This is a genomic window from Vibrio ishigakensis (assembly GCF_024347675.1).
In the GTDB taxonomy this organism is placed as follows: Bacteria; Pseudomonadota; Gammaproteobacteria; order Enterobacterales; family Vibrionaceae; genus Vibrio; species Vibrio ishigakensis.
On the sequence record NZ_AP024882.1, the window covers coordinates 1,208,533 to 1,323,875 of the forward strand.

General features: G+C 45.3%; 108 protein-coding genes (2 of these 108 only partly in view). 67 read left to right on the top strand and 41 right to left on the bottom strand.

Translation table 11 applies throughout. From position 1 onward, the window contains the following. The 3 genes from Pcarn_RS19280 to Pcarn_RS19290 all read left to right on the top strand — a co-directional run. Window positions 1–9,850, top strand: partial view of a retention module-containing protein gene (locus Pcarn_RS19280; protein ID WP_261835944.1) — the 3' portion only. It extends 9,350 nt beyond the left edge of the window; 9,850 of the gene's 19,200 nt are visible here — the last part of the coding sequence; its start codon lies off the left edge, out of view; it ends in the stop codon at window positions 9,848–9,850. Window positions 9,851–10,040: 190 nt separating this feature from the next. Next, window positions 10,041–12,401, top strand: coding sequence for a Lon protease family protein (locus Pcarn_RS19285; protein WP_261835945.1), 2,361 nt, complete (start codon window positions 10,041–10,043; stop codon window positions 12,399–12,401). Window positions 12,402–12,576: 175 nt separating this feature from the next. Then, entirely contained in the window at window positions 12,577–13,263 is a 687-nt protein-coding gene (locus Pcarn_RS19290; protein WP_261835946.1) for a MaoC family dehydratase, read from the top strand. Window positions 13,264–13,326: 63 nt separating this feature from the next. Here the strand turns inward: Pcarn_RS19290 and Pcarn_RS19295 are convergent, their stop codons facing one another. Further along, complete coding sequence (locus Pcarn_RS19295) at window positions 13,327–14,148, bottom strand: phosphate ABC transporter substrate-binding protein (RefSeq protein WP_261835947.1); 822 nt, start codon at window positions 14,146–14,148, stop codon at window positions 13,327–13,329. A gap of 123 nt (window positions 14,149–14,271) precedes the next feature. On the opposite strand from Pcarn_RS19295, the gene Pcarn_RS19300 reads away from it, so the two are divergent. Continuing rightward, window positions 14,272–14,619, top strand: a complete 348-nt coding sequence (locus tag Pcarn_RS19300) for a DUF3024 domain-containing protein (RefSeq protein WP_261835948.1) — start codon at window positions 14,272–14,274, stop codon at window positions 14,617–14,619. 2 nt (window positions 14,620–14,621) lie between these two features. Here Pcarn_RS19300 and glgC read toward each other — a convergent pair whose 3' ends face one another. Continuing rightward, the gene (gene glgC, locus Pcarn_RS19305; protein ID WP_261835949.1) at window positions 14,622–15,839 is read right to left on the bottom strand and encodes a glucose-1-phosphate adenylyltransferase; all 1,218 of its coding nucleotides are present in this window, start codon (window positions 15,837–15,839) and stop codon (window positions 14,622–14,624) included. A 578-nt stretch (window positions 15,840–16,417) separates the two neighbouring features. Between glgC and glpK the strand changes: the two genes are divergently transcribed. Then, window positions 16,418–17,935 (top strand): glycerol kinase GlpK, encoded by a 1,518-nt coding sequence (gene glpK / locus Pcarn_RS19310; protein ID WP_261835950.1) that lies wholly within the window; start codon window positions 16,418–16,420, stop codon window positions 17,933–17,935. A gap of 169 nt (window positions 17,936–18,104) precedes the next feature. On the opposite strand, the gene pyrC is transcribed toward glpK, so the two are convergent. Further along, window positions 18,105–19,133, bottom strand: a complete 1,029-nt coding sequence (gene pyrC / locus Pcarn_RS19315; protein WP_261835951.1) for a dihydroorotase — start codon at window positions 19,131–19,133, stop codon at window positions 18,105–18,107. Window positions 19,134–19,274: 141 nt separating this feature from the next. Here pyrC and Pcarn_RS19320 point away from each other — a divergent pair, with 141 nt between their 5' ends. Beyond that, a complete protein-coding gene (locus tag Pcarn_RS19320) occupies window positions 19,275–20,108 on the top strand; it encodes an MOSC domain-containing protein (protein ID WP_261835952.1) in 834 nt (277 codons plus the stop codon). A 43-nt stretch (window positions 20,109–20,151) separates the two neighbouring features. On the opposite strand, the gene nadE is transcribed toward Pcarn_RS19320, so the two are convergent. After that, complete coding sequence (gene nadE, locus Pcarn_RS19325; RefSeq protein WP_261835953.1) at window positions 20,152–20,979, bottom strand: ammonia-dependent NAD(+) synthetase; 828 nt, start codon at window positions 20,977–20,979, stop codon at window positions 20,152–20,154. 156 nt (window positions 20,980–21,135) lie between these two features. On the opposite strand from nadE, the gene Pcarn_RS19330 reads away from it, so the two are divergent. Continuing rightward, complete coding sequence (locus Pcarn_RS19330; protein ID WP_261835954.1) at window positions 21,136–21,657, top strand: nicotinate-nicotinamide nucleotide adenylyltransferase; 522 nt, start codon at window positions 21,136–21,138, stop codon at window positions 21,655–21,657. Between the two features lie 47 nt (window positions 21,658–21,704). After that, window positions 21,705–22,196: a hypothetical protein gene (locus tag Pcarn_RS19335; protein ID WP_261835955.1), complete on the top strand. Its 492-nt coding sequence runs from the start codon at window positions 21,705–21,707 to the stop codon at window positions 22,194–22,196. Here the strand turns inward: Pcarn_RS19335 and Pcarn_RS19340 are convergent. Next, a complete protein-coding gene (locus Pcarn_RS19340) occupies window positions 22,193–22,852 on the bottom strand; it encodes an AraC family ligand binding domain-containing protein (protein ID WP_261835956.1) in 660 nt (219 codons plus the stop codon). The genes Pcarn_RS19335 and Pcarn_RS19340 overlap by 4 nt on opposite strands. Window positions 22,853–22,964: 112 nt before the next feature. Between Pcarn_RS19340 and Pcarn_RS19345 the strand changes: the two genes are divergently transcribed. Beyond that, window positions 22,965–24,092, top strand: a complete 1,128-nt coding sequence (locus Pcarn_RS19345) for a 1-acyl-sn-glycerol-3-phosphate acyltransferase (protein ID WP_261837320.1) — start codon at window positions 22,965–22,967, stop codon at window positions 24,090–24,092. Between the two features lie 80 nt (window positions 24,093–24,172). Here Pcarn_RS19345 and Pcarn_RS19350 read toward each other — a convergent pair whose 3' ends face one another. Continuing rightward, a complete protein-coding gene (locus Pcarn_RS19350; protein ID WP_261835957.1) occupies window positions 24,173–24,472 on the bottom strand; it encodes a YfcZ/YiiS family protein in 300 nt (99 codons plus the stop codon). A gap of 311 nt (window positions 24,473–24,783) precedes the next feature. Here Pcarn_RS19350 and Pcarn_RS19355 point away from each other — a divergent pair, with 311 nt between their 5' ends. The 9 genes from Pcarn_RS19355 (at window position 24,784) to Pcarn_RS19395 (ending at window position 31,912) form a co-directional block, all read left to right on the top strand. Further along, window positions 24,784–25,248 carry a TetR family transcriptional regulator gene (locus Pcarn_RS19355; protein WP_261835958.1) on the top strand — a complete coding sequence of 155 codons (465 nt, stop codon included), beginning with the start codon at window positions 24,784–24,786 and terminating at the stop codon, window positions 25,246–25,248. A 347-nt stretch (window positions 25,249–25,595) separates the two neighbouring features. Next, window positions 25,596–26,006, top strand: a complete 411-nt coding sequence (locus tag Pcarn_RS19360) for a hypothetical protein (RefSeq protein ID WP_261835959.1) — start codon at window positions 25,596–25,598, stop codon at window positions 26,004–26,006. Window positions 26,007–26,079: 73 nt separating this feature from the next. Continuing rightward, window positions 26,080–26,358: a peptidylprolyl isomerase gene (locus tag Pcarn_RS19365; protein WP_261835960.1), complete on the top strand. Its 279-nt coding sequence runs from the start codon at window positions 26,080–26,082 to the stop codon at window positions 26,356–26,358. Window positions 26,359–26,538: 180 nt separating this feature from the next. After that, window positions 26,539–27,108, top strand: a complete 570-nt coding sequence (locus Pcarn_RS19370; RefSeq protein WP_261835961.1) for a hypothetical protein — start codon at window positions 26,539–26,541, stop codon at window positions 27,106–27,108. 193 nt (window positions 27,109–27,301) lie between these two features. Then, entirely contained in the window at window positions 27,302–28,180 is an 879-nt protein-coding gene (locus Pcarn_RS19375; RefSeq protein ID WP_261835962.1) for an acetamidase/formamidase family protein, read from the top strand. 17 nt (window positions 28,181–28,197) lie between these two features. Next, window positions 28,198–29,520 carry an APC family permease gene (locus tag Pcarn_RS19380; RefSeq protein WP_261835963.1) on the top strand — a complete coding sequence of 441 codons (1,323 nt, stop codon included), beginning with the start codon at window positions 28,198–28,200 and terminating at the stop codon, window positions 29,518–29,520. A gap of 138 nt (window positions 29,521–29,658) precedes the next feature. Further along, window positions 29,659–30,753, top strand: coding sequence for an AI-2E family transporter (locus tag Pcarn_RS19385; protein WP_261835964.1), 1,095 nt, complete (start codon window positions 29,659–29,661; stop codon window positions 30,751–30,753). Further along, complete coding sequence (locus tag Pcarn_RS19390; protein ID WP_261835965.1) at window positions 30,753–31,433, top strand: potassium channel family protein; 681 nt, start codon at window positions 30,753–30,755, stop codon at window positions 31,431–31,433. Before Pcarn_RS19385 ends, Pcarn_RS19390 begins: the two co-directional genes overlap by 1 nt. Window positions 31,434–31,702: 269 nt before the next feature. Continuing rightward, a complete protein-coding gene (locus tag Pcarn_RS19395; RefSeq protein WP_261835966.1) occupies window positions 31,703–31,912 on the top strand; it encodes a hypothetical protein in 210 nt (69 codons plus the stop codon). A gap of 83 nt (window positions 31,913–31,995) precedes the next feature. Here the strand turns inward: Pcarn_RS19395 and Pcarn_RS19400 are convergent, their stop codons facing one another. Beyond that, window positions 31,996–32,532, bottom strand: a complete 537-nt coding sequence (locus Pcarn_RS19400; RefSeq protein ID WP_261835967.1) for a YaeQ family protein — start codon at window positions 32,530–32,532, stop codon at window positions 31,996–31,998. Window positions 32,533–32,649: 117 nt separating this feature from the next. Continuing rightward, window positions 32,650–32,859 carry a cold-shock protein gene (locus Pcarn_RS19405; protein ID WP_261835968.1) on the bottom strand — a complete coding sequence of 70 codons (210 nt, stop codon included), beginning with the start codon at window positions 32,857–32,859 and terminating at the stop codon, window positions 32,650–32,652. Between the two features lie 286 nt (window positions 32,860–33,145). Between Pcarn_RS19405 and Pcarn_RS19410 the strand changes: the two genes are divergently transcribed. Then, window positions 33,146–33,544, top strand: a complete 399-nt coding sequence (locus Pcarn_RS19410; protein ID WP_261835969.1) for an OsmC family protein — start codon at window positions 33,146–33,148, stop codon at window positions 33,542–33,544. Between the two features lie 35 nt (window positions 33,545–33,579). Here Pcarn_RS19410 and Pcarn_RS19415 read toward each other — a convergent pair whose 3' ends face one another. Continuing rightward, window positions 33,580–33,867: a putative hemolysin gene (locus tag Pcarn_RS19415; RefSeq protein WP_261835970.1), complete on the bottom strand. Its 288-nt coding sequence runs from the start codon at window positions 33,865–33,867 to the stop codon at window positions 33,580–33,582. 146 nt (window positions 33,868–34,013) lie between these two features. Here Pcarn_RS19415 and Pcarn_RS19420 point away from each other — a divergent pair, with 146 nt between their 5' ends. Further along, on the top strand, window positions 34,014–34,532 hold the full coding sequence (locus tag Pcarn_RS19420) for an NUDIX hydrolase (protein WP_261835971.1): 519 nt from the start codon (window positions 34,014–34,016) through the stop codon (window positions 34,530–34,532). Here Pcarn_RS19420 and Pcarn_RS19425 read toward each other — a convergent pair. Continuing rightward, window positions 34,529–35,425 carry a helix-turn-helix transcriptional regulator gene (locus Pcarn_RS19425; RefSeq protein WP_261835972.1) on the bottom strand — a complete coding sequence of 299 codons (897 nt, stop codon included), beginning with the start codon at window positions 35,423–35,425 and terminating at the stop codon, window positions 34,529–34,531. The genes Pcarn_RS19420 and Pcarn_RS19425 overlap by 4 nt on opposite strands. A gap of 236 nt (window positions 35,426–35,661) precedes the next feature. Here Pcarn_RS19425 and Pcarn_RS19430 point away from each other — a divergent pair, with 236 nt between their 5' ends. Further along, on the top strand, window positions 35,662–36,525 hold the full coding sequence (locus tag Pcarn_RS19430; protein WP_315972708.1) for an alpha/beta hydrolase: 864 nt from the start codon (window positions 35,662–35,664) through the stop codon (window positions 36,523–36,525). Window positions 36,526–36,535: 10 nt separating this feature from the next. Further along, on the top strand, window positions 36,536–37,078 hold the full coding sequence (locus Pcarn_RS19435) for a nuclear transport factor 2 family protein (protein ID WP_261835974.1): 543 nt from the start codon (window positions 36,536–36,538) through the stop codon (window positions 37,076–37,078). A 171-nt stretch (window positions 37,079–37,249) separates the two neighbouring features. Here Pcarn_RS19435 and Pcarn_RS19440 read toward each other — a convergent pair whose 3' ends face one another. After that, window positions 37,250–37,588: a cytosolic protein gene (locus tag Pcarn_RS19440; protein ID WP_261835975.1), complete on the bottom strand. Its 339-nt coding sequence runs from the start codon at window positions 37,586–37,588 to the stop codon at window positions 37,250–37,252. Between the two features lie 251 nt (window positions 37,589–37,839). On the opposite strand from Pcarn_RS19440, the gene Pcarn_RS19445 reads away from it, so the two are divergent. Then, complete coding sequence (locus tag Pcarn_RS19445) at window positions 37,840–38,313, top strand: GNAT family N-acetyltransferase (RefSeq protein ID WP_261835976.1); 474 nt, start codon at window positions 37,840–37,842, stop codon at window positions 38,311–38,313. Window positions 38,314–38,319: 6 nt separating this feature from the next. Here the strand turns inward: Pcarn_RS19445 and Pcarn_RS19450 are convergent, their stop codons facing one another. Next, window positions 38,320–38,979, bottom strand: coding sequence for a flavin reductase family protein (locus Pcarn_RS19450; protein ID WP_261835977.1), 660 nt, complete (start codon window positions 38,977–38,979; stop codon window positions 38,320–38,322). Between the two features lie 184 nt (window positions 38,980–39,163). Here Pcarn_RS19450 and folK point away from each other — a divergent pair, with 184 nt between their 5' ends. From folK to folM, 4 genes are all read left to right on the top strand, one after another. After that, complete coding sequence (gene folK, locus Pcarn_RS19455) at window positions 39,164–39,661, top strand: 2-amino-4-hydroxy-6-hydroxymethyldihydropteridine diphosphokinase (RefSeq protein ID WP_261835978.1); 498 nt, start codon at window positions 39,164–39,166, stop codon at window positions 39,659–39,661. A gap of 104 nt (window positions 39,662–39,765) precedes the next feature. Continuing rightward, window positions 39,766–40,155, top strand: a complete 390-nt coding sequence (gene folX, locus Pcarn_RS19460) for a dihydroneopterin triphosphate 2'-epimerase (protein ID WP_261835979.1) — start codon at window positions 39,766–39,768, stop codon at window positions 40,153–40,155. After that, window positions 40,155–40,793, top strand: coding sequence for a GTP cyclohydrolase I FolE (gene folE, locus Pcarn_RS19465; RefSeq protein WP_261835980.1), 639 nt, complete (start codon window positions 40,155–40,157; stop codon window positions 40,791–40,793). Before folX ends, folE begins: the two co-directional genes overlap by 1 nt. Then, window positions 40,790–41,506, top strand: a complete 717-nt coding sequence (gene folM, locus Pcarn_RS19470) for a dihydromonapterin reductase (protein ID WP_261835981.1) — start codon at window positions 40,790–40,792, stop codon at window positions 41,504–41,506. The genes folE and folM overlap by 4 nt, the downstream gene beginning before the upstream one ends. A gap of 97 nt (window positions 41,507–41,603) precedes the next feature. On the opposite strand, the gene Pcarn_RS19475 is transcribed toward folM, so the two are convergent. Then, window positions 41,604–42,920 (bottom strand): hemolysin family protein, encoded by a 1,317-nt coding sequence (locus tag Pcarn_RS19475; protein WP_261835982.1) that lies wholly within the window; start codon window positions 42,918–42,920, stop codon window positions 41,604–41,606. Between the two features lie 200 nt (window positions 42,921–43,120). Here Pcarn_RS19475 and Pcarn_RS19480 point away from each other — a divergent pair, with 200 nt between their 5' ends. Beyond that, a complete protein-coding gene (locus tag Pcarn_RS19480) occupies window positions 43,121–43,414 on the top strand; it encodes a Fis family transcriptional regulator (RefSeq protein ID WP_261835983.1) in 294 nt (97 codons plus the stop codon). Between the two features lie 57 nt (window positions 43,415–43,471). Continuing rightward, window positions 43,472–43,651 (top strand): DUF1289 domain-containing protein, encoded by a 180-nt coding sequence (locus Pcarn_RS19485; RefSeq protein ID WP_261835984.1) that lies wholly within the window; start codon window positions 43,472–43,474, stop codon window positions 43,649–43,651. Window positions 43,652–44,045: 394 nt separating this feature from the next. Here the strand turns inward: Pcarn_RS19485 and Pcarn_RS19490 are convergent, their stop codons facing one another. Further along, the gene (locus tag Pcarn_RS19490; protein WP_261835985.1) at window positions 44,046–46,469 is read right to left on the bottom strand and encodes a PAS domain-containing hybrid sensor histidine kinase/response regulator; all 2,424 of its coding nucleotides are present in this window, start codon (window positions 46,467–46,469) and stop codon (window positions 44,046–44,048) included. Then, window positions 46,469–47,707, bottom strand: coding sequence for an ABC transporter substrate-binding protein (locus Pcarn_RS19495; protein WP_261835986.1), 1,239 nt, complete (start codon window positions 47,705–47,707; stop codon window positions 46,469–46,471). Before Pcarn_RS19495 ends, Pcarn_RS19490 begins: the two co-directional genes overlap by 1 nt. Before the next feature lie 229 nt (window positions 47,708–47,936). On the opposite strand from Pcarn_RS19495, the gene Pcarn_RS19500 reads away from it, so the two are divergent. Continuing rightward, window positions 47,937–48,533 (top strand): tyrosine-type recombinase/integrase, encoded by a 597-nt coding sequence (locus tag Pcarn_RS19500; RefSeq protein ID WP_261835987.1) that lies wholly within the window; start codon window positions 47,937–47,939, stop codon window positions 48,531–48,533. 103 nt (window positions 48,534–48,636) lie between these two features. Here the strand turns inward: Pcarn_RS19500 and Pcarn_RS19505 are convergent, their stop codons facing one another. The 3 genes from Pcarn_RS19505 to Pcarn_RS19515 form a co-directional block, all read right to left on the bottom strand. Then, window positions 48,637–50,718, bottom strand: a complete 2,082-nt coding sequence (locus tag Pcarn_RS19505; protein ID WP_261835988.1) for an EAL domain-containing protein — start codon at window positions 50,716–50,718, stop codon at window positions 48,637–48,639. Continuing rightward, on the bottom strand, window positions 50,708–51,688 hold the full coding sequence (locus Pcarn_RS19510) for an ABC transporter substrate-binding protein (protein WP_261835989.1): 981 nt from the start codon (window positions 51,686–51,688) through the stop codon (window positions 50,708–50,710). The genes Pcarn_RS19505 and Pcarn_RS19510 overlap by 11 nt, the downstream gene beginning before the upstream one ends. A 328-nt stretch (window positions 51,689–52,016) precedes the next feature. Then, the gene (locus Pcarn_RS19515; RefSeq protein ID WP_261835990.1) at window positions 52,017–52,949 is read right to left on the bottom strand and encodes a LysR family transcriptional regulator; all 933 of its coding nucleotides are present in this window, start codon (window positions 52,947–52,949) and stop codon (window positions 52,017–52,019) included. A 116-nt stretch (window positions 52,950–53,065) separates the two neighbouring features. On the opposite strand from Pcarn_RS19515, the gene Pcarn_RS19520 reads away from it, so the two are divergent. The 4 genes from Pcarn_RS19520 to Pcarn_RS19535 are packed head-to-tail and all read left to right on the top strand — an operon-like array spanning window position 53,066 to window position 56,082. After that, entirely contained in the window at window positions 53,066–53,272 is a 207-nt protein-coding gene (locus tag Pcarn_RS19520) for a hypothetical protein (RefSeq protein WP_261835991.1), read from the top strand. 3 nt (window positions 53,273–53,275) lie between these two features. Then, window positions 53,276–54,211 (top strand): sodium-dependent bicarbonate transport family permease, encoded by a 936-nt coding sequence (locus tag Pcarn_RS19525; RefSeq protein WP_261835992.1) that lies wholly within the window; start codon window positions 53,276–53,278, stop codon window positions 54,209–54,211. A gap of 30 nt (window positions 54,212–54,241) precedes the next feature. After that, window positions 54,242–55,039 (top strand): DUF6671 family protein, encoded by a 798-nt coding sequence (locus tag Pcarn_RS19530; RefSeq protein WP_261835993.1) that lies wholly within the window; start codon window positions 54,242–54,244, stop codon window positions 55,037–55,039. 29 nt (window positions 55,040–55,068) lie between these two features. Continuing rightward, window positions 55,069–56,082 (top strand): L-threonylcarbamoyladenylate synthase, encoded by a 1,014-nt coding sequence (locus tag Pcarn_RS19535; RefSeq protein WP_261835994.1) that lies wholly within the window; start codon window positions 55,069–55,071, stop codon window positions 56,080–56,082. A 112-nt stretch (window positions 56,083–56,194) separates the two neighbouring features. Here Pcarn_RS19535 and yjeH read toward each other — a convergent pair whose 3' ends face one another. Continuing rightward, the gene (gene yjeH, locus Pcarn_RS19540; protein WP_261835995.1) at window positions 56,195–57,457 is read right to left on the bottom strand and encodes an L-methionine/branched-chain amino acid transporter; all 1,263 of its coding nucleotides are present in this window, start codon (window positions 57,455–57,457) and stop codon (window positions 56,195–56,197) included. Between the two features lie 63 nt (window positions 57,458–57,520). Next, window positions 57,521–57,829 carry a DUF1272 domain-containing protein gene (locus tag Pcarn_RS19545; protein ID WP_261835996.1) on the bottom strand — a complete coding sequence of 103 codons (309 nt, stop codon included), beginning with the start codon at window positions 57,827–57,829 and terminating at the stop codon, window positions 57,521–57,523. A gap of 154 nt (window positions 57,830–57,983) precedes the next feature. On the opposite strand from Pcarn_RS19545, the gene Pcarn_RS19550 reads away from it, so the two are divergent. The 8 genes from Pcarn_RS19550 (at window position 57,984) to Pcarn_RS19585 (ending at window position 63,893) form a co-directional block, all read left to right on the top strand. Then, on the top strand, window positions 57,984–58,661 hold the full coding sequence (locus Pcarn_RS19550; protein WP_261835997.1) for a spondin domain-containing protein: 678 nt from the start codon (window positions 57,984–57,986) through the stop codon (window positions 58,659–58,661). Between the two features lie 10 nt (window positions 58,662–58,671). Next, window positions 58,672–59,373 (top strand): spondin domain-containing protein, encoded by a 702-nt coding sequence (locus Pcarn_RS19555; RefSeq protein ID WP_261835998.1) that lies wholly within the window; start codon window positions 58,672–58,674, stop codon window positions 59,371–59,373. 60 nt (window positions 59,374–59,433) lie between these two features. After that, window positions 59,434–60,156, top strand: a complete 723-nt coding sequence (locus Pcarn_RS19560; RefSeq protein WP_261835999.1) for a response regulator transcription factor — start codon at window positions 59,434–59,436, stop codon at window positions 60,154–60,156. A gap of 17 nt (window positions 60,157–60,173) precedes the next feature. Continuing rightward, entirely contained in the window at window positions 60,174–61,541 is a 1,368-nt protein-coding gene (locus Pcarn_RS19565; RefSeq protein WP_261836000.1) for a sensor histidine kinase, read from the top strand. A 98-nt stretch (window positions 61,542–61,639) separates the two neighbouring features. Beyond that, on the top strand, window positions 61,640–62,437 hold the full coding sequence (locus Pcarn_RS19570; RefSeq protein ID WP_261836001.1) for a class I SAM-dependent methyltransferase: 798 nt from the start codon (window positions 61,640–61,642) through the stop codon (window positions 62,435–62,437). Between the two features lie 4 nt (window positions 62,438–62,441). Beyond that, window positions 62,442–62,876 carry a GNAT family N-acetyltransferase gene (locus Pcarn_RS19575; protein ID WP_261836002.1) on the top strand — a complete coding sequence of 145 codons (435 nt, stop codon included), beginning with the start codon at window positions 62,442–62,444 and terminating at the stop codon, window positions 62,874–62,876. A gap of 73 nt (window positions 62,877–62,949) precedes the next feature. Beyond that, entirely contained in the window at window positions 62,950–63,330 is a 381-nt protein-coding gene (locus tag Pcarn_RS19580) for a SpoIIAA family protein (RefSeq protein WP_261836003.1), read from the top strand. A gap of 122 nt (window positions 63,331–63,452) precedes the next feature. Then, window positions 63,453–63,893, top strand: coding sequence for an ankyrin repeat domain-containing protein (locus Pcarn_RS19585; protein WP_261836004.1), 441 nt, complete (start codon window positions 63,453–63,455; stop codon window positions 63,891–63,893). A gap of 78 nt (window positions 63,894–63,971) precedes the next feature. Here the strand turns inward: Pcarn_RS19585 and Pcarn_RS19590 are convergent, their stop codons facing one another. Further along, window positions 63,972–64,619, bottom strand: a complete 648-nt coding sequence (locus Pcarn_RS19590; RefSeq protein WP_261836005.1) for a porin family protein — start codon at window positions 64,617–64,619, stop codon at window positions 63,972–63,974. Window positions 64,620–64,722: 103 nt separating this feature from the next. On the opposite strand from Pcarn_RS19590, the gene Pcarn_RS19595 reads away from it, so the two are divergent. Beyond that, window positions 64,723–65,580, top strand: coding sequence for a LytTR family DNA-binding domain-containing protein (locus tag Pcarn_RS19595; protein WP_261836006.1), 858 nt, complete (start codon window positions 64,723–64,725; stop codon window positions 65,578–65,580). Window positions 65,581–65,797: 217 nt separating this feature from the next. On the opposite strand, the gene Pcarn_RS19600 is transcribed toward Pcarn_RS19595, so the two are convergent. Further along, window positions 65,798–66,658: an aspartoacylase gene (locus Pcarn_RS19600; protein WP_261836007.1), complete on the bottom strand. Its 861-nt coding sequence runs from the start codon at window positions 66,656–66,658 to the stop codon at window positions 65,798–65,800. Window positions 66,659–66,827: 169 nt separating this feature from the next. Between Pcarn_RS19600 and Pcarn_RS19605 the strand changes: the two genes are divergently transcribed. Further along, window positions 66,828–68,042: a peptidoglycan DD-metalloendopeptidase family protein gene (locus tag Pcarn_RS19605; protein WP_261836008.1), complete on the top strand. Its 1,215-nt coding sequence runs from the start codon at window positions 66,828–66,830 to the stop codon at window positions 68,040–68,042. Here Pcarn_RS19605 and Pcarn_RS19610 read toward each other — a convergent pair. Continuing rightward, complete coding sequence (locus tag Pcarn_RS19610) at window positions 68,039–68,941, bottom strand: LysR family transcriptional regulator (protein ID WP_261836009.1); 903 nt, start codon at window positions 68,939–68,941, stop codon at window positions 68,039–68,041. The two genes, Pcarn_RS19605 and Pcarn_RS19610, sit on opposite strands and share 4 nt — an antisense overlap. Window positions 68,942–69,029: 88 nt before the next feature. Between Pcarn_RS19610 and Pcarn_RS19615 the strand changes: the two genes are divergently transcribed. The 8 genes from Pcarn_RS19615 to mnhG all read left to right on the top strand — a co-directional run bounded on the left by Pcarn_RS19615 (window position 69,030) and on the right by mnhG (window position 75,809). After that, window positions 69,030–69,686, top strand: coding sequence for a CatB-related O-acetyltransferase (locus tag Pcarn_RS19615; protein ID WP_261836010.1), 657 nt, complete (start codon window positions 69,030–69,032; stop codon window positions 69,684–69,686). A 100-nt stretch (window positions 69,687–69,786) separates the two neighbouring features. Beyond that, a complete protein-coding gene (locus Pcarn_RS19620) occupies window positions 69,787–70,158 on the top strand; it encodes a VOC family protein (RefSeq protein ID WP_261836011.1) in 372 nt (123 codons plus the stop codon). A gap of 194 nt (window positions 70,159–70,352) precedes the next feature. Beyond that, a complete protein-coding gene (gene mbhE, locus Pcarn_RS19625; protein WP_261837321.1) occupies window positions 70,353–72,917 on the top strand; it encodes a hydrogen gas-evolving membrane-bound hydrogenase subunit E in 2,565 nt (854 codons plus the stop codon). Then, window positions 72,917–73,270: a Na+/H+ antiporter subunit C gene (locus tag Pcarn_RS19630; protein ID WP_261836012.1), complete on the top strand. Its 354-nt coding sequence runs from the start codon at window positions 72,917–72,919 to the stop codon at window positions 73,268–73,270. The genes mbhE and Pcarn_RS19630 overlap by 1 nt, the downstream gene beginning before the upstream one ends. Then, window positions 73,267–74,763, top strand: coding sequence for a proton-conducting transporter transmembrane domain-containing protein (locus Pcarn_RS19635; RefSeq protein ID WP_261836013.1), 1,497 nt, complete (start codon window positions 73,267–73,269; stop codon window positions 74,761–74,763). Before Pcarn_RS19630 ends, Pcarn_RS19635 begins: the two co-directional genes overlap by 4 nt. Then, window positions 74,760–75,236, top strand: coding sequence for a Na+/H+ antiporter subunit E (locus tag Pcarn_RS19640; RefSeq protein WP_261836014.1), 477 nt, complete (start codon window positions 74,760–74,762; stop codon window positions 75,234–75,236). Before Pcarn_RS19635 ends, Pcarn_RS19640 begins: the two co-directional genes overlap by 4 nt. Before the next feature lie 7 nt (window positions 75,237–75,243). Continuing rightward, complete coding sequence (locus Pcarn_RS19645) at window positions 75,244–75,513, top strand: monovalent cation/H+ antiporter complex subunit F (protein WP_261837322.1); 270 nt, start codon at window positions 75,244–75,246, stop codon at window positions 75,511–75,513. Continuing rightward, window positions 75,513–75,809 carry a monovalent cation/H(+) antiporter subunit G gene (gene mnhG / locus Pcarn_RS19650; protein WP_261836015.1) on the top strand — a complete coding sequence of 99 codons (297 nt, stop codon included), beginning with the start codon at window positions 75,513–75,515 and terminating at the stop codon, window positions 75,807–75,809. Before Pcarn_RS19645 ends, mnhG begins: the two co-directional genes overlap by 1 nt. A 51-nt stretch (window positions 75,810–75,860) precedes the next feature. Here mnhG and Pcarn_RS19655 read toward each other — a convergent pair whose 3' ends face one another. The 3 genes from Pcarn_RS19655 to Pcarn_RS19665 all read right to left on the bottom strand — a co-directional run bounded on the left by Pcarn_RS19655 (window position 75,861) and on the right by Pcarn_RS19665 (window position 79,927). Beyond that, window positions 75,861–76,550: a zinc metallopeptidase gene (locus Pcarn_RS19655; protein WP_261836016.1), complete on the bottom strand. Its 690-nt coding sequence runs from the start codon at window positions 76,548–76,550 to the stop codon at window positions 75,861–75,863. 832 nt (window positions 76,551–77,382) lie between these two features. Further along, window positions 77,383–78,675 carry a DEAD/DEAH box helicase gene (locus Pcarn_RS19660; RefSeq protein WP_261836017.1) on the bottom strand — a complete coding sequence of 431 codons (1,293 nt, stop codon included), beginning with the start codon at window positions 78,673–78,675 and terminating at the stop codon, window positions 77,383–77,385. Window positions 78,676–78,997: 322 nt separating this feature from the next. After that, window positions 78,998–79,927 (bottom strand): universal stress protein, encoded by a 930-nt coding sequence (locus Pcarn_RS19665; RefSeq protein WP_261836018.1) that lies wholly within the window; start codon window positions 79,925–79,927, stop codon window positions 78,998–79,000. Window positions 79,928–80,614: 687 nt separating this feature from the next. Here Pcarn_RS19665 and Pcarn_RS19670 point away from each other — a divergent pair. After that, entirely contained in the window at window positions 80,615–80,929 is a 315-nt protein-coding gene (locus Pcarn_RS19670) for a hypothetical protein (protein WP_261836019.1), read from the top strand. 66 nt (window positions 80,930–80,995) lie between these two features. On the opposite strand, the gene Pcarn_RS19675 is transcribed toward Pcarn_RS19670, so the two are convergent. Next, entirely contained in the window at window positions 80,996–81,451 is a 456-nt protein-coding gene (locus Pcarn_RS19675) for a hypothetical protein (protein WP_261836020.1), read from the bottom strand. A 148-nt stretch (window positions 81,452–81,599) separates the two neighbouring features. On the opposite strand from Pcarn_RS19675, the gene Pcarn_RS19680 reads away from it, so the two are divergent. Beyond that, entirely contained in the window at window positions 81,600–82,091 is a 492-nt protein-coding gene (locus Pcarn_RS19680) for a tetratricopeptide repeat protein (protein ID WP_261836021.1), read from the top strand. An 89-nt stretch (window positions 82,092–82,180) separates the two neighbouring features. Here the strand turns inward: Pcarn_RS19680 and Pcarn_RS19685 are convergent, their stop codons facing one another. The 7 genes from Pcarn_RS19685 to aspT all read right to left on the bottom strand — a co-directional run bounded on the left by Pcarn_RS19685 (window position 82,181) and on the right by aspT (window position 90,561). After that, window positions 82,181–83,101, bottom strand: coding sequence for a LysR family transcriptional regulator (locus tag Pcarn_RS19685; RefSeq protein WP_261836022.1), 921 nt, complete (start codon window positions 83,099–83,101; stop codon window positions 82,181–82,183). A 119-nt stretch (window positions 83,102–83,220) separates the two neighbouring features. Next, entirely contained in the window at window positions 83,221–83,646 is a 426-nt protein-coding gene (locus Pcarn_RS19690) for a hypothetical protein (protein ID WP_261836023.1), read from the bottom strand. A 13-nt stretch (window positions 83,647–83,659) separates the two neighbouring features. Beyond that, window positions 83,660–84,841, bottom strand: a complete 1,182-nt coding sequence (locus Pcarn_RS19695; RefSeq protein WP_261836024.1) for a patatin-like phospholipase family protein — start codon at window positions 84,839–84,841, stop codon at window positions 83,660–83,662. A gap of 182 nt (window positions 84,842–85,023) precedes the next feature. Further along, the gene (gene pdxY / locus Pcarn_RS19700; RefSeq protein WP_261836025.1) at window positions 85,024–85,881 is read right to left on the bottom strand and encodes a pyridoxal kinase PdxY; all 858 of its coding nucleotides are present in this window, start codon (window positions 85,879–85,881) and stop codon (window positions 85,024–85,026) included. A gap of 27 nt (window positions 85,882–85,908) precedes the next feature. After that, window positions 85,909–87,117 (bottom strand): sodium/glutamate symporter, encoded by a 1,209-nt coding sequence (gltS, locus tag Pcarn_RS19705; RefSeq protein WP_261836026.1) that lies wholly within the window; start codon window positions 87,115–87,117, stop codon window positions 85,909–85,911. Between the two features lie 74 nt (window positions 87,118–87,191). After that, the gene (locus Pcarn_RS19710; RefSeq protein ID WP_261836027.1) at window positions 87,192–88,778 is read right to left on the bottom strand and encodes a bifunctional aspartate transaminase/aspartate 4-decarboxylase; all 1,587 of its coding nucleotides are present in this window, start codon (window positions 88,776–88,778) and stop codon (window positions 87,192–87,194) included. A gap of 70 nt (window positions 88,779–88,848) precedes the next feature. Then, window positions 88,849–90,561, bottom strand: coding sequence for an aspartate-alanine antiporter (gene aspT / locus Pcarn_RS19715; protein WP_261836028.1), 1,713 nt, complete (start codon window positions 90,559–90,561; stop codon window positions 88,849–88,851). Between the two features lie 401 nt (window positions 90,562–90,962). Here aspT and Pcarn_RS19720 point away from each other — a divergent pair, with 401 nt between their 5' ends. The 9 genes from Pcarn_RS19720 to Pcarn_RS19760 all read left to right on the top strand — a co-directional run bounded on the left by Pcarn_RS19720 (window position 90,963) and on the right by Pcarn_RS19760 (window position 101,374). After that, window positions 90,963–91,175, top strand: a complete 213-nt coding sequence (locus Pcarn_RS19720; protein ID WP_261836029.1) for a DUF1656 domain-containing protein — start codon at window positions 90,963–90,965, stop codon at window positions 91,173–91,175. A gap of 11 nt (window positions 91,176–91,186) precedes the next feature. After that, window positions 91,187–92,047, top strand: a complete 861-nt coding sequence (locus Pcarn_RS19725) for an HlyD family secretion protein (RefSeq protein WP_261836030.1) — start codon at window positions 91,187–91,189, stop codon at window positions 92,045–92,047. A gap of 8 nt (window positions 92,048–92,055) precedes the next feature. After that, window positions 92,056–93,375 carry an FUSC family protein gene (locus Pcarn_RS19730; protein ID WP_261836031.1) on the top strand — a complete coding sequence of 440 codons (1,320 nt, stop codon included), beginning with the start codon at window positions 92,056–92,058 and terminating at the stop codon, window positions 93,373–93,375. Between the two features lie 197 nt (window positions 93,376–93,572). Further along, window positions 93,573–94,031, top strand: a complete 459-nt coding sequence (locus tag Pcarn_RS19735) for a MarR family winged helix-turn-helix transcriptional regulator (RefSeq protein ID WP_261836032.1) — start codon at window positions 93,573–93,575, stop codon at window positions 94,029–94,031. Window positions 94,032–94,093: 62 nt separating this feature from the next. After that, window positions 94,094–95,116: a porin gene (locus tag Pcarn_RS19740; RefSeq protein WP_261836033.1), complete on the top strand. Its 1,023-nt coding sequence runs from the start codon at window positions 94,094–94,096 to the stop codon at window positions 95,114–95,116. A gap of 14 nt (window positions 95,117–95,130) precedes the next feature. Beyond that, entirely contained in the window at window positions 95,131–95,598 is a 468-nt protein-coding gene (locus Pcarn_RS19745) for a DoxX family protein (protein ID WP_261836034.1), read from the top strand. A 311-nt stretch (window positions 95,599–95,909) separates the two neighbouring features. Further along, complete coding sequence (locus tag Pcarn_RS19750) at window positions 95,910–97,568, top strand: hypothetical protein (RefSeq protein ID WP_261836035.1); 1,659 nt, start codon at window positions 95,910–95,912, stop codon at window positions 97,566–97,568. Between the two features lie 182 nt (window positions 97,569–97,750). After that, complete coding sequence (locus Pcarn_RS19755; RefSeq protein ID WP_261836036.1) at window positions 97,751–99,883, top strand: carboxylesterase family protein; 2,133 nt, start codon at window positions 97,751–97,753, stop codon at window positions 99,881–99,883. Window positions 99,884–99,928: 45 nt separating this feature from the next. Beyond that, entirely contained in the window at window positions 99,929–101,374 is a 1,446-nt protein-coding gene (locus tag Pcarn_RS19760) for a phospholipase D family protein (protein WP_261836037.1), read from the top strand. A 49-nt stretch (window positions 101,375–101,423) separates the two neighbouring features. Here the strand turns inward: Pcarn_RS19760 and Pcarn_RS19765 are convergent, their stop codons facing one another. Continuing rightward, window positions 101,424–102,935 (bottom strand): DUF1214 domain-containing protein, encoded by a 1,512-nt coding sequence (locus Pcarn_RS19765; RefSeq protein ID WP_261836038.1) that lies wholly within the window; start codon window positions 102,933–102,935, stop codon window positions 101,424–101,426. Between the two features lie 534 nt (window positions 102,936–103,469). Here Pcarn_RS19765 and Pcarn_RS19770 point away from each other — a divergent pair. Further along, entirely contained in the window at window positions 103,470–104,084 is a 615-nt protein-coding gene (locus Pcarn_RS19770) for a LysE family translocator (RefSeq protein ID WP_261836039.1), read from the top strand. A 107-nt stretch (window positions 104,085–104,191) separates the two neighbouring features. Next, window positions 104,192–105,475 carry a glycerophosphodiester phosphodiesterase family protein gene (locus Pcarn_RS19775; protein ID WP_261836040.1) on the top strand — a complete coding sequence of 428 codons (1,284 nt, stop codon included), beginning with the start codon at window positions 104,192–104,194 and terminating at the stop codon, window positions 105,473–105,475. A 125-nt stretch (window positions 105,476–105,600) separates the two neighbouring features. On the opposite strand, the gene Pcarn_RS19780 is transcribed toward Pcarn_RS19775, so the two are convergent. From Pcarn_RS19780 to Pcarn_RS19795, 4 genes are all read right to left on the bottom strand, one after another. Continuing rightward, window positions 105,601–106,104, bottom strand: coding sequence for a hypothetical protein (locus Pcarn_RS19780; protein ID WP_261836041.1), 504 nt, complete (start codon window positions 106,102–106,104; stop codon window positions 105,601–105,603). A gap of 205 nt (window positions 106,105–106,309) precedes the next feature. Further along, the gene (locus Pcarn_RS19785; RefSeq protein ID WP_261836042.1) at window positions 106,310–107,356 is read right to left on the bottom strand and encodes a DUF2235 domain-containing protein; all 1,047 of its coding nucleotides are present in this window, start codon (window positions 107,354–107,356) and stop codon (window positions 106,310–106,312) included. A 126-nt stretch (window positions 107,357–107,482) separates the two neighbouring features. Continuing rightward, window positions 107,483–109,144: an autotransporter assembly complex protein TamA gene (locus tag Pcarn_RS19790; RefSeq protein WP_261836043.1), complete on the bottom strand. Its 1,662-nt coding sequence runs from the start codon at window positions 109,142–109,144 to the stop codon at window positions 107,483–107,485. A 358-nt stretch (window positions 109,145–109,502) separates the two neighbouring features. Next, a complete protein-coding gene (locus tag Pcarn_RS19795) occupies window positions 109,503–111,080 on the bottom strand; it encodes an ATP-binding cassette domain-containing protein (protein ID WP_261836044.1) in 1,578 nt (525 codons plus the stop codon). A gap of 294 nt (window positions 111,081–111,374) precedes the next feature. On the opposite strand from Pcarn_RS19795, the gene Pcarn_RS19800 reads away from it, so the two are divergent. Continuing rightward, entirely contained in the window at window positions 111,375–111,821 is a 447-nt protein-coding gene (locus tag Pcarn_RS19800; protein ID WP_261836045.1) for a hypothetical protein, read from the top strand. Window positions 111,822–111,858: 37 nt separating this feature from the next. Here the strand turns inward: Pcarn_RS19800 and Pcarn_RS19805 are convergent, their stop codons facing one another. Further along, entirely contained in the window at window positions 111,859–112,581 is a 723-nt protein-coding gene (locus Pcarn_RS19805) for an IclR family transcriptional regulator (protein ID WP_261836046.1), read from the bottom strand. A gap of 159 nt (window positions 112,582–112,740) precedes the next feature. Further along, window positions 112,741–114,162: an aldehyde dehydrogenase family protein gene (locus Pcarn_RS19810; protein WP_261836047.1), complete on the bottom strand. Its 1,422-nt coding sequence runs from the start codon at window positions 114,160–114,162 to the stop codon at window positions 112,741–112,743. 385 nt (window positions 114,163–114,547) lie between these two features. Between Pcarn_RS19810 and Pcarn_RS19815 the strand changes: the two genes are divergently transcribed. Next, a protein-coding gene (locus tag Pcarn_RS19815; protein WP_261836048.1) for an iron-containing alcohol dehydrogenase crosses the window boundary here: on the top strand, window positions 114,548–115,343 show its 5' portion. Its footprint extends 368 nt past the window's final position; 796 of the gene's 1,164 nt are visible here — the first part of the coding sequence; the start codon lies at window positions 114,548–114,550; its stop codon lies beyond the right edge, outside the window.

A 115,343-nucleotide genomic window follows, 5' to 3' on the forward strand; every position in this document is an offset into this window, starting at 1 on the left:
TATCGGACTGACCCTCAGCCCAGATGATCTGGCGAGCCTTGATTTTGAGCTAACGGCAGATCAGCGCTCAGCTTGGGAGGCGATTACCAGTAATGGAGAGGCGACAAGCCTAGTCGAGGGTGAGCGCTCTCTGGCGCTTGAACTCGCCGATGGTACAACAGTTCTATCCCTGACTATGGATATCGATGGCAACTATGCTCTTGAGCAGTTTGAATCTATCGATCAGACAGCTAATGATGATATTTCAAGACTGGGAACCAATGTTGTAGCTGTCGATGGCGATGGAGATACAACCACCAATAGCATCTCACTACAGGTAGAGGATGGTGCGAACATTGGTCTATCCAACCGCCGAGTTACCTTTAGTGATGATGATATAGGCACTTCTAATCTGCCAATCACAGGTGATATGAGACTGACCGATGGTAGCGATGCCTTGGCGAACTTTGGGTTTAATCTGACCAATGGTCAAACCAACACCCTAAATGCTATTACCAGTAACGGCAAAGATACCTCGTTCGCTATTACTGAAAATGGCACTCTAATTACCTTGTCTCTTGATGAGGCGCCAAACACTCCAGTATTGACCGTTCGCTTAAATGTAGACGGAGAGGGTAACTTTGACGGTACCTACACCGTTGAGCAGTTACAGGCCATCGACCAAACCAACAACAGAGACAGGGTAGACCTGTCATTCCGCGTTGAACTGCAAGATACCGATGGAGATATTACTCGAGCAGCAGCAAGAGTTCGCATCAATGATGGTGAAGACCTCACCTTTACCGACGGCGATATAGAGCTAGCTTGGAACGAGGACAACATTATTGGTCCGGTCGACTTCCCTGTGACCGGTGATGTAGGCTTAACTGCGGGTGTTGATGCTATTGCATCTGTGGTGTTCTCATTAACTAGTGCTCAGCAAACAGCGTGGGACGCTCTGACCTCTAATGGTATGGACACTAAGGTCATCATCAGTGCAGATGGTCAGCAGATTACCCTAGTCACCGATGATGCCAATGAAGAAGTGGTGCTCATTGGTACGATTGATATCGATGGTAATTACAGTTTTGAGCAAAGATTGCCACTAGATCAGATAGCGGATGACGATACCAATCGCCTAGGCGTTACCGTAGAAGCGACCGATACTGATAACGACACAGTGACCAAGGATATTAGCCTTGTGATTACTGATGGTACGGATCCGAACTCTACCGACCAAAATGAGGTGGTGGATGAGAACGTCATCCTTGATATGGATGCCGACCCAGTAAGTGGCGCGGTTGATCTTGTTAAGGGTATCGATGCTGTCTCGACCGTTCGATTCAACCAAAGCGTGCTTACCGACCCAGCGTGGACCAGTCTAGTTAGCAACAACCAAGGGGTAGAGTTGCTACTAAGCACTGATGGCACAACTCTAACAGTACATATCGCAGGCGATCCAAGCGATGTGGTGCTTACCGCGATAGTGAATCTCGATGGCACTTACACCATTGAGCAGAGCCAAGCTCTAGAGCAGGATAACAATGCTTCAGATTTCAACAGCCTGACTCTGACGGTAGATGCGACCGATAGCGATGGTGACACCACTTCGGCGAACGTGAATATCCGTATCGATGATGGTCGTGATCCTGATGTAGATGCGGTTCCGACAGTGATTCTCGAAGAAAGCAACATCGACCAAGAGCAGCCTGATGTTCCGCCTATCCAAGGCGGTAATGATCCAGATGGCGACCTTGAGCGTGGCAACTCAACCGTCACCTTCTTGCAAGGTACCGATGATGTTGAGGCCTTCTATGTTGACACAGCTAACATCTCGGCCAGCTATGTAGACAACAGCAATCAGACGCAGGTTTTCCCGCTGACCTATCAAGGTGTTGCGATTACCTTTATTACTGTCGCTGGTGGCTATATGGGCGTAGCCAGCGTCAATGGTCAGCAGTTAGATATTCTTTCTATCCAGATCAACAATGACCTAACGAGTTCAGACTTTGGTAAGTTCGATTTTGAGCTTATTCGAGCCATCGACCATCCGATTGCAGATGCAGCGGATATCCTAAGCATTAACCTGCCAGTGTTTGTACAAGACATGGATGGTGATGATTCGGCGACTAAGAATCTCGTGGTTAATGTCGTGGATGATGTGCCTGAGGTAGTGAGTAAGTCTATTTCCGTTGTGGAAGGTGATGATCAAGCCAGCATCAATGTGCTGCGTCAAAGCGGACAAGATACCGATGGTGCCGATGATGGTTTGTTGACTCAGATCACCATAGGCACGACCAACCTTACCATCGACCCTGATGGCGGTTTCCAGAGCTTCAATTTGTATAGCGATGGCAGTGATCCGGCGAACCCAGCCGATCCGAGCTTATTAATGGGTGTATTGGAGGTGCATCCGGACGGTCGTATCCGTTTCACTGCGGCAGATGATGTGCAGCAAGGCGGTGATGCGGTAAGTATCGATATTAGTGTAACGGCAACCGACAGCGATGATGATACTGATACCAAGCCGATTACTATCACGGTGGACGACATTACCTCTCAGATTACTCTGTCTGAGGCCAGCGGTAGTGAGGATGCCGGTCGAACGGTGACCTCTGGTGATACTAACCCTGAAGATAATATTCCAGTTGGTGATGGCCCAATCAAGGTCAACATTGGCGTGAATACCGGTGACTTTGATAATAACGAAGAGCTGGGCGACATCACCATTAAAAACGTCGATGCGGCAGAGGGCGACTTCTATTACTTTGATGGCACCAATTATATTCTGTTGCCGGTGAATGGCGGTGAAGTGGTGCTCACAAAAGCACTACTTGAAACCTCCACGGCGGACAATGAAAACTGGTTGGTAGAGAACCTGTTCTTTGTACCTGCGCGTCATCAAGGCAGTGAAGGTACCGATTACAACTACTCGTTTGATATCCAAGTTGTGCGTAACGGTTCGGTGAGCGAAACGTTAAGCGGTGATCTGACCGTTGAGGTCAAAGCGATTGCTGATACCGCCACTTGGGAACCATCTGATGGTAACTATGAAGTCACTATCAATGAAGACGAAGAAGCAACCCTTGCGATTCTGGCTCAAACCCAAGATGCCGACGGCTCTGAGACCATTACCTATGAGGTGAGCTTTACCTCAGATGTAGGGCAGGTATTACTGATTGACGGTGTAGAGCAGACGCCAGTGAATGACCTCTACATAATCTCTGCGGATGATATTGGTAAGGTCACAGTCAGACCAGCAGAGGATTGGAGTGGTTCACTGCAACTGAAAGTAGTGGCTATCACTACCGAGAGCGATCCAAATGCTGAGGTGCCACAGGCTCGTTCCGAAGAACGATTTTTTACCGTAAATGTTAATCCAATCGCCGATGAAGGCGCATTGACGGTAACTCGTATCGTTATTGATGAGGATACTACAACTACACTCGACCAACATATACAGATGACGGCCTCGAAAGATGTCGACGGTTCCGAGTCTCTATTTGTGCAGGTTTCAAACCTTGTAGATAGCAATGGTAACCCTGCAACCTTGAATTGGATTGGGACGGGAGATAGCCAGATTAATGAGATCTCAACTGGCGTGTACGAGATCCCGTACGACCAACTTGAATTCGTTGAGTTCGTTCCTTTCATTCACAGTAACGTGGACTTCGAGTTCACTGTGACTGGCATTATTCGTGATACCGCTATGGTGCTGAGCCCTGCCGACGAAGAAAATGGCGGTGGCACTTTAGTTGAAGTGACAAACGATCGCGTTCTTGATTCTCGTCAGGTTGTGGTTGATCTGAAGGGTGTCGCTGATATACCAGTAATCGATGTAGATGGCGTCGGTGACTTCTGGCAAGTGATATTTGATGGTAATGGGGCCGCTACCGGTATTGAGACGCTGGTGGATGAGAACCAAGATGTCCCACTCAACTTTGGGGTGATCTCGGGTGAGCTTGCAGACTCGCCACTCGATGATTCTGAGTCTATAACAGTACTCATTTCCAATATTCCAGACGGTGTTGAGCTTATTGATGAAGAGAACAATAAGATTGACCTAGTGTTCGTAGGCTATGACGACAATGGTCAGCCAATCTTCCAAGCTAACTTGACCGAAGCGGGAGTAGACACGGGGATCATCGTTCGACCGGAACCCTCTTCAACACAGAATATTGACCTCAAGGTCACCATAGTTGTGACCGAAAATGATGGTGATACCGAGATATTTGAAGGCGATATTATTATCAAGGTCAAACCTGTGGTTGATGCTGAGGTTAGCTATACCGGTTCTGCAACAGGTAATGAAGACGAGTTTATTTTCGTCGACTGGAAGCCCACAGGTGCCGATTTCCCTGATTCAGACGAACAGATCTTACTGCTTCGTGTGGAGAATATTCCAGACGGGGCGATCATTCGTGTTGATGGCAACGAAATAGTTCCTGACGCGGATGGAAAGGTCAGAATCACATTGCTCAATGGTTTGCGTGAGCTTATTGATGGCACCGCAATCATTGAAGTTAAACCACCTGAAGATGACAGTACTGATTTCCAATTGACTGCGGTACTCGAGATCACTGAGCAAGATTTCGAGTTCGAGCAAGGCGAAACACCAAATGAAGGCATCGCGCTTAAGGAGATCGTTGGCCTAGTCGATATCAATGTGCGACCTGTGGTGGAGGATGATGCGACCATAGGCATCTTCGACCAGTCGGCGCTAGATACGCCATTAACCCTCATCGATGCGGGTGCAGATGGAAAAGTCAGCTTTACCATCAACAATAACAACAATGAAGCAGGTCGTTACAGCGTTAACATGCAAGACCTCGACATGTCGGACAATGAGGGTATTACTAATCCTCCATTCGAGTTGGTAGAAGACCTTGTTGTTGACTTCAATACCACAGACCCAGTGATACTCGATCAGCTGATTGTTCTTGGCGCTGTAAACAATGGTGATGGCACTTGGGTTATTACAGATGAAGACAGCTTTGAAATTTTGGCGCCGAACGGTTTGGTTCTACCAGATTCTGAGCCGACGTTCTCAGACCTTACGGTGACCTTTGTCGCACGCGCATACGACAGAGGTGACGAAGACGAGGGTAACGGGCCAAGAGTCATTAAAGAGACAGATGTGACTATCCGTTTCCCAGAAACCGTGGATGGAAACGACAGTATCGCTGCCGATATCGTAATTCACACGGAGCCTGATGACATTATCCTAGGCGTCGAAGACCAAGGCTCCATAGACCTAGGTCAGCAGATCTTAGACAAAGGCATATTGCAGGCAACCGTCTTCGACGATGTGATAGATGAATTGTCGATAGTCTTTAATAGCGCAGATTTGCCTGCTGGTTTTAGTATCGGTGGGGCGGACTTTGATTATGTAAACAACGAGTTTGTTTATCTTGCACAAGTGAATGCCGACGGAAGTATATCGGGAACCGGTGGATTAACCCTTACCGCACCAGACGACTATGCCGGAGACCTTGTACTTAAATTTACTGCGGTAACCACAGATACTGAGTCCGGTGATGAGAAGCGATTTGCCCTTGAGATACCTATAGCCATCTCACCAGAGGTAGAAACGGTCCAGAATGTTGATGTGACTATTGTTGGTACAAGTGGCCTTAATGAGGACTTTTTGCCAGTTGAAGGGGGAGATACGGAAGTATTCCAGCCTGATACGGCATATGAAGATGGTCTGATTCATCTAAATATTGATGTCACCTCAACCGACAGAGATACAGACTCAACTCGCGGTGTTGAGAGCGTTCAATCAGTAACCATCACTGTGACTGACCCAACAGAGGGTTGGTTGGTGGACAGTGATGGTAGCCTAGTGACCTCTATTACTCTTAACTATGACCCTGCTAACCCAACCGCCTTAGACGACTTCTTGCAGGATGTTCGCTTTAAACCAACAGAGCACTTCCCTGAAGGTGATGGTGACAATACAGTGTCGCTGACCGTTTCCGGTACCATTACCGATACCACGGTGTTCGATGAAACAGATGGCTACACAAAAGGGCCAGATCAAGATGCAGGTAAGCCATTCAGTGGTGAGGTGAGCTTTGAAATAGTGCCTGTTTTGGACCCTGTTCGAGTTACAGGTGGGGATCGCTCAAGCAAGATTACAGTAACGGGTGAAGAGGATACTGAAATCAGGCTCGATCAGGTTGCAGGCGACCCGTTCCGGGTTTCACTTGTTGACCAAGATGGCTCGGAAGAATTTGTATCTATACGTCTGTCCGGGATACCAGATGATTTCCTTGTGAGATCCCTTGATGAAGAGGGTGATGATGGTTTCATTATCAAGAACAACGGTAATGGCTTCTGGACCATACAGCTGAATGACCCGAGTGCTACCAGTGTTTCTTTTGAGAACATTGCAATCACGCCAGCGGAGAACTTCAGTGGCTCGGTAGATATTGGCATCATCATCTTTACCCAAGAAAAACTGCTGCAGGTTCCAACTGAGTTTAACGCCAGCTTCACCCTAGTGGTTAACCCTGCCGGTGATGCGGTCGATAATGATATCGTGGATTCAGTGGAGGGTACTGAGAACGAAGATATCGATATTCTGATCAATACCTTCATTGTCGATAATGTTTACTCCTTGCCAGGTGATGGTAGCGGTAGCGATTATATTGAGAATGCTCCAGAGACCTTACGTATTACGGTTGAAGGCGTGCCAGATGGCGGTGTGATTAAATTGGCTGATGGCACCTTGTTTACCGATAGCGGTAATGGTGTTTGGACGCTAGATGTGGATGCTCAAGAGCTGGATAAGATAGTGTTCAACTCAGGAGACAACAACTCATCCAACTGGGAACCGGCGCAGCTGACGGTTAAGGTGCAGTCGGTAGATACGGACTTCAATGGCACCGAATATCTTGGTCCTGAAGCGGTGCAGGTAGTGGATGTCACCATCGAAGAGGTGAATGACCAGCCAGTATTCGGTGGAGTGAGTGATCTTGTGGCATTGGAAGATAATGAATACAACATCACTAATCTTTCTATTGCTGACCCTGATACTGCAGACGACCCGACAGCTATCTATACCTTCACCATCACGGTAGACAGTGGCCTGCTCAACTTCGGTCCAGATGCAGAAGCGAACTTCGGCGTTACCTTAGCGCCAGATACGCCATCAACCTCGATTACGGTGACAGGCACGGTTGACCAGATCAATGCAGCCCTTGCGGATGGTGTGCGCTTCAACCCAGAGGCAAACTTCAACGGCGACGTGAATGTAGATATCACGGTTAACGATGGGGGTAACCTAGGTATCGTCGGCGAGCCTAACGATAACTCAGGCAGTTTCGTTATCGATGTTGAGCCTGAGAATGACCAGCCACTGATTGACCCAATTACAGATACCACGGTATCTGAGGATGGTTCGGTTGACATCACTGGCATCGTTATCAGTGATGTGGATACAGTGGATGATCCTACTGCGCCATACACGGTAACCATCTCTGTACCATCAGGTATAGGTAGCTTTATCTTTATCGGTGACCCTGCAAGCTTCGGCGTGGTTATCTCAGGTGCGGGCACCGAGAGCGTGACCATAGATGGCACGGTTGATCTGATCAATAACTTCCTAGCCTCTGGAGTGACCTTCATCCCAGCGGCTGACTATAACGGTACGGCGACTGTGACGGTTGAGGTGGATGATAATGGCAACTTAGGTGTAGTAGGCGAGCCGAACACCAATCAGACCACCTTTGAGGTAGAGGTTACGCCAACCAATGATACACCTGAGCTAGCGGGCATCAGTGATAGAAACGTAGATGAAGACAACACTCTATCAATCACTGACCTGCAAATCTCGGATGTGGATGAAGCTAATGACCCAACCGCTGACTATGTGGTCACTGTAGCTGCAGATGGCAATGGTGACTTTGACTTTGCTCAAGTCGCCAAAGATGCCTTCCCAGGGACTATCAACATTACAGACGGTCAGGTTGTACTCACTGGCACAATTGGTGATATCAACACCTTGCTTAGCAGTGGGCTTCTGTTTACTCCAGATGCCAACTATCAAGGAGATGTTACGGTTACCATTACTGTTGATGACCAAGGTAACTTCGGTGCGCCGGATGAGCCAGAAACCGCCACTGATGACTTTGTAATTACCGTTGATCCAGTCAATGACGAGCCAGAAGTTGCAGACATTGCGACTCAAAATGGTCTCGAAGATGCAGACACGCTCATCACCGACATTCAGATCTCTGATGTGGATGAATCGGATGACCCAGCGGCTATCTACAACGTGACCGTTAGCGTAGATTCAGGTCTACTGAGTTTCTTAAGTGACATAGAGAGTGATTTCGGTGTCATTATCGAAACCGCAACCTTGCCAGCGGCGAGCGTTGAGATATCGGGCACCATTGCAGATATCAATGCGGCTTTGGCGAACGGTATTAATTTCACGCCGGATGCTGATTTCTATGGAACCGTGAAGGCGACAGTTGATGTTAATGACAACGGTAACTTCCCAAGCGATCCTAAATCTGCGACCAAAGAGTTTGATATCGAGGTTCTTGCCGATAACGACGCCCCTGAGAATACAGTACCAACCGACATCACCGTCGATGAGGGTGGAGAGGTCAAGGTAACCGGTATTCAAGTGAGCGATGTGGATTATTCCGGTATGTTTGCAAGCAGTGATATTCAGGTCACCTTAAGCGCAGATGTAGGCACTATCAATGTGGTGACTGCAAACGCGAATGTGGCTATCACAGACAACAACTCGGGTGCGGTAGTACTGAGTGGTCCCATCGATGATGTGAACGCTGTGCTTGCAGAAATGGCAGTGACCGATGGAGTTTTCTACAGCAACCCTCAGGGTACAGATAACGCCGAGATCACTGTAACAACTACCGATCTCGGTATCTTTGGTGATGATGGCTCGGTACAGTCCGATACTGACACTATTACGGTGAACATTAATCCCGTAGCGAATGCGCCAACACTGACGTTAGACCCTGCAGCCAAACGCAGTCTGAACACCATAATCGCAGAGGCAGCAGTACAAAGCCGTGGTATCCCTTTGATTGGCTTGATGGCTGCTCTTAGTGATATCGGTGAAGCATTGTCGATTGAAGTGCGCGGTTTGGATGCCAATGCAGTTGTGGAAGCCACCGCAGGTAGCGTTGCGCTAGACAATGGTGTTTGGGTTCTGGATGAAGCGGCGCTTGCAACAGCGGTGGTGAAATTCACTTCTTCACCGGGTGAGACAACTGTGAGCTTCGATGTTGTAGCAGTATCTAAAGAGCTAGATGGCAATACTGAACTGGACTCTGCTGATTCGCAGGTCATCTCATATGCGGCAGAAATTGTAGCTGATGGTACTGACCTAGACGCATCACTCGAGGCTGAGCCAACCACCATTGTGGATGGCGATGGTGATACGGTTCTCACCGGTTCAGATAACGATGATGAACTTATCGGCGGAGAGGGCAACGATACCCTGATCGGTGGTCTTGGCTCTGACATCCTAACCGGTGGAGGCGGTGCTGACCTGTTCGTATTTAACGAGGTGGACGATCAACAAGAAGATGTCATTACAGACTTTAGCGTAAGCGAGGGCGACTCCATCGACCTTGCGGGTATCTTCAGTGAGTTGGATAGCAATCTGGATCTAGATTCTCTATTACAAAACTTTGCGACTTCACAAGAGCTGACTGCAACACAAGTCGGCACTACCGATGATGTGAAGATAGAGTTGGATACGGGGGGGACCAAACAGTCTATCTTGGTGAAAGGCCTGTATAGCCAGTTAGATAAAGGCGGAGATCTCAACCAAGACCTACTCACTACCTTGTTTGAGAACAACGTTATTAAGTACGATGGTAGTTAACTTGATGTAATAGAACAAAAAATGGTCGCTTGGCGGCCATTTTTTTTGTCTGTCACATTATTCCTGTCGAATGCGTATTACACTGAAAATAACCCTGAATTAAATCTCTCGTATTTGCATTCACACATTCAAGGTTAGCGGCAGTAGGAAGACTGCTTTTCTAAGTCCTGTAATTCACATTGAGGTGACTATGGCTACAATCTCTCTCTCACCACAACAGCTCTATCGCGAATCTGACTTAAGCAGCTTAAGCAGTAAGTCCACCAAAGATATTCCACCCATCGAAGAAATTCTCGGCCAAGAACGTGCGCACTCTGCGGTCGAGTTTGCAATGTCCATTAAGGAAAAGGGCTACAACATCTATGCAGTAGGTCGTAATGGCCTAGGTAAGCGCACCATGATGCTCCGTTATCTAAAGCGACATCCATTTGATATGGAGGGGCTATATGACTGGTGCTATGTGGCTAACTTTGATGACATCCGTATTCCTAAAGTATTGAAGCTTCCGCGTGGTATCGGCACTCAGCTTAAGTCTGATATCGACAAGCTGATTACCAAGCTTTTAAAAGCCATGCCTTTGGCTTTTGACAACGAAATCTATTTTTCTCGTGCCGATAAGCTCAAAAACCAGTTAGCAACAAAGCAGAACACGGCGCTTGAGGCATTAACATTAGAAGCTAAGGCTCAAGATGTCAGCCTTACTATTACCACTCAGGGTGATTACCAGTTTGTTGCGCTTAACGGTGAAGAACCACATACAGAAGAGTCGTTCGAACTACTGGATCAGAAAGAGCGCGACCGTTTTGAACAAACCATCGATGCCCTCGAGATAGCGTTGCGAGGTCTTATTCGAGACCTCACAGAGTGGGAGGAAGGTTATAGTGAGAAGATCCAGAAGCTCAATTCTGATGTGACCCTTGATGTTATTACTCACTTTATCAAAGAGCTGAAATCCACCTACAAATCTTATCCTCAGGTGAAGGAATATCTAAGTGAACTGCAATCGGATATCGTAGAAAACGTGGATATCTTCCTCGAAGAGGGAACAGAACAAGGCGAGATTGCAACCGCATCTCTAGATAAGAAACTGCCACGTCGATACAAGGTGAACGTTCTGGTCTCAAGACCAAAAGATGAGCCACCGATCATAGTTGAAGAAAGCCCAAACTATCACTCGCTGTTTGGTTATGTAGAGACGGCCACCTTTAAAGGTACAGTATTTACCGACTTCTCTTTGATTCGCCCCGGAGCGCTGCACAAGGCCAATGGTGGCGTGCTCCTTATGGATGCGGTTAAGGTACTGGAACAGCCGTTTGTTTGGGACGGCCTAAAGCGCGCGCTTCGCTCTCGCGAGTTGAGCCTTACTGCGCTAGAGAAACAGGTAACCATGACTGGCGCTGTCTCTCTCGATCCCGAGCCGATCCCACTGGATGTGAAGATTATCTTGTTTGGTGACTACCGAACCTATCAGCTGCTCCAACACTATGATCCAGAGTTTGCTGAGCTATTTAGAGTGACAGCGGATTTTGAAGATGAGATGCCTCGTAACGTGAATTCTGAGCTCCATTACGCGCGCTTTATCTCTAGTGTGGTGCACGATAACAAGATGCTGCACTGTGATAAGAAGGCAATGGCTCGCATCATTGAACACAGCGCAAGGTTAGCTGGTGATCAGAACAAGCTGTCTCTGCATTCAGCCCATATTGCGAATCTATTGCGAGAGTCTAACTACATTGCACGCGCTGCCAAGGCTAATATCATTCGCAGCTCTCACGTAGATAAAGCGCTAAGTAATCAGCTCTCTCGCGTAAGTCGACTGCAAGAGAGTGTGATGGAGAGTTTTGTCAATGGTACTACTTTGATTCATACCCACGGAGAGGCGGTCGGTCAGGTCAATGCACTGTCGGTATTGAGTACATCAGAGCATATGTTTGGCGCGCCAAACCGTATCACCGCCACCACGGCTTATGGTCAGGGCGAAGTGATTGATATTGAGCGCAATGTTGACCTTGGTGGCAGTATCCATTCCAAAGGGGTGATGATACTGACCGCGTATTTGTCTTCTGTGTTTGGCAAAACTGCCAAGATACCGCTCACGACCAATATCACCTTCGAGCAGTCCTACGGCGGAGTAGATGGTGACAGCGCCAGTATGGCGGAGTTCTGTGCCGTCGTGTCGGCGTTTTCCCGTCAACCGAATCGTCAAGATATCGCCATTACCGGTTCAATGAACCAGTTTGGTGAGGCTCAGCCTATTGGTGGCGTGAACGAGAAGATTGAAGGCTTCTTTGACGTGTGTGCCATCAAGGGACGTACTCCGGAGCAAGGGGTAATTATCCCTAAATCCAACGTGCAGAACCTGATGCTGAGAAAAGATATTGTCGAAGCCGTAGAGAGGGGAGAGTTTCATATTTGGGCCATCGAACACGTAACTGAGGCTATTGAGCTCTTTACTGGTAAGGCGGCTGGAGAACCGAGTGAAGAGGGCAGTTATCCAATCGATACTATCTTTGGTATCGCACAGGCGAAGCTCAACTCACTTCGGAAATAACTTAGTGTAATAACAGATATCTGGAATTTGCGCTTGTTATTCGATTGTAAATGTCGATAATTTGCGCAAATACGCCATAATTTTGTAATAAACGATATTCCTGACGTATCAATCGTTGAGATAGAATGTGATTTAGTTCAAAATTAGCGGTTGCAGAATTCCTAATGGAGCAAACATGAAAGTTGTCGATATTCTTAAACACAAGGGTGAGTCTCTTTCAAGACATCACAGTGAGTTTTTGGATAGGATGTCTCCATCACTCAAGGATTATTGGAGTGAACTGGTGAGCCGAGCTCACGCACAACACTTGTTTAAATCTTGGGGTAAAGAATTTACAAAGCCTGCGGTGAATGAAGAGGTAGAGAACCCTGTTCGTGACACCATAGAGATGAAACCTGAAGCAGAAGCTCTGTATAACGAAATGTCGACACAGATTGGTGAAGAGACTTACGTTGGTGAGTGGTTCTCTATCGATCAGCAACGCATCGATGCGTTTGCGAAAGTAACCGACGATATGCAGTGGATCCATACCGATCCTGAGCGAGCTAAAGAAGAGTCTCCGTTTAAATCAACCATAGCCCACGGCTTCTTGACCTTGGCTCTGTTGCCAAAGCTGACCGAAGCGGTTGATCCAGACAAACCACAGTTCCCAACCGCTAAGGTTACGGTGAACTTAGGTCTTAACAGCGTTCGTTTCCCTTATCCTGTAAAGGTAGGGGCCAACATTCGAGCTAAGAGCAAACTGATCAAGGTGACTCCAATCCAAAAGGGTTTAGAGATCACTCGTGAAGTGAAGGTTGAGATTGAAGGGGTGCGTCGCCCAGGCTGTATTGCCGAGTCAGTGATTCGTCTTTACTTCTAACGATATCGAAAAAGAAAACGGAGCCGATTGGCTCCGTTTTTTTATACTTAACGCTAATAGACCTTAGTCAGCTTCACTCTCATAAGGGGTGTAGCCGTGATTACCAATCAGGTTCTTTGCTTGGTCAGTTGTTATGAACTTAGCAAACTCTAGAGCGTCTTCATCCACTTGGTCAGGATGATAGAACACGATAAATGGACGAGCTAGCTTGTACTTTTTATTCAGCAAGTTTTCCGAGTTCGGCACTATACCATTGAAGTTTAGAGGTTTAACCGAAGCATCGATAGAGCCCATACTGATGAAGCCTAGCGCTTGCTGATTGTCAGAAACTAGCGTCTTCACCATGCTGTTACTGTTTACCACCAAAAGGTTTTGGCTAATGGTTGATACGCGGCGGTTGTTCAGCACCCTAGTCAGACCTAGCTGATTTTCGAACGCATAGCGGGTACCAGAAGAAACTTCTCGCGTTACAACGGCAATCGCTCTGTCTTCACCACCTAGCTCTTTCCAGTTGGTGATTTCACCTTTGTAGACCTTGTATAGCTGTTCACGACTTAGGTTATTTAGAGGGTTTTTGTGGTTTACCACTACCGCAAGACCATCGTAAGCAATCTGCTTAACCACTAGGCCATCGTTGTACTCTTCTTCGGTTAGGTAGCGCGAGCTCATACCGATATCGGCTACGCCATTCTTAACCAGAGTCACACCTGCAGTTGAACCTACACCTTGAACGGCAACAAAGGTTTCTGGATGTTGTTTATTAAAATCTTCGGCTAAAATATCCATGACACGTGCAACAGATGTTGAGCCACTGATATTAATTTCCGCTGCGTGTGCGATGCCGGTAACTGCGACAAGAAGAGCGGTTAGAACCACTTTAACCATTCTATTTTTTCCTATTTTGGGATACAAAATTGTCATGAGGGTATCATCTGTTTTTTACATTATTGTGACGAACAATATGACTGTTGTTAAGTGTAGTTATAAGTAATTGTGGATGAGGGATGGATGGAGTTATCAGAATTAGAAAAACATCAGGTTCAGAAGTTGGCACTGCAGGTATGTAATGCCAGAAACCATAACCTTCCTGTAGAGATTGGCAAAGCTGATTTCGCTATTTTAGACAATGGCGTTGAATTCTCTGAAGCTCACTTCAAGCTAGACTCTACTCAGTGTGACTATCGCTCGCTGGTGGCTAAGATCATTCGCTTGGAAGAGAGTTGGCAGCTAATGCTAGCCCAGCGAGACAAGCATCAGGTATTTGAACGTTGGTATAGCTACCCTGAATCGGTGTCGAATCAGCTCCACGCCTTGATGAAAGAGGTGGAGCAAGATCCTAATAGCCTTATTTGGTAGTTTTAACTAAAGATATATCCCTCTGGCACTACTACCACACCTTGGTCTGAGATAGTGAAGCGCTCTCGGTCGAGTTTAGCGTCAAAACCGATTGTGGTTCCGTCTGGTACAGATACGTGCTTATCGATAATGCAGTTCTTGAGTTGGCAATGTTCGCCGACTTTAACCTCATCAAACAAGATAGAGTTCTGGATAGTAGCGCCATCTCCAACCTTAACGTTCGCTGAGAGGATTGAGTGCTGCACAGAACCGCCACTGATCACCACGCCATTGGCCACGATAGAGTTGATAGATATACCTTGATTGCCGGTTGCAGAGGGAACGGTGCGTGAAGGTGGGCGCTGACGCTCGTACGAACGAATACCCCAATCTTCTTGATACAAGTCGATAGGCGGAACTGGATTTAGAAGGTCCATATTCGCTTGATAGAAAGAATCAATAGTACCCACATCTCGCCAGTAGGCATCCTGGCTTACTCGTCCTTCTTCAGAACCAAACTGATATGCATACACCTTTTCTCCATCGATAAGACGAGGGATGATGTCGTGCCCAAAGTCGTGCGACGAGCGTTCATTTAGTGCATCGTCTTCTAGCGCTTTAGTCAGTGCATCCATGCTGAAGATATAGATACCCATAGAGGCAAGGCTCTTGTCTGGATCATCAGCAAGTGTTGGTGGCTGTGCGGGCTTTTCTTGGAAAGAAACAATCTTGCGAGACTCATCGGTATCCATAACACCGAACGAAGAGGCCTCTTCTACCGGCACCTTCATACACGCGATAGTTAAGTCTGCACCGGTCTTTTTGTGTTGCTGAAGCATCGGCTTGTAGTCCATACGATAGATATGGTCGCCGGACAGCACCACCACATATTTCGCTTCACTGCGAGTAAGTAGCCATAGGTTCTGGTAGATGGCATCGGCAGTACCTTCATACCAGGTCTCACCTTTACGCATCTGTGGGGGAACAGCGGTAATGTATTCACCTAGCTCAGGGTTGAAGATGGACCAACCATCACGCAGGTGTTTTTGCAGCGAATGGGACTTGTACTGGGTTAATACCAAGATACGTCGCAGGCCTGAGTGGAGACAGTTGCTCAGGGTAAAGTCGATGATGCGGTATTTACCACCGAAGGGTACGGCAGGCTTTGCCCTATCTTGTGTCAATGGAGCAAGGCGCGAACCCATACCTCCAGCCAAAATGACGGTCAACGTTTCATGCATAATGCATATCCTTGTCTAGTTATAAGTGGGGGAGCTTTATCTATTATTAAACTCTGCAATAACTGTTCCATGTTTCTATATTGACTATTTATGCACTAAATTGCCTAGCGTGACTAGTATTGATGAAGGGAAATGAGAGCTAACCAATAGTGTGCAAATGCGCGTCAGTGCACCAATATGGCTAGCTTGTGCGCACCAATTGTGTGCAATGTGTTCGCCTGGAAATGGATTGGCTAACCTATAGAAGACGTCACATCAAATTGATGCAGAGTATGTCAATCTAGGGTCTGTTGACCTTTTTCGGTTGAATTTTGCTCGAGTCAGAAACGATTTAATCGCGGCGAGGCCCTTGTAGCCTAGTCATCTAAGCAAAAGGGGGGCAACAAAGAGTAAATCGTTTCTGGCCGAGCCCTTCGGGTAGCGTTTGTTGGGCATTTCTACCGCGTTAGACACTTTTCATGTAGAACCACTACACCTAAAAGTGCCTGCTTTGTATAAAAGCCCAACAACTCGCTACAAAAACGAACTTAAAAGGTCAACAGACCCTAATTACATCAGAGCCTAGATAGGAAATATGCATGAAGCAGGGCAAGTATATTGTCGCTTTAGATCAGGGAACCACTAGTTCCCGAGCCGTTGTTTTTAATCAGAAAGCTGAGATTGTTTCTTCTGCTCAGCGCGAGTTCACTCAATACTACCCTGAAGCAGGTTGGGTTGAGCATGATCCGCTGGAGATTTATGCATCACAGCGTTCCACTTTGGTTGAGGTACTGGATAAGCTTCATCTGAAATCGGAAGACGTTGCCGCGATCGGTATCACCAACCAGCGTGAAACCACGATTGTTTGGAACAAGGAAACCGGCAAGCCAGTATATAACGCCATTGTTTGGCAGTGTCGCCGTACCAGCGCTATGTGCGACAAGCTAAGAGAAGAAGGGTGGAGCGACTATATTCAAGAATCTACCGGTCTAGTCTTAGACCCTTATTTCTCTGCCACCAAAATCAAATGGATCTTAGATAACGTTGAAGGTGCCAGAGAGTTAGCAGATCAAGGCAAACTTCTATTCGGCACCGTTGATACCTGGCTGGTTTGGAAATTGACCCACGGTAAGGTTCACGTTACCGATTACACCAATGCTTCTCGCACCATGATGTTCAATATCAATAGCCTTGAATGGGATGAAAAAATCCTTGAGAAGCTCGACATACCAAAGAGCATGCTTCCTGAGGTGAAGGTCTCTTCCACTCTTTATGGTGAAACCTGCATTGGCGAAGACCAAGGGCTCAAGATCCCAATCGCAGGCATCGCAGGTGACCAACAAGCGGCACTTTTCGGTCATCGCTGCGTCTCCCCGGGTGAGGCTAAAAACACCTACGGCACTGGCTGTTTCTTGTTGATGAACACAGGCCAAGAGAAGGTGACCTCAACCCATGGGCTTCTAACCACATTGGCGTGTGATGCCAAGGGTAATCCAAGCTATGCCCTAGAAGGAGCGGTATTTATGGCTGGAGCCTCTATACAGTGGCTTCGCGATGAGCTTAGGTTACTCAGTGAAGCTAAAGACTCAGAGTATTACGCTAATAAGGTGGATTCTTCTAACGGCGTTTATGTCGTTCCAGCCTTTACCGGTTTGGGTGCACCATATTGGGACCCATATGCGCGTGGCACTATGGTGGGGTTGACCCGAGGCACTAGTGCTGAGCATATCGTAAGAGCCACCCTTGAGAGCATTGCTTATCAAACTTGCGATGTAATTCGAGCGATGCAGGCCGATTCCAATATCGATATGGCAAGCTTAAGAGTGGATGGTGGAGCCGCGAAGAATAACTTCTTGATGCAGTTCCAATCGGACATTCTGGATTGCGAAGTTCAAAGACCAAAGATCACTGAGGTGACGGCGCTAGGTGCAGCCTATCTTGCTGGACTTGCAGTAGAGTACTGGAAAGACTTAAGCGAGCTAAATGCCACTGCTGAAATTGAAACTCGATTTAATCCAGTGTGTGATCAAGCCAAGCGCGAGCGACGCTATTCGGGCTGGAAGCGTGCTATCAAGTGTGCTCAGCTGTGGAGTGATCTACATAACGAGGAAGATTAATACGCGAAAGACATATTGGGCGAATTAAGAGCAAAAAGTGTGGCTGGCAGGGAGCTAGTCCCAAGCCTATAGGGATATATTTACGGCGTCTTTTTGCTTAATCGCCCAATGTGGTGCGGGACAAAAAAAGGGTTGCCGAAGCAACCCCTTATCATTTCAAACCAGGACCTTATTCAACAGTCCAAGTGATGTTCTCACCGCCTTTGATTGGCACAACAATGTCGCTACCAAACGGCATTGTTTCTGGTACAGGCCACTCTTTCTTAGTCAGAGTAACAGTATCAGTATTGCGAGGCTGACCGTAGAAGTCTGGGCCATTGTGGCTTGCAAATGCTTCTAGGTTCTCTAGCTTGCCTTCTGCTTCAAATACTTCAGCGTACAGCTCAACTGCTGCGTGCGCGGTGTAGGAACCAGCACAGCCACAAGCAGTCTCTTTACGACCTTTTGCGTGTGGTGCAGAGTCAGTACCGATGAAGAACTTTTTGTTACCGCTGGTTGCGGCTTCTACTAGTGCCTTCTGGTGCGTGTTGCGCTTCAGGATAGGTAGGCAGTAGAAGTGAGGACGGATACCACCAACCAGCATGTGGTTACGGTTATACATTAGGTGGTGCGCAGTGATGGTTGCTGCCACATTCTCATTAGCGTTTTTAACGAACTCAACTGCATCTGCTGTAGTGATGTGCTCAAGAACAACCTTAAGGTTAGGGAAGTCGTTAACGATTGGCGCAAGTACCGTATCTAGGAACTCTTTCTCGCGGTCGAAGATATCAACATCGTGAGTCGTTACCTCACCGTGGATAAGAAGCAGGATGCCTTGCTTTTCCATTTCTTCAAGAACAGGGTAGATCTTCTTCGCGTCAGTTACACCAGAGTCGGAGTTGGTGGTCGCGCCAGCTGGATATAGCTTACACGCTACAACCGCACCAGAAGCCTTAGCTTGCTGGATATCTTCTTTGCTAGTGTTGTCGGTTAAATACAGCGACATCAATGGCTTAAAGGTATCTGAGTGGTTGTGCTCGTTGATGCGAGCTTGGTAAGCTATAGCCTGCTCTGTATTTGTTGTCGGCGGAACTGTGTTTGGCATGATCAACGCTCGACCATTATAGCGACTGATGTCTCGAACTGTATCTTTCAGAACCTCGCCATCGCGCAAATGTACGTGCCAATCATCTGGGCGTGTAATGGTTAAACTGGTCATTGTGTATGCTCCCGCCTAAAATCCAAATTGTTTGAGTCAACCGATTGATGTCGCCTTGTATGCCTTGGCGCAATCGGTTTCGTAAATGCGCGCGAATCATAACGAAAAAGCGTAGAAATTGACAGTTAGTAAGGAAGAAAAGTGACAGTCAAAGCTCAATTAACTGAAATTAATATCTATCCGATTAAGTCCACCGCCGGAATTTCCCAATCTCGTGCTTTTGTAGAGAAACAGGGCATCAGCTTTGACCGCCGTTTCGTGGTAACCGATCTTCAAGGCCGTATGGTTACCGCGCGCAAGTTTCCAAAGATGGTGACCATAGAAAGCTGTCTGCTTTCAGACGGCATCTTGCTCAGTGCGAAAGGGCATAGCAGCCTTAAGATTCGCTACCAAGACTTCGAAATGAAAGAGTTCGAATGCAAAATCTGGAGCGACCGCTTCGATGCCTACACCACCATCGAAGAGGCTAACCAATGGCTAACCGAGGTTATCGGTAAAGAGGTGGTGCTGCTTTACTGTGGTGAAGAGTCAAATCGCTACCGCGAGAAACTAGAGACTAATGTTAGCTTTGCCGACGGCTACCCGCTGCTTGTGATCTCGCAAGGTTCACTGGATGAACTTAATCGCCGAGCATCTTCGCCTCAAACCATGGCGCAGTTTAGAACCAATCTGGTTGTAGGTGGCGTTGAAGCCTTTGCCGAGGATGGCTGGAAGCGCTTTAAGATTGGTGAGGTAGAGTTTGAGGTAAGAAAACCTTGTCAGCGCTGTATTCTAACCACGGTAAATCCAACTGATGGTGAGCGTATGGAAAACAAAGAGCCAACAGTAACTCTGTCTACGTTCCGCGCGGATGAGAAAGGTGCCGTCTATTTTGGCATGAACGTCATTGCCTTAAATGAGGGTGTGATACGAGCAGGTGATGAGATTGAGATTCTAGAGACTCAGGAACCTGTCCATTACCAAGACAAAGCATAAAGAGAAAGGGGCTCAGATGAGCCCCTTTCCAATAGAATCGAGATTAATCGTAGATAGTCGGAATCGGATCGCGTTTGTGTTGAGTGCGCTTATAGATAGCGATGATTTTCTGTTTCGCTTCTTCCGGTAGAGGCTTGCCCTCTAGGAAGTTGTCGATGTCATCATAGGTCACACCCAGTGCGTTCTCGTCCGCTTTCTGCGGGTCTAGCTCTTCAAGGTCCGCAGTTGGAACCTTTTTCACTAGAAGCTCAGGTGCGCCAAGCTTAGCTGCTACCTGGCGAACTTGACGCTTGCTAAGACCGAATAGAGGTGCAAGGTCACAAGCGCCATCACCAAACTTGGTGTAGAAACCGGTGATATTTTCCGCCGAGTGGTCAGTACCCAGCACCAGACCGCCAACGTAACCAGCAATCTCGTATTGAGCAACCATGCGCGCACGTGCTTTCACATTACCTTTTACAAAGTCGATCTTCGCGCTGTCGGTTGGAAGTAGGTCAGTGCCTTCGAGTGCTACATGGCTTGCTTTGTGCAAACCATTTACACCGTCAGCAATATTTACTGAAACAGAGTGGGTTGGTTTGATAAAAGAAAGGGCCAATTGAGCTTCATCTTCATCCTTTTGAACGCCATACGGTAGGCGCACTGCGATGAATTGATACTTGTCACCAGTCTCTTCGCTAAGTTGCTCTACCGCTAATTGCGCAAGGCGACCACAGGTTGTTGAATCCACACCACCGCTGATACCAAGTACCAAAGCCTTACAGCCTGACTCTTTAAGTTTGCCTTTGATGAAGTTAACGCGACGCTCGATTTCGAAATCAGCATCGATTTCAGGCAGAACCTGCATTAGCTGACGAATTTCTTGTTCCATGATTTCCATTCCTGAAAGTGGCACTAGACATTCTTTTTACGATAAACGAACCGTAATAAGGTTGAAGTCTGTTGAAAGTGCTTAGATATAGTCTGAAAGTTTTTGATATCATATACCTAACTCTCCTTTCGATGCTATACCCTAGGAATTTCAACCATGGCAAAAATCGCCCTGTTTGGCAGTGCTTTTAACCCTCCGCACTTTGGTCATTTGAGTGTAATCGAGCGACTGGCTCATTTTGATAAGGTTCTTTTGGTGCCGAGTATTGCCCACGCATGGGGTAAGCAAATGCTCGATTATTCAATGCGTTGTGAGCTAGTTGAAGCATTCATTAGCGATATTGACTGCAGCAATGTTGAGCTAAGTAAAATCGAAGAGCAGTTGTTTACTGGTGAGGGCGGTGTCACTACATTTGCGGTGCTTGAAGAACTTCAAAAGCAAAATCCAACTGATGAATTTACCTTCGTTATGGGGCCAGACAACCTGTTTAACTTTTCCAAGTTCTACAAGTCTGAAGAAATATTACAACGTTGGAGCGTTTTGGCCTGTCCTCAAACTCGCGATATTCGCAGCACCGAAATCCGCCAAAAAATTGCGGATCGTCAAGATATCAACAATTTAACTGGTAAAAATACTGTAAAATTATTGCAAAATTACGGTTTATATCTCAATATTTAGCGTTGTAAATTAACTATTACTCAATCAGTTTCAGGGATCGAACGCTTGTGAACCGTCTTCACACACTAACAGCGCTTACAGGATGTGCGCTATTTTCTGCAGGGGCCTCGGCTTGTATCGAGGACCGCGATCCAACTGAATCTCTAGTAATGGTTGAGACCACTCTTGAACTCTGTGAAGACCTGGTTAACTCCGTTGACCATCTTGTCGATAGATTCCTCGTTGCTACCCACATTAAGCAAGAAAATGAGCGTACCGATCTAGATTATTGGTCTAATTGGATGCTGAAAAACGTCGACGATCCGATTCTGACTCAGCATGTAAGCGAAGGCTATTTTGGCCTAGGTTTTTATCGTCCTGAAGAAATGACTTTGAATGACGATGAACTGACCTATGAAGAGATGATTAAGACCTACGGCGTGCTATTGAGCGTGGGTATAGGTGAGAAACGTAAAAACGAGCCTAGAGTTAGACTCGATTATCAATGGCATGAACGTCACGAAGACGTTTTCCATGTCCAAGTAGAAGTTCCTTTCTAGCGTTCTCCTAGCACGGCTTGGGTTGCTGCTTGATAAGCGCTCAGCTCTCCTGCAAACCACTTCTCTGCAATTTGCCCATCTTTCACACCTGAAAGACGCATTTTCTCTGCTTCTCTCACTTTTAATACCAGTACGGTTTGCGGAGATAGTTGCCCATCTTTACTCTGCCAATCGCTTAAGCTCTTGGTTAATGGAGTGCTGATTAGCTTTGGTTTTAATTCTGATAGCTCAAAGCGCACGGCGCTAAGAAGCACTTGCGTATGCTCAGACTTGGATTTAACCGCTTCTAGCTTGCTAAGAAGACTTTTCAATAAGTTAGATGGCTTGATGTATCCCGCTTGGTGAGGAAATGCATCAGCAAGTCGTTGCGATGCTTCAACAACTGAGACCTTAGTATCAGGGAAATAGCTAAGTGAGGTCAGGCAATTCGCTGGTACCCAGAACATTTCACCTTTATCTATCGCATATTCCTGCTTTCCTAAGCGTATGGTAACCATGCCAGACTCGACACAAAGCAACTGATGTTTAAGAGTTGGTTTGCGCGGAGTCAGTTTTAGAAAGTCAAAATGAGTAGATTGGAAGTCTATGGCGTGGTGCATATAAGGCTTAGCGTTGGAATTTTCCGATAGGGTAGCCTGTATTTTGGGATAAGCCAAATGAGAAGGGGACTTAATCGTGGTCTGACCTTAATAAATATTGAAGGTAAGTGCTGTATATTGTGCTAATACCACGTAAAATCGGCGTAATTTTGTGATACTGAAAAAAGATATGTCTACCGAGAACGATATTTATCAAGAAATTCGTCCTTACAACGATGCAGAGATTGCTCCTGCTATTCAACGTTTGATCGATGATGAAGAGTTTATTTCTGCGATTTTGAGCCACAAGTTTTCTCATCTTCCAGCTTTGCTACGTGGTCTAGTTTCACCTTTAGTGAAAATGTTTCTTAAAAACCGCTGGGGCAAACTGAACTCAGTGGATGCCGTACAGATTGAGGTAGAGAAGTACCTTGATAAAGCGCTAGATACTACTAGTGACGGCGTCACCTTCGAAGGCTTAGACAAGCTAGAAAAGAATACGTCATACCTGTTTATCTCTAACCACAGAGATATAGCGATGGACCCGGCGTTAGTAAACTATGGTCTGCACCATTCACAGCATCAAACCATGCGAATCGCCATTGGTGACAACCTTCTTCGTAAGCCATGTGCCACTGAACTGATGAAGATCAACAAGAGTTTTATCGTGAAACGTTCAGCTAAAGCACCACGTGAGATGATGAAGGCGTTAGGCTTGCTTTCTTCTTATATCAAGCACTCTCTAGAGACCAGCAACTCTATCTGGATAGCCCAGAAAGAGGGTCGTGCTAAAGATGGTAATGATTTCACCGATCCTGCAATCATTAAGATGATTCAACTTGAAGGGCGTAAGCGCAAGATGGCTTTCTCTGAATATGTTAAGTCATTGAAGATAGTGCCAGTAGCCATCTCTTACGAGTATGACCCTTGTGATCTCGCCAAAGCGAATGAGCTTTATCAAAAGGCGACACAGGGTGAGTACCAGAAGTCTGAGTTTGAAGATATCGAGAGTATCGTAAAAGGCATCACCGGCTACAAAGGCCGAATTCAGGTGAGCTTTGGTGACGTTATAGAAAACGATATCGAAACGCCTGATGCGCTAGCGGAAGAGATTGATCGTCAGATCCATGCCAACTACAAGCTATTCCCGATCAACCTGCTAGCTGCGGGTATTGACGATGCATCTATCGATGCTAAAACTCGTGAAGAACTTGAGAAGAAATTATCAGGCTTAGAAGAGGGGGCTCGCCAGTATCTGATTGACGGTTATGCGAACCCAGTTCATAACCTGTCTAAAGATAAGCAAGAAGCAGCTTAATTTTTCGCTTCAAGCACAACGAAAAAGAGTCGGCAATTGCCGACTCTTTGTTTATATGAAGTTTATTTAGGATCTATTGATTAGCGTGCTAGAGAGCGACACTTAAGATCGTAGATAAGTTTTTCTGCACTTACTTCAAACTTAAACTTTGCTTGAAGTTCAAACTGCTCACCCTCAGTGATTTCAGTTTGGTGTTGTACTGCGTCATTCACTTGCTTGGCTAGCGCCAAATATTTTTCAAATTCAGCTTCTACAGCTTCTTTTGATGATGCAAAAAGAGAGACCTCAGATACTTCGTTGCCTTCATTGATAACAAAGCCCATTTCACCTGCAACGCCACATGCTTCGCAAACTTCAGGCTCTTTGTATTGTTGTGACATGATTATCTCCTCAACTAAATTCCAGTCAGTTTACAGAGCTATTTGTGCGGTATCTACAAAATTCAATGGCACAAAGTGACAAAATTATCTTTCGAGGTATGCTGTACGGGCTATTATGTCATTTGAATGTCAGGATAAGTTCACATTTGTTGCAAAACCGTGTGTGCTGTATGAGTATAAGTTTCCTCAAAATGCCACGCCAGAATCGAGCATACGAGGGAGTTGAAGTGGGGAATAAAAGGGCTAGTTATTCAATAACATCCACTCAACTAACATCGATTTTAAAGAGCAAATTGTAAAGGTCCCGTTTAATGCCAAAGCGAAGTAGAGAAGATACTGAAATCACCATCAACAAGATTATGGATGCGGTTGTTGAGCAGTTGTTGACGCTGGGTTACGACAAGATGTCTTATACCACCCTAAGTCAAGCTACCGGCGTATCGCGCACCGGTATCAGCCACCATTTCCCTAAGAAAACCGATTTTGCAATGGCACTGGATGGCCGTATTTTCAAGATGTTTATGGAGTATCTTGATTTCAATTCAGGACTAGTTGGTTTTTCTCAAAGCTGGATTAAATCCCTCGAAGACGAAAAATTCCAAGCGATTCTGCGTCTGTTGTTCCACCATGTAGTGACCACAGAAAACGCTCATCAATTTGCAAGACAAGGCATCGATCGTCTCTTCATTATGCTTAATGACCTTTATGGTGAAGAGAGTAAGAAAGAGCTAGAGTGGCTGTTTGGCTGCACTATGATTCGCCTAGCATCTCGCTAATTCTAAAGCGCTGAATTTCGATTCGGCGTTTTTATCAATATCTATTCGTATTAAATACCCTTTACTTTTCGTTTTAAGTATCTATAATCGCCCCTGTCATCATATTCCCGACGACAAATTCCTCGGCGAGAGCCATACAACGTCGGTTGGCTAACTATAAAGCTGTTGGCTGTGAGCGTGAAGCGATCAGCTTGAACAGCGACAACTAAACAAACAAAACTATGTATCTATCACAGGGCGATCTTTGTCCGCACTGCGGCTTTATCATTACGCTTCCACCGGACCTGCAACCAACTTGCTTGTGTTGCGGTAAGACGCTGGAAGACTAACCAATATTAGGATTCACTATGTCGATGTCTATCACTACCTACTGCGAGGCGGTTCTTAAAGCGCCTATCGGCAATCAATACGATTGGTTCACGGAGAATGAAACCGAGTTCTTTTGGCTAGGGTGGGATAAGAATGTGGACCTAAAATCCAAAAAGGCTCTGATGCTAAAAATGGGCTGGATGGATACTAAAGACCCAAACAAGATAGAGAATCGCAAGAAACGCACTGAGAAGTTTCGTGAGAAAATTAAAGCCGCACTCGATGCAGACAAGAAGATCTATTTCGTGCGTCGCGTTCGTGACGGAGAAGATAAGAATGGGGTGGCCAAGTCTAAGCCACTGACTCGTTCGACCCGGATTTTTGAACTTGAGAAGATCGAGTTTGAGCCTGAAACTGTCATTGGCGATATCGTTGCTGTTCGAAACTGATTGCAACCAAAGTACGAATTTTTCTTCCGCTGTGGTAAGGTGCGCCTAAATTTGAATTAACTGAGATCAGGCTATGGCTCGTACCGCACATGCTCTTCATATCCTAGTGAAGAATAAAGACAAAGCAGAAGACATCATGAAACAGCTCAAGAAGGGCGCGAAGTTTCAGACTCTAGCTCGTAAATACTCTACCTGCCCATCAGGTAAAAAGGGCGGTGACCTTGGTGAGTTCAAACAAGGTCAAATGGTTCCTCAGTTTGATCGTGTGGTGTTCAAAGAAGAGACCATTACGCCTCACCTAGTAAAAACCAAGTTCGGCTGGCACATTGTGAAAACGCTGTGGCGCACCTAATAAGCCAAGAGATACTAATCATATAAAGGCAGAGCATTGAGCTCTGCCTTTTTCATATATGCAATTTGTTTTTACGGAACAAACACCTGATTACTAATTGAACTAAGTAATCCTTATTTGTGATAATGATCACGTGGATTTGGGGGGGATACCAGATTTACAACATATTCAGGAACACAAATGAGAAAGTTTCTAGCATTAGTAGTGGCATGTTCAGCCTTGGCTTCTATCTCTAGCCATGCGAGCGCGGGTACATTGAATAACTCGTCATTAAGAAGTTATAGCAATCACTCTGACTATAGAGTGGGGCTCGGTTTTGATCAGGGCCTAGGTATTAGCGCTGAGCTGTTTGAGCAAGTTGATGCATTTATTGGTAATGATGGCGTCTCTGCCGATTACTTGGTGCTCAATGATAAAAAGTTCACACCAAGTATCCCGTTTAGTTACTTTGTTGGTGTCGGTGGCTTTTACGAGTTCGATAAGACTTGGCATGGTGAGCATGGTTATGGACGACAACGGTGTGACCGCGACATCAACGGGGCAGTAAATTGTTACTATGACCACCATTATTACTATGGCGATCAAGACGACTATTTCAATGAGTATGGGTTAAGGGTACCTTTAGGCTTAGATTGGAAGTTTGCACCGCAATGGGATACCTACGCCTCCTTGGCTCCCAAAGTCGTAATTCCAAACAATTTCCACTTTGGTATCGATGCCGCTCTTGGCGTGAGATACGCCTTTGAATAACTCCGATTCTATGTCGCATAGGTCTGCTCGTTTTGAGTAGACCCACGCATGGCTCAAAGCACCGTGTGTCGCGAGTTCCTATCATTTATTCAAACATTCATTTCGTAATACTATAAGACTTAAGGTTCATTAGACTGACTTATGAATGCATTTCTAACCGTTTATAGGAATGCTCATAGACAGGATAAGAACAATGACTCACATCACCACCAAAGATTATGTTTATGCGATGAGCAAGGATAATGCTCCGGTCGCTCGCGTAAAGCCTAATCAAACATTCTCTTTAGACACCTTCGACTGCTTTCGCAATCAGATGGAAGATGCAGGCTACATCCTCGAAGAGATCGACTTTGCTAAGGTAAACCCAGCCACTGGCCCAGTGTTTGTTGAGGGTGCGCAAGTAGGGGATACCCTTGCCGTTACCATTCTGGACATCGAGCTTGCCGCAAAGGGCTCCATGGTTTCATCTGAGCTTTTCGGTAGCCTTTCACACAAACTTTCCGGCTCGATTGTACAACCTGTTGAGATACAAGGTGACAGAGCAGAGATCGCACCAGACCTAAGCGTGCCACTATCTCCAATGGTAGGCGTTATTGGTACAGCGCCTGCAGAGGGTGCTATTGCATGTGGCAGTCCTGGTGAGCACGGCGGCAACATGGATACCAAGGAAATAAAACTTGGCTCGGTTGTGTACTTGCCGGTTAACCATGACGGTGGTTTGTTATCGCTTGGCGACTTGCACGCGGCTATGGGTGATGGCGAACTCTCCGGAACAGGCATTGAAATCCCAGGCAAGGTAACCCTGTCGGTAGAGGTGCTTAAAAACTCCAAATTACCGACGCCTTCGGTACTAAACGATGACCTCCTTACCATTATCGCATCCGATCCGGACCTCGATAAAGCCGCGACTACTGCGGTCGAGAAGACCCACCAATATCTGATGTCTGAGCATCAGATGACTGACCACATTGCCTCTCGCTGGCTGAGCGTTGGCGGTGATTTGGGTGTGTCTCAGATAGTTAACCCGCTTAAAACCGCAAAAGTGACCGTAGACCTGTCATGGCTTAAGTAATCGCAAGGAGTAGAAAAATGGAATTGAAAAAGAACATGGGCTTTGGCGGCCTGCTGATATACGCACTCATCTTTATGGTGCCTATTGCGCCTTTTGGTATCTATGGCGATGTATTTAATGTCAGCCACGGCATGGTGGGTATGGTCTACCTTACAGGTTTTGTAGGTATGGTATTTACCGCGCTCTCTTATGGTCGAATGATGAAGGAGTTCCGAAAATCTGGCTCTGTTTATGAGTATGCCAAGCGCGGTCTAGGTGCCAATGCGGGCTTTATTGGTGGCTGGTGTATGCTTTTGGACTACATCATTATTCCCGCGCTTTTGTATATCGTGGCGACGATTGCTATGCATGAAATTGTACCTGAGGTGCCAGCTCTGGTTTGGGCTGCAATCTTCATCGCCTTTAATACGGTTGCAGCATTAGTCGGCCTTAACTTTACCGAAAAGGTTAACAAGGTATTTCTTGGCTTTATGCTGCTTCTTATTGGTGTGTTTGTGGTGACTGCATATCGAGGCCTTGTGGCGGGCGAATTCCCGAATAGCCAAGGCTTTACTATGGCGCCGTTCTTCCAAAAAGATCACTTTAGCATTGGGCTCGTGTTCAGCGCGGTATCTATTGCGGTGATGTCATTCCTAGGTTTTGATGGCGTATCTACCCTGACTGAAGAAGCCAAAGATGGAGTTAAGACTCATTACGTGCCATTTGTCTCTCTTTGCATTGCAGTGGTGCTATTCCTAGCGCAAGTTGTTTTTGCTGCCTGGGTTCTGCCAAACGCTGATGCGTTTCAAGAAAACAGTGGCAACGCTTGGTATGTGGTTGCTCGCATCGTGGGTGGTGGTTATCTATCGACCGCATGTGCACTGCTGACTGCGCTTTCGTGGGGTATTACTAACGCACTTGCATCGCAAACTGCAGTATCACGTGTGATCTTTGGTATGGCGAAAGATGGCGTTCTGCCTAAATCGCTATCTGCACTCAACGGTCGCTTCCGTACACCGCATGTAGCTATCTTGCTGTCAGGTGTGGTTTCAGCGGTATTGGTATTCTTGTTTGAAGACCATTTGGATGTATTTGTGTCCTTTGTAAACTTCGGCGCTTTGACTGGTTTTATCCTGCTGCACTTAGCGGTGATCTCTTGGTGCAATATCAAGAACAAGCGTCAGAATTTGTTTGTTGAGCTTATCTCACCTTTATGCGGCATCGCGATCTTATCTTATGTATGGATCTCACTGGATCAGAGTGCAAAACTGCTTGGCCTTGCATGGCTAGTGGTTGGGGTAGTGGTTATCGGAATCAATAAATCACGTGGCGTATCAATCAATATGGAAGCGATAGATTGATAAAAACTATCGTTTGAATGAGAAATGCCCAAGACTTAGGTTTTGGGCATTTTTTTAGCCTAAATCTTTAATCTTTTCTTACACTTACGCAACTCATTGACTAGACTTGTGCAGAGATATTTATCACAAGGATGAGATATGAACTCCTCTCACGACTATTCCAAGCAAGTCATCGATGCCTTTATTAAGATCGTTATTATTGGTCTTCTGCTTTACTGGTGCTACGAAATCCTCAGTCCATTTATGTTATTGGTGATCTGGGGCGCGATTATTGCTACCGCTCTTTTCCCTGTGGCTAAGATGCTTGAGGGAAAATTTAAAATCTCACAAGCTAAGGCAAGTTGGTTATTGGTCTTGTGTGGTGTGCTAGTTCTGGTTGTTCCTACTTATCTGGTTTCGGACAGTCTATTCACTACGGCAAGCGATGTTTACGATGGTATCCAAGAGGGCTCGTTTGAGCTGAAACCACCTTCAGAATCTGTGAAGTCTTGGCCAGTCGTCGGTGAGAAGGTTTATGCTACCTTGCTAGGCCTATCTGCCAACCTAATGAAGGCGTTAGCGGAGTATGCTGATCAGGTTAAAAGCGTTCTAGGCACAATCGCTTCATCTATTGGCTCACTTGCTGGTGGCATACTGCAGTTCATTATCTCGCTGTTGATCTCTGGCGTATTCATGAGTAATGCACAAGCGTGTCAAAAGGCGTTCCAACAGATCTCCGTTCGTCTTGCTGGTGAGTATGGTGCTCAGTTTACTGATATTGCTAAAGCGACAGTACGCAGCGTGGTGCAGGGTGTAATCGGCGTTGCAATTACCCAAGCGATTATGGCGGCTATCGGTTTGTATCTTGCGGGCATTCCTTTTGCTGGCCTTTGGGTTGTAGCCGTACTCATCGTAGCGATAATCCAGCTTCCACCTATCATTGCGCTTATTCCTGCCATTATCTTTGCCTGGACCACAGACACTACCTTAGTCGCGAGTCTGTTCACTATCTGGTGTGTGCTGGTAAGCGCCAGTGACGCGGTATTAAAACCTATGTTGATGGGACGTGGGACTGACATTCCTATGCTAGTCATTCTGCTTGGTGCTATCGGTGGTATGGCGATGTCAGGCATTGTGGGGCTATTCGTAGGTGCGGTTGTACTTGCTGTAACGCATCGCTTGTTTGTTGCTTGGCTAGCTCAGTCCGAAGTAGATATCGAGCAGATTGAGCAAACTAAACAAGAGAGCGAATAATGGCGAAGATATCCGAACGCGATAACTTTCTTTTTTTGTTTGTAGCCTTGGTGGTGCTGCTTGCTGGCTGTGCCATCATGGAGCAGTTCTTTGATACAGGGCAGGGCATAGTGCTCATTGGTTTGCTGTTTTGTATGTCGGCTTCAACCTTGGGAATTGAAAAGAAAAGGTCACTAACTCGAGGTTGGTTTGGCTTCTTGACGGTAACCGTTCTAATCACCTCCATCGCATCCATATTGCAAGCGGCCAACTTAGCGGTTGTGTCCCTGATAGCGCTTATAATCTTTATCGGCCAATATTTAAGACATGCCACAAAGCTTGTATTGAAAGCACCGAGAATAGATAAGAACCAGATTGTCGGTTCTATCTGTATCTACTTGATGATGGGCCTTTGGTTTGCCTTTGTTCAACTGCTTCTATTAGAAATTCTGGATGGCGGTTTCAATGGTATTGAGCATGGTCCATGGCTAGATAATCTATCGCGCATGATCTATTTCAGTTTTATCACTATGACCTCAGTGGGTTATGGGGTAATTGCACCCACAGAGCCTTTGACGCGTTTTGTCGCTTATTTTGAAGCGGTAGCTGGGGTGTTCTATTTGGCTATCTTAGTTTCAAGCCTAGTGAGTGCGGGTTTGAGTCAGATAGATGAAAATAAAAGAAACAGCGACTCCGATTAAGAGTGAAAATACTTCGAATTTTAAAATGCCCGCGTCATTGCGGGTATTTTTATGCCTAGTAGTGTCAACAGACAGACGGTTTTATCAAGCACTCAGACTAAAAATAAGAGCTGCTATAGAAAAACAGTGATCTTTTTGACCCTTTCTTGACGTAGATTTACCTCAGAAAAGTAATGTAACAAATTATTCTCATACAAATTTCTGTGAGGTTGCCATACTTATTAGGTAGTTCTCCAAAACACAATGTTCGGAACAAGGGGTAAAGCAATATGAAAAAAGTAATTGCAATCACACTGGCCACGCTGTTCTCGCTTGCAACAGGTCTAGCTCATGCAGGCTTAAACGGAGACAAAGTAGGTCAAGATAACCGTCAACACCTACTCGATACGAACCAATCTACAATGAGCTACGCAGATGGTTCGAACGAAAGCGTTGATAGCGATTTTGATTGGTCAAAGTCTAACAATAAGAAACGCTAGGCTAGGTAAATAGATAGCCTGAGAGAAAAAAAGCCGTGAGCGTATAAACGCTGGCGGCTTTTTCAATATATGGACCCGGATAATTATCCTTGCAGTACCTCAAGCTGAAACTCGGTGCTAACCTCACCCAGAGTAAGATACACACTATCTTCACTGCACATCACACTGAAATCATTGGTGCGCTCTAGACCTTGTTCTAGAGATTGTATGGCTTCACCGCTTAGTTTGACGATGGTTACGTCTAGCTGAGATAGCTTGCCTTGGTTCTTGGTAAACCACATCTGAGATTTAGAATCGCCAAATGGATAGACCGCAACCTTAACGCCAGAGCGGGCTGCCTTTTTCAAACGATCGACGCTTGGTTCACCCACTTCAATCCAGGTTTGTAGAATGCCTGCATCATCGTGTTGCCAGATGTCCGGCTGCTCTTGATCAGAAAGTCCTTTGGTAAAGGCAAGCTCCGGGGTGTAGTTTAGGGCGAAGGCTACCATACGAGCCAACATGCGCTCTTTGGTCTCTGAAGGGTGTAGCGCTACCGTAAGGTTGAAGTCGTCGAATTTATTTTGATTAGTATCCGCTAGATTCACGCGGAATTTGTAGATAGTAGGTTTTAAGGCCACAACGTCATGCCTGACAAAAGAAATTTGCCGAGATTATAACGAAGTTTGTATGGCACAGATATGAAAAAGAAAGGCGGGGAATAAGAAGAGGGCCGACATAATGTCGACCCTTAAGAATTACAGTGCTTTGATTTGTTCAGCTTGAGGGCCTTTTTGGCCGTCAGTTACAACAAATTCTACTTTCTGACCTTCAGAAAGGGAACGGAAACCGTCACCAACGATTGCTGAGAAGTGTGCGAATACATCTGGTCCATTTTCCTGTTGGATGAAACCAAATCCTTTAGTGTCGTTGAACCATTTTACGGTGCCGGTTACTGTGTTTGACATTGTCGATTTTCCTTAACAATAAAAATATAGCCAATAAAAGGGGGAAGCTTTATTGGGTTGGCTTCTTTCGCCCTCGAAAGCCAGTTTATGAACATCCTTGTATAAGTCAACGACCCAAGTATTTGTTTTATGTATAGATTTTCATTTCTGTTACCTTGTCTGCATTTTTTATAATCATATTTCAAAGATTATTTATTTGTCATTTGAGTGCAAAAAAACAGCACTGTTTTGTGTGGCACAAATAATTGGGTATAGTGTCGGAAACAAATAAGGATGGTATTTAATTATGCAAGCAACTGTATCTTGGGTAGATGATTTTAAATTTATCGGCGAGTCTCAATCTGGTCACTCTGTAGTGATGGACGGCAGTGGCGGCAAGACTGCACCAAGCCCGATGGAAATGGTTCTGATTGCGGCGGGCGGTTGCAGCTCTGTTGATGTAGTTGACGGTCTGAAAAGTGCTGAACAAGCAGTAACTGGCTGTGTGGCAAAGCTTTCGAGTGAACGTCGTGAGGTTGCGCCTAAGTACTTCACTGCCATTAATATCCACTTTGAAGTATCAGGTGAAAACCTAGACCCTGAACTAGTGGCTAAGGTATGTGCCGATTCTCTTGAGAAGTATTGCTCAGTTTGTTTGATGATAGGTAAGGGCGTTGAAATGACCCATACCTGGGAAATCGTTTAAAACAAAAAATGCCCATCGAGTGATGGGCATTTTTTTTAAGATTCTGCGTCTTGTTTTTGCTGATTCTCAGGACGCTCGTCTTCGTGATTCTGGTAGTAGTATTCCCAGATCTCAGTTTTCTCTTCGTCTGAGATTTCGCAATAGGTCACACGCTGATCGTTCTCGTTCGCGCGAGTGATGTCATGGCCTTCCTGAACGCAGTACATTGACGCTTTACTTGTGATTGGATCCCAATCTTCAACGGTGTACTCATCAGGCTCGCTTGCACAACCTGCAAGGATGGCTGCACCCGCAACAACGGTCAACAATAGGCTTTTTTTCATTCTTGTGGCTCCAAAGACCATAGATGTTTCAAATTATCTCTTTCAGTGTACGAGATATACTAATTAATTCAATAGCTAACGATGAAACTCGTCTGAACTGAGTATATACTCCGCACACTATTATTACGAAGTATTACGGCCAATCGATGCGACACCTTCATACAGCCAAACACCCCGACATAGAACATCTAGATACAGCAACTATCGTTCAGCGCCAAGCCACCCGAGCCATAGCGGTGCGTGGCGACAAGATCTTGCTTCTTTACACTGCGCGTTATGAAGATTATTCGCTACCCGGTGGCGGGGTAGATCTGGGTGAGGACCTGATTGAAGGCATGGTGCGAGAGCTTCAAGAGGAGACAGGCGCGCAGAATATCCGCGATATCAAGCCTTTCGGTGTATATGAAGAGTTTCGCCCTTGGTACAAGGATGACGCAGATGTAATGCACATGCACTCTTATTGCTACACCTGCCATGTGGACAAAGAGTTAGGCGAGCCAAACTTTGAAGAATATGAGATTAAAAATGGCATGCGCGCCGAGTGGGTGAACATCCATGATGCTATCGCACACAACGAGAAGACCATGGCGCACAGCGAAAAGCAGGGCTTAAGTATTCAGCGAGAGACCTATCTGCTGCATCTGATTGCCAAAGAAATGCTTTAGTTGGTTTGCTTTAAAAACTGACCCGGCGTTAAACCAAAATGATTCTTAAATGCGCGAGTAAAATGGGACTGATCATTAAACCCGAGTTCGTGCGCCACTACGGCAATATTCTCTGAAGAGAGCAGAGCTTTGGCTTGTTCCAGTCGTTTACCCATTAGGTATTGATAAGGCGTAGCGCCGGTGAGCTTTTTAAACTCGCGCAGAAAATAAAACTTACTGCATCTTAGCAGGTCAGCTAAGTCATCCACCGAGATGTTGTTGCCAATATTCTGTTCAATATAGCTATCTATTCTCGCCATTTGTCCTTGGTCGAACTTAGATGCCGACAGTTGGTCGTTTTTAAGATCAAAGTAGTTGGAATAATTCTGAATGTAGTGCGTGGAAAGCAGAGATATCAGGTTATTCAGATAGGCTTTTCCATTCCTCCCCTTAGACTTTGTCTCTAGGACAAACAGCTCCATTATCCCTTTAATGGTGTCGTCCATTACGTTGTAGTTATTCAGGAAGTTGAGCTCTAAACCTTCTAGCCCGAGAGGGCAGTGAGAGAGGAATTCTGACTCTTCAATAGCCAGAATCAAGAAGTAGCAAGGCTCAGAGATTTCGTGGGTAAAAGGCGTTTTCGGCGGGTTAATCCAGATGTTGCCCGGGCTGGTCTTCAATGCCGACAAGGTGCCATCTTTTTCAGCGCTCCAACTTAGGTCTCTATCTAGCGCCATAGCGAAATAAAAATAAGGCGTATACACGTTAGTCGGATAGAAGTGTGGCGAGTTTCCTTTTTCTAAAACTACCCCTTTCCATTCTAGGTTTGCGTTTGAAAATTCTATCTCTAACACCTCGCCACAATCGGAGGCTTGTTGGGTTTCAAAATCAAAGAATTCTAGATGGGACTTCATACTCATATCTCGAGGATTGCTCTTACTAATTTGTTTATTTTTAAGCAGTTATATCCGCGCGTCAATAAAGTACAAAAGTTTGAGCAGTAATGTTCAATCCCTTTCATAGGTCGAGCGCTAATCTAAACCCATCTAAGCAAGCAACGAAAGGGAGTAAGCAAATGTTTAGAAAACTGATTACCTTATTACTAGCCGCGACATCGGCATTCGCAGTCAACGCCAAACAGGAGATCTTTATGCAAGCCATTCAACTAGATACTCGAGTCGGTCAATTAGAAGCAAACCTCTATATGCCTACTGGCGTCGAAAGACCGCCTGTGGTTATCGTCACTGGGGCGTGGACAACGGTTAAGGAACAAATGCCGGCGGTGTATGCCCAAAAGCTAGCTCAAAATGGCTACGCGGCAGTGACCTTTGATTTTCGTGGCTGGGGCAAATCTGAAGACTCGGTTCACTATCTAGAGGACCCAAGTCGTAAAACCGAAGACATTCGCGCCGTGATCGACGCTGTGGCCTTGCTAGAACAGGTAGACGGCAATCGCATTGCGGGTTTGGGCATCTGTGCATCGGCAGGCTATATGTTGGATGCAGTCTCTCACAATGACAAGGTACGCTCGGTGGCTGTGGTTGCTCCTTGGCTACATGATAAAGCCATGGCAACGGCTATCTATGGTGGTGAAGAAATTGCGGCGGGACTTTTGGCAGCAGCTCAGCAAGCCGCTAACTCTGCTACTCCAGTTTATATCGAAGCTGCTAGCACCACCAATGACGGTGCGCTGATGTACCAAGCGCCATATTACACAGAAACCGACCGTGGTTTGATCCCTGAGTACGACAACAAATTCAACGTGGCCTCTTGGACTGGTTGGTTAAATTATGATGCTCAAGCGGGTGCAAGCTCTCAAGACAAACCTGTGTTTATGGTAGCCTCCGAGGCGATGGCATTGCCTGCTGGTGCCCATCAGTATCTTGATAACTCTGGTGAAAACGTGAAGGCGGTATGGCTTGAAGATATCACCCAGTTCGAATTTTACGACCAACCAAAGGCAGTCGGCCTAGCAAGCGATGCTGTTGCTGAGCACTTTGCGGTAACTCTATAAGGAGTGGGTGATGAAAGCATTTAAAGGATTACTTTTCATCATGCTAGGTCTGGTGTCTGCGTCGATAAGTGCGCAGACCCTTGATGAAGCCAAGGTTCGTTCGGCTATCAATGGCTTTTCTACCTTTGCAGACCAGGGAGCTTACGAATATCTTGGACGCTTGTTTGCACCAGAGCTGACTGTTGACTACACCTCTTTGTTTGGTGGTGAGACTTCCAAGGTAAAGAGGGAAGATTTGCTAAAACAGTGGGCAGGGTTTCTACCTGGGTTTGATGCCACCTTTCATGACCTCAGTAATGTGCAGGTGACTGTTAGCGGTGACAAAGCAACGGCAACGGCTGACATCACCGCAAGCCATTATTTGGGTGAAGGCTTTTGGGCTGTATCAGGAAGTTATGATTTTGCTTTGGTTAAGTCGGATGAAAATTGGCAAATCAGCGCCATCAAGATCAACGCAACCAGTGAAGAGGGAAGCCGAGATATTCTTGCTGAAGCGCCCAAGTTTGCAGAAGCGAATCTTGAGCAGCGTCAGGCAAGACTGGTCAAGGATTAGAAAGGCCCATTAGGAAAGCGAAAGGCCTTCGTTTGATAAACATAAAGGAGCTCAAAGTGAGCTCCTTTTTTGCGTTGTGTGCTAGCGAGGTGGGCGCATTACCCTAGACATATCCCTTCTATGCTAGGAGAAGGCTTTATTCAATTCATCAATTTCAGCTTATCAAATGACTCAGTCCAATCGGGTAATAAAAGTCTGCTCGTCATCCACAAAAGCTACAAACCCGCCGTGATAGATAAACACTCGACCACGCCCTTCAACTAAACAGGCAAGCTGTGGGTTCAAATCTTCTTTGTTATTTTGACTTTGAAATGTGCCAGTATCTGTGACCACGCCGTCGAGTCTAGGCAAATATCCATAAGTGCGCTTAGCTTGATCAATCAGGCTTAACTCGCTGGTGGTAGAGAAGCAAGAGGGGATCGCACCGGCGTCTTCGATAAACATAGTTTTGAATTCTTCAAAAGCTGTAATCACCAGCCAGTCGATGTCGTTAACACGATGGATAAACATAGAATTTCTCGATAAATCTGATTTGGAGATCTTATCACTATCAGGGTAGGACTTAGTAGAGTTTTAGTCGCTAAAGAGCGGAATTGTGTACCAATTCAGAACATTCACCAAGTCAACTTGAGACATGTTTTTATACATTGCAATTGCTGAAATACTATCGATCCTTGTGGTAAGTTAATTTTTAATTGATTGGTTTTGGGCTTTAGATTGAGGGCCTTGAAAGAGCGCTAGGCGTTCAAAAGGAAACTGGCATGGAAGTGACAATTGGAACGTCTCCAGAGCTTATCGAGCAAGCTCAGGCTATACGATTTCAAGTATTTAGCGTTGAGCAGAGCATCCCAAATGAATTGGATTTTGATGGACTAGACAGCGCCTCTGTTCATGCTCTGGTTATGGATGGCAACCAAGCGATAGCAACCGCTCGTTTATTGATAAACCCAGATGGCTCTTCAGTAATGGCGCGAGTTGCAGTTCTTGAGGCATATCGTGGTAATGGCATTGCCTCTAAAGTTGTGACGTCGCTGATGAATTACGCGAAGCAACAAAGTGTCGATTTCATCGAAATTCATGCACATAGTTTTCTTCGAAACTACTACCAAAAGTTCGGTTTTGATTTTATCCAAGAAGTCGAGGTAGTCGGTGGGCATCAACTAATCGAAATGCGCTACCATTCACCGCGCTCAGAACAAGCGGTGTCGAGCACTAATACTGATGCCGCATCTTAACCCAAGCTAGCACTCTTGCTGCCCATCTCTAGTTAAAACTTGAGGCACCTTGTCCGGTTTGGCATAAGAAAGGCGATGTATCATATCTGTTCTATGGTAGCTATCTAGCCCAGAGACACACACGATTTGCATTGATTCTACATCTACATATCCGTCTTTTCTCACTGCATTCGAAGGCAATGTGACTCGTTCTATTTCTCCAATGATCAGCTCGGTTCCATTGATGGCTAACGTTTGATGCTCTCGCAGTCGCATCGCTATTTTGAGTGGGCTTTGCTCAACAAATGGAGCAGGATGGTTGTCGAGGTATTGGGGTGTAAGCCCAGTTTGGCGAAACTCGGATACGTCAGCCGGATAGCGCGCTGAAGTTTGGTGCGCTTGTTTCGCAATTGGTCTTGTCACTGAATTGATGGTGTAGACACCTGTAGCAAGAATGTTCTCTAAGGTGTGCCTTTCGACGCTACTGGGGCGAATAATAAACCCCATCAGTGGTGGGTTAGCTCCAAGGTGAAACACAGAGCTGACGATTGACAAGTTCTCTTGTCCTTCAGAGTCGACGGTGCCAATGAGGTTGGCGCTTTTAAAACCCGACAGACTATTAATAAACCGCGCACGAAAGCGATCTTCCATTTCTGATAATGCATTCTGGTTAAAAATGGTTTGCATTGATTTATCTTCCTTATTTTAAAGTATTGCCATCGTAAGAAGCTAATAATAGTGGCTTCTCAAATTATCATTGCTCAGTACCGAGTTAGTCAGGCACTATTTCTTCGAAACACAAAAGAGATACGTAGGTGATCGTCATAGCGATTTAAGCCGTAGCAAAAGCCGTTTAAGCAGGAAAAATTATATGGCCTCAGTCTACGTAAGCGTTGGAAGCAACATTAATCGTGAACACCACGTCAAGGAATCTCTCAAAGCATTAAAAAATCGCTTTGCACCTTTGACTATTTCTAATTTCTACGATTGTGAACCTGTAGGTTTTGAAGGGGACAATTTCCTCAACTTAGTCGTCGGATTTGAATGCTGTCTCCCAGTGGGCGAGTTGGCTAAGGTTCTACAGCAAATCGAATTGGATAGTGGCCGTCTGCGCGAGAATAAAGAGTGGGCCTCACGCACTTTAGATATCGATATCCTCCTTTACGACAATAAAGCGGGCATTATCGACGGGGTAGAGCTTCCGAGAGGCGAAATCACGGAATACGCTTTTGTGCTCAGACCCTTAGTCGATGTCGCTGGGCAAAAACTTCACCCAACCTTGAATATCTCGTATCAACACATCTGGAATAACTTCGACCAGATGAGCCAGAAAACCGAACCCATATCTTTTGAGAACAGTTTCAGCTAGTCAGTGCTCTCCTGTATACAAAACAGCTAACCGCCTGAGCTGTATTGATCTTTTCCTCTAGCAGCCACGTAATTTTCATCACGCTCTAAGGATTGGAAATCGATATGAATCACAACGCAATTATCACCATCACAAATCTCAGATTGAGAACCTATATAGGTTTCAATGAAGAAGAGAAAACTAAGCAGCAAGACATCGTTATCAATGCTGAAATCCATTATCCAGCTAACAACCTTTGTCTCTCAGATGATGTCGACAATGCGCTTAATTACAAAAACATCTGCAAAAAAATTATCCAACACGTCGAAGTTGGCCGGTTCCTACTATTAGAAAAACTCACCAGTGATGTGCTCGGCATTTGTGTCGACCACCCCTGGGTGAAATATGCTCAAGTGAGAATAGACAAGCCACATGCATTGCGTTTCGCAGACTCCGTCTCGCTCACCCTGAGCTATGAAGCAGATCACGACAGTAATTCACAAGGAGCAAGCTAATGTTGAGCAAAGAAGCTGAAATAGTAAAAGAAGCACTGCTGGCAAAGGGGCTTGAAACTCCGATGACACCGAGCGAAATGAACAGCGACCAGAAATATAACCGTATCAAAGGGTTGTTAACGGAGGTCGTTAGTACTCTCGGGCTGGATTTAACTGATGACAGTCTCGCAGAAACGCCTCATCGCATCGCCAAGATGTATGTACATGAGATTTTTTCTGGACTCGATTACGCTAACTTCCCAAAAATCAGCGTCATCGACAATAAAATGTCCGTTGATGAAATGGTCAAGGTGTCAGAGATAGACTTAACCTCGACATGTGAACACCACTTCATCACCATCGACGGGTTAGCACAGGTCGCCTATATCCCTGAGTCTAAGATTCTGGGGCTGTCCAAGATAAACCGTATCGTTCGATTCTTTGCTCAGCGACCTCAGGTTCAAGAGCGCCTCACTCAGCAAATCCTCGTTGCCATACAGGCTCTGGTGGAGACCGAGAACGTTGCCGTCACTATTACCGCGACTCACTATTGCGTTAAATCAAGAGGCGTTATGGATGCAAACTCTGAGACCACCACAACTGCATTAGGTGGCATTTTCAAAACTAACCCTCAAACCAGAGCCGAGTTTTTACGATGAGTGAGACAATTCTAATTACCGGTGTGGGTAAGCGATTAGGGTTTGCTTTGGCGCTGCAACTCTTAACGGACGGATATAAAGTGGTCGGCACCTACCGCAGTGACTACCCTCATCTGCAGCTTCTGCGCGATAGAGGGGCAGATTTACAACAAGTGGACTTTTGTAAAGAAGGCAGTTTGGCGAACTTCCTTGACTACGTTAGTCAGGAGTTCAGGGAGCTCAGAGCTATCATACATAACGCCTCTGACTGGAAGCCGGAAAACAAGAAAGACCCTAGTGATAATGCAGTGTCCATCATGAATCAGATGATGACGGTTCACGCTACCGTGCCCTACCTAGTCAACCTAACCCTTAAAGACCAACTGACATCTGGCGACAAAACGTCAGACGTCATACACATCAGTGACTACGTTGCGGAAAAAGGCAGTAAAAAACACATCGCTTATGCGGCGAGTAAAGCCGCACTTAACAATCTCACGCTTTCGTTTTCAGCAATGATGGCTCCCAAGGTAAAGGTAAACACAGTCGCCCCAGCCATGCTTAAATTCAATGAACACGATGACGAGGCTTACAAGGCTAAAGCTCTGCAAAAAGCGCTGATTCCAACAGAGGCGGGCTTTGAAGAGGTGATCGACGGCATCAAATTCATCTTGGCTAGTCGCTATATGACCGGACGAACTTTGCATCTTGATGGCGGTAGGCATTTGAAGTGATGACTACAATAGGATGAGGCTCTCTCTTACGAGACATGTAGTCATCTAAACCAAAATCCCAATACCGAGCTAACTAATTTCGCTAGCTCAAATTTGTTTACGCTATTCGTCCATCCTCTTCATCTCTACTCTCCACCCTAGTGACCAGCAGTTGATCCACTTTGTAGTCATCGATGTCGACCACCTCAAACTTGTAACCAGAGAAGGTAACAGAATCGGTGCGACGCGGAATCTTTTTCAGCATAAAGATCATAAAACCAGCGATAGTCTCGTAGTTCTGTGAGTGTGGCAGTTCGTCTATTTGTAATATGCGCATCACATCTGTGATAGGGGTTACACCATCGATCAACCAAGAATGCTCATCACGGGCCACAATCTGCTCTTCACCCTCGGCTAGCACCCAACTGCCCATGGCTGCGCTTTGTAAATCATTAAATGTCACTACGCCAAGCACCAACGCGTATTCGTTCATTACCACTGCGAAGTCGACGCGGTTGGCCTTAAAATATTCCAACGCTTCAGACAGGCTCAATGTATCAGGGATGATAGGGCAGGCTTGCACAACACTGCTGCTTTTTAAATCCAAGGTCTGATCATTAATGAGTCGAATCAATAGCTCAGTAGAATTGACAAAGCCCTTAATCGCATCAAGATGTCCGTCGCAAACCAGAAATTTGTGATGCGGGTTATCAGCGATTTTACGCTTAAGCATATTTTCATCGTCGCTAAGTGAGAGAAACGCAATGTCTTCGCGCGGCGTCATGGCTGAAGTAATCGGAATAGACTGCATTTGAAAGACGCTTTCCATCATTTGTTGCTCGTTGGTATCGAGCACGCCTGCTTCCGCGCCGGCATCCATCACCGCGTAAATATCATCACTGGTGATGTCGTCATTACGCTCGGCAGGCACACGAAGCAAACGAAAAATTAGATTCGCCAAGCCGTTAAACACCAACACGAAGGGCTTGAGGACTAAGATGCACACCAATAACGGCTTAACTAGGGTCAAAGCAACGGTTTCGGGTATCGCCATAGCAATACGTTTAGGCATCAGGTCGGCAATCAAGATAAACAGACTGGTTACTAGGGTGAAGGAGAGCACAAAACTCGTCTGCGCGACCCAATTTGCAGGAAGCCAATGGCTAAGGATAGCTGCGATATAAGGGGTAAATGCGGACTCCCCGACGATACCGCCCATGATAGCAACCGCGTTTAGGCCAATTTGCACAACGGTAAAGAAATCACCCGGGTTTGTTTGCAGACCAAGAACCAAAGTGGCTCGATCATCACCATCGTCTGCCAACTGGCGCAGGCGAATTTTTCGCGCTGCGGCCAACGAGATTTCTGACATGGAAAAAAAGCAACTGATTAAGATCAGCGCCATGATAATAAACAGGTTTTCAACTAGGCTCATCGAGGCTATCCGAATAGAAAATTGGCGCTATTTTAGCCACAAGTGACGATGAGATTTAGAAAACCTCCACGAAATCATTTTATCGTGACGATAACCGAATTAGCAGGCTGTTTGTCTATTGTTTTCAAACACTTGTCAGTGATGGTGATGTCCCGTACGCTCGTGATTTACTCATTATCTATAAATAGGAAGTTTTCGTAATGCATAAGTCAGATAAAAAGATCGAGAATCTAATCAGGAACGTACTGACCGAAGTATGTGAAGACACATTGAAAGGATACGATGGTTTTCTTTGGGTGACTCACACAGTTCAATTCTCTTCTTTTCCACAAAGCTTAAAAATAGTGTGCGTATTTGAAACCAATCAAGACAGAGCAAACTTTTTAGTTGGAGAAGGCCAGCAGCATATCTCATCAACTATCCAAAAGGCATTTAATAAGGTTGGGGTACAGCTAAAAAACGTAAGCAAGCAAATCAGTTACGAGACACGGTAAAGGTCAGTGTTGAAGCTTTGTTACTTAATACGCTTTTAAACGATAGAGATAAACGACATGAAGAAACAAAAGAGTCCCTGTATCGATATTTGTGATTTTTCAAACTCTAAAGGATGGTGTTTGGGTTGTAGCAGAACTCAGGAAGAATGCAAAAAATGGAAAACCATGAAGCCTTACGCCACAAACATACTTCAGAAGGAACTGAAAAGAAGATTATCACAAATGAAAATCGATTAGGTGCAAGATAAGTGTGCCTCTGACACACTTTTGCCCCAATAAGAGTTAGAGCATAAGCTGTCATATGTAATGTAAATATGGTTTTTCCTTCTTAAACTAATTCGAAATACGGCGGACAACACCAACTGAGTTTGTTAGCTCAAACTACTACGATAAGAGGATCATGGTTTCTTAACCAACTCAGAAAGCAAGTGAATGACGGTTGATTTTGGCTTTGCTTTGCTGTAACTCTTTCAGTTAGTTACTTTATTATGAGGCTTCGGCACAGAATATAGTGATTAACTCATGCAGCCAATCAGCTCTAAATTTCTGAAGTAGCTACACCAAGTTACTCAACGAAGCCTCTAGATGTTATTTTCACTGTCTAGGTACCTGTGCATATTCTTCCTCAACACTATCCCTTTTGCATTTCGCTGTCTCTATGGTGAGCAGATAGGTGCTTGGTTAAGATTTTATCTAGTGCTTTGGTATCACAGGGTTTTGTTAGAACTTCATTACAACCACTATCCAGCATCGTTCTTCTCGTTTCATCAAAGGCATCAGCTGTATATCCAACTATGAGAGGTTGCTTAGGTATGCTTGCTCGTCGTATCAATCTAGTGACTTCAATGCCATCTTTGATAGGCATATGATTGTCCATGAAGATACAATCAAAATTTTGCTCTAGAGCTAATTTCAAGCCAGATTCACCTTCTGTTGCCAAAAAGCAACTGAAATGACGATTAACCAAATGTCTTTTTAATAAGATTGCGTTTACTGAATTATCTTCGACGATCAATGCCCGATATCCAGAGCCGTCAAAGGTTTTTGTGTCATCATGTAGTTTCTGATTAGGTTCTGCCATTTCAAAATGATTAATTGGTAATGTGACAATAAACTCACTGCCTTTTCCAACTTCGCTGGTAACCTCAATCGAGCCGTTCATTGCCTTGATTATTTCTGATGTGATAGCCAAGCCTAAACCTGTTCCACCAAATTTGCGGGTTGTATCATCTTCGGCCTGGACGAAAGGTTTGAAAATTTTGTCGATTTTGGACTCGTCGATACCGACACCAGTATCCGCTATTTTTAAGGTGAGTTGGCCTTCTGTGTTACTACCAGTGATGACTGTTGCAAGTGATATATAACCCTTTGAAGTAAATTTCAGCGCGTTACCAACGAGATTTTGTAGGACTTGCATCAGTCTTTTGTTATCGCTCATGAGCATGACTGAATTTGTATTCACATTGGAATCGAATAAGAAACGGATCCCTTTTTCCCGACAAAGAGGCTCATAAAGGCTCTTTATTCCTTGAGTTATGCTTTTCAAAGGGAACATGACATTGTTAATTTGAATCTCAGATGACTCGATTTTAGAGAAATCAAGTATGTCGTTGAGCACAGACAGCATATGTCGACCTGACTGCATTTGAATGCTGACACATTCTGCTTGCTCTTGGTTCAAGTTCGTTTCTTCAAGCAACTCGCCCATGCCCAATATTCCATTCATAGGTGTTCTAAGTTCATGACTCATTGTTGCCAAGAATCGAGATTTGGCAGTGTTTGCAGCTTCAGCTTGAATGGCTTTTTGTTTAAGTTCGTTCTCTAACTTAACTCTATCGGTTATATCACGCTCTACCGCCATAAAGCCTTCTAATTGACCAGTTTCACTATATAGAGGTGTTATCGCTGCTTCGATCCAATATGGATTTCCGTTTTTGTGGTAATTGAGAAGTTCAAAATCCCCGTGGACCTCTTGATTGATTGCGTCTCTAATTGCTTTTTTGACTGTAGAGGATGTTTTCTCCCCTTGAAGTAAGTCACCAGGCTTCTGCCCTATCAATTCTTCCGAACTGTAGCCAGAGAGCTGTTCAAATGCTTGGTTCACCCATGTGGTTTTGATGTCAGTATCTGTGAATATCACTGCGTCACGCATATGTCTCGCTACTCGCGCTAAGCGAGTAGACTGCCGCTCTTTTTCGGCTAATGCTAATTGGGATTCATATAGGGCTTGATAAGGAGAGACGATGTATTTCTTACCAACAAAGTAAAGTAGGACAATAGAGATGAATGTGGCTAAGCTTAGGCCTTTAAATAGACTGGTGAACAGTTTGTGCTCTGCGTCTAAAAAGACCGTAGGGGACACGGCGAAAGTGACACTCAAGTCTGTGCCTGGTATTTGATGAGTTTCGGATTCCCATCCTTCAGGAACAGACATTTTCCAATCAAAATGGCTTTGACTGAGACCAAACCAATAGGTATTTTCTTCATTTTTCCCCAGTGGAAGGTCACTGTCGCTCAGCGGTACCGTATAGATGCCGAGACCTTCTGGGCTGCCGTTGTAAGAAATAGGTGTGGTTACTACTAGTGTCGTTTTCTGCCCATCATGGAAGAACGTGTAGCTTGGCTCATTCAAAAGACTTTCATTGTGAATGCCCTGTTGTAACAGTTCTTTTAAAGCTAGAGGTCGTTTGGTTTCTCCATAAATACTCTCCCCAAGGACATCATAGATACAGAAATGTCCTTCTTGGTTGGGTACCTTGATGGTGGCTAATGTGTCCTTTAATGCGTTTACATCGCTCACGCCTTCCAAAGCTGTAGCTTGAACTAATGAAAGTGAAACCATTTCATTCAAGGTTTTCTGGTGGAATTTGAGAAACTCAACAAAGTAGTGCTCCATACTTGCGAAACGTGAAGCGTTACTCTCTTGTACAATTTCGTTAGCGGTCCTCTGAGATTGAAACTTGATAAAACCAAGGCTCACAATCGCGAACGTAAGCGCACCGAAAATAATGAACAACGAAAAAAAATGCAGGCCATTGTTTTTATTAAATCTCATTATGGTCTTCCTGCAATTTCATTATTTGATTTTGGCTCTATTTTAATGGCGTTATGTTCATCAAATGTCGCCATACACAAGTCTTTTGCACCCAATGCTTCGTGAGCGTCTATGTTGTCTCTACTGAATGCTGAGAACGGAGTGTTATAGGTTTTAATAAGACCCTCGATTGGGCTATGCAATGATTCCAGCGCCAGTTTTAACTGTTCGCTATTTTTATTTTTGTCATGAGTTAATGTAACTTGCTGCATTGCTACGATGAAAATCCTAGCTAAATCGTAACCATGGATAAATCCAGCAGGCGCTTGGATGTCGGTATCTTTTATTTCATTAGGAAACATGCTTCGGGCGCGCTCAAGAACTTTCTTTTGCTGCTCATTAAGTGGAGAGCTGTAGAAATTGAAGCATGATTGAATAAACTTAAGGTTCACTCTATCTCGCTTTTCTTTACTGACTTGCTGTGGGAAATTTCCCCCGGTTATTCCCCAATGACTGAACACCTTAAAATCTGCATTCACATCAGATACGGCTTCAATGAGCAATCTACCTTCTCGAGCATTCGATACGAGTAAGACACAATCTACCTGTTGGGTTATCAGTTCACGAATCATAAGGCGAGCATTGTTGTCTTGAATCCCCCAATTGAACCAAGTTGACTTTACTGTTCCTTTAAATTGATGTGGGAGAGCGCCTCGCATAGCCCTATCGTTGGACTTGCCCCATCCTGTATTTTCAAGAAGTAGGTGTATGTTTTGACATTGTGCGTCGATGGCTTGCTTTATAAGGATTGGGCCTACTTTTGAGTCATCAACTGAAAGTCTAAATATATAGTTATTTTCAGCGCTTGGGTGGCGTGTAATCGGGCCTCCTGCCGCCCAAGGCACAAGTGTTAGTATTTGTGATTCGTTTAAAAAGTCTCTGTACTTGATTAATGGGGGAGAGTGGAGTCCGCCAACATATGCTAACCCCTCTGGGTCATTTTTGAACATGCGCATGTTTTTCAGACTTCGTTTAACATTCCCTCTATGGTCAAGGGTTATGAACTCTATCTTACTGTCGCCTATTCGATTATTCACTTCATCAAAGGCCACTTTGAACCCCATTTCTATAGACCGAGCAGAAGCAAAGTAACTAGTCCGATCAGCATCCAAATAGATTTTGAATACCTCCTCGTCTGCGCGAGAGCCAATAGCGATGAACATTACAAAGGTGGTGATTAAAATCCGTTTTATAATCATTTTTAACGTATCTTGGAAATTGAACTTGCTATCCAGTAAGAAAGGATAGATGTAAGAAAATTCAAGATTACTTACTTAAAAGTTTATAGCTGAATTAAAAGTTCCAATGAGGGAGTCGAAGAAAATTGCAAAAAGGAACTAACACAATTTTATCCATGACTATCTTGCTGAGGACATCAGTATTGCTTTTCTAAAATCGTTGTTGGTCAATAATTCGAAGGAGGCCAACATGAAAATGCAATTAACTAGAATAGGTAGTGGTATAAAAAGACCATTTAAACTGGAGGAAATCTGGCGAATTAGAACTCTATTGGAGTTAGAAAATGACCTTATGCAACTTGCATTATTAAATTTGGCTATTGATAGTAAATTAAGGTCAAGTGATTTACTAAAACTTCGGGTATATGATGTTTCGTCTGAAGGTGTTGTTCACGAACGAGTGCAGTGTTTGCAGCAAAAAACGGGCTTTGACGTGCATTTTGAAATCACGCCAAGGACTCAGCAAAGTATTGGTCGCTGGCTATTCTCATCTTCACTGGATGGAACCTGCTATCTTTTCCCTAGTTCACGTCGTAAAGGACAATCTATCAGTTACTCGTTTTATCGTTCCATAATAAGAAACTGGGCAAGTAAACTAGGCTTGAATGCTGATAACTATGGAGCACACTCTATGCGACGTACGAAAGCCACCCTCATCTATGCTTGGACAAAGAATATCAGGGCAGTGCAAATCTTACTTGGACATACCAAGCTAGACAGTACGATTCGCTATCTTGGTGTTGAGTTGGAAGATGCTCTAAGACTATCTGAGCAAACAGATTGCTAGAAATCAAACCGCAGGCTTTTCAAAGCACTGAGAAGCCTATACCCCACTATCGTTTAGAGCATAAGTCGTAAGTGCCTCGCAACGAAGCCACCAGAGGCTACTTTCATTTATGGCCTATGTTTTTGAGCTCTACAGCATTATGTCTTTCCAATATCCAATCCTTGGCTTGTTTTCTAGGCATTGCCCTGGAAAACAGGAACCCTTGGCAAAGCTCAATTTGGTTGGCACGTGCCAAGTCTAAGTGTTCTTGTTGTTCGACGCCCTCGAGTATTGTGGAAAATCCGAGAGCTGAAGAAAGCTGCGTAATAGCTTTAATTACCGCATGTGCATCAGACTTTAGGTCGACATTTAGCGTGAAAGATTTGTCTATCTTCACCGTATCGAACACTTTACTAATTAACAGATCCAAAGAAGCGTTGCCTGTCCCAAAGTCGTCCAGTTGAAGTGAGAACCCTAGTTCTCGAAGTTTTAGCAAGGCTGTTAGGGCAGATTCCTTGTTTTTGATGATGGCTGTCTCAGTCAGTTCAAGAGGGAAGTGGCGAGGATCGATTGTTCCTCTGTCGATATGTTCTTTTAAAAGGTTAAAGAGACTGTCATTCTCTAGTTGTAGTGCTGATACATTGACTGAAACATTAACGTCAAAGCCTAACTCTTCTAATTCCTGTCTAAACGCGATGGCTTCTTCAACCACAGTCTTACCGACGGTAATGATGTCGCTTGTCTCCTCTAGGATTGGGACAAACTCATCTGGACCAATCAATCTGCCGTTGTACTCTTTGTTGAGACGCAGTAGCGACTCAAATCCAACCACGCGACCATCAACTGTCGATATCTGCGGTTGGAACCAAACTTCAAATGCATCATTTTCGCAAGCGAATTTAATGTGTTGAGTGATGTCGAACTTGTACCAGCTCGCCTGTTGCAGTTTGTCACTAAATATACTGACACCCCCACAATCTAGTGGGTTGCTCTTAGAATAGAACATTGCAGTATCGGCTTTAGCGAGCAGTTCTTCGAAATTCGTTCCGTGTTTAGGGTAAAGCGATACTCCGATTGAGCAGGATATCTTTAACTTATTTTCAGCAATAACCAGTGGTTCGTTTAGCGCTCCGTGCAGATGCCTAGCAAAGCTCTCTGTCGAAGCTTGGTCGCCATAATAGAGTGCGACGAACTCATCACCTCCAAGCCTTGCAACGACACCGTTCTGGTTTAGGAGCTGACTAATAAGGGAGCCTATGTGAATCAGGAGTTTATCACCAACTTCATGGCCTAAGTTGTCATTGATTGATTTAAAGTTATCCATATCAATGAACAGTAAGCCAAACGAAGTGGAAGGTGTTTGCCTGTTTTTGAACATGTTGCTCAATGCACGCCTGTTGGGAAGACCTGTCAGAAAATCCGTATGTGCTTGTTGTAAGGCGTTGTCTTCAGCCAATTGACGTAGTTGTACTTCTTCCTCAAGTTCTACCTTGCTAACAGTCGTTTGCTTTAGAGATATAAGAAGTTCCTCAATTTTTGACTGAAGAACTGACCATTCATGTATTCTCGTGGATTTGTATTTTCTCTTACCTTGATTGCTACCTGTCATATTGACGGCGTCGCTGATAATACGAACTGGAGTAACTAGCGACACATAGATCATTGCAAACAAAAGACATACTAGGAGTACCCCTGAAACTACGACGATCTTTTGTTCCAGATTTAGTTGCTCAAGCTCGTCATAAGAGTGTTCTTGAACCTGCCTAACCAACATATCTAAATGTGCGATCAAGTTTTGGTTGTAAGTATCTAGGGTGTTGAGTATCCAATCGTAGCTTTTAGCACCACTCACATTTTGCAGTAGATGAAATTGAGTCCTGATCCGCGTTATGTCCGACGATACTCGCTCGATCATTACGGAGTCTCCCAGACCTGATGATTGAATGAGAGCTGAATACTTCTTCTCCACGCGGTCAATGGTATTCAACCAACGTGTTAATGAATCGGTTGATTTAGACTTGCTGTAGTCCGTGACAAGCATTCCAAGGGTATGCGTTTTTTGACTCAAGTCTAGCGCTTGTCGACCGACCTCAATGATCTCTTCTCGAACACGATTTTGTTTATCAGAAATGTAGATAAGCAACACGATGAAAAACACGAGTAGAGTAAGTATTGAAAGTAGGGCATGTTTGATACTAATCCTCATTGGTAACCACCGTCTGTTTTAAAGGCGCGATGCTTTCAAGGCTCTCTGTTCGCAATGCGAGCATAGGAACAAATCCTCTTCCTTCCTCTATACCAAGGTCCACAAGCCATGACATTTGTCTTTCCAGCAGTGGCACCAACGGCCGGTATAAAGAGACTTCCCACATACTGTCTTCTTTTAATGATTTCATGCTTTTGGGTGTGGCGCTTAGAGACTTTGAAAGTGTCGATATGACTTTCTCTTCGTCGCTGATAAACAATTTCTCTGCTTCAATGAGCGTAGTTAGAACTCGCGCTACATCTTTGGAACTCACTCGTTCATTTGCGAGCATTAATTCATGCTGAAGGTAGATGCCAGCGAATTGTTGAATGTAGACAGGCTTGGGAGGTGCTTTTTTTATCTGGCTTATGAAAGGCTCTCGAATGGTAATAAAATCGCATTCCCCTTCATATAAGCCCGTGACTAAATCGGAAATGTTAAGGTACTTAAAGGTGACATCTTTTTCTCCAGAATACTCAACCAGTAACTGACCGTAAAAATGCAAGGCCGACTGGTGTTGTGTGCACATTGTTTTCCCTTTCAACGCACTCAAATCATTGATGGGAGAAAGCGATGCTAGAGCATTTTGATTGTCTGAATCGAACACGGAAGCGACAATGCGGTAATTACTCAGCCTGTGTTGGTTGGCTAGGAAAGCAATATCTGCCACAAGGATAAAATCAGGGTCGACTTCTTGGTTAATAACTGATTTGAGGGCGAGCTTGCCACTAGGTCGGTCTATAACATGCAACTCAATATTATTTTTTTTAAAAAGGCCTTGTTCTTGCGACACCTTTACCAGTCCAAAGCCTGGCTGTACTCCAGTAATCAAGGAGAGCGAAATAGGCGTATCACGCTTGCTAATATCGTTGGACGGCTCAGAGCAAGCCATTAGAAGCGCTGATGCTAAAACGATTAGGTACTTGTACATACTCCATCCTTGGTAATACGCATATATTGGGTAGGTTAGGATACTTTTTCGGAGATACAAGAGTTTGTATGAGGCACTGTTTATGTACGAGTATTTTTTGGTTGATTCTCAGGCAATTTTTGCCAAGGGAAATTTCGTATCTTGCAGCTAAGAAGTGGAGGGTAGTATTTCAAGCTGAACTCGTGATTAGCTTTTTCACCACGTGGTAACAAGGCTCTATTAAACATTGATTAGTTGAGCCTTAGACTCTCTTTTATCAAGCGTTTTTCCACATCTCATTTGGTAGCATAAATCTCAATAGGGTTGAGATAACTTCAGATACAGAGCATTAAAGGCGCACGACTTGCTGCATAACATCTCTGCCCTCTGTCTCGACGTAGTTCAGAAAAACTTTCGCGATGGGTGACATAGGCACACTTGGTGTCCAGGAAAAAGACCATGTGGTTCTTATCGGTAAAGACTCAACGTTCACAACTTTCACGTCTTTAATGTTGCCGAAAGCGATAGTATGAGCGGATAGAATCGACACACCCAATCGAGACAATACTGAATGAATGATAGCTTCGTTACTGGCTATGGTCATTTTTATGTTTGGTTGATGCTGCTGCTTTTTGAAAAACGCTTCTGTGGCATACCTTGTCCCTGAGCCGACTTCTCGGATAAGAAAATCTTCTTGGCAAAACTCTTCAAGCGAAACGCTCTTCTTTTTTGCAAATGGATGATTCGATTCTGCAATCGCGACAAGGTCATTTGACATGAACTCTATTACGTCGAGGTCTAACTCTTCGGGTAGATGACTGAACACGTAAAAGTCATCAGCTCTGTTTTCAAGGCGCTCAATAACTTGCTGCCTGTTTGCTATTTTCAGCTGAATGTCGATCCCGGGATAGCGCTCACAAAATGGCCCTAGCAAGTGTGGAATGAAGTATTTGGCTGTGGTGGTAACCGCCAATCGGAGCGTTCCTGACTCCAATCCTCTTAGGCTAGAAAGACGCATATCTAGCTCTTCACAATCAAGAAGTATTTTTTTGGCTGTTTCAGCTGTTGCTAGTCCAGCGTCGGTGAATTTGAGCTTTCTTCCTACTTGATGGTAGAGGGGCAAACCAATGGCTTCAGTCAGTTTTTTTAGTTGCATGGACACCGTTGGCTGGGTCAAAAACAATGCTTCTGACGCACTCTTTATACTGCCGCCTTCATAAACCGCGAGCAAAATTTCCAACTGACGAAAGGTTCCGATATGAGCGTGTAATCTAGACGCCATGATTCTCCTCATTAGTATTTATACATATATGAATATCTATCCAAAGCATCGATATCATCTATTTTAATCTATGCCAAATCAAGAATAACATGGCCCCAAAATTCAGGGAGTCTGTTATGACACATAGAAACGTCGCTTTTTCAGCAATTACTATTTCGGCACTGATGGTGTTTTATTTTGTAGGTGCATTTATCGCCCATGATTCGTTTGGGTTTGTAACCGCAGCGGTTGTAGTAATCTGTTTTACAGTGCAAAACAAGATCAAGTTAGCCTCAAACAAAAGTAACAGTGTGGCGACGCAACGCACTATCGAGGGTCAATAACCTATGGCTATTGATGCGGTAGTTGCGTTTTTTATTTTGGGCGTCGTATGCAAGTTAGTCGGTGCCAAATTGCCATTTCCAGACGGCCTGTACAAAGCGCTCAGTATCTTTTTGATGATCTCAATTGGCCTCAAGGGAGGATTAGCACTTCAGCAACATACCGATTCTGACCTTATCGCTATGTCACTTGCCGTAATTGCGTTTGGTTTGTTGCTGCCATTAGTCGCTTACCCATTACTCAGATATTTCGGTCAGCTGGACAAGGTTGATGCAGGTGCAATTGCTGCACACTATGGCTCGGTAAGTGTTGCCACTTACGCCGTTGCTGTTGCTTTGCTTGAGGCTGGGGGCATCAGTTATGAAGCCTATTTCCCTCTGTTTGTTGTTTTGTTAGAGATGCCAGCAATTATCGTTGGACTGGCGCTAGCGAAAGGTAACTTAAAACTCATCAATCGAGATTTTGTTAGGAAAGAGCTGGTAGCGAACCCTAGCATTTTGCTGATGGTTGGTGGTTTGCTCATAGGTTATGCAGGTGGGCAAAGTGTACAAAAACTTACCCCATTTTTTGTCGAACTATTCCCTGGTGTATTGGCTCTTTTCCTCCTAAAGATGGGATTGATTGCAGGACAACAATTATCTGCACTTAAAGAGAACAGTTTGTTTTTAGTGTGCTTTGCCATGCTGATGCCAATGATCGGTGGTGTCGCTGGAACTGCTCTTGGCCTAGGTCTAGGTTTGAGTGCCGGAGGTATTACGCTAATGGCGGTATTGGGGGCGAGCGCTTCTTACATCGCAGTACCTGCAGCCATGAAAGAGAGCCTTCCCGAGGCCAATGCGGGTATGTCTATTACCGCCTCTTTAGGAATTACATTCCCCTTCAACGTCATAATCAATGTGCCTTTCTTAATCGCCATTGGCCAATATGTGGGCGATTTTTAAGCTCAATGCGATTTCCACGGAACAGAACAAATGCAAAAAATAACACTTGCGACTAAGCATCAAAAGAAGAGTTGGATTGAGCCGCATTTAAGACCGTTAGGATATTACCTGACTGAAACGGACGAGTTTGATACAGATTCATTGGGCATGTTTAGCGGAGAAGTCACTCGCACATTGCCTGCGTCAGAAGCGGCACTAATAAAAGCAAAACAAGCCTGCCTCTTGGGTAACACTCGATTGGGGCTAGGTAGCGAGGGGAGCTTTGGAGGAGGCCCTTATCCGGGACTGATCAACTGGAACACAGAGCTATTGTGTTTGTTTGACCAGAAAACTGATTCAGCGATTTATGCGATAGCGTCCGGTCCTATCCACACCGCATCATTAAAGCTCGATAAGGGGATAAGCGTTGAATCAGTTAGGCAGTCACTATCAGAGTTTTGCGGTCAAAAGTGGGTGTTGACTCATGAGTCTCAAATATACAAAAGCTTAACTTTAGATGATCTACTGCTGTGCATTCAATCCCGAAAAATTGAAGCCGGTGTAATTGAGCCTGACCTCAGAGCGATGAACAGTCCTGGTCGACAGCAGATGATTGCACGAGCAGCCACAGATCTGGCTACACGTTTGTCATCACACTGTCCTAAATGTGACGCCATAAACTATGTGGCAAAAAGAACGGTTAGTGGACTCTCATGCGGTCTGTGTTGCGCTCCAACACTGCAAATAAAGGCTCATGTTTATCATTGCGATACCTGCGGGGCGAATGAAGAGAAACCCGCAGAACAAAAGTCAGCAGACCCCACTTTTTGCCCGAGCTGTAACCCTTAAACAGTAAATTCAGCGAACTATAGAAACAAATGACAGAAATTTTATTACACGACAATGGCATCGAGCGCGCTAAACAGATGCTGATAAATGGCGAATGCGTAGCCGTCCCTACAGAAACGGTTTATGGACTTGCTGCCGATGCCAAGAATCCAGATGCTGTATTGAAAATATTCCAATTAAAAGGCCGACCAACTGATCATCCATTGATCGTTCATGTGCCTGATATCTCTCATATTGAGCATTGGGCCAAAGACGTGCCTGATTGTGTTGCAAAACTGGCTGGAGCGTTTTGGCCTGGCCCGCTGACTTTAATCCTAAATGCTAAAGAGGGTCTTGATAATCCGGTGACTGGGGGATTGAAAACCATAGCATTGCGAATCCCAGCTCAGCCATTGTTTTTACGTCTACTAAAAGAGCTAGATACTGGTTTGGCCGCACCGTCAGCGAACCGTTATAAAGGCTTAAGCCCAACAAGCTCAGAGCAGGTTTTTCAGCAGCTTAATGGCCGTATAAAAGCCATTCTTGATGGTGGGAAATGTGAACACGGGATCGAATCCACCATACTTGATGTAACAGGTGAACAACCAAGAGTGCTTCGCGCTGGGCCTATTAGTGCTTCTGACATTGAAGAGGTCATCAAGCAACCGGTAAGCCAGCCCAAGAAACACGATACTGTTGTCCCAGGTAACGTCGCGGCACACTATCAACCTGATACTCCTGTCAGTTTAATCTCACGAACGCTTCTGATGAAACATATTGACGAAGGTGACAATCAGGGCACTTGCTATCTGGTCTATTCGGATGAGTGTATCGAAGCGCTTGATCGCAATAAGGTGCCGAGAAATCGGAGAATAGAGCTGATATCTACGCCAGCAAAGTATGCGAAGCATTTGTACTTCTCTTTGTACGAGTTGGATAACTCTGAGACAACCGAGATAAAAGTCGAGGCCCCACCCAGAGATATAGATTGGAGTGCGGTGAATGATAGACTCTCAAGGGCTGCCTCTTTCGTTTTCTTCGACACTAAAAAGGGTATGGAATAGTTATAAAATCTGGCGCTCTGAGCACGTGACTCAGAGCGCTCTTAGTTATAGTTGGCTAAGAAATTAAACCTTTTGGCATACACTCTATGGTGCTGGCTTTACCACTTAGAATCTACTGTTTAGTTGCATGTGTTTTTCGTGCCTGAAACTTAGGAATAGCCACCCAGATCAGACCAAGCATAATCACCGCATAGGCCATGGCGAGGCCAATAAATACAAACACAATCATACAAAGTGCCATGGCAATCATCGCCAGCACTTTTCCTGTCCCTTCGAGAAGTCTGACTGCACTCCACATGGCGAATAGGTAGATAACTACAAAGATGCCGTTAGCCAATGTCAGGAAGATCTCGATATCGATACCAGAAAGTTGTCCAAAGACGCAGGATAGAGCCAAGGTGATACCCACAATTGCGGTCGCTTTTGAAGGCACGCCTCTTGTTGAAAGTGCGGCTAATGAGCTTTCCGGTTTGTATTCTCTAGCCAGTGACCAAATCATGCGGGAAAGGCTTTGGGTGTAGAGGTTGATGGTGGCAAAGCAGGCCAAAAAGCCCATTAAGCTAATAATCCAGTTGGCTTTTGCACCGAATAGCAGGTTAGCGAGATAGGGAACTGACGTGGTGTTGAGCTCAGGTGTGCCATAGGCGTTATGTTTCAAGACCACCACGGAAAAGGAGTAATAGACTGCTCCTGCGAGCAAGCAACCTACTAAGATGGCAATGGGGTAATCCCTATCTGGTCTTTTAAACTCTTCACCCATATGGGCAAAGGCTTCTATACCGACAAAGCACCAGAACATCACCGCAATCGCATTACCAATATTTCCCATATCGATTGAAGCGAGATGATGAGGCACGGAATCATAGCTATTTACTTCGCCCTTCCATAAGAACAAACCAACTAAGGCCAAGATACCCAGTGCGATAGCGGTTTGCAGTCTGCTTGAAGACTTGCTTCCTGCGAAGTTCACCACCATCAGAAGCGCCACAATTAAAAGCTGAGAAACTATCGGTGTTGCGAGAAAACTTGGTAGTAATTGTTGGGCAAACCCGCCAGCAATAGCGATAGCCGCAGGCACCCCTACAGGAATCACACTGATAAACAGCAGCGCAACGGACTTTTCTAAACGAGAGCCAAACGCCTGCTTCACAAAATAAGAGGCACCGCCGGCATTTGGGAAACGCTTGCCCAAGGCGGCAAAGGTCATTGCAATAGGGCATACAGCGATGATCAGCATCCACCAAGCCCAAAGAAGGTCTTTGCCAGCAATATTGGCGGCAATAGCAGGAACCATAAATAGGCCGGTGCCAAGAAGGGTGGTGGACATTTGTCCGATCCCACCAATGAGGGTGATGTCTTTCTTTAGTGATGCCATTGAAACTCAAACGATGAATGCGAGAAGAACCGCAAAGTATAGCGCCTCTTTACGTGGTAGTGATTATCTATCTTTGGGAGGTATGTGTTTATGAAGGTTGGCGAACGCTTTAAGTTCTGCCTCTGTGTATTTGGTATGTATGCGCTTGGTTGATGGAGGTTGGTGCTCTGTGCTTAGATTTGGACGCCTTTCAATACTTGGCCTGATAGGTCGCTGGGTAAATCCGCCACCACAATTTGGGCAGACATTACTCAGAATGTCCTCCACACAGGTGACACAAAAGGTGCATTCGTAAGTGCAAATCATGGCTTCCAAAGAGTCAGCAGGTAGGTCTTTATCGCAGCATTCACAGTTCGGTCTTAGCTCCAACATTTCATTACTTCCAAATCTGGCTTGGTGTATTTAGTTTAGAGAAAAACTTGTGAGACATTTGTGAGAATTCGCGGAGCTTATTGAAAGATCTCCCCGTCATCCTTAAGGCATGAACGCAATCAAGCGCTCAACAATCAAAAAGGATGGACTCACAATGAAAAAACGTACCCAACTTGGACTTCTCATCTCATCTGTAGCCTTAGCTATGGGCAGTGCTCAGGCGGCAGAGCTCGAAATTACCATCACCAACGCAACCAAAGGCATCTATTTCACTCCCTTGATTGTGGCGGCGCATAACTCAGATCTGTTTATGTTTAGAACCGGGACCGCAGCCAGTGATGAGCTCAAATCTATGGCAGAAGAGGGCGCGATTGCTGGGCTCTCTGGCGTAATCGGTAATGCCGGTGGTGTAGTCGTGGAAAATCCTGCTGGCGGTTTTCTAGACCCAGGGGATAGCATTACTTTTAATATGGACAGTGGTGATCTTGGCTACTTGTCTTTGGGAGCCATGCTATTGCCAACTAATGACGGTTTTGTTGGACTAGATAGCTGGAAAATCCCGTCTGAGGCTGGTACTTACAGAGCATCCTTGAACGGCTATGACGCAGGTACCGAGGCCAATGATGAGATTGCAGCCAATATGCCAAACCCACCATTTATCACCTTTGGGACAAGCGCGACCGGTGTTGAAACGGCTATCTCTAATGCCATGGTGCATGTGCATCCCGGAACCTTAGGTGATGCCGATGGTGCGGGTGGTAAGAGTGATTTAGATAGCAGTGTTCATCGCTGGTTGAATCCGGTTGCCACTATCAAAGTTGTTGTGAAGTAGGGAGGCAATTATGAAATACCGTATCTTATTAGTTGCCGCATCTGTTGGCTTGCTCGCGGGTTGTCCTGATGACGACGATGATAACAATGCCACCAACAGTACCACTCAAAGCTACACGGTTTCTGTAACCAATCTGACTCCGAATCAGCCCATGTCTCCGCTGGCGGTCTTGACTCACAATAGCAACTTTATGCTGTTTGAAGTGGGACAAAGCGCGTCCGTTGCCTTAGAGCAGTTGGCCGAAGAGGGAAGCAATGCAGAGCTGATTGCCTTCTCGCAAAGTGATGAGAACGTTATCCAGGGCATAGCTGGCAATGGGTTATTGCTTCCGGGAAACAGCGATGAAGTCACCATTTCTTTGGATGTAGATGAAGAGGGCTACCTATCTGTTGCCTCTATGCTAGTCAACACCAATGACGCCTTTGTGGGAGAAACGGGCCTGTCGCTCAAGGATTTGGAAGTAGGTGAGAGTTTTCAGATGAACATGAACGTGTGGGATGCAGGTACTGAGCTAAATGATGAATTGGCTTCGACCATTCCCGGCCCTGCCGCTGGTGGCGAAGGCTTTAACGCTGACCGTAATGACGATGATGTGGTGACTTTCCACTCAGGTGTTATCAGTAGTGATGATGGTCTGGCTAGCTCAGCGCTGGATGCCACCCATAGGTTTCTAAACCCTGGAGCTCGAGTCACCATTACTCGAACTGAGTGAAATTAATCCCTCCCTGCTGCGGTCATCTCTAGTTGTGGTGAAAATAGCAGGGATGGGATCATGGGATTAGACAACTCGAGCGCCAATATCTTATTGGTAGAAGATGATCATGACCTAGCACAGTTGGTAGAGATGCACCTTAAGTTCCAAGGACAAAATGTCCATACCACACCATCATTTCAAGCAGCTTCTGAACTTGTCGATGAGAAGGAGTTTGATCTCTTGGTGTTGGATAGGGGACTTCCCGATGGGGACGGCTTAGATATTTGCTACCAGCTTCGAAAACAAAACAATTGGACGCCGGTTCTTATGTTGACCGCGAGGGATGGTGAAATGGATAAGGTGGAAGGGCTAGAAGCCGGCGTAGACGACTACATCACCAAGCCGTTTAGTGTTTTAGAGTTTCAGGCTAGGGTGCGAAATATACTGCGCCGTGCAAGCCAAGCGTGTCCTTCGAAAGAAACCATATCAACACCCAACTCTCTTAGTTTTGGAGAGTTAACCATCGACCCTGAGCTGCATCAGGTCTCGCTACATGATAAAGACGTAACCCTTACCGCCACCGAGTTTACTTTACTCAAATTTCTCGCCACTAAACCGGGTCGTGTATACAGCAAGGATGAGCTTTTAGACCATGTGTGGAACACGGATCATGCGGGATACCACCACACCGTGTGTAGCACCATCAATCGTTTAAGAAGCAAATTGAGCGTTAAGGATTCCAGTCATCACTTCATCCAAACTGTGTGGGGCGTAGGGTATAAGTTTCAACCCAGAATATAAGAGCCAAGGAGTTAGGGATGAGCTTTAAATCAAGATTATTAGTCTTTACCACTCTTTGGTTTTGCTTAGCGGTTGCTTTGATTGCCGTAACCTATAACTGGCAGAAGGAAACCATTGAGCTTCGCACCAAACAAAATCTGCATAAAGACCTCGCTACACATATGCGCGAAGATAATCCCTTAATGATTGGAGCGGACTATAACCCCGTTGCTCTAAAATCTATCTTCCATACCTTGATGCTGCTTGGTCCTGATTTTGAGATCTACTTCCTCGATGCCAATGGCAATATCACCACTCATGCGTCTCCTGAAGGTGCTGAGTTGCAGCCGAGCGTCGATGTCGCCCCAATAACCCGATACCTAGCAGGCGAGCCTTTTCCTATTTTGGGGGACGACCCTCGGAATCCAGACGACAAGAAGGTGTTTTCAGTCTCGGCGCTCAGAGAGGGCGACAACATCATGGGGTATTTGTATGTGGTGATAGGAAGTACGCGCCACGGCGAAATAGCCGATGCTGAGGTGGATACTCCCTATGTTGCCCTTGCCGGCCTAGTTCTGCTGTCCATTTTGAGCTTTGCCATCGGTACCTATCTTTTGGTGAGAAAGAACCTGCTAAGCCCAATTGAAAGAGTCACAGAAGAGCTAAAAAGTCAGGCAGAGCATGAGTTTCGGTTAGACCCTAATTTTGTTCATCAAGTGCCGGAGTTGGTGCCCATTGCTAATTCCTATCATGAGATGGCAAAGCATATTCAGCAGCAGTTTTTGCATCTTGAGTATCAGTCCTCACATCAAAGACAGAGCCTACTTCAACTAAGTCATGACCTGAAAACGCCTCTTTCGAGCGTGTTGGGTTATCTTGAAACCTGGCAACTGCAAAATCCTAAGTCTGATCCACTGATCGATGTCGCTTTTCGAAACTGCGTAAAATTGTCCGAGCAACTTCAATCACTGCTCAATCAAGCCAGACAAGAGACTTCTTTGCCAAGTTATGAGTTTAAATTAGTTGAGCTTGCACCGATGCTGAAAGAGTGCGCAGAAATGGTGAAAACTCAGCTGGATCGCAAAGGTCTCACGTTGAGTCTTGAACTGACTGAACCGCTTCAAACCGTGGGCGAAAGAGGGTTACTGGAGCGCTTGGTGTTGAATTTGTTCGAAAATGCCATCAGGCACAGCCCTAATAACTCTGAGATCAGATGCGTAGCCGAAGTAAAAGAAGGGGACATAGACTTTACCTTCATCAACCGCGTTCAAGCAGACTCAGAGTCTGGCTCCTTGGGAGTTGGGGTGAAAATAGTCCAGTCCATACTCATGCTTCATCATAGCCACTTGGAAACTAGAGCGTCTGATAGCGAATATCAACAACGCTTTAGCCTGCCTGCTGTCTAGTTTGATGTGGTGCACATTCACTCAAGGTTCTGCTGTAAATAATTGATCTTCCGACGTAAATTAGCCTTTAGTAAGGGAATCTAAACGGGGATAGAAGATTGGAAGAACTGATTGCGCAGTATGCTGACGGGGACGAAGATGCCAGATTAACAAGGCAATATATCGCTCAGCTGGAATTTGATACCACTATGCACCTTTTGACTCCGTACTTGCAGACACCGAAACGCGTGTGCGAGTTAGGGGCCGCAACCGGTCGTTATTCACTGACCTTTGCTGGTGATGGACATACAGTCACAGCGGTAGAGTTGGTGCCTCAACAAATCACAATGATGAGAGACAAGGCTCAAATGCTGGGCCTTGAGCTTGATATCCATGAAGGCAATGCCTGCGAGGTGCCTTTTATCGAATCCAATTCGCAAGATCTCTGCGTTGTATTAGGGCCCCTATATCACCTAAAACAGAAGTCTGAACGTGAGCAAGTGATGGCTGAGGCGAAGCGAATTCTAAAGCCTGGTGGAGTACTGGCCGTGGCTTATATTTCTCGTTTCTTCGTTGCGGGTATGTTCGCGCAGAAGTTCCCCAATCTCATTTCAGCTCGAGTGCTAGAAGAGCTGCATCGCTATGGCACTGTCTCTCATCCAGACTGGCCTCGATTTTTTAGGGTTGGTTATTTTGCTACTCCTGAGGAAATAGAAACGTTAGTCACGGACAGCGATTTTGCTCTTTTAGAGCATGCCGCAACCGATGGTTTCTCTCGTTATCTCTCCGCTGGCGTGAATGACTTTACTCCGTCTCAATATCAAGCGTGGCTTGAATACCATCTACAAACCTGCAAAGAGCCAAGCTTGTTGGGTGCAAGCAATCATGGTTTGCTCGTTGCCCAAAAAAGGGGGTAAGCGAGTGCATAAAGTAAGGGAAGCGGTTCTTGACGATGCCGTGGAGATCAATCGCGTATCAAAGCATCTTGGGTATGACGCTCTCACAGAAGGTGAGGCGGCTGAAAAGCTGCATACTCTGATTGAGTCGAGTGTTGACCAAGTTTACGTGTGTGAATATCAGGGAGAGCTGGTAGGTTGGATCCATATCTTTCGTGCCAATCGGTTAGCCTCGCCAAGTTTCTATGAAATTGGAGGTTTGGTCGTGAAACCGAGTGTTCGAGGGCTGGGATTAGGCAAGGCTCTGGTACGGTATGCTTGCGAGCAACATAAAGGCATTTTTCGCGTGCGCTGCAATGAAAAACGAACAGAAGCTCATCGGTTTTATGAAGGATTAGGCTTTAGCGGCAGTAAATCTCAACGCGTATTTCAATCTGATTTTAATAACGGTGAAATCTGATAACTGGCTCTCAATTTGATTACAGTCGTTCCCCTAAGCTAAAGGTAGTTTAAGGTTACTTGAGGAAAGCACTATGACTGTAAAACGACATGGGATCTCCCTTGGGGTAGAGCGGATAGAGTCAGAATTTGTGTTGGTGTTTAAAGCCACGGGTAAGCTTACCCATGAAGACTACCAAGCAATGACGCAGGTATTAGAGTCTGCCTTACAAGGTGTTGATCCTAAACATATCAAGATGCTGGTGGACGTGTCTGAGTTTTCTGGATGGGAGCTCAGAGCAGCTTGGGATGATTTTCGATTAGGAATGAAACTCGGCTTTGAGATTGAGAAGGTGGCTATCTTTGGTGATAAAAACTGGCAGGAGATGGCATCTAAGGTTGGAGGCTGGTTCATCAGTGGTGAGATGAAATCGTTCCAAAGCTATGACGATGCTGTTGATTGGCTCAAGGACTAAGGTCAACAGACCCTAATATCATTAACCTGAAGTTATCTTAAGCATTACCCAATGGCTACTACCATGTATATGCGTGCAGGTTAGTATGAATGCCTAATTCTCGGGCTTCTAGGTTGTTTACTATGAAAAAGATCGTCACTTTATCTCTACTCGTTATCGCGTCATTAGGGCTCGCTTTTAAGGTAATGAGCAGCGATGAGCTCCATTTAGCTGCATATAATGGCAACCAAGCGGAAGTGGTAGAGTTACTGGCAAATAACCCTGATCCAGACGCCCGAGACTCTTATGGTGGCACTGCGCTGCATGCCGCTATGTTCCAGAAAAACCTAGAGATCGTTAAGCTCTTGATTGACGCAGGTTTTGATGTGAACGCAGTAGGGCCAAGAAACGGCTACACTCCACTGCACGATGCGGTATGGGCGGATAATCTACCTGCACTGAAACTGCTTATCGAAAACGGTGGCGATCTGTCCATAAAAGGGCTCGATGGCAATACACCGCTTGATAAAGCGCGCGCAGAGGGTAAGAGCGATATTGTTGAGTATCTTGAGGGACTAGATTAGAACCATTTGATCGATTTAGCTGAAGTATGAAAAGTGCCAGACTTCATTTGGCACTTTTCTTGTTTGAGTTAATCGATGTCAGAAATAATAAACAACGCCAAGCTGAACGGTTGTGGTTTTATAGTCAATATTGTTGATAACACCGTCGTTGCCTTCACCCACTAGATCTAACCCAGTGACTGCGCCATATCTGAGTTCGCCTTGAAGTGACCAGTTCGGTGCAAATGAGTAGTTTACGCCTGCAAAAAGCTGATAACCAATATCGCCATCGGTTGTAAATGATTGCTCTTGTCCGGCGTTTTCCAAGTCAATATCGATCTCTTGTGCCCAAATTAAACCTGCTCCTAGATAGGGTTTCCAAGTGCTTTTCGTATCGAAGAAATAGATACCGTTTACAAAGAATAGATTGGACGCGTAGTTACCATCGTCATAGCTCTGGCCGTCTGCAGTGATGACCTTACTGTCATTGCTACGATATTCCCATGCGATCTCAGCAGCCCAGTTGCGAGTGAAGCGATATCCGATGCCAGTACCTGCGTTAAAACCATTATCAAGTTCTACCTGCAAAGGCCCATTAGCACCGCCGATACCTTCACTATTCGCACTGGGATCTGACATAAAGCTGTAGCCCACGAAGGGACGAATAAACCAATTTCCAGCTTCGTTTGCTGCAGCGATATGCGTTATTAAGCTCATTAAGATTAGTGTGGTGATTTTCCTGATCATTTTCAGTTACTCCTTTTGTTATCGGTATGTGTGTCATACTGAAAAGGATCTTTCGCTAGATCAGCTAATGTCACCGCTAATGCACCAATAGGCAAGGTTTTACATGAAAGGGCAGATTGATATTGGAGATGTATCTCCATCAAAGTATTTCTTTGCTATTGCCTCATTACTTGGTTTTCTGTTCGCCTTTATCGTACCTTCCCCAGATAGTGCTTGGGGGTTTGGACTGAGTATCGTTCAATGGCAACTTCAGACCCTAGGACCAATGGCTACGATATTAGTTTGCCACCTAGCTCTGTCTAGATTGGCAAAGTTCGAATCCCTCAACCCTTGGTTCAAACTGTTCATTTCCGGCGCTTTTGGGGCACTGTTTTTCTCTCCAGTGGCACTGTGCCTCGACACCATTTTTATGGCAGAGAAGTTTACAGATAACCTGTTGACCGCTTGGATAAATGAGCTGTCAAACGTTGCTCCTCCGGCTGTTATCTGCTGGCTAGCCATCAACTCTCCTTGGGTGCTAGGGCTGAGGCTTCAAACCCTCCAGAGTCGAGCTATCCAAAATATCAGTGAGAATGAGTCTGTTGAAAGACAGAACATCAAAGCGAATACCAGTCTTGAACCTACTTCTGCCTATTTAGACTGGCCATTTATGAATTTGCTACCAGAAAGTATCCAGGACAGGCCCATTTATCTGAAATCAGAGTTGCACTATCTATTGGTCGTTACACCAAAGGGAAAGTCCCTTATTCTCTACAACCTAAGTGATGCGATTAGTGAGATGGGTGAGAGCATGGGTTATCAACCACACAGATCCTATTGGGTCGCAAACGACGCAACAAAATCTTTCGTTCGAAAGGGAAGGCAAGGTGAATTGATTCTGAATAACGGTGAAAGTATCCCGGTTAGTCGAAGGAATCTGGAGTTTGTTGCAGCGCTTCAGTCAAATGCCGACTCACATTGAGAATGGTCTCAATGTCAGGAAAGCAAAAATTGTTTTAAACCAACTTATTGAGACTGCTCTAGTTAGCCACTTTCCCCAGTTATAGTTCTGCGGACTAGAGATTTATTCTTCGTGGTATGTTGAGTTGCTTTGGCGTCAAAGGTGACTCGTGTATTTTGGTTTTGATGAGGGATGCGTTGACATCCCTCGTTATATTTTTGGCGACCAAGGTGATTTCCTAGTCAGCCAAGACGCGCTTTTTCTCCGCCAAAGCCATAGCAATATTTGCTGAGCTGTAGGCTGCTTCATTGATAAAGTGCGGGTAGATATCCTGTTTCTTTTCCCAATACACATCGTAGCCAGCGAAGGTAGCAAGCAGAGGTTCGCCCTGTTTAACCGGCTCGAAGTCACGCCCACAAATGGTAGGGTGCACTGTGGCTGCACGCATACCGTCATGATCTAGTGGGATTGCGACTTCTTCGATATAGAAAAAGGCGTCATAGGCCGGCAGGGCTTCTAGTTTGTTGAGATTTTGAGTTTCTACAAAATCCAATACAGCGGTTAGCATCTTCTTCATCAGCTCTAATGTCTCGAATTTGAGTGAGCCGTGCGCTTGAGCGCCCACTTCAATCATGATTCCATGATCTCCCATTGAGCAAAGGTAAGGTTGCTGCTTCCACCCTTTTCGGTCCTCGAACAAGATGTTGGCTTCCGGCATACGCTGTTTAACATAGGCACCCATCTTATTGTGGAAATCTGAGCCAGAGAGCAGGATTAAAGTTGCCCCCATATTGCTGGTGGTATTGTGAAGGTCGATGATAAGCTGATTTTTAGTGCTAGCGTGCTGCTGCTTCAGCGTTTGAGCGTGTTTGCCCTCTAAAGTATCTGAACCAGTTTCACCAAACTCGCGATTTAGGTCTGACTCAACAAAACGTACGTTTCTTTTTACCGCCTCTGGATTGCCCAATATGCAACTGGTGGAAAAGCTGCTTCTATCCGCTGGGTATAGGTTGTCTTTGATGAGTTTTTGCAGATAGATGCCAGAGAGTTCATTGCCGTGAGTACCTGCAACCAGTAGAACCTTGTTGAGTTTTTCCATGTGAAAATTGATCCAAAATAAAAAGTTACACAATATTGACGCGAATGAGAGGTAATGTCATTGCCCAAGTTCGGGTGCATGCATTAGGCTCTCAGGCTCATATTGAGGGTGTTTAAATATCTCGCAATGTTATAACATATCATTTCTCTTGTAGCGCAACATCTTTTCCATGAAACACTTTAAATTTATCGCTTTGGCCATCGCTGTAGTCGCCTTCTTACTTGCCTTTTTGATTCCTAGTCCAGCGAAAGAAGCCGAAGAAATTGAAATTCTTGTTACTCCTGCACCTGTTTTACAAGAGGTTGAGCCTCAACCTGTACGGGTTCACTATTTCGTTAAAGTCGGAGATACACTCAGCGATATCTTTTCTGCATGGGAACTTCCATATAGCAATATGCAAGAGGTTTTGTCAGCCGATGAGGTTCCGCTTCAACTGGATACCATCAAGCCAGGGGATCACCTAGAGTTCGTTATCGACCCAGACACTAAACAGATAGAAAAGCTTACCTATCACATCAGCCTAGTTGAACGCGCTACCTATACTCAAGTTGAGGGTGGGGAGTTTGTTTACGAGTTTATTGAAGAACCGGGCGAGTGGCGCGAAATCCTTTATTCAGGCACGGTTGAGGGCAGTTTCTCTATGTCTGCCTATAAACTGGGTTTGAACTCCAACCAAATCGCCAACATTACCCGAGTGCTTTATGACAAAGTGAACTTCGCTCGTGAGTTGCGAGCAGGTGATAAGTTTGATGTGCTGGTGAAGAAGCAATATCTGGGTGATCACCCAACAGGCAACACAGAGATCCAAGGCATTTCATTTAAACTCAGACGCGGTGAAGTGTCGGCATTTCTTGCCGATGATGGTCGCTTTTATGACCGAGAAGGTAATAGCCTAGAGCGCGCATTTAACCGTTATCCTATCGATCCACAATATCGACGTATCACCTCACCATTTAACCCAAGACGTGTGCACCCAGTCACGGGTCGCGTATCCCCACACAATGGTACTGACTTTGCTACGCCTACGGGAGCGCCAGTTTACTCAACCGGTGATGGCCGAGTAGTGGCGGTGCGCAATCATCCATTTGCGGGTAAGTACTTGGTTATTGAACACAATAGTGTGTATACCACTCGATATCTGCACCTGCATAAGTTCCTAGTTAAGCGAGGCGACTATGTTGAGCGTGGACAAAAGATTGCTCTATCTGGCAATACAGGACGCTCTACCGGTCCTCACCTGCATTTTGAGGTACTGGTGCGTAACCGTGCGGTTGACCCAATGAAAGCTGATCTGCCAATGGCAAGCTCAATCTCTGAAGAAGATAAAACTTCGTTCGCAGCGCGTATATCAGAGTTCGATAAACGGGTAGAGCAAGGCGTTTAACTGGCAAGCACTTGTTTGAAGCTCTCGACGAATAACCGAGTCCTAGGGGCTAGGTGTTCCCGCTTCGGATAAAGCATATAGAGTGGCAAGATGGAGTCTGTTTCCCAATCTGGAAGCAGCTCGATTATGTCACTCTTTTGCTCTTTACTTAGCTGGCTGAGGGCAAACTCGTCAAGCATAGCGATACCACATCCCTCAACAAGAGCGTCCACCATAGCACTCACCAGATTAACGCTGATTGAGTTCTCAAAGCACACCTCAACCCTGTCACTGTTTTGGACATGTTGAAACATCCATTGGTCTAAAGTGAACTCGCTATTTTTGTATAAGATGTGGCGGTGATTGATCAGCTCCCTAGGATGATTGATCACTTCTAAATTTGGATAGTTCACTGATACATACGGCTTACATTTTAAGGCTCTTATTCGTCTGCCAATATAGCCAGCAGGTGGAAGTTCGGTCAGGTAGAATGCGATATCAAAACCGTTTTCAATCAACTCTAAAGGCTTTTCGGTAAACATCACCTCAAGTTCTATCTCAGGATATTGTCGCTTAAAGCTGGCTAGCGGTTTGGATAGCATAAAAGCACCGAAAGAGGCCGACGCCGCCACTCTTAATCTTCCTTTAATTTCCTGCTGTGAGTCAAACTGGGCATCTATGGATTCTGCCTCGAAATAGAGGGCTTTCACTTTCTGATAGAAAGCCAAACCGTCATAGGTGAGGTTGAACTGACGTGTGGTCCTTTGTATCAGTTGGACCTTGAGTATGTCCTCGAGCTGTTTCAGTTGTCTGCTGGCATGCGCATTTGAGAAGCCAAGTCTGTTTGCCGCTTTTGCGATGCTTTTTTCTTCACACAAGGCGATATACAGCGGGACATAGCTTAACCACTTTATTTCCATATGGTAATTCTGTTGTTCTAAATTGATACTTTTGGAAAGAATAGGGGCTATCTATACTGCAAGCAAGTTGAGTAAAGAGAGTAGCAAAATGAAGCAATTTGAAACTTGGTTAGCGGGGCAAAATCTTAAGGAGCAAGTCGTTAACCCTAATATTGAGGTTGGAGATCACAGCTATTATTCCGGTTTTTATCACGATAAAAGCTTTGAAGAGCATGCCGTTCGTTACTTGTTAGGTGACGGCGTAACTCAGGACGAATGGAACAGCGGTGTTTTTGGTGAAGTGGATAAGTTGCGCATTGGCAAGTTTGTCTCCATTGCATCCGGTGCGACCTTCATGATGGCGGGCAACCAAGGTCATCGCATTGATTGGATTTCTACTTTTCCTTTCGATTCATCAGAGTTTGGTAATGGCGTGAAAAGTGGCTTCAAACGTGCCGGTGATACCGTGATTGGTAATGATGTTTGGATTGGTACTGAAGCTATGATTATGCCGGGAGTGCGTATAGGCAACGGCGCAGTTATTGGCGCGCGTTCTGTGATTACTAAGGATGTTGAGCCTTATTCTGTGGTGGTGGGGAACAACCATATGGTGAAAAAGCGTTTTGACGATGAGTTAATCGAGGTCTTAGAACGCATCCAATGGTGGAATTGGCCTCTTGAGTTGCTTAAAGGTGCGATGCCAATTCTTTGCAGTGGTGATATTAAAAGACTCGAAAGGTATTACCTAGAGTCTGGGTTATCTTGACGTTTATCTCAGTCTAATTAGCTGATTAGACTGAGATTATTGTAATTTTGGCTCGTTAATGTGAGGCTGAGTTTTTCGAGTTTATTTGAGAGGGTTTGTTTTGATAAGCCATATTGATCATATCGTTCTTACCGTTTCCGATATCGATGCTTCGGTAGAGTTTTATACTCGCGTTCTTCAAATGGAAGCCATCACTATGAACAATGGTCGCAGGGCATTGCGCTTTGGTAACCAGAAGATCAACTTGCAAACTTTAGGGCAAGAGCCTAGAAATAAGGCAGGTGTGGGTTCAGGAGATGTCTGTTTGATCTCGAATTGGAGCATGAATGAGATAGTAAAACATCTCACAGTGCAGAATATTGAGATCAACGAGGGACCAGTAATGCGCTCAGGTGCGGTCGGTCCAATACAATCGGTCTACTTTCTCGACCCAGATAGAAACCTGATAGAAGTTAGCGTCTACAGTGAATAATACTTTAGGGGTAAACTTTTCCACGCCTTGATGCGTAAGAATGCGCTCTGGGTGTATTTTGTGCGGTATTACACCTACTGGTTTAGTACAGTTTCTATCTTAAGGAACCGATGGCACAAGGTAATCAGTCGCTGTATGAAGGTGGTCGTCAGCCTAGTTTATTAGTATTTGCATTGCTCCCTCTACTCATCGTCATTTTCTTGTGGCTTGAGTATCAACCTCAAGGGAGCCGATGGACGTACGATTGGGTTCCTAGCCTTGGTATTAACCTCTCTTTCAACCTAGACGGACTGTCCTTTTTGTTCGCCGCGCTAATCAGTGGTGTGGGTGTCTTGATACAGACCTACGCTTGGTCTTATATGAAAGGCACCAAGTCTCGTTTCTCGTTCCACCTCTATCTAACTCTGTTTATGCTCGCCATGCTTGGCGTGGTGCTGAGCGACAACATCCTGCTTCTGTTTGTGTTTTGGGAGTTAACCACCATTACTTCTTATCTCTTGATTGGCTTCAATCATGAGAATCCCAAGTCTAGAAAAAATGCCCTCCAGTCTTTGATAGTGACCGGCTCCGGCGGGCTAGCCTTGCTGGCTGGACTTATCATTCTTGGGCATATGGCGCAAAGCTATGAGCTGAGCGAGATTGTTGAGAGGGCGTCTGGTTTCCAAGATCATTCGCTGTTTATGCCTTCACTTGTGCTGATACTTCTCGGTGCGTTTACTAAATCAGCACAATTTCCATTCCACTTTTGGTTACCAAACGCAATGGCCGCGCCGACTCCGGTCAGTGCCTATCTTCACTCTGCAACCATGGTTAAGGCAGGTATCTACCTGTTAGCGAGGGTGTCGCCCATCTATAGTGGCACTGAGGTTTGGGTTGTTACTCTGATGCTTTTCGGGGGAGTTACCGCGCTATGGTGCGCCTTGGTTGCTCTCAAACAGACCGATCTCAAGTTGATGCTGGCATACAGTACTAATGTGGCCTTGGGTAAACTCACCTTGCTTCTCGGTGTCGGGACGGAGCTTGCCATTGCAGCAGCGATGCTGTTTATCGTGGCGCACTCCTTCTATAAAGCGTCTTTGTTCATGGTGGTTGGTAATATCGATAAGGCGACAGGCACGCGAGATATTCGAATACTGGGTGGATTGAAGTCTTTGCTCATTCTGAGCTTGGTTGCCGCTGGCATAGCCGCACTTTCAAAATCGGGTGTACCGCCCATGATGGGCTTTATTAGCAAGGAGTACATGTACAAAGCGGGCTTAGAGTCCGGCTTGTGGATAGCCATACTACTGCTTTTGGTCAACGCGATTATGGTGGCATTGGCGCTCGCTCTGGTCATCAAACCTTTCTTACAAAAACCGGCCGAAAGCGTCGTTAGCAAACCGGTTGAAAGAGACATAGGTTTGTGGGTGCCGCCAATTCTTTTGGCCTTCGCCAGTTTATTGCTTCCGCAGTACGGCCTTAATTGGGTTAATACTCATTTGATTAGCCCGAGTTCACTGGCAATAAGTCCCGCAACGACACCAGAGCTCATTAAATTGTGGCAAGGTTTCAATCTGCCACTTTTATTGAGTGTCATTACTACTGTGCTGGGCATCGTTTTATATCTAGCAATGACGGCATTCAGCAAGAGATTTGAAGCAATCTCTTTTCCAGATGCCAATAAGGCGTTTGACGCGCTGCTTGAGGGCATGCTTGCGATAGCCAAGTGGCAAACTCGATTGTTGCAACAAAAGCGTCTCAGTCTCTATGTGCTCGGTTTCTTTAGCGTGTTGGCAGTATTGCTGCTTAGCCAGCCTCTATCCGTTTACAACCATCTGTCTCTTGGTCTCAAGCAGGTTGCTTTGTATGAATTTGGTTTAGCGGCAATCTTAATTGGTGCTGCACTTTTGTGTGCTATTTCCACCTATAGATTACTTTCAGTAGCCGCTCTTGGTGTAGTGGGCTTTATGACAACCTTGGTGTTTATGCTCTACAGCGCCCCAGACGTCGCCAAAACCTTGCTCTTGGTGGAAACCCTGATGGTTATCTTTGTGGTATTAGTGTTGAAGCACATGCCAACACTTGGCTCAGTTCCAAAACATAGCCTTGGTAGGCGCGCATTTCATATGGTCGTGGCTGGGGTAATAGGTTTTTCCGTCACCGCTATCCTAATCACCATAACGTCAACTCCGCTGGATACAGAACTTGCTGACTTCTTTACCCAGAATAGTGTGCCCGGCGGTCATGGCCGAAACGTGGTGAACGTCATCTTGGTGGACTTTCGAGCCATAGACACCTTAGGAGAAGTGATAGTTGTAGTGATTGCCGGCCTGTCTGCCGTCAGTTTGCTTAAAACTAAGAAGCAAAGGCCGAGCCGTATTCACTCGCTGATCTTTGCTACCACTTCTCATATCGTTGCGGCGCTCATGCTGGTCTTCTCTTTCTATCTACTTCTCAGAGGGCACAATGCACCCGGTGGCGGGTTTATTGGAGCCTTGATTGCAGTGATTGGTCTCTCTCTACTGATGTTTGCCGAATCTCCTCGATATGTGCGAAATAGGATAAATCATGCCCCGTTTAGTATTGCCATGTTTGGTGTTCTGCTCAGCCTTACTGCAGGTGCATTAGCCCTTTTGTTTAATCTGCCTTTCTTAACTGGACTTTGGTGGAAAGACATTCTGCCGCTAGGGACACCTTTGCTCTTTGATGTGGGGATTTACCTTGCGATTATCGGCGGGGTAATGGGGATGCTGCTTCATTTGAATGAGGGGTTGGACTGATGGAAGTGTTATGGAGTTTGGTGGTCGGTGTGTTCGTAGCTATTGGTGTCTACCTGATGCTAGAAAGGCATGTGCTTCGATTGCTTTATGGCCTGATCTTAATCAGCAGTGCAATCAATCTCGCTATTTTCACTGCTGGGCGACTAACCCCGGGTAATCCACCTCTGATTGAATTGGGAAGCTCTTTGCCCGCAGAAGGCGCGGCGAACCCCTTGCCACAGGCCTTGATACTCACTGCAATAGTGATTGGTTTTGGCCTGTTGATATTCGCACTCATGCTTCTGTATCGGGCCAATGTAGAAACCGGCTCTGCGGATGTTGATGAGATGAAAGCGTCTGAGGAGGATAAATGACCTCAGTGCTTCTCACCCTACCTGTCGTTGTTTCACTTGGCATAGCTGTGCTGGCGTTCTTTCTACGTCGCAAGGCTAGGGCAGTGGAATGGGTGAGTGTTGGTGGGGCTGTCGTTTTATTTGGAGTGGCTGGGCTTTTGCTCTCGGATATTTCAGCGCTTGGCCCACAAGCTGTTGCCTTTGGGCAATGGATGGCTCCGTTTGGCATAGTGTTTATTGCCGATAACACCTCAGCTGCCATGGTGATTATCACCGCTATCATAGGATTGGGTATCGTTATTTACGCTATGGCTGATTTGAAAGAGAAACGCTCTTACACCCTCTATCACGTGCTATTTCACGTCTTGCTTGCTGGTGTCTACGGCGCGTTCCTGACTGGGGATTTGTTCAACCTCTACGTCTGGTTTGAGGTAATGCTGATAGCCTCTTTTGGCTTGATGGTACTGGATGCCCCAAAAGTACAAATAGATGGCGCGGTTAAGTATGTGGTACTGAACCTGATTTCTACCTTGGTATTCTTGCTCGCTATCGGTTTGGTGTATGGGGCATCGGGTACGCTGAATATGGCAGATCTTCATGTGAAAGCAGTGCTGATACCTAAAGATACTCAAGCGGTGCTAGGCGCGTTATTGTTGTTTGCGTTTGCCATCAAATCTGCGCTATTTCCTCTGTTTGCGTGGCTACCTGCTTCCTACCATACATTGCCCAGCGTAGTAGTGGCTTTGTTTGCCGCCCTGCTGACCAAGGTGGGTGTTTATGCCCTTATTAGGGTGTTTACCTTGATTTTCCCTCTCGATGTCAGTGGTTGGCAGCCGCTTCTGATATGGATTGCAGGCTTGACCATGTTAACTGGGGTACTGGGCGCGGCCAGTCAGTACGACATCAAAAAGATCCTCTCGTTTCATATCATTAGCCAGATCGGCTATATGATCATGGGCCTAGCCATTTTTACGCCAATCGCAATCGCCGGCGCTATCTTCTATATCATCCATCACATCATAGTGAAGGCGAACCTGTTTTTGATTGGAGGCTATCTAGAGAAACGATACGGCTCTAGCCAATTGGAGAAGTTAGGCGGGGCTTATAAAGCCATGCCGTATCTTGCGCTTATGTTCTTAGTGCCAGCATTTTCACTGGCAGGGTTTCCGCCTCTGTCCGGCTTTTGGGGTAAGTTCTTAGTAATTAAGGCCAGTATTCAAACCGAATACTTCCTGCTTGCCGGCGTTGCCTTACTGGTTGGTCTTTTGACCGTATTCTCTATGACTAAGATTTGGAGTGAAGCATTTTGGAAGGCGAACCATGACGCTATTGAGCCTAAAACCTTGGACAAAACAACTAACGCTTTATATCTCATTCCAATCACTAGCTTTACTTTGATCAGTTTGATCATTGGTTTAGGGGCCGAACCTTTTTATCAATTTGCAGTGCTGGCCGCTGAACAACTGTTAAACCCAACTCGATATGTGGAAGCGGTGTTAGGGAGGGTGACATGATTTATTTCTTATTAAACCTGTTCCTAGCCGTTGCCTGGATGCTTCTTAACGGTAGCTATAACATCGGAAACTTCGCTCTGGGATTTCTGGTAGGGTTCTTTGCATTAAGGCTCAGTCAGCCGTTCGGACTGAATTCTAGTTACTTCAAACGCCTTGCAGGGATCATAGGACTCATTGGGTTCTTTGTGTATGAGATGGTTATTTCCGTTCTTAGGGTAACTTGGGATGTATTAACGCCGACACATCTAAGTGACCCCGATATCATTTACGTGCCCTTGGATGTCTCGAGCGATCTTGAGATAGCGCTTCTTGCCAATATGGTTTCTCTTACTCCTGGTAGCTTGAGCTTAGATGTGACAGACGATAGAACGCATCTTGTTGTACATGCTATGTTTGCTCCCGATCATCAGGCGGTTATTGACGAAATCAAAAACGGCTTGGAGAGAAGGATATTGGAGGTGACCCGTGAGTGAATATTTAATGATGGTCATCTCCGTGAGCGCCACCGCGCTGTTTTTGAGTTTGTTACTTGCCTTGGTGCGACTAATCAAAGGACCAACTCTAGCCGATAGAGTGGTGGCACTGGACCTGATTTCCTTTATTACCATTGGCTTTATCGCCCTATATACCTTGTACAGTGGACAAAAAGCCTTGCTGGATATCGCAATTACACTGGGGCTAGTGGCTTTTCTAGGCACCATAGCCTTTGCTCGCTACATCGCAAAAATTAAAGATGCGGGGGAGGAGTGATGGACTTTTTGATTATGGTGCTTTTGCTTCTCGGCTCCTTTTTCGTGGTTATAGCCAGTGTAGGCATAGTTAGAATGCCAGACCTTTATACCCGAATGCACAGTGCCACCAAGGCCGGCACGGTCGGGTTGAGCTTACTGCTCCTAGCACTAGCATTCGCCATTCCTGAAATCAGCGTTATCTCACGAGTGCTGGGTACGATTCTATTTGTGTTCTTAACTGCGCCTGTGGCCGCACATATTTTGGGCCTAGCTATGAAGCAGACCGGTTATAAGATTTGGCGGAAAGAAAAGTAGTGGAGCAGGGATAGGTTATTCGTTTACTAAACCTCTGAACTTAAGCAGCCATTAACGACGAAGCACCGCAATCCACCTTCCCAAGTTTAATAAGCTGGTTAGCGAAGCCGCGACATAGGTTAGAGCCGCTGCCTTGAGAATTTTCTCCGCATGCTTTAGGTCACCATCATGCAGGTAGCCACCTTTCTCTAGGATTGGTAGAGCTTTACCATAGCTGGCATCGAACTCCACGGGTAGTGTCAACAGGTGTACAAGGGTACTCAGTGCCATTGAAACAACACCGATCAGCATAGTCAGCGCTCCTGCCTGCGGAACGCGGGTTAGCACTAGGAGGATCGGAGCAGCCACTAGCATCATTCCTGCAATGCGCTCGCCCACTATTGCGGTCTTCACGAGTTTTTGTCTCGCCAGAAACAAGGGCTCTGAACGTGAATCCTGAATGGCATGTCCCACTTCATGAGCAGCCACGGTCACTGCAGTCAGTGAGTAGCCCGAGTAGTTGTCTGGTGTCAGACGTACAGCTTTGTCGGCCGGATCATAGTGGTCACCGGCAGAGGTCTCCTCTACCTTGATGTTGTCCAAGCCGAAGCTGTCAAGTAGGTGCCGAGCAAGCTCACTGCCGCTTCCCTTATTGCGGTAGCGATCTGCCGGCTGTCTGTACTTTTCCATTACGTGCTTGACCCACAAACTCGGTAGGAAAACGACTGTCGCGACTATGAGTATTATGATTATCCAGATCATTTAAATCAGCATGTTATGAGCAATTGTGTGGCTATTAAACATTATACGCATAGAAATTAGTAGCAGATGCTTGTCGATACTGGGGTAGCTTGAATGCGGCATTTCCGTTTTGGCGTTTCAGTCCGAGGTAGGCTGTTTTCGACCGGAACGAACCATCTTTCCCGCACCTCAAATACACCTATTAAATATGTTAATACTTACTACTTTTTGATTGTCGCTTTGTGCACATAGACTACTCCACAGGTTGAAGACTGAATCAACTACAAACGTATCCAGTCATCTCGAGCAAGGGTGCCAAGCGCTAGGTAGTTTAATTGGTTTGAGCGTGGAGGATTCTACGCTCAAATCATTACTTTTCCTGATTGTAAGACAGAACTCAAGGCGATTCGCAAAAGCATGTGGTGTTGAATGCGAAAAAACTAAGAGCAAGAAAGCAACATGCAACTAGCATAGGTTTTTACGAAATTATAAGGTGCTGAGAGTGATTTATCAGAGTATACCAATTGCAGAAACTGTAGCCCCTAAAACAAAAGACGCAATCCGTCAGGAGTTGAGTCGTCTAGGTATTACCTTTCTTGAACTTGAAGGGGATAAAGGGACTAAATTTGTGTTTAATGAACCTCTTTTCGAAGAAATCTTAGAGCATTTCCCTAGTCCAAATTGTATAGCTCGATACTTTAAACCTGTTATGTCTACTCATTGAACTGAGAAAGTATTTCTGAATTTTTGCCCTAGATAAAAGCAATACTGAACCGACGGTCATTGCATCCGAAGAATGAAATCTCAACGCCGATTGATTTGCATTACAGGCGTTGAGAGTGCGTTGATGCGCTTACTTCTTACTGCCTGCCGCTTTATTTCTCACCATATTACGTATTCGAGCGCTTCTCTCAGCAGAGCCCTGACTGGTATCAGACGGGTTGTTCGTACGGGTTTTGCGGTTTTTGAAGGCTGGCTTACTGTGCATTTTTCGCAATAGGGCATCACGGTTTTTTGGCTCGTACCCTGCTTGCTCTACGCGTCGAATCGTGTGACCGATCAACGACTCTACTTGTTGTAACGTCAGTTCTTCTTCACGGCTGACAAAAGATACAGCGTGTCCTTTTTGGCCAGCTCGACCTGTTCGTCCAATACGGTGAACATAATCCTCAGCCAAAAATGGCATATCGAAATTCACTACGTGTGGAAGGCCTTTAATATCTAAACCGCGAGCAGCCACATCGGTTGCAATCATCACACGTGCCTTGCCTTCTTTAAACTCGCTGAGCGCTCTACGGCGGGCACTCTGTGCTTTATCACCGTGACATAGCACTGCTTTAATACCGTCCAGTTTGAGTTCTTTCAATAACATGTTGGCCGTTTCTTTGTAGTTCACAAAGACCAATACTTGTTTCCAATTCTTGCGACCAATAAGTTCAGATAGCATTTCATTCTTTCTTTCTTGGTCCACCGGATAGACAACATGTGCGACAGTGTCTGCCGTCGCGTTTTCTTGAGTCACGGATACTCTTTTCGGTTGGCTCAACATTTTGGCCGCTAGTTTGTTCATTTGCGGAGAGAACGTTGCCGAGAAGAGCATAGTCTGTGGCTTTGTTGAAACACCAGACATAATGGTTTCAATAGATGAAATAAAGCCCATGTCTAACATACGGTCGGCTTCATCGAAAACCAAGAATTCAAGGTTCTGTAGGGAAACACTTTTCTCGTCTAGGTGCTCTATTAAGCGACCTGGTGTTGCAACTAAAATGTCGACACCGTTCTTCAGCTGTTGAATCTGAGACGATATTTTCACGCCACCATAGATGGCAGAAACACTTAATGATGTGTACTTGATATAATCTTCAATGCTTTGCGCTATCTGCGCCGCCAATTCACGAGTTGGCGCAAGAATCAATGCTCGCGTTTGAAAATGGTTATTAGCTTTATTCTTGTCTAATAGTTGCTGAATAATCGGCAGAGCGAATGCAGCGGTTTTGCCAGTCCCTGTTTGAGCATTCGCTAGGATATCGTATCCTTTGCGAGCGAGTGGGATTGCTTTCTGCTGAACAGGAGTAAGTTTTTCGTAGCCGCACTCAGACAGTGCTCTCACAATTTCTGGAGAAAAGTTTTGAGATGAAAATGACATTGTTGTGTTCCTAAATCAAACGGCTACGATCACGTAAAGCATAACCAAAATAACGGTCGCAGATTGTAGAACAAACTGTATAGGAACGGCAGGTTTTATGCCAAATCGTCGTAATAAGTTTGAAAATACGAAGATTTAATGAGCATAAGTTCCAAGGAGGCGATGTTTTATCTAATTTGGTCTTCAAATTAGGAATCTGGGTACGAAAAAAGTAAGTTGAATTGCGGTCAATCAATTAAAAGAGGAGCATAGTAGTAGCTCCTCTTCTTGTGCCGTTGGAAAGTACGATAATTAGACGCACCTGGTTTTCAAAGCGCTATCTCTAGCGAACAGGTGAGACAAACCCCGGTGGTTTAAGAGCGACTAGAGAGCAACTAACCGCTTGTACGATGTTCTCAGCCGTATTGCCAATAACGATTCCCGGGATACCGGTACGAGCCAGTGTACCCATCACCAAAACATCAATCTCGTGCTCGTCTACCCAGTCAGGTATCAGCTCGTCCGGTTCTCCGTGAAGGTGATGTACAACGATGTCGCCAGAGATCCCTGATTCGGTGACGAGATGATCTAACGCCTCTCGGTGGGTCTGTTTGGCGGCTTCAATTTCTTTGTCCAACTCACCGTCCTCTATCTTGATCCAAGCATGGTCTTGCAGATATCGCTCTAGTTGGTGCTCCCAACAGGAGAGCAGATGCAAACGACTGCCACAACTGTGTGCGATTGAACTTGAGAGTTCAAGAAGGCGAAGGCTTAGAGCTTTGTGCTCGTCATCGGTGATCATAGGGTCGACCGCTACGGCGATTCTGCGCTTACTTGTTGGTTGATGAGTGAGTCTATTTAACCACACAGCTGAAGGGCATTTTCGAAGTAAGGTCATATCGATGGCTTTGAAACCTTTTCCGTCGATAGGCTCTGCGTCTTTGATGACCAAATCATGTGAGGCATTCTGAACGGCCTGAATAACATCTACCGCAGGGTTTTCACCGCATACCACATCCAGAGGGAAGGGAACGGACTCCTCGTTAATGTCATGTACTGAACGGCTTTCTTGTATCTGTTGATTAACGGAATGGACCAAAGAGTTTTCGTAACTGGCCTGATATTCGGAGAGATTAGATGGTAGTGATGGGCAAAACAACAAACCCTGAACGGGAGCATTATTATTGTGAGACAGTCTTAATGCCTGTCCTATGGAGTCACTGTGGCTCTTCAGTCCGTGGCTGACGTAAAGTATGTTCTTAAACTTTTTCATTCCTACCTCCTAAGTGTCAAAGCAGGTTGATTAGGAACAAGTACAACGCCTGTCGAGGCTCTTGTTTACACTGATTCGTTCATTTTATCTTCACCTCCATATGGGTTCAAACGCAGCTAAAATGCTCAAAAATTCTTATTGTTGCAATTCAGCTATTTCTTATTTATATCAGGTGCTTATATCAATAAGGTGACGCTGGGTTTTTATAAGAAATTTTCTAATATGATCTTAGCATCAAACTTACCCGTATACCCACAAAGTGGTAGTCATATTACTGTCACCATATCGCGTTAGCGTAAGTTAAGTATAAGGTTGAAAAGGAGGGTTAGAGTCTATTTTTTAGCACTGACTGTGCTGTGAACATCTTAAGGAGGAACTATGAAAGTTTGCCCATCTTGTTACAGTGAATTCGTCTCTCGCAACGGCATTGGAGTTTGTCCAAGACATGAAATTGGAGAATGTCGCTACGACGCTTATGAGTTACACAGTCAAACCCTAGATCTCCGGAGCGCTGATTTTAGGGAGCAAAAAGAGGGTCAACCTCCCACTGAATTGGTTTAGCGTGAAAGGGTGAGCATGGTGCTCACCCTTTTTCGTTTTGACGGATGAGATCAGTCTAAAGTGAGTTATTGAGTTTCGGTTTGAACATTAAGATGTGCGCGTATTTTGAACAAACCGGAGACGACCATGTCGCTTAAAAACAAAACCGCACTTACCTTTATTGTTGCAGCTGTAATGAGCACTTCTACTTTCGCTCGTGACACTAGCCAAACCGCAAACGAGCAGACCGCGCTTCCAGAAGCAGGTATTGGGCTTACTGCTGGTGCAGATTCTCTACCAAACTTCACTTTCAAAAAGCACAAGAAAGTAGAGCGCGTAGATAACACAGCTCAAATTATCGACCCTAATCACGATGACCTACCAGGTGCAATAGGCTGGTCTGTACCTGTAGATTCACTTCCAGATTTCCACTTGAAACACAAGAACAAAGTAGACCGCTAATTGGATAGCAAAATGAAGATAGGTATTGAAAGCAGCGTTGTTTCAAAGCACTGCTTTCATCGCCTTTTAAAGGATATTTGTAAGATGGGTTCCATTGATGTAGTCGAACTCTAGCCATCCGACCCAGTTTTCGCCTCGGTTATCTGGCCCCATGGTGACTGAACTACTTTTTATCGGATATACGGTTAAACCGTTCACCAATTTCCACTGATGGCTGTCTCTGGTTTCTGCCGGCAAGCTATCTGCTCGAACCAATATATATCCGCGCTTTTCCTTGAATAAAACCTTATTCACTCGAGCCAGTCTATCTTCACAATTTTGTTTTCGAACATGGTTTGAACCAGGTTCTACGCGATACATCAGCTCTACCAATTCCTGCATTTCTTTTAATTCGTCTTGAGCCACAAGAAAGACAATGACATCTTCTGTTTCCAAATCCCATGTATACACATCTGTGCCTTGTTGGAGATCTATCCCCATGATCTCGGCGAGTTGAGTTTTGTTCTTTGGTAGCGATTTCATTTTGGTTCTCACAGTTGAAAAGTGAACATATCATACATTAATGGTATTAAGTACGCAAAATTTCAATGAAAGAAAACTATAGGAATGAACAACAGCAGAGCTCAATGCGTAAACCTTATTTGAGTCATACAAAAACAAGGAATCGTTTATGCAAAGGCTATTCTTATTTTCTCTTCTAACCATTCTGTCTGTAGGTGCATATGCCGCAGGTTCTGGTTCAAGTTTTAGCAGTTTGACGAAGTCTGAAAAGCTCTACAATCAAGGCGTGGAACTGATGCGTGACAATGAGTTTCGTGAGGCGGAGCGCAAGTTTAGAGACGCCTTGAAACGAGACAAGGACTGGGCGGAAGCACATAACAATCTTGCTTACGTTTTGAGAAAGCAGGGTGAGATTCATTACAACACAGCGCTTTTTCACTACAACAAGGCCATCGAAATTAATCCGAAGCTATCAGAACCCTACATGTACCGAGGCGTTTTGTACGTTCAGATGGGTAATGAAGCAATGGCGCAAGAGGATCTAGCTCGTCTAAATAAAATGAACCCAAGACTGGCAAAAGAGCTTAGCTATGTGATTGATAATGGCAAAGAGAAAGAGCCGGAGCAATTCTTTGGTGTGTCAGAAAAAATAAACGACTGAGGGTATCAGTCGTTTAAGGCAATCAAAACCGTGTCCTTGGCTTTAAAGTGGTAAAAAAAGATAGTTAGTTTAGGGACACGACAGTTGTACTATTTAGCCGCTGCAGCGGCTGCGGCAGCTGATTCATCAATGAAGGTGTGTACTGCTTTCAATATCGTCTTCTTGATGTCACTTATCTGTTTAGAGTGAGGACACCATAGCGCCATACCAAATTTGAAGCCTTCTATCATTTGATCGACTTTCAAGATTTCGACATCTTCACTAACGTGTTTAGACCTTACGATACTTTTTGGTAGCAACGTCCATCCAAGTCCCAAACCGACCATCTTGATGATCAGAGCTAGTTGGTCAACTTCTTCATGTTCTGAGCTTAATACAACCTTATCTCTCATGCCTTCCTCTACTAGAGAGCGAAGTACGAACTGCCTTTCACGACTGAGAGTGGCGATGGCTTTGTCTGACTTGAGTTTGGATAGCACTCCGCCTTTTTGCACAAAGGCTAAGAATTCGAGGTGTCCAAGGAAGGTGGCATCTAGGCTGTGTATAGCACGGCTGTCATGCACGTTTACTAAGCCAAAGTGTATCTCACCACTTTGTAATCCTTGTTTGATTTGGCTCTTATTCCTAACGATAAAGTTTACCCGCATCATAGGAAAATCTTTGGCCAGTTGAAGCCTGATGTCAGATAGTGCCTTGTGAGGTATTACGCTTGAGTAGGCGATAGTGATATTTTCTAGACCGCCATAAGAGAGGCTAAGTGCTACCTTATCGAAGGTGCGAGCCTGCTCAATGGTCTGTTTGGCATAGTGATAAAGAAGTTCGCCATCTTCGGTTGGCTCCACTGAGCGACCGATGCGCTCAAACAATGAAACGGCTAACTGGTCTTCAAGGTTTGTTACCACCTGGCCTATGGTGGTTCTGTGTTTGTTGAGTTTAACTGCTGCTTTGCTGAAAGAGCGTTCGTTATAAACGGTCACGAAAGCGAGAAGTTGTTCAAAGCTAAAATTCATAGAGTGTGCTTGCCTTGTGTGATTCTTAAAACTTGGGCATTCCTTTAGCCTCATTAAGTAATAGACAAAAAGCTCGCTGATGAACAGCGAGCTAACATTTTTCTTTAAAAATTATATGCTTATTTGTACTCGTATACACGAGCAACGTAGTGGTATACGCCTGAATCACCGATGTAATTTTTGTACAAGTCTACAGAGAAGTAATCCGGTTGATCGGCATCGATGCGTTCTGCGATTTTAACGCTCAGAGTGTCTAGGTCGTGCATGTCATAAACAAAAAACTTGCGAACTTTCTCCAAGTCCATCTTTTTCGCAAGCTTACGAGAAATATACATCTCATGGTGTTCGGCTACGATAATGCCTGACACTTCAACTTGCTCAAAGTTAGGGTCTGTGTCGATGTTTACTAGCATTTCTGCGTCAGTAACAGTCTCAAGTTGAGCCATGTTTTGGTCAAGTTGCTGAACCTCTTTGCTCGGTGTGTGAGCTGCGAAAGCAGAGGTAGTAACGGCCAAAAGGCTCAGTGCAATAAGTGATTTTTTCATTGGGGGTACCTTATTAATAGGGAACGTCTGTGGTCCAAAGTTGATGCTTGGTCGCCTTGTTGTAGCCATAGTTGTAGAGGGCCTTCATATAAGTGCTGTCAAACATCTGCTTTGATTGTGCTTGGGGAGTAAACCTATCGTCGATATAGGTAAACTCGAGTTCGAGGTCTTGGACCTCACTGAAATACATCATGCGATACAAGTCGCCGCGGGTTTGTTGCAAGGTCAGTGACTTCACGCTCTGCGTAAGTAGGTCCATGCCTTTGTCTTTCACTTGTTGATAAGGCATCTTTAGAACGCCATTGCGGATAACCTGAATCTTTGGTGATTTTTCAAGACCAAGTGCTTGGTTGATCTTCTTGAAGTCGATGTTGCTTGCCTGAAGGAACATTTGAGCAGATAGGCCACCGTCCACATGCATCTCTTCTAGAGGCTGACCGTTTAGCTCAACATCGATAAACTGCGGTGGAAATACACCAGGAATAGAAGCGCTGGCCACCAATACCTGATGGAAAAGTCGAGCTTTGTCTGGATTCTCGCTTGCTGCAATTTCACCTAGGTTCCACACCACCATTTGCTCAGAATCAAAGTGGGTAGTACCAATTAGCAGGCGACGACCGTTGCGATGTTGCTGAGCAACCTGTTCAATCATTTCATCGCTGTAGGTTTGTTCTATGAAAGAGAAAAGGTCTTCTCCGTCGGTAAAGGCGTCTTTAAAGATGGTGTTGAGAAAGTTACGTTTACCAAGAATCATCTTGTCGTTAAGACCCAGCATGACTTCTTCTAGACGGTCGATCTCTTCGCCACCAACAAATACAAATGGAGCAAGTAGAGCGCCGGCACTCACGCCAGTGATGATGGAGTAGTCAGGCAATGTGTTTGAATCATGTAAACCCTTGATAACACCTGCGCCAAATGAACCTTTAGCGCCACCACCAGATAGCACCAAAACATTGAGTTGGTCGCCATTCACACGGATTGGGGTAGTGTGATTGTCTTCTGAGTAAAGGTAAGAGATATCCTCTCCAAGCCAAGTGCGTAGAGGCTCTGCTTCTTGTGTTGAAGACTCCATAGGCAGAGTGACTTGGGTGTAATTGTGCGCGTCAACTCGCTTGTCTAGCTTGTGCGGTGTCGAGCAGGCGGTCACCAAAAGTGAGAGTGAAACGACTGCCAGAGTGGTTTTAAGAGATTTCATGATTTTCCTCTGTCATTGCCACCCTCTGTGCCGGTGACGCTGTGCTTTCTTATCCTCGAAAGCGGTTGATTAAGTGCTGGGAAGTTTACGGCTTATGCGTATAGTTGATTAATCGCTTTAGTAGGATGAAACCCATCCAATTCAGGCGACCAGAGCTAGGCTCTGATCACTGCCTTATTGGGTTAAGCGATTTTCTTTGGTTCGAAGTCATGGGTAGGTTCAATAAACTCATATTGACCTGCAATGGTTTGCAACTCCCATGTATCTTGGTCTTGGGTCACCTCAAGCACGCCATATACGGCGTTGTTGGTATGACGGAAAGCCGCCACTGGCGACATCTGCTTAGTGATGCACGCGGTAAAGATAGCGGTGATCAGATCGCCTACACCTACAGGTGCTTTTTCAAAATCCAGCTCAGGTCGCTGCACTAGGTAGCATGCCTTTGGGGTGGCTAACATAGCGGTAAAGGTTCCCTCGGCTAACGAATGCAGATGTTTAACCAATACCAGTCTTGGGCCTAGCTCTAGGGCCTTTTTACATGCGGTTACTGCATCGTAAAGAGAGTGGATCTCTACACCGGTGAATTGAGTAAGCTCGAACTGGTTAGGCACGATCACATCGGCCATAGGCATCAGTGTTTTGGTCAGCTCTTCTGTTACACCCTCAGGCACAATGCAGCCTTTTTCTGGGTCGCCCATCACTGGATCACACACGTAAAAGGCTCTGTGGTTAGACTCTTTTACTTGGTTTACTGTATCTGCGACAGCTTGGCACTGTTCAGGGCTGCCCAAGTAGCCTGAGATAACTGCTTGGCAGTCTTTCAGTTTGCCAATGTTATCTAGGCCCTTGGTGAGGTTACGAATCTCTTCGGCGCAGAATTTGTGCCCGGTCCAGCCTTCATCGTATTGGGTGTGATTCGAGTATTGCACCGTGTGGATTGGCCAGGCTTCAATGCCCATTCTTTGGATTGGAAATACGGCAGAGCTGTTTCCTGCATGTCCGTATACAACATGCGATTGGATTGAAATTATTCCGTCCATAATTGTTTCTCGTTTTAAATTTTTGGGTTAATTCAGTAGGGCGATATAGGTTTGGATGATCGCCAGATTCACTATGTCGATAAAAAATGCGCCAACTAACGGCACCACAAAATAGGCCTGTGTCGATGGGCCGTAGTGCGAGGTGATGGCATTAAGATTCATCATCGCCGTTGGTGTCGCGCCCATTCCAAAACCCACATGGCCTGCTGACATTACTGCGGCATCGTAACTTCGCCCCATGACTCTGAAGGTCACCCAGTAGACAAACAGTAGGGTGAACAGAATCTGAGCCATTAAGATCGCTAGAAGCGGTAGGGCTAGATCGAGCAGATTCCACAGTTTGAGCTCCATTAGAGCCATCGACAGGAACAGTCCTAGGGTTAGGTTACCGACCTGGTTTAATTCACTGCGGGATTTGTCCAAAGCCTTTTGAATCCCAGAGATATTTCCAACAATTACCCCAAGGGCAATGGCATACACAAAATTAGGAACAAACTTAAACAGCTCGTAGCTACTGAGCAGTTGATGTAGCTGCTGTGCACATAGAGAACTAACAAGTAGCAGTGCTCCTGACGTTAGCCATTTCGCAGGTGATGTACCTTTGGTTTGACCATGGCGCTGCTGTTTTGGGATGTACTTGCTGTGCTCAGTTTCATCAAACGAGGCCAGCTCGTTGTTCTGAATCAGCTTTTTCCCAAGAGGACCACCGAAGATCCCGCCCACAACCAAACCAAAAGTGGCACACGCCATGGCTATCTCTAATGCGTCATCGATGTGGAACTGTTCCGCAAAGATGGATGCCCAGGCAGCACCAGTACCATGTCCACCAGACAAAGTGATGGAGCCAGCGAGCAAGCCGAGCATAGGGTCAAGGTTAAGCACCTTAGCTAAAGCAAGACCGACCACGTCTTGAAACACGATGAATAGCGTGGCGCAAAACAAGAATGCGAACAGAGCCTTACCACCATGTCGAAGCAGTGCTAGATTGGCTGAGTAGCCAACACTGGCAAAGAACATCAACATCAAGGTCGTCTTTAACGGCAGATCAAATACAAGGTCAATGCCGTGTAGGTGACAGGCTGTTGTCAGCAGAGCTACGGCGATCCCACCGATAATCGGCGCTGGAATGTGGTATTTAGCCAGCAATTTGACTCGCTTTAGGATTGCTAGGCCTAGAAATAGAACCGCAATCGCGATAGCAAATGAGATAGTTGCGTTAAATGAGAATGTGCTCATTGGTTTCTCCTCCTTTTGAAAAAACAAGCCTCGGTATACCGAGGCTTGGATACTGCTATTTCAAATTCAGAGGCTTAGCCTTGGAACTCAGCGAAGTACTCGTCTAGCACTTTGCGAGTAGCGCGGCCGATTAGCTCATACTCGTGGTGAGTAAGGTTAGCTAGAGACACACGAACAGAAGCGTGTACTACGTCGAAGCCGTTACCTGGTAGAAGGATCACACCGGTTTCTTGAGCTAGGCGGAATAGGAAGAATTTGCCTTTTTGGTTCTCTTTGAACCACTGTACGAACTCTTCGCCGTATAGCTTGCCGCCTAGAGTGTCTAGCTCTAGAAGTGTGTAGTAGTCAACGCGGTCTTTGTTCTCTTCAACTTCAACACCCATGTTGCTGTATAGAGTTCTGTAGCGATCGCGGATGATGCGTTTACATGCTGCTTTGTAGTTCTCTTCAGAGTCCATTAGGCAGTTTAGAGAGAACAGAGCCATTTGAACTTGTTGAGGTAGAGATAGACCAGCAGTGTGGTTTAGAGCAACGCTACGGCTGTCAGCAACGATACGGTCAATGAACTTGATCTCGCGTGGTTCTGGAGTCAGTGTTTTGTAACGATCGTCCAGTAGACGTTGTTCTTCTTCAGTTTTTGCACGCATTGCATCGTCGAACACATTTTTGTGTTGGATTGCAATAGTACCTAGACGCCAGCCTGTAGCACCGAAGTATTTAGAGAACGAGTAAACACAAAGAGTGTTGTATGGCAGTTTTGCGAATAGAGATACAAAATCATCTGCAAATGTGCCGTATACGTCATCTGTGATGATGAATAGGTCACTACGCTGCTCGTTAACAAAGTTTGTTAGGTTATCTAGAGTCTCATCAGAGAACTTAACAGAAGCTGGGTTTGCTGGGTTAACTACGCAAAGCAGTTTGATATCTGTGTCAGCCAGTTTTTCAATCTCTGACATAGGTAGCTGCCAAGTGGTTTCGTCTAGACGAAGCTCAACGATCTCCAGTTCGTACTCAGAAAGCTCAGGGATTTCTAGGTATGGAGTGAAGATTGGAGTGATAAGTGCAACCTTGTCACCTTTCTTCAATAGACCGTTGTGGAACATAGTCTGGAAGCTGTAGGTCATAGACGCAGTGCCGCCTTCGGTCGCGAACAGATCGAAGTCTGTAGTCATTGGCATTGGGCCGTACATCTCTTCTGCAATGTACTGTTTTACAACAGATTCGATGTTAGTCAGCATGCGTGGTGGCACAGGGTAGTTACATGCAAGGTATGCGTTAACTAGCTCGTTTAGGAACGCTTGCTTTTCGATGCCTAGACGGTCTTTTGCATAGCTTAGAGACTTCTCAAGGAACTGAACGCCTTTGTCTGCTTTGTTGTCCGCTGCGAACGTATCGAAACGCTCAACAATGCCAACACCATCTGGGATACCACCAAAACCAGCATCTAGGTAAGAGTAGTTACGCTCTGCTTCGTTTACAGCAAACTCACCAAGGCGGATGAATGCTTTACGTGGAAGCGTTGCTAGGAAGTTAGGGTTACCACGGCCAGCGTCAAGTAGAGCGCGGTCAGGCACAGTTTGTGCAACTTCGATTAGTTTGTCTTTTAGCTCAAATGGGCTTAGGTCAGCGTATTTAGAAAAGTCGATTGAAGTAGTCATAATATTTACCAATTATTTAGTTTTAAACTGATGAGCGCCTCACCTGGGTGAGGCGACTATTTATTCGTTGTTACATGCCAGCGTTAAGAGTGATTACGCCAACGATGATTGGGCCCCAAAGGGTGAGCAGTACGTTTGCTACTGCGTAGGTCACTGTGAATGAGAACACTGGAGTTGCGTTGCCAGTTTTTTCCATCAGTGCTGCGAATGCAGGGTTTGCGCTACGTCCGCCAGTTACACAACCAAGGGCCTCGATTGGGTTCTTGATTCTCAAAACAAAGTAAGAGAAGAAGAACGAAATGATCTGAGGGATGATGGTTACTGCCATACCCAAGAACAGTAGAGTCATGCCGTGTTCTTTGATGGTCTCAACTGCTTGAGGACCCGCTTGTAGACCAACGATGCCTACGAATGCTGCTAGACCAAAGTCACGGATGAAGTTTGCTGCACCCTCAGGGAACTGAGCCACATGTGGGTTCTTGCTGCGTAGCCAACCAACAACCAGACCTGATACCAGACAACCTGCACCAGAGCCGATGGTTACTGGGATACCTGCAATCTTGAAGTTAATAAGACCAATCAAGAAGCCAGCGACCATACCTAGGCCAAAGATGATGAAGTCTGTGATGGTTGCAGAACCTAGGCGTTTACCTATGTTGTTCTCAACGCGGTTGATGTCTTCAGCGGTACCAGTGAGTTGGATAACGTCGTTTTTCTTAACGATAAGATCCGGAGTTACCTCGATTGGTGCGCCCTCACGGATGTACTCGGTTACGTAAACGCCGCGATAGGTATCTTTGTTGGTCTCTTCTTTGATCTGACGAACTGATTTGCCAATGATTGAGTGGTTGTCTGCGATAAGCTGACGGTTCTCTTCAATGATTTCGTAGTTCTCAGGTAGAGAAACCTCTGCACCAATGTTTTGCTGTTGGATCTCATGCACGGCATTACGGCGGCCAGTGATTATGATTAAGTCGCCTTCACGAAGGGCAGTGAACTTGTCTAGCTCAAGTGGTTTACCGTCACGCTCAGCCAGTTCAATGCAGGCTTGTAGAGAATTCTGGTTGAGCTGACCAATGGTTTTGCCATTGATAGAGCTGTCTTTTGTGATGCTGTAAGCACGAGTCACAAGAGAGGTTAGGGCATTGAATTCACCGGGTGCCAACTCGTGTCTACCGTCAGAGCTTTCTTTTTCAAGCTTGATTGCTTCAGCGCGGATGTCCCACTTCATTAGCGTTGGGAATACCCAAGTCACCATTAGGATTGGACCTAGAGAACCAAAGATGTAAGTTACCGCGTAACCTACCGCTACGTTGGTTTGCATTATGTGCTGAGCTTCTTCCGATATACCTAGGCGAGCAATAGCATCACCTGCAGTACCGATAATTGCAGACTGAGTTAGACCACCAGCCGCTAGACCTGCCGCTGTACCACGGTCAAGATCGAACATATAGGCTGCTGCCAACACACAAAGCAGACCAGACACAGTCATTACCACTGCAGAAAGCAGGATATTGATGGTTCTGAAGTTCAGTGCTTTAAAGAATTTTGCACCGCCTTGATAACCTACTGCGTAGATGAACAGGGCGAAGAAGATGCTTTTAACACCTGGGTCAATATTCACACCGAATTGACCAATTATTACACCCATCAGAAGCGTACCGGCTACACCGCCAAGAACGAAGCGGCCAATAGTGATTTTACCCACCATGTAACCTAGAGAAAGGGTAATAAATAGTGCAATAAAAGGTGCCATTTCAAAAAGATTAGAAATAAGGTCCATAACCAATTTACTCGTACTATTAATTAAGTTGTTTATATAAGAGAGAAGAGATTAATCATCTCGTTGTAATTTGTGAGCGTGGTTTTCGCTACGGGATGAATAATATGAATATTCGGGTGCAGTAAGTAATCTCGGTTGATGGATCAAATCCTCAAGTGGGGTTTTTAGGTGCTGATAGTTTTGTTTTGGTGATTTAAGTATCTGATTTAATTTGCTTTAATTCGATGTTGTGAAAGTTTAACTATTTTCAAAATAACTCTAATTAGTTAGCGGTCAACTAAAGAAATTCTATTTGGAGTTATAAAGAATTGGATGCGTGGATTTCATCCTACAAACGTGATTGTAAGAATCTGCCTTATATAGATAGACTGCGCCGTGTTGAAACTATTGAGATATAGATAATGAATTCAGTGCCACATGAATTAATTTGGGGAGAAATATATTTTCCTCCTCTTTTATTAGTTGTCGCAATTGCCTATGCGCTTACTTTAGTGCTTGGAAGTGTGTCTAGCCGTTTGGGGCTACATAAATATATTGCTCATCCGGCACTGGCTGAACTGTGCTTGATAGTGATCTTAACTGGCGTCATCGGCCAATTTATACCAATTTTCTGAGGTAACTTATTGTGATTAAACGTTATTTTATCACTCTGCTACTTGTGGTGGGCGCTGGCGCAGTGATCTTCAATTATTACGAAACCTACTCTGACTCACCCTGGACAAGAGATGGCCAAGTGAGCGCTTATATTGTTTCTATAACGCCAAGGGTGACTGGACAGGTGACCGAGGTGTACGTAGACGATAACTCACGAGTAGAGAAGGGTGATCTCTTGTTTGAGATTGATCCTGCTATCTATTCTGCGGCTTACCACAAAGCTGTGGCAACACAGGGTCAAGCGCAAGCTTTGCTCTCTAAGGCGCGCAACAACTTACAACGCACGTCTGAACTTGAAAAGCGTATGCATGGTGCGGTGCCGACACTGACATTGAATAACTTAACCAATGAAGTTGAGTCTGCGGCGGCGAATCTTGATTTAGCCAAGGCAAATGTTGAAGAGGCAAAGCTCAACCTTAAATACACCAAGGTATATGCGCCTACTGATGGCTATATCACCAACCTAAACCTGCGTGTCGGCTCACAAGTGGTGGCGAATGCCCCTGTGGTTGCGCTTATCGATGAAAATAGCTTTTGGATAGAGGGCTATTTCAAGGAAACAGACCTTGTAGGTGTAAGCCCAGAGGATAAGGCGTTTGTTACTCTGCTTATGGATCATCGAATGACCCTAGCAGGTGAGATCAAAAGCATTGGTTACGGCATTGCAAAGTCTGACGGCAGTACAGGTAATGACTTACTGCCTAACGTAAACCCAAACTTCCAATGGATTCGTCTGGCGCAGCGTATTCCAGTGAAGATCAAGCTGACTGATATTCCAGAGGATCTTCAGTTACGCGTTGGCATGACCGCCTCTATCCAGATTGTTAAGTAGGCTTGGCTATGTTGAGTCTAACCACTAAAGAGGCGATCAAGGTCGGCCTGTCTATCGCAATCTCCATATGTCTAGCATTGTGGTTTGGCTGGGAAAAGCCTTACTGGGCGGCTATAGCGGTTGTGGTAATGGCAGTTAACGAGAGCTTTGCACACTCGATACAAAAGGGTAAGAACAGGATCTTAGGAACTTTGTTGGGAACCACCTACGCCTTCTTTTTGATAGCCATGTTCTCGCAGCAAAGATTTCTGTTTATCTTTTTCTTTACCCTGTTTATGGCGCTGAGCCTGTATATGTCCAGCAATGAGAAACATGGCTACATCTTTTCTATTGGCTTCGTTGTGTGCGCTATCGTCTCGTGCATGGGCAGTTTCGACAGTGAAATGACCTTCCACTTCGCAGTGCTCAGATTCCAAGAAACGCTATTGGGCGTGTTGGTGTTTAGCTATGTGTTTAGGCTGTTATGGCCGATGAATACCGAGAAGGTGTTTTATCAGCTTATCGATGGCGTGCAAGATGCACTGTTTGAGAAACTAAATGGCAAAGGAGACCTCAAGGGTGTTGAAGCCAAGCTGGGTAAAGCTGAGCAAATCTTGGATTTACCTTTAACAGGCAGTTTTGAACTTAAAGAACACAAAGTGCTTTGGCAGTCTCGAATGCAGGAGCTTAAGTTGATTGCTCATCACTTGAAGGATGCAGATGTTGATAGCGATAGAGCCTCTTATGCCGAACTTTACGAAAGGCTTCTTAGCTTTGATAAACATCAGCCTGATACAGAGCTGATCTCGGATAAGTTCTCTAGTTACCTAGAAATGCATCAAAGCTGGCCGGAGAAGAATAAACTGGCTGAGTTTGACGCCAGAATATGGCGAGTAGTGCAGGGCGTTTCCATGTTCTTGGCCGCCGTTGCGTTGTGGATCTATCTACCTGTTCCGGGTGGCTATATTTTCCCTATGCTAGCGGCAAACCTATCAGCCATGCTCCCAACGATGCCTGCGGCAGCATTAAAGCAAGCGTTCTGGGGTGTTCTAGGATTTGGCGCTGTGTACATCACAGAGTACGTATTTGTTATGCCCATGATGACTGAACTTTGGGAGTTGGCCGTATTTTACTTCATTAATGTCGTTGTAGTGTGGAAGGTATTTAATACACCCGCCTTGATAATGCAGCGGATTCTCGGTGTGAATATGCTGGTGGTACTGACTGCTAGTGCATTGAGCCTCACTCCAAGTTACTCAATCACCACGCCTTTAATGATGGTGGTGTATCTAGTCATTGTATTGATGCTAGGCAAGCTATTTGCCGATCTATTCAAGCGAACCGTTTAAGCCCTCTAGTGAGGGCTTTTTTACACCCGTTAGCTAGGGGTGTTTCAAAACTAATGCTACTTTTGTCTTCAAGTATCAAAAGGTGAATAAGTGATACGTCATATAAATATCGCTATAATTTATGTTGTAGCTACAACATAAAGTCCCTACCATTCGTGCTACTACTTTTGAGGTAAAAGTAAAACCGAGGTCACCCTATGAAATTGAACAAGTTTGAATCTGATCAGGATGCTACTCCGCTCCTGAATGAGTCAATATTCTTTCTAATGGGCGTGGTTCATCGGCGTTTCAGGAATGAAGCGCAAGAGCAGTTACTTGAGCAGCACGACATCACAATCGAAATGCAGAAGGCGCTAGAGATCTTGAGTTATCACCAAGAATTGCCTCAGCAAGCCCTCGCTGACAAACTCATGAAAGAGCGAAGCACGGTGAAGCGCTTAGTGGATAACATGCACAAGCGTGAGTTAGTCGAATTTATTCCTCATCCAACCAACCTCAAAGTAAAACTCATAACGCTGAGCGCCAAAGGGCGTGAGGTACACACTAGTGGTAATCAGATCGTCACCGCCACTCAACAGCAATGGCTCTCTAGCCTAGGCATTGATGACGAACTGGCTTTGAAGCGTACCTTGATACGCATGCTTGAGAGCAACTAGTTAGGATTTTTGTTAGAGGTGCCAGCCTCTGAAGTTGTAAAAATCTCCAAATAGGTAAAACGATGAAGAAGACTCTTGCATTGGGACTTTTGCTCCCTGCGAGCCAGTTGTGTGCGCTTGAAATTCAGGATTACTTTGCTTTAAACGGCTTAGTGGGGGCTTATCAAACCAATGGTGGAACCTTGGTTGAGGGCTCGAAAGAAGGGCGTCCCATAGAAGCTAAGGTACGTGCCAACTTAACCGCAGGCGTACCAGTTGGTGAACGCTGGAATATCTTTGGTCGAATGGAATATGACCTCAACTTTCTTAACTTGAAAGAAGGAACCGACATCAAAAACGGCAAGCTGCGTAAGCGCTATGAGTACGTGGGTGTCGAACATGATGTGCTGGGTAAGGTTTGGTATGGGAAGGATTGGGGAGCGACTTACGCCCATATGCCAATTCTGAAGCAAGCCTATCTTGGCTTCCAGGACGTAGCTGCAGGGCAAGCAACCTGGCGCAACAGCGATACGCTTCTTTATAAAAACCAAATTCAAGATTGGACATTTGTGGTCTCTACTCAGTTGTCTGATTCAGAGCGCAGTTTTGATTACGACGATGACGCTTTTACGACGGACGGCTCGGCTTTTACGTTTTCCTACGGCGCATCACCGTTTTACGGGGATGGGTTTGGTATTGGTTATAGCTACCACGATGCAGGCCTATATGGCGCTATGGGTGAGCTCTACAAAGATAAGGGCGATGCCACCCACAATATTGGTATGAACTATCGCTACGGTGCTTGGTACATCGGTGGCACGGTTGCAAAGTCTGACCTGAATAACCACGGCAAAGCTACTGGGCTAAACGACTACACCTATGATGTGGTTGGCGAGTACACCTACAGCAGTGATCTTAAGTTTATCCTTCATTATGCGCAGGTTTATGGCAACTGGGGAGCTGAAAACGAGCGCTTTGTCGGCTATGGCGTGCAGTATTTCCTTACTAACAGTCTGTTAGTTCTGTCTGAAGGGCGTTTCTCAAATGGTGGTGACAGCAACACCATCGAGGACACCCATGTTCTTGGCCTAGAGTACTTTTTCTAACTTTGAGGTAAACCATGTCTAACTATTCAAAATACATTTCAACGCTATTGGCTACATCTGACAACGGCAAACTAGAGCTTATCTTCCGTCTAATGTTTGGCTTTATCATGGCTTATCACGGCTTTGGCAAAGTAATGAATCCAGCAGCGTTAGTGCCTTTTCTAGAAGCTAACTCAATTCCATTTCCGCTATTGGGTGCGTATCTAGCGGCCTACACCGAGTTCTTGGGTGGTATTGCACTCATGCTTGGCGTGGTTACGCGTTTGGCATCACTTGGCCTGCTGGTATGCATGACGGTTGCCATTATCACACTTGGCGGGTTCTCTGCGGGCCTTAACTCTCTGCAAGGTGGTCTTGAGTATCAATGGTGTCTGTTCTCTATCTTCCTCTATTTCACCATCGCTGGTGCAGGTAAGTGCTCGGTTGATTCGGCCCTAAAGCAAAAGCTATTTACCGAAAATGGTGAGTTTGCGTTCCAATAATTTTAAAGTTTTTCCTAGTTTGGGCAGGACGGGGCTTTTTCCCTGCCCATTTTTTAGGTGGCAGCCATAGGGGGCTGCCTTTTTTATGCGTAAATTCATATGTTTACCTCAACTTGTTTAAGTGAGGGTTTCATCCTCCTTAAGCGATTGTTGAATTTTTGAACCCATCTTTAAACTTCCTCCCACTTGCTAAGCAGAGCTGAAAACTCTGCAGGCTCTTTTAAAAGTTCACTATCGATTTCGACAGGGCGTCGAATCAAAACTATCTGCATGAGCGCCATAGCTTTGGGGCTTTGCGAGTGGGAAATGACATGATTTTTAATAACGCGAACCATGCCGTTAAACAGATGCGAGTTCTTCCAATTCTGATTGGAGCACTCCTTGCTACACCTCTAAGCTTTGCTGAAACAGAAGTACAACCAAATTACGCTCAAGCTGAACTCAAAGGTAAGCAACTTTTTGATAAGTATGGCATCGACAAAGACCTACCTAAGCTTGCGATGAGCTCGCTAACTTTGGGTGATCACCTTGTAGAACACGCCCACCGGATGATCCAAATTGGCGATGAGGTTCGCGATTCATCGGTATTCCTAGTAAAGAATACTGATGAAAAAGGCAATATCGACCTGCGCATCAAGTACAACCCAGAAGAGTTGGATGAGCACGAAGACATTATTGATGACATCGAGTCTTTTACTCGCACTGAGTATCGCTTGCGCAACTACGCAGAAAGTTTTGATTCATCTTCGGTACGAGCGATAGAGAAAGAGAATGGCGATGTGGTCATTAGCTTCAAGTACTCAAAGTATGGTCTACCTCAGGATATCGCTTATTTCCGCTTTCTAAGCGTTGAGATCGAGATTGAAGATTTCGAGCCTAAACGCATGATCATCTCCAACCAAAAGCCGTTTACGCATGGCAAATACAAGGTAGATGACTACAAGCAGGTGATTGAATTCCAACGCCTACCTTCAGGCAAATTGGTGCTTGCTAAGAAGAAAACCGAGATCACTGGCGAGAAGAAGAAAAAACCTCTAAAGATGGTGAGCTCTGTGGTTCCTGTCGCTCTGTATGAAGATGATGATGGCGTACAGATCCTAGATGATACGCTACTACAAGAGGTGTCTGATCCACGCATGCGTGAAGAGAGCGTAAAGCTTGACCGTGTTTTCCCATTGATGGGCGACATGGTACGCCGTCAGGGTATCGATTTGCCTCTACCATTTGGTGTGTCTGTGGCGTATCGAAACCAAGATATGAATATCCCGTTTAATGATTTCACCATCGCAGGTGTGCGCCTGAATGATCTGTTTGATCCTGAAGATTCAGTGGGTGTAGTAACCGCCGAAAGCCTTACACTTCGCGGTGATGTAAACATACTTCCGTTTTGGAACGTGTTTGGTTACTTCGGCAAGATCAACGTTGATGCCATGGTTGATGCCGCCTATACAGGGGGTGCAGGTGAGACCATTCGCGACAAGCTAAACGACAAGATGCCAGGTCTTGGTAATCAAGTGTGTGAAAGCGTGGCAGCGCTGTGTAACCGCGGCGGACTGAGCGTTCCACTGCACCTTGAATACGACCTTCGTGGCGTGGGTACTACCTTGTCTGTGGGTTACAAAGAGTTCTTCGCGTCTGTTACAGGTACTTACTCACAGACGCGTATGAAGGGTCTAGAAGATTGGGGTGATGGCATCGTGACTGTACAGCCAATGCTGGGTTATCAGCTGGTGGACTACCGTACTCAACTGTTTGTAGGTGCTGAATACCAAGGTCTGGACTCTCGTATGCAGGGTACAGTTAAAACCGGTGACATTGAGTTTGACTACGACATAGGTGTAGACCTTAACCAATGGGCATTCTTGACCGGCTTTAACAAGCAGATCGGTAAGAACTACAACCTCAGCTTCCTGTACAACAAGGGCGAAACCCGCGAATCCTACACACTGAACTTCGGTTATCGCTTCTAAAAATCTATGTAGGGTGGCATCCATCAAATGTGATTAAAAGATCGCCAGATGCCCCCTTACAATACTTCCATATTGAGTTCATCAGACGCACAACATCACGGACAAAGAGTCAAGGGAATGGCGTGTTTGATGCTGTCTACAGCCTATTTGGTTTCAAACCAAAACGACTACTGGATATACCAATGACTTTATTACGCCGTTCACTACTTGCTCTTTTCGTTACTAGCACACTAGCTGCTTGTGATACCGACTCAGAGTCTACCGTTCCATTTAAGCCAGAGCCGCTTCAGCCAGACAATCCGATTGTTCAGGATTATGAGGTGGGTGATTCCATCATCAAAGCGACCAAAGAATCTTTGGTTATTACTGACCTAGAAGGTAATGAGAAGCTGGCTTGGGTTGATTCTTTCAAGGGCATTACTTATGCGGATCCGGTTCGTTTCGAACACAGCACACCTTTGGAACTCGATGAGTATGTTAGAGCTATTAATTTTGGCTCAGCGTGTCCTCAGCTGAAGGCGACTTCACAGCCACAAAAAGAAGATTGTCTAAACCTGAATATCTGGCGTCCAGCTGACACCACTCAAGGTGATGATCTACCAGTTTACGTATTCATTCACGGTGGTGACTTTGAGTATGGTGCCGGTTCTGAACCTTTGATCCACGGTGACATGGTTGCCGCACAAAGCGGTGATAGCGATGAGCCAGTTATTGTGGTGACCTTTAACTATCGTCTTGGCTTGCTTGGCACCCGTTTCGTAAATAGTACAAAGAAGAACGGCAACTATGGTCTTGGCGATCAGAAGACTGCACTGAAGTGGGTGCAAGACAATATTGCGAAGTTTGGTGGCAACCCGGGAAATGTGACGGTAATGGGTCAAGGTGCTGGAGCTATGTCTGTTGGTATCCTCCAACATCAAATGACAAATGAAGACTTGGATTCAAGCTATTTTCAACGAGCAATTATGCAAAGTAACCCACTAGGGTTTGAATATGCAAGTTTTACCGCTCGTAAAGCTCGATTTGAGGAACTCGAACTAGATAAGCTCCCACTTGAGGGTGACCTTGACGTTATTTTAGATAAGCAGCGCCAAATATTAAGCCCAGTTTCAAAGATAGAGAATTGGGTATTGAGAAATATTGGTGGTGCAGGGAAGGCTTTGTTCCCAGATCTTTTTTCCGGTAAAGCCAATGTTGAACAAGCCACGGTTGACCTAGAGTTAGGTGATATTATCGATTATTTGAGCCGAAAGCTTAATTACATGCTTTCTGCAGACAAAACAGGAATGGCCGAGTTTATGCCGTTTGCGCCGTATATGGAGTGCGATGCTTTACTACCAGATCTTTGCGGATTTACTAGTGTTCAGCAACCGGCAACAACAGATTTTGCAGTACCAACGGTAATCGGTTCAAACAAAAAAGATTCAAATACCTTTGCGATGACACCAAGCCTGACTTTCCTTATCCCAACGATATTGAAAGTGATCCTTGATGCTGAGCCAGAACTTGCTAACAACAATGATCCTGAAGCATGGGCTGTAGCAATGGCAAAGGTTTTTGCTGATGACATGCTACGAGCACAACTAGAAAGTGAGATGAATCAGCTTATGGCCTCACCGGAAAGGTTAGAGGCTATTGTGAACGAGGAGAATGCAGGTCTATCGCTTAGTGCTTATGAAGCGGTAACACAACTATTCTTCGGTTTGGGGAACCTAGAAACAAACAGCGAGCTACTTAGCCTGACTGATTACTACCGCAACGATGAAACCGACCTTGGTGGTGCTATCGCTAACATGGGGCAGTTTAGAACCATACTCAACGATATGTTGTTTACCGGCCCTGCACACCAGAAGGTGCGAAACAGTGCTCAGCAAGCAACGCTTTATCGCTTTGACTATTCGCCTTGGACTAACGTTTGGACTTACAACACTAAAGGTCAAGAGCGTGATTTAGATGTGGGCGACCTGCTGAAAACGATCAGCTGCATCAGCGGTGCATGTAACGGTTCGGAACTGCCATTCGTATTTAACAAGGCATACAAGCTAGATGGTACAGAGTCATTCCCTGGCTCTAACGACCGCGCATTGATGAACAAGATGTCTCGCGTGTGGTTTAGCCAAGAACTGTTTGATGGATATCGCTATGAGCAAGCATCAGATGACGCACTAGTCATCGACTCTGACGGCAATATGCAGATGCAGTCGGATTGGGACCTTAACCATAATCCTGGTATAGATCCTCAGCTTCGCGACGGTCGCTTGCACGGTCTAAACGACCTAGAGCTACTTCTTCACTACATGGATAGCAATTCTTAATAATCAGGCCAGGAAACTGGCCTTTTTTGTCTCGAGATAATTAAGATGAAAATGACTAATTTTAAGGGTTTTTGCGCCTTATTGGCGGCTATTGCCCTAGCTGGTTGTGCCCAACCATATCCGGAAATTGAAGCTGGTTTTGAATCCAACTGGCAAAGCCAAGACTATCAGGCAGATGTGTATTTAATCCCAGACTCAAATGAGGCTATTGCGCGCCGTGTTCAACTGGTACGTAATGCAAAAAGCAGTGTCGATATGACCTACTTTTCTTGGGAAAAGGACACATTAGGTCTGATGCTGTTTAACGAACTCAAGCACGCAGCTGATCGTGGGGTTCATGTACGTCTAACCTTGGATGACCTGCTTGTATTCAATGATAAGTGGTTATCGGAAATCAGCACCCATGAAAATATCGAGGTGAAGATCTTTAACCCGTTTAATTCGCGAAAAATGGGCTGGATAGGACGCGCTGGTGACTTCTTATCAAACCAGAAAGACCTAGATAATCGACTGCATGAGAAGTATTTCAATGTCGATCATCAATACATGATTTTGGGCGGCCGTAACATAGGTGATGACTACTTTGGCTATAGCAAACAAGCAAACTTCTTTGATATGGATGTGCTGTTTAAAGGTGAGGTAATCGAGGCATTCCATCTGAACTATGAGTCTCTTTGGAACAGTGAACATCTAGTCCCAATGCAAGACTTGGTAAAGTCTAAAGATGGTGCGTTTGATAAGGCGCTCAAGAAAGCAAAACTAGATGAGTCTGACATCGTAAAGCGTGTGGAGCGAAAGGTTGCGCAGTTAGCTGAGCCAGAGTTCATCCATACCGAGGCAACGCCTGTGTTCGATTCGATAGAGAAGCTGAACGACAACAAGCCGTACTTTAGAACCCGAGCGGAGCAAACAGTAGAGAATGAACTTTCAAAGGCGAATGAGGTGATCATCTCAACACCTTATGTTGTGCCACATGACGGCGAGTTTCATGTGATAGATAGGCTTAGAGAGCAGGGCAGTAATGTAACACTGCTGACTAACTCATCGGCTTCGAATGATTCAGGTTTTATTCCTGCTTACTATGAGAAGCACAGGCAGACTTTGTTAAACAAAGGGGTCAACATCTACGAGTACCGTGATTCCGCTAAAAACAAGGATCACTACTTCCATGTTGATACCTACTATCACAATAAGACGCTGATCATAGATAACAAGCTGACATTTATCGGTTCATCAAACTTTGACCCAAGATCGGACTTCCTGAACATCGAGTTTGGTTTGTTCGTGCAAAGTGAAGAGTTTGCAAAGCAAGTTGAGGCTTACCTACTCAGTGAAAAGGAGCAGCTTTTCTGGAGTGTTTCTCATAATGAACAAGGTGATACCGAGTGGCAAAGTGGAGATGAGGTTCGAACCAAAAATCCTAACTACAGTAGCTGGAATAAACTTCCTGATAGCATCTTTAGAAAGATGAATGGTGAGTTTGAGCTTTAATAAACAAATGCCCCGAACATTGTCGGGGCATTTTCCTAAGTGAGTAGACTTACTTGAACTCAGTCTCTGGGTCTACTGGAATGAAGTCTGTGATACGAGCACGTGGGTCGTCATCAAGCCATTCCTGAGTCGGAGAGTAGGTACGGAACAAGATGTTGAAGCCTTTGCCTTCGCGTGTCTGTACCCAGTTGTTTTCCCAACCTTTTGGCGCTTCTGCTGAGAAATAGATGGTTGTTGTACCATCTTTGTTTACTCGCAGTCCTTTTTGTAGGCCGTCTACGCCAGCTTTACGTTGCTCTGTTTCTAGCATTGAGCGTGTCTGGTTGTCATAAATCATGAATGACCAGAACTTCTCAGCAATCTTCATGGATGGAATGATTACCTTATAGGTCTTATTACCATCTAGTGAGTCACCATTGATATCACGAGCGCCAACTAGGTAGTCGGAACCACGACCCGCGGTTGTCGTCTTCATTGCAGGTGTAATACCCGTTGCCATGAAGTGGAAGATAGCGCGGTTCTCTTCGTGAATAACGCCGTTCTCATTCTTAAATTCGTGGCCATCGACCAGCGGAGTGAAGTAGTTGCGATCATCCCAGCGAGGACGCGTCTTGTTAGGGTCATGATACGCAGAGCGGATATCCGCAGTCGCAATCTTAGCCGCTTCTTCAAGGATGCGTTGCATACGCTCATCTGGGTTAAACTCTTTGCCTTTCTCAATGCCGATTGCTTGAGCCATAGATAGCCATTCTGGGTCAAATACCTCGGTTGGCTCGTACTGGATCAAGGTATTGATCTCATCATAGAACTCATGGTTCATTGCGTGAACAGTGTTGTATTTCACGTCTGTCATGTTGATGAAGTTGGTATTTGGCTTCTCACCGTATGGGTGTAGCGTAATGGTATCTTTTAGAGCCTGAACATCTTTATCTAGGTTCTCTGGAGTTGTGATTACACGAGCAAGTAACCAGTGCTGATAACCCTTGGTCTCAATGTGAATGTAACCCTCAGGTAGCTCGCCTTTGTAGCTAGTGTGGTAGATAAAGTACTTACCGCCTGTACCCTGATCTTCTGGGTTGGTCACGCCGATGTTGCCAACAAATTTGAACGCAGCATCATCTAGTAAGCCTAGAAGAGGTGTGCCAATGTTTAGCACTACAGGGCCATTTTTAACGTCAATCTCACCGGTAACATAAGGGGTGGTGGTGTTTGCCGTTAGCCAAATAGAGTGTGCGTTAAGCAGATTGTCAGAAATACCGATAGTGCGGTTTGGCTCAATGCCGATCCTTTCATGTCCGGTTAGTAGACCTTGAATCGACGCAACTGGAATACCTGATTTGAACACACGAAAAGCGGTTGCTACATCAGCAAAGTCTTCAGCTTTTTGAATAGTTTCTTGGGTAGGAACACCGTCTTTATATTCTAGGTCACCAACATAAATAGACTCTACGCTATCTGGGGTGATGATTGATTGCGGTACGTCGGCTTCATAGACTTTTGCGAGCACTGACGTTGAAAGTAATGTAGCGGTAATTGCGGTAGCAATAGTGTGCAGTTTCATGTGGTTGACCTTTTAAGCTTCAATTTCATTAATTCGCCTGCTGTTATGGTCCGTTCCAAGTTTTAGAACACTTCCAAGAATCAAAGGCGATGAGTGATAGAGTCCAATCACTTCAAGAAGGCATTGGTTGTTCAAATCCGTGAACCGCCCGCTAACTCGAACATCTGAGTATTTCGGTTACGAGTGTTTTGAACAGTCAAGCTAGTGAATGTCAGTAGCTCAACTGTTCGAGAGAGAATACCCATTGAAGAAATAGAAATGAAACGACTTATATTCATACTAGATTATGCGTAAATAGAATAATTGTGGGTGGTGGATTCTTTAGGAGTAGGGGGCACGTTCTGTCTTAGGCTCAGTGCAGAGTTAGTCTTTGGATAATCTGCTTTGATTAAGTTGGGTGAGCTTATTTCTTACCATGCTCGGAGCTCAAACTACACTTTCTACAGTCATCAAAAATGCCTATTTCGGAACTCGTTGAATGTTTCTGATTGTTTAAATGACGAAGTTAAAACAAAAATTATAAGGGGAGCATGTATGGACATGACAATCTGGCTGGCTTATGTGGCAACAGTCTTAGTATTAATAAGTACCCCAGGTCCCAGTCAGATCCTTATGCTTTCAAATAGTATGGGGAATGGTTTTAGTCGTTCACTCTATACTGCCGCCGGTGACCTGACGGCGAATTTTATCCAGATGATTATAGCCTCGGTAGGCCTTGTCAGCGTTATAGCCAACTCGCAAGAGTTTTTTACTGTCGTGAAATGGGGCGGTGTAGCCTATCTTGTCTACTTGGGACTTAGTCGGATATTCAGTCGCGGCAAAAGTGCACTTGGCAAAGGGGCGCAGAAGTCTAAAACATCTCTTTATTGGCAAGGCTTTATTACCTCCGCTGCTAACCCAAAAGCCGTAATCTTTTTTGCGGCACTGTTTCCACAGTTCATCAATACAGAGGGAAACTTGTTACTCCAATTTGGCGTATTGAGTAGCACCTACCTACTCATGGATGGGTTGTTTTTGTGTTGCTATGGAAAGTTTGCGGTATGGATAAGCCAAAAGGCCGTTCCCAGCATGCGAAATAGTTTAGATAAGGTTTCAGGGAGTTGCTTGATACTGGCGGCATTCCTTTTAGGGCTAAAAGAGGTGAAGTAAATGAAAGACCTCGAAGGGCGTTAGCGTGTTCTATCATTTGTTCACAGCCTTGAACTCCGCTTAATTGATAACGATTTAGCGTCAACCTGTATTGAGTCTTACTTTATATGAAACCTTCTTTTATTGCCCTCCTCTTAGGCCTTCTAACGCTAAGTCTGGTTTACAATTACTTTGATGAACGTGTCATAGAGGTGCCTGTTGTGGTTCCTGTAGCGGAAGGTGGAGCCCCAAATATTCAGCTAGGTACACGTCCATATTTCTTGATTGATGATATGGATGAGGGCGTTCTCAAGACGGCGCTCGAGCAGTGTGCTGATGGTCCATTTTATCGTACTGACTTTTCCATTGGCCACCGTGGCGCGCCACTTCAGTATCCAGAGCATACACGAGAGTCCTATATTGCCGCCGCAAGAATGGGGGCGGGGATGCTTGAGTGCGATGTCACCTTTACAGCCGATAAAGAGTTGGTTTGTCGTCACTCGCAATGTGACTTGCATACAACCACCAATATCCTAGCTACAGAATTGGCGAGTAAATGCTCTGTGCCTTTCATGCCCGCTGATTTAGAAAAAGGAACGCGAGCACAAGCCAAGTGCTGTACCAATGACATTACCTTGGCGGAGTTTAAAACTCTGCAAGGCAAGATGGATGGAGCCAATTGGCAAGCAAAGAATGTTGAAGATTTTATGGGTGGAACGCCGAATTGGCGAACTGATCTAAATGCCTCAAACGGCACTTTGATGACTCACGCGGAGAGCATCGCTTTGTTTCAAAAACTTGGCACAAAAATGATCCCAGAGCTGAAGTCGCCGCAAGTATCTATGCCATACAAAGGATTTACCCAGCAAGACTATACCAAAAAGTTGATTGATGAATATGTTGAGGCTGGTGTGGTTCCTGGCGATGTGTGGCCGCAATCATTTAATTTGGCTGATGTTGAATACTGGATTGAGCATCATCCAGATTTTGGAGAGCAGGCGGTCTATTTAGAGGGACGATATAGCGACCCAAACTTCAAATACGATCAGCCAGAAACTTGGAACCCATCAATGGAGCAATTGGCAGACAGCGGCATTAAGGTTGTCGCTCCGCCACTGTGGATGCTAGTGACTTTAGATAAAGCCAATAATATCGTTCCCTCGATCTACACAAAAATGGCTAAAGCAGCAGGCTTAGAACTGATTGCGTGGACACTAGAGCGCTCAGGGCCTTTAAAGGACGGCGGCGGTTGGTATTACCGAACCATCACTGAGGTTATCAATAATGAGGGTGATCAAGTAGAGTTATTACATGTACTGGCTGAAGATGTAGGTGTGATAGGCGTGTTTTCTGATTGGCCTGCCACAACAAGTTACTATGCCAGTTGTATGAGGATGCCTGCGAGTTTGTAAGTGATAAATCCTAAAAGCAGGCTGCAGTGACTTTTAAAAACAACTTCAAATCTGAGAGTAACCAAGGTTTCCTTAATCGTGAAAACTCTTGGCTACTCGGAGAGCTAATAGATTTGAAATTCAGCTTATTTGACAATGCTCGCGTTCAATTCGGCTAGTTTTAGTGCATCACCTATGCGAATCACTTTAAGCTCTTGCTTCACCATAACATCGAAGTTTTCGTTGGTTTTGGACTTAGCTTTCCAGTTCACAACGTAAGAAACAGTCCAGCCTGACTTTTGGTTACCTTGAACGTCCATACTGGTGATGCTGTGGCTATTCCAAATGATGTTGTCAGTTACACCTTGATACCAAGCGAGAAAGTCCTCAATCGATGTGATAGGTGTGGTATCTGGATATTGCATCTTAACTGGCAGTGCAATGCGATTAACGAAGTAACCAGATTCACGTTGATGGTCAAATGCAGCAAACCACTGATAAACAAAACTTTTCACATCATTTTCACTCATTTCATAGCGAGCTTTTGCATCGTATGTTTCACTCAGAGTGGTTAGATCATTGTTTGCATGTACTGCGGTAGCCATAAAAAATAAGCTGAGAATAAGAGCGCGAATTTGTTTTTTCATCATGATGACCAACCCTATCATTTAGCAGAGAAATATTGAGCAAAGCTATCCATGTAAATTAGATAGCTTGCAATGCTTCGTTGTGCATATTGTCGGTGAGGACAGCGATAACCTATAGCCTAATGTTGGTTACTCTATAGATAACCAAAGGTTAATGATCTCAGTAGAGTGGGTAAGAGTTTTTATGCTACCCCAAATCAATAAAGAACTATTCGCCCACATAGCCATCCCAGCCTTTTTTATTCACGAAGTCTACGAGTTTCTCAGGGCGGTAACTTGAATCGGCTAGGTAACGCGCTTTGACGCTAGGATGAATCAGTAAGGTTTTACCATTTGCGGAGAGGTTTCTGGCTTTGGCTTTCTTGGCACGATAGATATGGTTTCTCGATTCGTGAAGTTCAGCTAGTTCGGTGGCAGAATCGGCTTGCTTGAGTTGCCTTATAAGATGAGCATCTAAAATTAAGCCATGTGCTTGAGCCTCTTTCATCATCCAAGAGAGTGGAGTATTTGAGGCCATCAATTTTCTACCTTTATCGGGAGCATAGGAACCGCCAACGTCACAGTGAACGCCACTAAACCAAACCTGTTTGAGGTCCGTTCCTGAACGGGGTTTCCAAATGGTTGGTTCGAAATCCACACGCTTTTCGTCTATTGCTAGTGCATGTCGAGCGATAGTGACGTTAGAGCCCATCTTGGTGTCGTAAAACTCATCTTTCCTATCGAAAAATCCTAAGAAACTAAAAGGGATGCCCAACGCGCCCACCGTATCCCAGACACCAACAAAATGAACTCGATTGCTGGCATGGCTGTACTTTTGTTTAAAAGCGAGGGCGCTTTCTCCTTTGGGGGCATCGGCAATCTCTTCGCTCTTATACATGTTCCAAGCTTGCTCAATACGGTTGGCATCTTTGCGGTTTAAGATGCCACAATTATTGATAAGTCCACACAGTGCTCGAACCGTGTAGGCCCCACGACTAAACCCGAATAAGTAGATATTGTCGTCTTTATTGTAGTTTTGAACTAGGTATCGATATCCATCTTTAATGTTTTTGTGCAGGCCAGCGCCAGTGATGCCAGCAGACATATTGTCATGATAGGAACCAATTCCCCAGTCATAGAAAACATGTTGTGTTATCTCATCTTTCTCGGGTGTGATGGCTCGTGCAAGCCTAAGTACATTGGTAGGAGTGTCTTTTTTTATGTCTTTTTCGGGGCGATTCCAGGTGCCATCTGCGCAAATAATGATGTTGGCCATAGATCAGTTCCTTACCGTGGTAGGGCGTACTTTCATCGGACCGCAAAATCGATACAACCGCCGAAGGGTTTGATGCGCAGAGTTTAGTAAAGGATATAGGTGGCGACAAACTGAGTACTAATATAGCTAGAACTGAGTGCCAATGGAAAAGTGAACACGAAACTCATCTTTTGCTGGCTCATCAAGGGCATAGGCTAGGTCAAGTTTGATAGGTACATACTTAGACTTCCATACTAGGCTTACTCCAGTGCCACGCTTGGCATCGAACTCTTTATCGAAGGCGTCACCAACATCGAAAAATGCACCCAGCCAAAAGGGCTCCAAGATTCTATATTGGTACTCGAATCCGGCTGTAAATAGGTAGCGTCCGCCGGTCAATTCACCTGCTTCATTTTTTGGAGATATTGCTTCGTAGCCGTATCCTCGAACACTGCCATCTCCACCTGCAAAGAAACGCAACGATGACGGCACTTCGCTCAGAGAGTCCGTGATATTCATGCCTATGTTCGAGCGAAAGTGGAATTTTTGCGAATCTGTAATTGACCATGAAAAGGCAGTATTGCCACGTAACCTTAATATCTGCGCATCAGAGAACAGTTGGGTATCAGAGTATTCCAAAGAGTAAAAGTGCTTCTGTTCAATATCATGCCAATGCTCGCTTTGTTCCAGCATAGAGAACGCAATTCCGGGCATTAGAAGCTTAGAGTGATCCTCGTCCGAGGCTTGCTGATACTTTTCATTAAGGTAGCGCAGATAAACAGTCGTTTGCCATTCTTCACCAAGTTTCCAGTGGCGTTCAAAAGTAAGGTTATTCGCCAGACTTTGGGTGTCGCGATAGTCTACATGCGTTGTTTCAAACTGAACCCCATAGTATTCGTCCAACACGTTTTCTGTAGGGATGGTGTATCCCAATGACAGCGCTTGTTCTGGTTTGGAGAGCTTTACTTTGGCATCAAAGCTATGCCCGTGGCTGTTGTACCAAGGTTGGCTCCAATTAAGTGAAGCTCGCAGGCCAATATCCGTGGCATATCCGCCGCCGACCTCTACGATCTTCTTTGCTTTAGGCTCAACTATCACCTCAATTGGCACTTCAAGATCGGAATTAGCCTGATCTTGTCTAGGGGTAATAACAACACCCTTGAACCAGTTGGTTTCAAGTAGCTTGGAATGAAATTCACCAAGTTGTTTACTATCAAGATAACTTCCTTTTTTGAAAGTCTCGAGAGAGTGCATGCGCTTTTCATCAATAGGGCTATTAACAAAGCTGACTTCGCCAAACTTGTATCTTGGACCACTATCAAAATGGATTATCACATTGGCACTGTTGTCACTCGGCGCGACCTCAAGACGGCTTTTTGTAATCTTGGCATCTAGATAACCTCTTTGATTAGACAGGTTGTGTAGTCGACTTTTGAAGTCTTCATAGGCTTGGTGATCCAGTCCTTCGCCTTCCGCTAGTGAGCGCTGTTTGATTAGCTTATTAAACTCAGGATCTGTTGTGGCCGACCCACTGATCACTATGTCTGTGTGAGCGATTGTGACACGTTCGCCTTTAGTGATTTCTAAGGTGAGTTTACTGGTGCTTTTGGCGGTGATTTTAGAGGCGGAATGATAGTAACCAAAAGGCATCATGGCTGAGTTTATTAGAGTCTGAACTTGGTTGGATTTAATGTCTCTAACTGCAACGTTTTCCAATGGGGCAAGGTGAGCTTGAAGGTTTTGTTCAAGTTTTTTGGGGACGCCAACAATCACAAACTCTGCACTTAAGACAGAGCTTGATAGGAGCATAAGCAAACCAGAAAGCAGCTTAACGATAATTGTTTTGGAAATGTGGGCGCACGCATTCATGCGCTTAACTTAACTTAAGGCATGAAATTTAATTAATCGCTTTTGTCGGATCATTCCCATCATAAGTAAATCTATGGATAGATTTCGTCAGGTCATATGGAGTATGAAAATAATTTTGAAGGATTTGATCCATCATAAGCGAGTATGGAATCCTTATGTTCGGGTTTAATCTACGCCTGAGCCTAAAAGCTGTTTTAAGTTTTTGTAACCTGGTGGATTTACTTGTAAATCCCTTAGTCTCATTTCTTAATTTTGTTGGACGTTTGAGACAGCCCCGAAAGTGAACCGGGGCTTTTTTTTAAGCGTTGGAAAGTTGAAGTGTATGGGTGACGCCGGCGTCGGCTACAAATTCAATATCATGGCTTATCAAAATAAACGCGCCTCGGTAGCTTTTGAGTACAGAAGCCAACAACAGTTTTGAGTCTAAATCTAAGTGGTTGTCAGGCTCATCTAGTAGCAACAGAGACTGCTCTGGTTGGTGGCTAACTATCAGGACAGCCAGTTTCATCTTTTCTCCGCCACTTAACTCGTTGGCCTTTCGATACACTGACTCTCTCCTAAATCCAATACCTGCTAACAAGGTTCTGGCATCTTCTTGTCGCATCCCAGTACATAGCACAATGAGGTTTTGCAGTAGAGTTTTATTAGGTATCAATAGACTGAAGTGTTGATCCAGATAATAAACCGAGGTGTTAAGTCTTACCTCTCCCGAGCGCAACTTTTGTTTTCCTAACAGTACGTTTAACAGCGTTGATTTGCCACTTCCATTTTGGCCGCTAAGATGGAGCTTGCTTTTGCTATCTAAGGTTAGGTTGATTGGTTCGGTGGTACCGAAAGGCAATCGCCCCTCACTTATCTGAATCAGGCATTTATTTACCTGAGTAATACTGTCTAAATGTAACTTTTGAGCCTTTAATTCCTCATGTCTTGTCGCAAGATTTTGTTTTTCTTGGGAGAGTAGGTCACGGCGGCTGTTTTCATTCTTAACTCGGGTCGCAGCTGAAGATTCCGCACCACTACGCATAGCATTTAGTAGGATCTTTGGTTGTCCGCCGCGGGCTCTGATTTTATTGCCTTGGGATTGTCGTTGCTGTGCTTTTTCCCTGTTTCTTTGGGCTTGTCTTTCGAGTTGGGCTTGTTGATTGGTAATGTTTTTTAGCTGTTTTTCGACTGCGACCGTTTGCAGAGATTTTTGCTTTGTAAAGAAGTCAAAGTTTCCTCCATATTGAGTCAGCCCCAGGCTAGAGAGTTCCCAAATTTGCTCCATCTGCCTCAGTAGTTCTCTGTCGTGGCTGATCAACAAGACTTTGCCTTCGAAGTGGTTAATCTTTTCCTTCAGCCAAGCTTTACCCTTGGTATCTAGATGGTTCGAAGGCTCGTCTAGTAGAAGGATGTCGGGATTTTTATTAAACAAGACCCAAAGCTGCAGTCTTGAGAGCTCGCCACCGCTCAGATATTTACACTGAAGGTCCAAGTCCTTTGGTAAGCCTTGGCGGTTAAGCTCTTCATGTAGCCTAGCTTCAATATCCCAATCATCTCCAATGATATCGAACCATTTAGGGTCGTATTCACCAGATTCAATCATGCTGATTGCTTCTAGAGTCTCGTTCACTTTTAGAAACTCAGCGATACTGAGCTCACCCTCTATGAGTTCGGATTGCAACTGCTTATAACTTGCAATTGTGGCGTCGGTTGTGACACTGCCTATCGTAGGTGTTAGGTCTCCAATTAGAATTGATCCTAAAATTGATTTTCCGGTTCCGTTGCGACCGACAAGGCCGGTTTTACGCGCATGCAGAGAGCACGAGATTCTCTCAAATAAGGTTTCACCGTTTGCGAAGTGATAGCTGATATTGTGTGCGTGAAGTGCAGGCATAGTTACCTCCTGTTATTCAGGGGCAGCTAGGCATAGCTAGATAGCGGACACATGTGTCCGAAATTCTTGTAAATAAGTTGTATAAGGTCGAGAAGCTACGCCTACTAACCCTGTGTATCAAATAAAATGTGAGAGTTTGATAACAGGCATTAGTTGTTCATCGTGGCGCAGTCTCCTTGGGGAATGTTGGCGCTAGAATAATCAGTTGCTGAGTGCTTTTCAAGCATCTTTGGTAAATTCGCATCCAGAGCTAGAGTTAGTTAACATAATGTTTTTCCATCGCTTATCACTCGCATGACTTACAAAGAACAACTTCGCTCAGAGCTTATCGAAATCCTTACAACGCAACGTCAAAATGCACTTGCCGCTGCTGATAGTGCTCATGATGACGCGACTCATGAACAGAGCGTAGCAGAGACTCAGTACGATACCGTTGGACTTGAGGCCGCGTACCTCGCGCATGGTCAATCACAGCGAGTGGCCGATTGCGACATGATGATAAATCGCATCAAGGCGCTTAGCCTAAGAGACTTTGAGTCAGAAGATGAGATTGTTTTAGGTGCACTAGTGACACTTGATACCAAGATGACTTGTTGGTTTCTCCCTGTATGCGGAGGTATCAAACTCGACTCGGGCAAGGTGGTTGTGATCACCCCTCAATCTCCACTTGGTGAGATGTTAGATGGGGCTGAGGAAGGGGAAATTCTCGACGATGGTAGAGAAATCGTTGAGGTTAGATAGCAAGATCAGAAAGAGCACCCTAGGTTGCTCTTTTGCTTTATAAGCTCTCTGATATCATCTGACTGTATTTTTTTAGTGTCTCTTGCAGTTCAAGCATGCGTTCATCTGGCATGAAAGGGGCAATACTGGTGACTGATATAGCGGCAATAATGTTGTTGTACTTGTTGCGAATTGGCACAGCGACACAGCGCACTAGCTCTTCGTTGTCTTCAAGGTCGTAGCTGTAGTCACCCTTGGAGTATTCTTGCATACGTCCTAGCATTTCGTTCAGGTCGAGATGTTTTTCTTTCTTAATAAGGCGTTGCCATTCCATTTTGGGCATATCGAGCATTAGGGATTTTCCTATGCCAGTGCCAGCCAGAGAAAGGCGGTCACCAATGCGAGATCTCAACTCGATTGGCCGCGAGCCAGATACTTTGTCTAGATAAAAAATATGGTCTTCATCTTTGATGCCAAGGTGAACCGTTTCTTTGGTCTCTTCTGCTAGTTCACACAAGAATGGATGAGCAATTTCCTTAAGAGGCATATCTGTCTGCGCGCGGTTTCCAAGTTGGATCATCTTGGTTCCTAACACCAGACCTATTCCCTTGACCTCGCGAATATATCGCTCATTTATCAAGCCTTGCAAAATGCGATGTACCGTAGATTTCGGTAGTTCAGTATCTTCACAGATAGCCTTTAGTTGGCGGTGTCCATTGGCGATGGAATCGATAACGGCAAAGGCTTTGTATAGGGCTTGATTGCCTTGGTTACTGCTCATGTATTTACTCGGAGAATGATTGATGTGGCTAAACTATCGTAAATCTATGCAACTGGAGGTGATTAGAATCACAATTCCTTATGGCGGAGAAAGAGTGCCATAATGTGGGAAAAGTGAGAGGCAAACTAATACCTCTCTAACTTAAAAGGGGCACGAACCCTATAGAGCTCGGGTGGTACGGGTTAGATAAAAGTAATCATCGAGCGCGTAGCGAGAACAATCGCACCCAAGACCAGATTGCTTGATACCAAGGTGCGGTAGGTTAATTCCATATTTAACCCCATTGATTTGTACTTCACCAAACTCGAGTCGCGAAGCTATGAGGCTAGATCGATTCATATCCTGCGAGAATACGTAGGAGGCAAGGCCAGTATCGGTAGCGTTTACAAGTTCTAGCATCTCGTCTTGGTCTTGATATTCCATAATGCTGATCACTGGACCAAATATTTCTTCTTGGTAGATCTCCATAGATGGAGTTACTCGATCGATAATCGTAGGTGGATAAAAAGCGCCTGGCTTGCCTGACGTTATTTCGCCACCCGTTAGCATGTTTGCACCTTTATCAACGGCGTCTATAACTAGGTCATGGATTCGTTTTCGGGATCCTTTGTCGATGACTGGCCCCATGTCGATGTCACCGTCACGATCAAAACCAAGTTTAGTTTTATTGGCACGCTGTAAGACCTTTTCAGTAAACGCTTTTTTTACATCGGCGTGCACAAATACGCGGTTAGGTGCGACACATATCTGTCCGCTATTGCCAAATTTAAGTGCAGTTAGAATATCAGCTGCTAGGTGTAGATCGGCATCTTGGCAAACGATAAATGGAGTGTTGCCGCCAAGCTCCATAGAGTAGTGCTTGATACTGGTTGCGCCTGCTTGCATCACCTTAACGCCGGTGGCGATAGAACCGATAAGAGTCAGCATTCGCGGAATCGTTGACGAAGAAAGGTAGTTACCCACTAGGTTATCGTCTCCCGCAATCACGTTGACTACGCCTTCAGGTAGTCCAATTTGCTTGCAGGTCTCACCAATTAAGTAAGCGGACAGGGGAGCCTTTAGACTTGGTTTTAGAATAATCGGGCTACCACTTGCCATTGCAGGTCCTAGCTTAAAACCTAGGTTAAGTAGAGGGAAGTTCCACGATAGGTAAGCAACCACAACCCCAATAGGTTTGTGATTAAGGGTATGAGCGTGTGTGCCTTCTATGTCCGAGATGGTAGGTGGGGTGTACCTTTTTATCTCTTCAGAATAAAAGTCGAGGCTAGCTATTAATGAGTCAAAGTCTTCTTTGGTTCCCGCCCAGGTTTTACCCGTTTCTATATGTACAGCTTGACGAAGCGCTTCTTCTTGTTCGGCTAACGCCGCTCGGAGCTTTTTCATCCAAGCAATACGCTCAGAAAGCGGTAGTGAACCCCAAGATGTTTCTGCTCGTTTGGCGGCTTGTAAGGTTTGCTCGGCAATGCTTTGGTTTGCGATGTAAACCGAGCCGACTTCTAAGTCGGTTGCGGGGCAGACTACTGTAAAGAGGTCTTCGCTCTCGATTGCTTTTCCACCGATATACATATTTAGCTTGTTCATAATGATTAGTGCTCATGCAATATTGTTCGTTAATGAGCGCTACCTTATAGCTTCCTCTCTCAGGATTTTGTGACCTTAAACCACGTTCTACTGATTGAAATAAAGCTCCCAGATTACGGAATTTAGCCCCTTGAGTGGAATTTCCCACATTGTGAGATATCAGCCTGAAAATAAACGAAAAAGTTTCATCTCGTGGGAATCTAGTGAGATTTAGCGGTTAATGCTTTTGCCACCAAAATAACCATGTTTTATTAGCTAATAATATTACCCATGCATTTCTTAGCCAAAGGGTTCGACCTATTAATACCTTGATGAGGTGAGGGTACTTTGGTTAGAGAGTGGCATACAGCGAAGAGGGGAAGCCCTCAATAACAAGGAACTTAAGATGTATAACTTTGATTTTTGCAATCCGACTCGCATCCTATTTGGTGAGGGTTCAGTAGATAAAATGGCTAAGTACATTCCAGCAGAGGCTAAGGTACTGGTGGTTTACGATTCAATTATCGAACAGATCGGCATTTTAGATAAGGTATTGGCCAAGGTTCCAAACCAAGTGATTAAGTTTGACAAGATCCAATCTAATCCAAAGTTTGAGATCCTGATGGAAGCGGTAGAGATGGTTCGTGAGCAAGGCCTAGACTTTATCCTTGCAGTAGGTGGGGGCTCTACCATGGATGGTGCTAAGTTCATTTCGATTGCGTCTCACAACAAGGCGTTTATCGGCAATGAAGCAGAGATCCTTCATATCACACCTATGGACGATGATCGCATTACCGAATCTATTCCGGTCGGCACAGTGGTGACGCTACCAGCGACGGGCTCTGAGATGAACCCACATGCCGTGATTAGCCATGGTGAGGACAAACTGGGTATCTCATCACCATTCGTGTATCCAAAGTTCTCAGTACTAGATCCAACTTATACTTATTCTCTTCCGCGTGGCCAAGTAGCTAACGGTATTGCAGATAGTTTTATTCATACCGCGGAGCAGTACGTCACTTATCCTGCTGAAGGACGTTTCCAAGACCGCACGGCAGAGGGCATCATGCGTACCTTGATCGAGGTGTCTGAGAAAACACTGAATGACCCAACAGATTATGATGCTCGCGCTAACCTGATGTGGTGCTCAACCATGGCGCTAAATGGTCTGATTGGTTCGGGCGTTCCACAAGATTTCGCTA

What these genes read in the sequence shown, in the direction of transcription:
- Pcarn_RS19390 (WP_261835965.1), top strand. Translation starts at nt 30,753, where the DNA reads ATGGCGAAGATATCCGAACGCGATAACTTTCTTTTTTTGTTTGTAGCC.
- Pcarn_RS19530 (WP_261835993.1), top strand. Translation starts at nt 54,242, where the DNA reads ATGCAAAAAATAACACTTGCGACTAAGCATCAAAAGAAGAGTTGGATT.
- yjeH (WP_261835995.1), bottom strand. Translation starts at nt 57,457, where the DNA reads ATGGCATCACTAAAGAAAGACATCACCCTCATTGGTGGGATCGGACAA.
- Pcarn_RS19645 (WP_261837322.1), top strand. Translation starts at nt 75,244, where the DNA reads ATGATGGTCATCTCCGTGAGCGCCACCGCGCTGTTTTTGAGTTTGTTA.
- Pcarn_RS19500 (WP_261835987.1), top strand. Translation starts at nt 47,937, where the DNA reads ATGAAAATGCAATTAACTAGAATAGGTAGTGGTATAAAAAGACCATTT.
- glgC (WP_261835949.1), bottom strand. Translation starts at nt 15,839, where the DNA reads ATGCATGAAACGTTGACCGTCATTTTGGCTGGAGGTATGGGTTCGCGC.
- Pcarn_RS19535 (WP_261835994.1), top strand. Translation starts at nt 55,069, where the DNA reads ATGACAGAAATTTTATTACACGACAATGGCATCGAGCGCGCTAAACAG.
- Pcarn_RS19495 (WP_261835986.1), bottom strand. Translation starts at nt 47,707, where the DNA reads ATGATTATAAAACGGATTTTAATCACCACCTTTGTAATGTTCATCGCT.
- Pcarn_RS19365 (WP_261835960.1), top strand. Translation starts at nt 26,080, where the DNA reads ATGGCTCGTACCGCACATGCTCTTCATATCCTAGTGAAGAATAAAGAC.
- Pcarn_RS19450 (WP_261835977.1), bottom strand. Translation starts at nt 38,979, where the DNA reads ATGCAAACCATTTTTAACCAGAATGCATTATCAGAAATGGAAGATCGC.
- aspT (WP_261836028.1), bottom strand. Translation starts at nt 90,561, where the DNA reads ATGGACCTTATTTCTAATCTTTTTGAAATGGCACCTTTTATTGCACTA.
- folE (WP_261835980.1), top strand. Translation starts at nt 40,155, where the DNA reads ATGTTGAGCAAAGAAGCTGAAATAGTAAAAGAAGCACTGCTGGCAAAG.
- Pcarn_RS19405 (WP_261835968.1), bottom strand. Translation starts at nt 32,859, where the DNA reads ATGTCAAACACAGTAACCGGCACCGTAAAATGGTTCAACGACACTAAA.
- Pcarn_RS19440 (WP_261835975.1), bottom strand. Translation starts at nt 37,588, where the DNA reads ATGTTTATCCATCGTGTTAACGACATCGACTGGCTGGTGATTACAGCT.
- Pcarn_RS19585 (WP_261836004.1), top strand. Translation starts at nt 63,453, where the DNA reads ATGAAAAAGATCGTCACTTTATCTCTACTCGTTATCGCGTCATTAGGG.
- pyrC (WP_261835951.1), bottom strand. Translation starts at nt 19,133, where the DNA reads ATGACCAGTTTAACCATTACACGCCCAGATGATTGGCACGTACATTTG.
- Pcarn_RS19795 (WP_261836044.1), bottom strand. Translation starts at nt 111,080, where the DNA reads ATGCCTGCACTTCACGCACACAATATCAGCTATCACTTCGCAAACGGT.
- Pcarn_RS19550 (WP_261835997.1), top strand. Translation starts at nt 57,984, where the DNA reads ATGAAAAAACGTACCCAACTTGGACTTCTCATCTCATCTGTAGCCTTA.
- glpK (WP_261835950.1), top strand. Translation starts at nt 16,418, where the DNA reads ATGAAGCAGGGCAAGTATATTGTCGCTTTAGATCAGGGAACCACTAGT.
- Pcarn_RS19330 (WP_261835954.1), top strand. Translation starts at nt 21,136, where the DNA reads ATGGCAAAAATCGCCCTGTTTGGCAGTGCTTTTAACCCTCCGCACTTT.
- Pcarn_RS19565 (WP_261836000.1), top strand. Translation starts at nt 60,174, where the DNA reads ATGAGCTTTAAATCAAGATTATTAGTCTTTACCACTCTTTGGTTTTGC.
- Pcarn_RS19810 (WP_261836047.1), bottom strand. Translation starts at nt 114,162, where the DNA reads ATGAACAAGCTAAATATGTATATCGGTGGAAAAGCAATCGAGAGCGAA.
- Pcarn_RS19300 (WP_261835948.1), top strand. Translation starts at nt 14,272, where the DNA reads ATGGAGTTATCAGAATTAGAAAAACATCAGGTTCAGAAGTTGGCACTG.
- Pcarn_RS19680 (WP_261836021.1), top strand. Translation starts at nt 81,600, where the DNA reads ATGCAAAGGCTATTCTTATTTTCTCTTCTAACCATTCTGTCTGTAGGT.
- Pcarn_RS19675 (WP_261836020.1), bottom strand. Translation starts at nt 81,451, where the DNA reads ATGAAATCGCTACCAAAGAACAAAACTCAACTCGCCGAGATCATGGGG.
- Pcarn_RS19380 (WP_261835963.1), top strand. Translation starts at nt 28,198, where the DNA reads ATGGAATTGAAAAAGAACATGGGCTTTGGCGGCCTGCTGATATACGCA.
- Pcarn_RS19355 (WP_261835958.1), top strand. Translation starts at nt 24,784, where the DNA reads ATGCCAAAGCGAAGTAGAGAAGATACTGAAATCACCATCAACAAGATT.
- Pcarn_RS19695 (WP_261836024.1), bottom strand. Translation starts at nt 84,841, where the DNA reads ATGAAATCTCTTAAAACCACTCTGGCAGTCGTTTCACTCTCACTTTTG.
- Pcarn_RS19590 (WP_261836005.1), bottom strand. Translation starts at nt 64,619, where the DNA reads ATGATCAGGAAAATCACCACACTAATCTTAATGAGCTTAATAACGCAT.
- gltS (WP_261836026.1), bottom strand. Translation starts at nt 87,117, where the DNA reads ATGAGCACATTCTCATTTAACGCAACTATCTCATTTGCTATCGCGATT.
- Pcarn_RS19370 (WP_261835961.1), top strand. Translation starts at nt 26,539, where the DNA reads ATGAGAAAGTTTCTAGCATTAGTAGTGGCATGTTCAGCCTTGGCTTCT.
- Pcarn_RS19350 (WP_261835957.1), bottom strand. Translation starts at nt 24,472, where the DNA reads ATGTCACAACAATACAAAGAGCCTGAAGTTTGCGAAGCATGTGGCGTT.
- Pcarn_RS19420 (WP_261835971.1), top strand. Translation starts at nt 34,014, where the DNA reads ATGCGACACCTTCATACAGCCAAACACCCCGACATAGAACATCTAGAT.
- Pcarn_RS19510 (WP_261835989.1), bottom strand. Translation starts at nt 51,688, where the DNA reads ATGTACAAGTACCTAATCGTTTTAGCATCAGCGCTTCTAATGGCTTGC.
- folX (WP_261835979.1), top strand. Translation starts at nt 39,766, where the DNA reads ATGAATCACAACGCAATTATCACCATCACAAATCTCAGATTGAGAACC.
- Pcarn_RS19430 (WP_315972708.1), top strand. Translation starts at nt 35,662, where the DNA reads ATGCAAGCCATTCAACTAGATACTCGAGTCGGTCAATTAGAAGCAAAC.
- folK (WP_261835978.1), top strand. Translation starts at nt 39,164, where the DNA reads ATGGCCTCAGTCTACGTAAGCGTTGGAAGCAACATTAATCGTGAACAC.
- Pcarn_RS19545 (WP_261835996.1), bottom strand. Translation starts at nt 57,829, where the DNA reads ATGTTGGAGCTAAGACCGAACTGTGAATGCTGCGATAAAGACCTACCT.
- Pcarn_RS19505 (WP_261835988.1), bottom strand. Translation starts at nt 50,718, where the DNA reads ATGAGGATTAGTATCAAACATGCCCTACTTTCAATACTTACTCTACTC.
- Pcarn_RS19295 (WP_261835947.1), bottom strand. Translation starts at nt 14,148, where the DNA reads ATGGTTAAAGTGGTTCTAACCGCTCTTCTTGTCGCAGTTACCGGCATC.
- Pcarn_RS19480 (WP_261835983.1), top strand. Translation starts at nt 43,121, where the DNA reads ATGCATAAGTCAGATAAAAAGATCGAGAATCTAATCAGGAACGTACTG.
- Pcarn_RS19285 (WP_261835945.1), top strand. Translation starts at nt 10,041, where the DNA reads ATGGCTACAATCTCTCTCTCACCACAACAGCTCTATCGCGAATCTGAC.
- Pcarn_RS19740 (WP_261836033.1), top strand. Translation starts at nt 94,094, where the DNA reads ATGAAGAAGACTCTTGCATTGGGACTTTTGCTCCCTGCGAGCCAGTTG.
- Pcarn_RS19785 (WP_261836042.1), bottom strand. Translation starts at nt 107,356, where the DNA reads ATGGCCAACATCATTATTTGCGCAGATGGCACCTGGAATCGCCCCGAA.
- Pcarn_RS19580 (WP_261836003.1), top strand. Translation starts at nt 62,950, where the DNA reads ATGACTGTAAAACGACATGGGATCTCCCTTGGGGTAGAGCGGATAGAG.
- Pcarn_RS19630 (WP_261836012.1), top strand. Translation starts at nt 72,917, where the DNA reads ATGGAAGTGTTATGGAGTTTGGTGGTCGGTGTGTTCGTAGCTATTGGT.
- Pcarn_RS19765 (WP_261836038.1), bottom strand. Translation starts at nt 102,935, where the DNA reads ATGAAACTGCACACTATTGCTACCGCAATTACCGCTACATTACTTTCA.
- Pcarn_RS19360 (WP_261835959.1), top strand. Translation starts at nt 25,596, where the DNA reads ATGTCGATGTCTATCACTACCTACTGCGAGGCGGTTCTTAAAGCGCCT.
- Pcarn_RS19780 (WP_261836041.1), bottom strand. Translation starts at nt 106,104, where the DNA reads ATGATGAAAAAACAAATTCGCGCTCTTATTCTCAGCTTATTTTTTATG.
- Pcarn_RS19475 (WP_261835982.1), bottom strand. Translation starts at nt 42,920, where the DNA reads ATGAGCCTAGTTGAAAACCTGTTTATTATCATGGCGCTGATCTTAATC.
- Pcarn_RS19655 (WP_261836016.1), bottom strand. Translation starts at nt 76,550, where the DNA reads ATGATCTGGATAATCATAATACTCATAGTCGCGACAGTCGTTTTCCTA.
- Pcarn_RS19720 (WP_261836029.1), top strand. Translation starts at nt 90,963, where the DNA reads ATGAATTCAGTGCCACATGAATTAATTTGGGGAGAAATATATTTTCCT.
- Pcarn_RS19375 (WP_261835962.1), top strand. Translation starts at nt 27,302, where the DNA reads ATGACTCACATCACCACCAAAGATTATGTTTATGCGATGAGCAAGGAT.
- Pcarn_RS19660 (WP_261836017.1), bottom strand. Translation starts at nt 78,675, where the DNA reads ATGTCATTTTCATCTCAAAACTTTTCTCCAGAAATTGTGAGAGCACTG.
- Pcarn_RS19790 (WP_261836043.1), bottom strand. Translation starts at nt 109,144, where the DNA reads ATGCTCCTATCAAGCTCTGTCTTAAGTGCAGAGTTTGTGATTGTTGGC.
- Pcarn_RS19410 (WP_261835969.1), top strand. Translation starts at nt 33,146, where the DNA reads ATGCAAGCAACTGTATCTTGGGTAGATGATTTTAAATTTATCGGCGAG.
- Pcarn_RS19745 (WP_261836034.1), top strand. Translation starts at nt 95,131, where the DNA reads ATGTCTAACTATTCAAAATACATTTCAACGCTATTGGCTACATCTGAC.
- Pcarn_RS19800 (WP_261836045.1), top strand. Translation starts at nt 111,375, where the DNA reads ATGACTTACAAAGAACAACTTCGCTCAGAGCTTATCGAAATCCTTACA.
- Pcarn_RS19490 (WP_261835985.1), bottom strand. Translation starts at nt 46,469, where the DNA reads ATGAGATTTAATAAAAACAATGGCCTGCATTTTTTTTCGTTGTTCATT.
- Pcarn_RS19425 (WP_261835972.1), bottom strand. Translation starts at nt 35,425, where the DNA reads ATGAAGTCCCATCTAGAATTCTTTGATTTTGAAACCCAACAAGCCTCC.
- Pcarn_RS19690 (WP_261836023.1), bottom strand. Translation starts at nt 83,646, where the DNA reads ATGAAAAAATCACTTATTGCACTGAGCCTTTTGGCCGTTACTACCTCT.
- Pcarn_RS19445 (WP_261835976.1), top strand. Translation starts at nt 37,840, where the DNA reads ATGGAAGTGACAATTGGAACGTCTCCAGAGCTTATCGAGCAAGCTCAG.
- Pcarn_RS19600 (WP_261836007.1), bottom strand. Translation starts at nt 66,658, where the DNA reads ATGGAAAAACTCAACAAGGTTCTACTGGTTGCAGGTACTCACGGCAAT.
- Pcarn_RS19640 (WP_261836014.1), top strand. Translation starts at nt 74,760, where the DNA reads ATGATTTATTTCTTATTAAACCTGTTCCTAGCCGTTGCCTGGATGCTT.
- Pcarn_RS19515 (WP_261835990.1), bottom strand. Translation starts at nt 52,949, where the DNA reads ATGGCGTCTAGATTACACGCTCATATCGGAACCTTTCGTCAGTTGGAA.
- Pcarn_RS19520 (WP_261835991.1), top strand. Translation starts at nt 53,066, where the DNA reads ATGACACATAGAAACGTCGCTTTTTCAGCAATTACTATTTCGGCACTG.
- Pcarn_RS19525 (WP_261835992.1), top strand. Translation starts at nt 53,276, where the DNA reads ATGGCTATTGATGCGGTAGTTGCGTTTTTTATTTTGGGCGTCGTATGC.
- Pcarn_RS19605 (WP_261836008.1), top strand. Translation starts at nt 66,828, where the DNA reads ATGAAACACTTTAAATTTATCGCTTTGGCCATCGCTGTAGTCGCCTTC.
- Pcarn_RS19385 (WP_261835964.1), top strand. Translation starts at nt 29,659, where the DNA reads ATGAACTCCTCTCACGACTATTCCAAGCAAGTCATCGATGCCTTTATT.
- Pcarn_RS19560 (WP_261835999.1), top strand. Translation starts at nt 59,434, where the DNA reads ATGGGATTAGACAACTCGAGCGCCAATATCTTATTGGTAGAAGATGAT.
- folM (WP_261835981.1), top strand. Translation starts at nt 40,790, where the DNA reads ATGAGTGAGACAATTCTAATTACCGGTGTGGGTAAGCGATTAGGGTTT.
- Pcarn_RS19760 (WP_261836037.1), top strand. Translation starts at nt 99,929, where the DNA reads ATGAAAATGACTAATTTTAAGGGTTTTTGCGCCTTATTGGCGGCTATT.
- Pcarn_RS19395 (WP_261835966.1), top strand. Translation starts at nt 31,703, where the DNA reads ATGAAAAAAGTAATTGCAATCACACTGGCCACGCTGTTCTCGCTTGCA.
- Pcarn_RS19685 (WP_261836022.1), bottom strand. Translation starts at nt 83,101, where the DNA reads ATGAATTTTAGCTTTGAACAACTTCTCGCTTTCGTGACCGTTTATAAC.
- Pcarn_RS19735 (WP_261836032.1), top strand. Translation starts at nt 93,573, where the DNA reads ATGAAATTGAACAAGTTTGAATCTGATCAGGATGCTACTCCGCTCCTG.
- Pcarn_RS19415 (WP_261835970.1), bottom strand. Translation starts at nt 33,867, where the DNA reads ATGAAAAAAAGCCTATTGTTGACCGTTGTTGCGGGTGCAGCCATCCTT.
- Pcarn_RS19670 (WP_261836019.1), top strand. Translation starts at nt 80,615, where the DNA reads ATGTCGCTTAAAAACAAAACCGCACTTACCTTTATTGTTGCAGCTGTA.
- Pcarn_RS19435 (WP_261835974.1), top strand. Translation starts at nt 36,536, where the DNA reads ATGAAAGCATTTAAAGGATTACTTTTCATCATGCTAGGTCTGGTGTCT.
- Pcarn_RS19770 (WP_261836039.1), top strand. Translation starts at nt 103,470, where the DNA reads ATGGACATGACAATCTGGCTGGCTTATGTGGCAACAGTCTTAGTATTA.
- Pcarn_RS19485 (WP_261835984.1), top strand. Translation starts at nt 43,472, where the DNA reads ATGAAGAAACAAAAGAGTCCCTGTATCGATATTTGTGATTTTTCAAAC.
- Pcarn_RS19345 (WP_261837320.1), top strand. Translation starts at nt 22,965, where the DNA reads ATGTCTACCGAGAACGATATTTATCAAGAAATTCGTCCTTACAACGAT.
- Pcarn_RS19635 (WP_261836013.1), top strand. Translation starts at nt 73,267, where the DNA reads ATGACCTCAGTGCTTCTCACCCTACCTGTCGTTGTTTCACTTGGCATA.
- Pcarn_RS19615 (WP_261836010.1), top strand. Translation starts at nt 69,030, where the DNA reads ATGAAGCAATTTGAAACTTGGTTAGCGGGGCAAAATCTTAAGGAGCAA.
- pdxY (WP_261836025.1), bottom strand. Translation starts at nt 85,881, where the DNA reads ATGGACGGAATAATTTCAATCCAATCGCATGTTGTATACGGACATGCA.
- Pcarn_RS19805 (WP_261836046.1), bottom strand. Translation starts at nt 112,581, where the DNA reads ATGAGCAGTAACCAAGGCAATCAAGCCCTATACAAAGCCTTTGCCGTT.
- Pcarn_RS19665 (WP_261836018.1), bottom strand. Translation starts at nt 79,927, where the DNA reads ATGAAAAAGTTTAAGAACATACTTTACGTCAGCCACGGACTGAAGAGC.
- Pcarn_RS19610 (WP_261836009.1), bottom strand. Translation starts at nt 68,941, where the DNA reads ATGGAAATAAAGTGGTTAAGCTATGTCCCGCTGTATATCGCCTTGTGT.
- Pcarn_RS19775 (WP_261836040.1), top strand. Translation starts at nt 104,192, where the DNA reads ATGAAACCTTCTTTTATTGCCCTCCTCTTAGGCCTTCTAACGCTAAGT.
- Pcarn_RS19290 (WP_261835946.1), top strand. Translation starts at nt 12,577, where the DNA reads ATGAAAGTTGTCGATATTCTTAAACACAAGGGTGAGTCTCTTTCAAGA.
- Pcarn_RS19730 (WP_261836031.1), top strand. Translation starts at nt 92,056, where the DNA reads ATGTTGAGTCTAACCACTAAAGAGGCGATCAAGGTCGGCCTGTCTATC.
- Pcarn_RS19750 (WP_261836035.1), top strand. Translation starts at nt 95,910, where the DNA reads ATGATTTTTAATAACGCGAACCATGCCGTTAAACAGATGCGAGTTCTT.
- Pcarn_RS19710 (WP_261836027.1), bottom strand. Translation starts at nt 88,778, where the DNA reads ATGACTACTTCAATCGACTTTTCTAAATACGCTGACCTAAGCCCATTT.
- Pcarn_RS19755 (WP_261836036.1), top strand. Translation starts at nt 97,751, where the DNA reads ATGACTTTATTACGCCGTTCACTACTTGCTCTTTTCGTTACTAGCACA.
- nadE (WP_261835953.1), bottom strand. Translation starts at nt 20,979, where the DNA reads ATGGAACAAGAAATTCGTCAGCTAATGCAGGTTCTGCCTGAAATCGAT.
- Pcarn_RS19595 (WP_261836006.1), top strand. Translation starts at nt 64,723, where the DNA reads ATGAAAGGGCAGATTGATATTGGAGATGTATCTCCATCAAAGTATTTC.
- mnhG (WP_261836015.1), top strand. Translation starts at nt 75,513, where the DNA reads ATGGACTTTTTGATTATGGTGCTTTTGCTTCTCGGCTCCTTTTTCGTG.
- Pcarn_RS19555 (WP_261835998.1), top strand. Translation starts at nt 58,672, where the DNA reads ATGAAATACCGTATCTTATTAGTTGCCGCATCTGTTGGCTTGCTCGCG.